Below are 115,343 nucleotides of genomic sequence, written 5' to 3' on the forward strand. Positions count from 1 at the left end.
ACTCGCGCTGCAGCGCCTTGACGGCACCGAGTGGGTCGACGTCTCGTCGGCCGAGGTGTCCCTCGCCGCGGGCGAACAAGCGACGTACCGGTTCGTCAACGACAGCATTCCGCCCGTTGTGCTCCCGCTCACCGGCGGGACGGCGTCGGATGCGTTCCTCATCGCGGGCGGAGCACTCCTGCTCGCAGCCCTCGCCGCGGCTGTCGGTGCGCGGGTGATCCCCGCGGTGCGCCGGCGTGCGGCATCCGACACCCACTGACCCCCTGAACACCCACCACACCAACAGAAGAAGGAAGAACATGAGCATCAAGAGCTGGTTCGGCAAGGCGGCCTCGGTCGCACTCGCCGCATCCGTGGGCTTCGGCGCCGCGCTCGCTGTCGCGGCGCCCGCCTCGGCCGTCGACGGGCCCAACATCGACCCCGACACGACCGGATCGATCACGATCCAGAAGTTCGAGCGGCCGCTCGGCGACCTGGCCGAGACCAACGGTCAGCCTGCCGACACGTCGGGCCTCACGCCGCTGGCGGGGGTCACGTTCACGATCACCCCGGTGAACGTCGACCTGCTGACCAACGCCGGATGGGAAGAAGCGCAGGCGCTCACCGCGGCGCTGGCCGCAGACCCGGCCGCGATCCCCGCGAACCTCGGCACGGCGACGACGCTCAGCGCAACCAGCGCGACCGGCATCACCCTCGCGGCAGACCTGCCGGTGGGCCTGTACCTGATCCGCGAGGTCGACGCGCCGGCGACGGTGGCGACGAAGTCTGCGCCGTTCCTGGTGTCGATTCCGCTGCCGACCACCAACACCGAGGGTGAGACGACGTGGCTCACCGACGTGCACGTCTACCCGAAGAACGCCGTCTCGGCGGTCGAGAAGACCGTGGATGACTCGACGGCCTTCGCGCTCGGCGACATCGTCACCTGGACGATCGACGCCACCATCCCCGCGTTCGGTGCGGGCGAGACGATCGAGGCCTACAGCATCGTCGACGACCTCGACGATCGTCTGGCGTACGTCGCCCCGGCGACGGTTGCGGTGACGGATGCCGCGGGCAACCCCGTCGCGCTCACCGCCGGTACCGACTACACCGTCTCGACCACCGACCCCGTCACCGTCGAGTTCACCGAGTCGGGTCGCACCGCGCTGCTCGGCGCCGCGGGCGGAACGGTCACGGTCACGATCGACACCGAGGTGACCGAGGTCCGCGACGGCGTCATCACCAACACCGCGTTCGCGAACGTGAACGACAGCACCATCGAGTCGAACGAGGTGCAGACGACGTGGGCGAAGGTCAAGATCTTCAAGCACGACGCCGCCGACGACACGCTCGGCCTCGAAGGTGCCGTGTTCGAGGTGTTCACCGCCGAGACCGGTGGCGAGGCGCTCGAATTCACCATCGATGGCGCGACCGTCACCCAGTTCACCACAGACGCCAACGGTGAGGTCGTCATCCCCGGTCTCAAGGCCGGCGAGACGTACTGGCTCGAAGAGGTTGTTGCGCCCGACCGTTACTTCGGTCTCGACAGCCGCGTCAAGGTCGTCGTGAACGACACCACCCACGTCGGTCAAGAAGTTGCCGTCGACATCGCGAACACGCAGATCCCCGACTGGGCGCTTCCGCTCACCGGAGGTAACGGCACGCTGACCTTCGGCATCGCCGGTGGAGCGCTCGTGCTGATCGCCGCGGGTGCCGCGGTGCTGATCGCACGTCGCAAGGCCACCCCGGCCACGGTCTGATCAGACCCGCCAGGGCGCACGCCCCGCACTCCCCAGTCCCCGCGGGTGCGTGCAGCAGACCGGGGAGGCTTCCCGTGCCTCCCCGGTCTGCACTTCATTGAATGGATGCCGCGCCCGCGGCATCCGACTCCTCCATCCCTCACGACTTCAGACAGGAGCCCACGTGAGCGTCATCGCTGAATCGCCGCAGACGCGCCGTGACGCGCGCGTTCGCGCGGTCGTGCCTGGCCACAGGGGATGGCGTCTGCCGGTGCTGCCGCTGATTCTCGCGGTGGTGGCGCTGGTTGGGGTTGCGGTGCTGATGTATCCGCAGATCGCGGGGTGGTTCTCGCAGTACGCGCAGTCGCGGGTGATCGAGGAGTACTCCGTCGGGTTGTCTGATGATCAGGTGCTGGCGGACGAGATCGCGGCGGCGCGCGCGTATAACGCAGGTCTTGTGGGCGGCGATGCCGCGGTGGCTGCGGGGGAGCGGGTGGTGCAGTCTGTGTCGGGCGCGGCATCCGATGACGATGTGTACGACTCTCTGCTGAATGCCGACGGTCACGGAGTGATGGCGCGGATCAAGATCCCGTCGATTGGTGTCGACCTGCCGATTCTGCACGGCACGAGTGATGACGTGCTCGAGAAGGCGATCGGGCACCTCGAGGGCACGGCGCTGCCGGTGGGTGGGGTCGACACGCACTCGGTGCTGACCGGGCACCGGGGGCTCGCGTCGGCCGAGCTGTTCACGAACCTCGACAAGGTCGCCGAGGGCGATACGTTCACGATCGAGGTGTTCGGCGAGGTCTTGACGTACCGCGTGGTGCGGACGCTCGTGGTCGCGCCCGACGAAACCGAGACGCTGTACCCCGAGCGCGGGCGCGACCTGGTGACGCTCGTGACGTGCACGCCGCTCGGAATCAACTCGCACCGCATTCTCGTGACCGCCGAGCGCATCACGCCGACGCCGATCGAAGATGTACAGGCGGCGGGGGCGGTGCCGGATGTCCCCGGATTCCCGTGGTGGGCGCTCGTGCTGGGCGGCGCCGTGGTGGTGGCGGGAGTGTACGTGTGGGTGTCGGGGCGGCCGGGGGTTGTTGTCGCGCCGACGTCAGCGACCGCCGCCGGCGATCAGCGCGAGGCGACGTAGGCGACCACGCCGCCGACGACGAGCACATTGATCACGACCGTGCTCCAGAACGCGCGGCGGAACGAGCGCTTGCGCGTCTTGTGACGGAAGAGTTGCTGCGCGACGAGAGCGCCCGGCCAGCCGCCGATGAGGCCGACAGTGAGCAAGGTCTGCTCTGAGATGCGCCGCGCCTGGCGGCGTGCGGCGGACTTGTCGATGCCGTAGGCCGCGAAGCCCATCACGCTGAGCGCGCCGTACGCGGCCGGCACCCACCAGGCGAGCGGCACTCCGAAGAACGCGATCGCGAGCGCTGCGGCGAAGCCGATCAGCACGGTCCAGCTGAGCGCGGAGGGTAGCGGGCGCGACATGTCGCGCTCGGGGCGCGCGGGAGCGGATTTCGGCGTAGGCACGGCGTCGATGCTACAAGTCGCGGGCGGGGAGTACCCTCGCTCGCGTGATCATCGAGTTCGACAGCGAGGTATTTCGGTGGGATGCCCGTGATGACGCATCCTGGTACTTCACCTCGGTTCCACCCGAGTTGAGCGAAGAGATCCGCGAGATTCCGCGCCCACATCGCGGCTTCGGGTCGGTGCGCGTGCAGGCGATCGTGGGCGGCTCGCAGTGGCGCACGTCGATCTTCCCCGACTCGAAGATGGGCGCCTACGTGCTGCCGCTCAAGAAGGCGGTGCGCTCCGCTGAGGGCCTCGAAGACGGCGGCCCGGTGCGCGTGCGCCTCGAGGTTTTGGACGGGTGAGGGGCGGGGGCGACTTCAAGTACAAGACATCCGCGTCGGCGGTCGATGTGACATCGACCGCCGGGTGGGCGACGCTGTCGACGGGTGTCGAAGGAACGCTGACCGGGGACGTTCCGTTTGCGGAAGCGACGACCGATCGCGTGACCTACGGGCTCGCCATCACCCGGGACGAGCAAACAGTGCCGATCGCTGGCGGCGCGACGGCACAATCGAAAATTGAAGGGTCAGCAACATGCTGGTGAGAATCAACAACCAGTTCTCGCGTGACGACACCCAACGGGGCTCGACACTGGTTGTCGTTCTGATCGTCATGCTCGTGCTCAGCATTGCGGGTCTGACCCTCGCCGCGATCGTCACCAGCACCACCGGCATGCTTGTGAGCAACCGCAGTACGGCCGAGTCCCGCGCCGCAGCGGATGCTGGACTCGCCGAGGGCGTCGCGCAGGCGCGGCGCACCGGCGACTTCTGCTCACTGAGTTTGAGCTCGGCCTCGGCGCCTTCTTACACGGTGACGAGCTCGTGTGCAGACAACAAAGTGACGTTCGTCTCCACTGGCACAGGCAAGAGCGCTGGCCAGACTAAGACGCAAGCCGTGTACAACTACACGGTTCCGGCGGTCACGGGCGAAGGCGCGGAGCTCGTCTTCTTCAATGCGGGCACCGATTCCGTCGAGTTCACGAACCACGTCGTGCATGAGTCCTCAGGCCTTGCTACGGTGCTTTTCCCTAGTGGGGGAGCGTTCGAGTGCAAGACCACCGTCCCCGCAAACGTCTACACGGCAGGGTCGATGCTCGGGCAATCGGGGTGCACCATTAACGGCAGCTTGTTCGCGGGGGGTGCGAATCCCGTGAACACAGACAAAGCGGTGTACCTCAATAACAGCGATCAGGTTCTGGGTAATGTCGTTGCAGTGGGCAACGTGCTACTCGGCAACTCACCGGCCAAGATCGGCGGAACTCTCACCGTGCCCAAGACGGCCAAGGTCATCACGCGCTGGAGCGACACGCTCACAACGCCGACCTCGGTCGACGCTTCGATCAATGGCGGCAAGACAAACGGGATTGTCTGGTCAGACTCTCTGGGGAAGCCGACGTTCGATCCCTGGTTTGACTACAACTTCAAGGCGTCTGACTGGCCCGGCTACGACATCGTTACATTGACAGCAACGTCGACCCCCTACAACTGCACCAACTTCAAAGGGAGCGCCACGACGTTTTGGAACACCTACATCACCGGGCTCAGTAAGAACACAGTGGTGGATGCCACTGTGTGCACCGGAGGGTGGGACACGGCTCTGGGCGCTGACTCGACGGCGTCAATTGGCGTAAACGTCGCATTCATTGGGACGCACTTCACACTGGGTAACTTCACGCTGAAGCCCAAGACCGGAACGACGCCGAAGGCCTGGTTCATCGTCCCGGACAAGGTCGCTGACAACAAGCCGACGTGTCCGTCCGCCACGAGCGGCGGAGGTGGCAACGGAAACGGCAACGGCAACGGCAACGGTGGGGGCGGGAGCTCGTCAACCGATGGCTGGATCGAGACCGATGCATCGGTAAACGTGACCGTGACCTCCATGATGTACACGCCGTGCATCATCCAGATCGGCAACGGCGGCACGTGGACGGGGTCGATGTACTCCGGCTCGCTCAACGACGGCGGCACGATCACTATCAAGACAGTGCCGATCGGCTGGCCCGGTCAATGGGGATCCAGCGGATCCGGTAGCACAGGCACCCCCACCCTCGGCTCACTTGTCTCGCAGCGGGACGTCCCGTGACGGGCGTCAGCCCGGCGGTGCTGGCGTTCGTCCTCGTGTTCGCGGGGCTGTTCGGCCTCGTCATCGGCTCATTCCTCAACGTGGTCATTTACCGCGTCCCGGCAGGCATCCCGCTCACCCGTGAGAGCCGCTGCCCGCACTGCGACGAACCCGTACGCCCCGTCGAGAACATCCCGGTGGTCTCGTGGCTCGTTCTCCGCGGCCGCTGCGCAGGCTGCAAAGCCCCCATCTCGGCGCGCTACCCCATCGTCGAACTCGCCACGGCGCTCGCCTTCGTCGGCATCACCTGGTACTTCGTCGCCACCGCGACGCTCGACTCGACCGGCGCCGTCTGGTCACTCGTGCTCACCGTCGCAGCGTTCCTCTACTTGGCATCCATCTCGATCGCCCTCACGCTCATCGACCTCGACACGCACAGACTGCCCAACGCCATCGTGCTGCCCGCGTACGCGGTCGGCGCGGTGCTGCTGGTCGCGGCATCCGTCCTCGTCGGCGACCTTGACGCACTCGTACGTGCCGCCATCGGCATGGCCGCGCTCTACGCGTTCTACTTCATCCTGCGCTTCGTCCGCCCCGATGGAATGGGCGGCGGCGACGTCAAGCTGGCCGGAGTCCTCGGCCTCTACCTCGGCTGGCTCGGCTGGGGGGCGCTCGTCGTCGGTGCGTTCGGCGCATTCTTGCTCGGCGGAATCTTCGGCATCGGCCTGCTCATCACCAGGCGCGCCGGTCGCAAGACCGCCATCCCGTTCGGGCCGTGGATGATCCTCGGAGCCTGGGTGGGTGTTTTCGGCGGAGAGTCGCTCTCTCGCTGGTATCTCGGACTATTCATCACCGCGTGATCGGCAACACGATGCACGTGAAACTGGGGAAGGAAGGTGAGTGATCATGGCGAAGACCGTCGTGGCGCGCTCCCACCCTCGTCGCGGCAGGTGAAGTGCCCCTGCCGCCAGGCGCAGCCAAAGACTCCGAAGTTCTCGATCGAGATGCCGTCGCCCTGGCGCTGCGTCAGCTCTGGACGCGCTCGGGAATCAAGAGCCGCAAGGTGACACTCGCGATTGGTAGCCGGCGCATTCTCGTTCGGGAATACACCACCCAAGCGATGCGCGCCGACCTTCTGCGCCAGGCGCTGCCGTACCAGGTGCAGGACCTCCTCCCGGTGCCGGTGAGCCAAGCCGTGCTCGATTTCTACCCCACGGCAGAAGCCGATGGCCAGATCACCGGCCTTCTCGTTGCCGCCGTGACCGAGACCATCGAAGAGCTCATTGCCACCATGGCGAAAGCGAAGCTCGAGATCGACACGGTCGACCTCGTCCCGTTCGGGCTCGCACGCATCGCGCGGGGCCTCGGCGCCGAGCGCGAAGCCCTCGCCATGATCCACGTCGGTGACCACACCAGCTACGTCGTCATCGCTGTCGATGGCATCCCGCAGTTCGTGCAAACGTCCGTCCTGGGGGCGCCGACGCTCGGCGATGTCAATCGCCGACATGATCTTCAGGCGCGAGATCACGCCGTCCTGAATCGCGCGGTCCGCGCGCTGCATCTCGTGCAGCACGCCGTCGATGCGGAACCGGACCGTGAGCTGCTGCTCGCCGGGCTCGATGTGGATGTCACTGGCGCGGTCATTGATGGCCTGCGTGATGAGCAGATTCACGAAGCGCACCACAGGGGCATCCGCGTCCTGATCATCCAGAGCTTCGGTGAAGGTAAGTCCCGACGCAGAGCCCGCCGTCTCGCCGATTTGCTCCGACAGGTCGCTCAGCTCTTCGTCCGAGCGCAGGTACCGCTCGAACGCCTGGCGCAGGGAATCCGCGGCGACGACGACAGCCTCAACCTGCAGGTCGGTGAGGCTCGTCACATCGTCGATCGCGATGATGTCGGTAGGGTCGAGCATCCCGACAATCACCTTGCCGCGCATGCGATCCAGGGGGATCAGCTGATACCGGCGGCACAGGTTGCCGGGGACGAGTGCGAGAACATCCTGCGGGATCTCGATCTCGCTGATGTCGTAGTACCGGTGGCCGGTGTGCACGGCAATCGCCTCGGCGATCTGCGCCTCAGTGGCCAGGTGCTCACTGACGAGCAGCTGTTGCAATTCCGGCCCGTCGCCCGCCTTCGCGAGCGCCGCCGACATGTCAGGAGCACGAACCGCCCCCGTCAGCACCAGCGTCTGCGCAAGTCCCTTCACAATGACTCCCCAATCCCCGTTGCCATACTACGGCCCACGTGTCCACCCCGGCGCGGGTGTCGTGCGGCGTCGCTATGGTCAAGGCATGAAGGAGTTCGTCGCGAAAGCCATTCGGTGGGTGCTGACTCTCAAGGTCGTGCGCTCCTTCCTCCTCTACAGCGAGCGCCGCGGCCCGATGCTCGCCGACAGCGTGACCTATCGCACCCTCTTCAGCGTCTTCGCCGGCGTGCTGCTGGGCTTCTCGGTCGCGGCGATCTGGCTCGCCGACAACCCCGTCGCGTGGCAAGCACTCGTCGATGCGGTGAATCGCGCGATCCCGGGGCTCGTCGGCCCCGACGGCATCATCAAGACCAGTCAGATCGAAGCCCCGCCGGGAGTGACGATCGCCGGCGCCATCTCGGTGATCGTGCTCGTCGGGGCGGCGATCGGCGCCATCGCCACGCTGCGCCTCGCGATTCGATCGATCGCCGACTTCGCACAAGACGACGGCTTCTTCTTGTGGGTCTACCTGCGCAACCTGCTGATCGCCCTCGGCATCGGCGCGGCCCTTGCCGCGTCGGCGGCGATCACGTTCTTCGGCAGTGCCGGGCTCAGCATCGTCGGGCAATGGCTGGGCCTCGCTGAGGACGACGCCCTGCTGCAGTTCGGAACCCGCACGCTCGCCCTCGTGGTCGTGTTCGCATTGGATGCCGCGGTCATCGCGGTGCTGTTCCTGGTGCTCTCCGGCGTCAAGCCGTCGGCACGGTCGCTGTGGTCGGGGTCGTTGCTCGGAGCGGTCGGGTTGATCGTGCTGCAGCAGTTGTCCTCCCTCTTCGTCGGCGGTGCGGACTCGAACCCTTTGCTTGCCACCTTTGCGTCGCTCATCGCGTTGCTGCTGTGGTTCAACCTGTCGGCCCAGGTCATCCTGATCGCCTGCGCGTACATCGTCACCGGCATCGAAGAAGAACGCGACCGCGTGCGTGCCAAGTTCGGAGCCTCGACCTTCGCGCAGCGCCGCGTGCGGCGCGCCGAGAACGAGGTGCGTCTGGCGAAGAAAGAACTCGCCATCGCGCGCAAGGCCGAGGCCGAAGAGCGGCAGGGCTAGCGCGCGTAGCGCTCGACGAACGTGCGGAGCATGAGGCTCGGATGCTGCACCGCAGCACGCTGCACGGCCGAGAGAGTCAACTCCAACTCGTCGGCGGCGAAGTAGCCGTGGTTGGCGTACGCATGAATGCGCGTCGTGATTCCCTCGAGGTCGAGCTCGGGGTGGAACTGCGTGGCGTAGATGTTCTGCTTCACCCGGAACATCTGCACCGGGCACGTGGGGGATGACGCCAGCAACGTCGCCGAGGGCGGCAACGTGCGGATCGCCTCTTTGTGGCCGACGAACGCCTCGAACGTACGCGGAAGGCTATTCAAGAGCGGATCGACGGCACCGGCATCCGTCATCGTCACCGGCACCACGCTGATCGGCTCACCGTAGGTGCGATCGATCACGGCGCCCTGGTGCGCGCCGATCGTGCCGACGCCGTAACAGGCGCCGAGGAACGGGAAGTCCCGCGCGACCACTTCGTCGAGCAACGTGCCGAACTCGGCTTCGACGCGGCGCTGCACCGCCGACTTCTTCTCGATCGGGTCGGACGCGTTGAACGGGCCGCCCCCGACGAAGATGCCCGACAGGTCATCGAGATCCAGCTTCGGCATCGGGGCGGCTTCGAGCCGGATGCGGATCAGTTCGCGCTCGGTGAGGCCGGTGTAACGAAGGAAGAGCGCGTACTCCTCGTCGGCGGGTACGTCTTCGGCCCGCGTCGCGAGCAGGACGAACGGTTTCACTCCCTCACCTTAACGCGAGTGGGTGCCCGACCGTGACGGCCGGACATCCACTCGGCCGTGTTGCGAAAACGTTCTAGTACCAGCGGCGGCTCGTCACGTTACGAATGGGAAAAACTTGGGGCCGGTCCGTGCCGCAGAGCGCGGGGGAGTGGCATCCGCTCACTATGTTCGTATTGTGAGCCTCGAACAGCCCTCCGCCTCTGCATCCGGTGACCCTCAGCCCGCGCGCGCCGCGCTGCGCGCCGAGCATCCGCTGGCCATCGCGCCGGTGATGGCGCCGCCCGTGACCGTCGACGGGTTCGTGGCCCAGTTTCTGCGCAACCTCAACTTCGACCGGGGAGTCGCGCTGTCGGCGTCGAGCATCACCGACCAGTACTTCGCCCTCGCCTACACCGTGCGCGACTACCTCGTGGCGCGATGGCTCGAAGACCAGCGGCGCCTGCGCGAGACCCAGGCGAAGACCGTCTGCTACCTCTCGGCCGAATACCTCCTGGGGCGACAGCTCGACAACGATCTGCTCGCCGGAGGCCTCGACGAGATCGCTACCGAAGCGCTCGCCGCGTGCGGCATCGACATCGCCGACCTGCGCGACGCCGAAGTCGAGCCGGGCCTCGGCAACGGCGGGCTCGGCCGGTTGGCAGCCTGCTTCATCGACTCGCTTGCCACGATGAGCGTGCCGAACATCGGCTACGGCATTCGATACGAGTACGGCATCTTCCGGCAGACCTTTGTCGACGCGCAGCAGGTTGAGCAGCCCGACGCGTGGCTGACGATGGGCTCGCCGTGGGAGTTCCCGCACCCCGAGGCTGCGCAGACGGTGTCGTTCGGCGGGCACACCGAAACCTACGACGACGACGGAGTCACCCGCACGCGTTGGGTGCCCGGCTGGGGTGTGCAAGCGGTGCCCTACAACCTGATGGTCCCCGGCTTCCAGAACGGACGCGTGAACACCCTGCGCCTGTGGAGCTCCGTGGCCACCGACTCGTTCGACCTGCGCGTGTTCAATTCCGGCGATTACGAAGAAGCCGTGCGCGCGCAAACCTTCGCCGAGAACATCTCGAAGGTGCTCTACCCCGAAGACTCCACGCCGCAAGGCAAAGAGCTGCGCCTGCAGCAGCAGTACTTCTTCGTCGCGGCATCCATCGCCGACTTCCTCTCGCAGATGGTGCCCGACGACGCCGACCTCACCGCGCTCGGCGATCGCGTCATCTTCCAACTGAACGACACGCACCCCGTCATCGCCGTGCCCGAGCTCATGCGCGTGCTCGTCGACGAGAAAAAGATGGAATGGGATGCCGCGTGGGCGGTCACCCAGCAGTGCTTCGCATACACGTGCCACACTCTGCTGCCCGAGGCGCTCGAAGTGTGGTCGGTCGATCTGCTGGGCCGCCTCTTGCCGCGACACCTCGAGATCATCTACCGCATCAACGCGGAGTTTCTGCTCGCCGTTCGCGAGCGGTTCGGCGACGACGAAATGCGCATTCGCGACATGTCGATCATCGCCGAATACCCCGAGCGCTCGGTGCGCATGGCCTACCTCGCGACCGTCGCCGGAGCGAAGGTCAACGGCGTCGCCGAACTGCACTCGCAGCTACTGCGCGACAAGGTGCTGCCGGCGTTCGACGAATTCTTCCCGGGGAAGTTCACCAACGTCACCAACGGTGTCACCCCGCGCCGGTTCATGCGGCTGGCCAATCCGCAACTGTCGGGGCTGCTCACCGACACCCTCGGCGCCGGGTGGGAGACCGACCTCGACCGGCTGCGCGGGCTCGAAGCGTTCGCCGATGACGCTGACTTCCGGGCGCAGTTCGCCGAGGTGAAGGCCGCCAACAAGCGGCGCCTGAGTGAAGTCCTGCACGCCCGTGACGGGTTCGACGTCAGCGACGGGCACATGCTCGACGTGATGGTCAAGCGCCTCCACGAGTACAAGCGGCAGATGCTGAAGGTGCTCCACGTCGTGTCGACGTATGAATCCGTGGTGTCGGGCCGGGTCGCGGCATCCGATCTCCAACCGCGCACCGCGGTGTTCGGCGCGAAAGCCGCGCCCGGCTACCAGATGGCGAAGCGCATCATCCATCTCATCAACGCCGTCGGCAGTGTCGTGAACGACGACCCGCGGCTCGAGGGACGACTGAAGGTGCTCTTCCCGCCCAACTACAACGTCACGCTCGCCGAGCGCGTGATCCCCGCCGCCGACCTGTCGGAGCAGATTTCGCTCGCCGGCAAAGAGGCATCGGGCACCGGGAACATGAAGTTCGCCCTGAACGGCGCGCTCACGATCGGCACCGACGACGGAGCGAACGTCGAAATTCGCCAGCTCGTCGGGGACGAGAACTTCTTCTTGTTCGGCATGAGCGAGCCCGAGGTCGAGGCCCTGTGGGCTCGCGGGTACAAGCCGTCGTCGTTCTACCAAGCGGACGACGACCTGCGCCGGGCGATCGACCTGATCGCGTCGGGTGTTTTTTCGGGCGGGGACCGGTCGGTGTTCGAGCCCCTGGTGTCGAACCTGCTCTACGACGACCGCTTCATGGTGCTCGCCGACTTCACGTCGTACATGGCGGCGCAGCGCCGGGTGGATGCCGCATACGCCGACCAAGACGCCTGGAACCGTGCGGCGATCCTCAACATCGCGCGCTGCGGGTTCTTCTCGTCCGACCGCTCCATGCGCGACTACATCGACCGCATCTGGCACACGCCGCCCATGGTGTGAGGGGCGGCCCGGTTGGGCTTGCGGGGCGGCGGGTGCGGCATCCGGCCGTGAACCAGCCATGCCGTGATGTCAACCCCTGCTCGCAGTTCGGTACCCAGGACTAGGGTGGGGCCATGGCTATTGCACGACTTCACGGCGGCCCGCTCGACGGGCAGGTTCTTCCGCTCGACGACGAGAACGAGGACTCGATCATCGTTCCGTACAGCGAGACGCAGGTCGTCTACCGACGGCAGGGCGGTCTCGCGAACACGGGACAGGGCGATGGCCCCACCGAGGGCGAGTTCTGGTTCGTTGAGTCTCAGGACGACATCGACCCCGACGCCGACTCCGCGCGTGACCGACGCTGAGGGTGCGGCCGGCGTCGCTGGCGCGGCTGCTGACGCTGGCGCGGCTGCTGACGCTGGCGGCGATGCCCCCGAGCGGTCGGTCGAGGTAGAACTCAAGTTCGATGCCGACGCCGACACCCGGGTGCCGGACTTCTCGGGGTTGCCTGGCGTGGCATCCGTGACCGCGGGGGAGCTGCGCGAACTCGACGCTCGCTACCTCGACACGGCCGAGTTTTCGCTCGCGTCTGCTGGCTACGCATTGCGGCGTCGCACCGGTGGCCACGACGCGGGGTGGCACATCAAGGGTCCGCGCGTCGGCGACGCCCGAGTCGAGCTGCAGTGGCCACTCGGCGAGTGGGATACCGTGCCGGGCGCCGCGGTCGCGGCGCTGGCGCATGTGACGGATGCTCCGCTCGGCCCGCTGGCACGAATTCGCAATCAACGCACCGCCTACAACCTGCTCGATGCCTCCGGCGGGGTCGTCGCCGAATTCGCCGACGACCACGTCGATACGCTCGACGAGCGCTCCGGCGCAACGCGTGAATGGCGCGAGTGGGAGATCGAACTCGGCCCCGCCGCGCCGAGCGATGCCGACGAGCGCGCGGCGTTCTTCGCCGCCGTGCGCGACGCCGTGTTCGCCGCCGGCGGCCGCGAGGCGTCATCCGCGTCGAAGCTCGCCCGCGCGCTCGGCTACTGACCCTCCCGCGCTGCCGCGCTGCCGCGCTCCCGCGCTCCCGCGTGGGTCACCTTCGCTCCGCCCCCACGATCTGTTGCGCTTCAGCGCAGATTGTGGGGGTGGAGTGAAGCAGCGTGTGGTTCCGCCCCCAGGATGTGTTGCTTCCCAGCGCAGATTTTGGGGGCGGAGCCGATTCTGGGGGCGGAGCCTAGGCGAACGTCGGCGTGCGATTTCCGCCCCCAGGATGTGTTGCTTCCCAGCGCAGATTTTGGGGGTGGAGCCCAAGGGGGTGCGGCTCCGCCCCCACGATGTGCTGCGGAACCCAACAGATCTTGGGGGTGGAGCGGATTTGCGGGGTGGGGGTGGAGTGGATTTGCGGGGTGGAGGCGTGCCCGGGCCGTCGGGCACCCGGGCCTCGACGCGCGGGCCGCCGGGCGCAACGAAGGGGACCCCGAGCCGAAGCCCGGGGTCCCCTTCAAAACGCGGATGCGTCACATGTTGATCATGTGGCCAGCGAGGCCGTGGAAGGCCTCCTGCACGGCCTCCGACAGCGTCGGGTGCGTGTGGACGTTGCGCGCGCCCTCGAGCGCGGTGAGGTCCCACTTCTGTGCCAGCGTCAGCTCGGGCAGAAGCTCCGACACGTCCGGCCCGATGAGGTGCCCACCGAGAAGCTCCAGGTGCTCGCCGTCGGCGATGAGCTTGACGAAGCCGACCGGCTCGCCCAGACCGTTGGCCTTGCCGTTCGCCGAGAACGGGAACTTTGCGACCTTCACGTCGTAGCCCGCGTCGCGCGCCTGCTGCTCGGTCAGACCGAACGATGCGACCTGCGGCGAGCAGAACGTCGCGCGCGGCATCATGCGGTAGTCGCCGAGCGTCATGGTCTCGGCCTTGCCGATCGTCTCGGCGGCCACGACGGCCTGCGCCTCTGCCACGTGGGCGAGCTGCAGCTTCGCCGTCACGTCACCGATCGCGTAGATGTGGGGCACCGAGGTGTGCATGTAGTCATCGATCTCGATGGCGCCGCGATCGGTCAGCTTCACGCCGGTCTTGTCGAGACCGAAGCCCTCGACGTTCGGGGCGAAGCCGATCGACATGAGTACCTTGTCGGCGTCGATCGACTGGGTGTCGCCGCCGGCGTTGGGCGTGTAGGTGACGGTGACCTTGTCGCCGTGGTCGGTGACGGTCTCGACCTTGGTCGAGGTGAGGATGTCGACACCCAGCTTCTTGTACTGGCGCGCGATCTCCTTCGACACATCGGCATCTTCGTTCGGCAGCGCCCGGTCGAGGAACTCGATGATCGTGACCTTCACGCCGTAGTTGACCAGCACGAAGGCGAACTCCATACCGATGGCGCCGGCGCCGACGATGACGATCGACTCGGGCAGTTCGCGCGTGAGGATCTGCTCCTCGTAGGTGACGACGTTGTCGCTCAGCGTCACGCCGGGCAGCAGGCGCACCTTCGAGCCGGTGGCGATGATCGCGTTGTCGAAGGTGACGCGCTCGCTCGAGCCGTCCGACTTCGCGACGTCGATGGTGTTCGCGTCGACGAAGGACCCGCGGCCCTCGTACTCGGTCACCTTGTTCTTCTTCATCAAGAAGTGGATGCCCTTGACGTGCGTGCCGGCGACGGTGCGGCTGCGATCCCACGCGGTGCCGAAGTCGAAGGCAACGTCACCCTTGATGCCGAACAGGTCGGCCTTGTGGGTGAAGGTGTGGGCGAGGTCTGCGTTGCGCAAGAGAGCCTTCGAGGGGATGCAGCCCACGTTCAGGCACACACCGCCCCAGTACTTCTCTTCGATGATCGCGACCGAGAGGCCGAGCTGAGCACTGCGGACTGCCGCGACGTATCCGCCGGGGCCCGCGCCGAGAATGACGACGTCGTAGTGAGGCATGACTGCAAGCCTATCGCTGAGTGGAGGACGAGGAATCAGCGAGCGCCTTGTTTTGGCGCGCGCGAGAAACGAGCAAATAGATCACGGCGCCGCCGAGCCCGGCGAGGATGATTCCGCCGATGACCCACGGCCACACATCGCCGAATGAGCTGCCTTCCGCGGGAGCGACCGGCGTCGCACTCGGCGACTCGACAGCCGTCGGCGTCGGTTCTGCCGAAGGCGACTCGGTGGGCTCAGTGCTCGGCGATGGAGTCGGGCTCGGCTCGGGTGCGGAAATCTCGAAGGCGTACTCGCCCGAGATGGGGTGGCCGTCGCTCGAGACCACCTTCCACAGCACGGCGATCTCGCCGGACGCGTCCGGGCTGAGAGGTTGCGTGAGCACGTTGTCGGTGATCTCGGGATCGCCCGCGGTCACGTCAGCTCCGGCGGCATCCGTCACCTGAACTTCCGAGGCGCCGGGCTCTGTCGAGATCAGGCCGCTGAACGTGAGCACGATCGCCTCGGGTGCCGCGTCGAGTGTCGCGTCGGCGGTGGGTTCTGATCCGACGAGTTCGTCGTGCGCGTGCGCAGAGGGTGACAAGAAGAGGATGGATGCCGCGGCCAACAGTGCCGCGATGATCACGGCGACAACGGGGCGAGCGGTGCGTGCGCGAGTACGAGTTGTGGAAGCCATCCCTCCCAGGCTACGCCGCCGCGTGAATGGGCTCGCGCGTGCACCAAGGAAAAACGTTGTCGCGGACGAATCCGCCGCTCGAACATGGTGTGTCTTCGGCTAGGCTTGCACGTCAGAGGAGGATCACGTGGAGGAATACCGCCGTCCCGACGGTTCCAGTCGGCCCGTCGACGTCACGCAGACGTTCGGCCACGACTCGGACCTGTCCTTCGTCCCGTTCGGTAGCGAACTCGGCGAAGCAGAGCTCGAGGCGATCGAGGCGCTCCCGACGGGCGCTGCCCTGCTGATCGTCCGATCTGGTCCCACCGCGGGTGCTCGCTACTTGCTTGACACCGATGTCACGACCGTGGGCCGTCACCCCGAGGCAGACATTTTCTTCGACGACGTCACGGTCTCTCGCCGTCACGCTGAGATCACGCGCTCGGGCCACGACTTCGAACTCGTCGACCAGCGATCGCTCAACGGCACCTACGTGAACGGGGAGCGCGTGGATCGCGCCGCGCTGGTCAACGGTGCTGAGGTGCGTGTGGGCAAGTTCCGCCTCAACTTCTTCGTTTCCCCGGCCGATCTCGAGCAGGCTGCGAACGCCTGATGGCGGCTGCTTCCGCCCGCCAGCGCTCAGCCTCGGCGGGCCTGCTCAGCATTGGTCAGGTGCTCGCGCGTCTTGCGCCAGAGTTCCCGAGTCTCACCTCGAGCAAGCTCCGCTTTCTCGAAGTTCAGGGCATCGTCACGCCCCTGCGCACCGAGTCGGGGTACCGAAAGTTCTCGCCGGCCGATCTCGATCGCCTGCGCCTCGCGTTGACGCTGCAGCGTGATCACTACCTGCCGCTGTCGGTGATCCGCGAGTATCTCGAGGATGTGGATGCCGGGCGCAACCCGGCTACGCCAACGGCTGTGCCGCCCCCCTCGATCGTGCCGGCGCCGCGCCGCTATCGGCGGGACGAACTCTTGGCGGCATCGGGTGCTGCTCCGCAGTTGTTGAACGACGCGATCAGTACCGGAGTGCTCGGTACGGATGCTTACACCGACCAGTCGGTCGCACTGATGAGAGCGCTGGTTGCCCTTGATCGCCACGGCATCGAACCGCGGCACTTGCGTGCGTTGCGACAGGGCGCCGAGCGCGATGTGTCGCTGATCGAATCGGCACTCGCGCCCTTGCTGCGTCGCACTGACTCTTCGTCGCGCGGGCGCGCGGGGGAGATCGCACCCGAGCTGGCGCAACGGCTCGAAGAGGTGCGGGGGATCTTCGTGAAAGCAGCACTGGACCGCATGCTGGACTGATCAGGCGGTCGCGAATCTGCGACACGCCGAACGCCGAACGGCCGATGTCATTGCCGCGACGCGTGCGCTGTTCTAGCGTGGAGTAATCACATCGGGAGGGGGACGAGCATGACGGCTCGTGAGATCGTGGACGGTGAGCCGTTCACGGCGGAACTCCTCTTCACCGACGGACTGCCGCAGATGGACGACGAGGTCGGCTATCGCGGAGCAGTGGCGGCTCGCGCGGCAGGGATCACCTACCGCCAGCTGGACTATTGGGCTCGCACCGAGCTGGTCGAGCCGACCGTGCGCAGCGCGAGTGGATCGGGCTCGCAACGCCTCTACGGCTTCCGCGACATCCTCGTGCTGAAGCTCGTCAAGCGTCTTCTCGACACCGGAATCTCGTTGCAGCAGATCCGCACGGCTGTCGAACAGCTCCGCGCCGCGGGAATCCGCGATCTCGCGGGGACCACGTTGATGAGCGACGGTGCCTCGGTGTACTTGTGCACCTCGAACGATGAGGTCATCGACCTCGTCAGCCGCGGCCAGGGTGTGTTCGGCATCGCCGTCGGCAAAGTGCTGCGTGAGGTGGAGTCCACTCTCGTCGACTTCGACCCCCAGGTTGCCGATGCAACCGATGAGCTCGCTGCGCGGCGCGCCGCACGCTCGGCCTGAGGCTCGCGCGCTGCGCGCCTGACGGCATCGCTGCGCGTGGCGGCATCGCTGCGCGCTGACAGTGTCGCGCCGACGACCGCTCGCGCGGGCAATCAGCCGCGGGGAGAACTCAGGCCGGTGTCTGACCAGGGACCGGCACACGGCCGGTACGAATGATGCGATCCAGAAGTGCGTCGAAGTCGGATGCCAGTTCTTGGGCCGAGTCACCGGGCCAGATGTGCAGCGGCTTGGCGGCACCCTGTGCTTGCTGCAGTGAGGTGCGCTCGGGCAGCTGCGGGGTCAACACCAGGGGGCCGAACATGTCGCGCAGCTCTTTGATGCGGAACTGGTGCTCGATCGACTGGGGGCGCACACGGTTGACGACGATGCCCAACGGCTGGAGTCGCGGCGACAGCCCGCGGCGGATCTCTTCGATGGCACGCAGTGCGCGGTCGGCGGCTGCCACGGAGAACAGACCCGGTTCGGTCACGACGATCACCCGGTCGCTCGCGGCCCACGCCGTGCGCGTGAGTGCGTTGAGCGAGGGCGCGCAGTCGATCAGCACGAGGTCGTAGTCGGCCTCGATGGTGGCGAGGGCCTCTTCCATCTTCCACACGTCACGGACGCTGGGGTGTGGGCCGTCGAAGTTGATCGCCGACGGGCTGCCGATCATCACGTCGATGGTGCCGGGGTGTACTTTCGTCCACCCGCTGGAGGTAATGGCCTGCTTGACCACCTTCTCCTTGGGATTCGCCAGGACATCGGCGACGTTCAGGCGGCCAGCCACCTGAATATCGAGCCCCGTCGAGACGTCGGATTGCGGGTCGAGGTCGACGACGAGCGTACGGACACCGCGGGCGAAGGCCGCCGACGCGAGTCCGAGAGTTACGGTCGTCTTGCCGACTCCACCCTTGAGCGAGCTGACGGAGAGGACGTGCACAAGTCACTACGTTACCTTCCTCTAGGCTGATAGCGCACTGAGGCCCGCCCGCACCGCCGCCCACGGAGGTCGAATGTTCCGCAAGATCCTTGTCGCCAACCGCGGAGAGATTGCTATCCGCGCGTTCCGCGCCGCCTACGAATTGGGAGCCCGCACGGTCGCGGTGTACCCCTACGAGGACCGCAATTCGCTGCACCGACTCAAGGCCGACGAGGCGTACCTGATCGGTGAAGAAGGGCACCCCGTCCGCGCGTACCTCGATGTGGCGGAGATCATCCGCGTCGCCCGAGAGGCCGGCGCCGACGCCATCTACCCCGGGTACGGCTTCCTGTCGGAGAACCCCGACCTCGCCGAGCAGGCCGCCGCGAACGGCATCACGTTCATCGGACCGCCCGCCTCGGTGCTCGAAATGGCGGGGAACAAAGTCACCGCCAAGCAGCACGCGATCTCGGCCGGCGTCCCCGTCCTGCGCTCGACCGAGGCGTCCGACGATGTCGACGCGCTCCTCGCGCAGGCAGATGAGATTGGCTTCCCGCTGTTCGCCAAGGCCGTCGCCGGTGGTGGCGGTCGCGGCATGCGCCGTGTCGAGTCGGCCGCCGAGTTGGCTCCCGCGTTGGCCGAGGCCATGCGCGAGGCGCAGAGCGCCTTCGGCGACCCTCGCATGTTCCTCGAGCAGGCCGTCCAGCGCCCGCGCCACATCGAGGTGCAGATCCTCGCCGACACGGCCGGTCACACGGTGCACCTGTTCGAGCGTGACTGCTCGTTGCAGCGTCGTCACCAGAAGGTGATCGAGATTGCCCCGGCCCCCAACCTCGATGACTCGATCCGCACTGCCCTGCACGGCTACGCGGTCGCATTCGCTGAGTCGATCGGCTACCAGAACGCGGGCACGGTGGAGTTCCTGCTCGAGACCGCCGGACCTCGCACGGGTGAGGTCGTCTTCATCGAGATGAACCCCCGCATCCAGGTGGAGCACACGGTGACCGAAGAAGTCACCGACGTCGACCTGGTGCAGTCCCAGATGCGCATCGCCGCCGGTCAGACTCTGCCCGAGCTCGGCCTCGAGCAGAGCCAGATCCACGTGCGCGGCGCCGCGCTGCAGTGCCGCATCACCACCGAAGACCCGACGCAGGGCTTCCGTCCCGACACCGGCAAGATCACGACCTACCGGTCGCCCGGTGGTGCCGGCATCCGTCTCGATGGGGGAACCACGGCCGCGGGCGCTCAGATCTCGCCGCACTTTGACTCGATGCTCTCGAAGCTCACGTGCCGCGGCCGCGACTTCGGCGCCGCCGTGCTGCGCGCGCGCCGTGCGCTGGCGGAGTTCCGCATTCGCGGGGTTTCTACCAACATCCCGTTCTTGCAGGCGGTGCTCGATGACCCCGAGTTCGTCCGGGGCGACATCGCCACCTCGTTCATCGATGAGCGGCCCGAACTGCTCAAGGGTCGCGAGTCGAAGGACCGCGGCACCAAGGTGCTCAACTGGCTCGTCGACACGACGGTGAACAAGCCCAACGGCGACAACCCGCTCTCGATCGAGCCGCGCCTGAAGCTCCCGGCCCTCGATATCACCACCGAACCGGTCGCCGGTTCGCGCCAGCGGCTGCTCGAGTTGGGACCGGCAGGGTTCTCTCAGGCCTTGCGCGCTCAGAGCGCACTCGCCGTCACCGAGACCACGTTCCGCGACGCGCACCAATCGCTCCTCGCGACCCGTGTGCGCACGAAAGATCTGGCAATGGTCGCGCCCTACGTCGCACGGCTCACGCCCGAACTGCTCTCCGTCGAGGCATGGGGCGGCGCGACCTACGATGTGGCGCTGCGATTCCTCGGCGAAGACCCGTGGGAGCGCGTCGATCGCCTGCGCGCCGACCTGCCGAACGTGGCAATCCAGATGCTGCTGCGCGGTCGCAACACGGTGGGCTACACGCCCTACCCGACCGAGGTCACCGATGCCTTTGTGGCCGAGGCCGCGGCATCCGGAATCGATATCTTCCGCATCTTCGACGCGCTCAACGACGTCGCTCAGATGCGCCCCGCGATCGACGCGGTGCTGGCGACCGGTACCGCGGTTGCCGAGGTCGCCCTGTGCTACACGGGTGACCTGCTGAACCCGGCCGAAGACCTCTACACGCTCGACTACTACCTCTCACTCGCAGAACAGATCGTGGATGCCGGGGCCCACATCCTGGCCATCAAGGACATGGCAGGGCTCTTGCGACCCGCTGCCGCCGCGCGGTTGGTGTCGGCACTGCGCGAGCGCTTCGACGTTCCGGTGCACGTGCACACCCACGACACCGCAGGTGGCCAGTTGGCGACGCTCCTCGCCGCGAGTGCAGCCGGGGCGGATGCCGTTGACGCGGCCGCGGCACCGATGTCGGGAACGACGAGTCAGCCTTCGCTGTCGGCACTCGTCGCAGCACTTGCGCACACTGAGCGCGACACGGGCATCAACCTTGACGCCGTGTCGAGCCTCGAGCCGTACTGGGAGGCAGTGCGCCACATGTACCGCCCGTTCGAGTCGGGTCTTCCCGGACCCACGGGACGCGTGTACCACCACGAGATCCCCGGTGGTCAGTTGTCGAACCTGCGCCAGCAGGCGATCGCGCTGGGTCTGGCCGAAGATTTCGAGCTCATCGAAGACATGTACGCCGCAGCCAACCGCATTCTGGGGCGCGTGCCCAAGGTGACGCCGTCGTCGAAGGTCGTCGGCGACCTGGCGCTGCACTTGGCCGCTGTGAAGGCCGATCCTGACGATTTCGAAGCCAACCCGCACAAGTACGACATCCCCGACTCAGTCGTGGGTTTCATGGCGGGGGAGCTCGGGGATCTGCCGGGTGGATGGCCCGAGCCGTTCCGCAGTAAGGTGCTCGCCGGCCGCGAGCCGTCGATTGAGGTGACGCCGCTGACGGATGCCGAGCAGCAGGCGCTCGAGGGTGACTCGCAGTCGCGCCGCGACACGCTCAATCGCCTGCTGTTCCCGGCGCCGACGCGCACGTTCGCTCAGATGCGCGACCTGTTTGGCGACCTGAGTGTGCTCGACACGGCCGACTACCTCTACGGATTGACGCCGGGTGCCGAGCACGTCGTCGAGATCGAGCGGGGCGTGCAGCTCTTCGTCGGTCTCGAAGCGATCGGTGAGGCCGATGACAAGGGCATGCGCACCGTGATGACCACGCTGAACGGTCAGTTGCGACCGGTGTTCGTGCGCGATCGCAGCATCACGGTAGAAGCGCGTCAGGCAGAGAAGGCCGACACCAGCAAGCCGGGTCAGATCGCGGCACCTTTCTCGGGTGTCGTGACGCTCAAGGTGGGCGTCGGTGACACGGTCAAGGCCGGGGCGCCGGTCGCGTCGATCGAGGCGATGAAGATGGAGGCGGCGATCACGTCGGCCATTGACGGTGTTGTGGAGCGGCTTGCCATTGGCGCGACGCAACAGGTGGAAGCGGGCGACCTTTTGCTCGTTGTCCGCCCTGCGCAGTAGCCTGGAGGGCGGCACCCGCCCGAAACATGCCGCAGGAGATACCGCTAGTGACGCCCGATCGCCCCGACCACACGCACGACGACGCTGAGCACGGAGTGCTGTCGGACACCGGAAACCTCGACACCACGGGGCTCGGCATCATCGCCGCGGGCACCGAGCAGGTGAGCGTCGAGCTGCCTTCGAATGACGATGAGGACGATGACTTCGTTGAAGACGACATCCCCGTTTCCAGCGACTTCGATGCACTGATCGCGGGGCGCTCGATCACGATCGAGGTCGCCGCCGAAGACATGCCGGCGCGCGAGCCCGAATCGTTCGAAACCGGAGAGGTCACCACGGCGGAAATCGTCGAGGTCGACGGTGACGGCACGGCCGAGACTGAATCAGATGAGGATGCCACGGCCAAGGATGCTGTGACCGGCGGTGTGTCGTCGACTGTCGACGCGGAGCCATACACCGGGGTGGATCTGGACGGTGACCTCGAGTCGGACGCGGAGGCTGGAGCCGAGGCGGAGTCCGAGGCCGGGACGGAGGCAGGAGATAACGCGGACGTCGCGACGGAAGCGGATTCCCTAACAGCGGCAGACGCCGCCCCGGAGGGCGATGTGGTCGACGAGCCCCTGTCCTTGCACGTGTTGCCCTCGGTAGAGTCCGAAGACAGCGCCCACGCTGAGCAGAACCAGGCGTTTGTTTCGACGCCCGAGGGGGAGGAATCCGACATGTCAGATCCCGCGGCATCCCAGCCCGCGTCCGCCCCGGCGGCGGCATCCGCTGCTCCGCTAACACGACGCGCGACCGGTGAGGTCGCGTTGACCTCGAAGCGCCTGGGCGAGTTCGAGGCCGATCGCGAGACGGCGGATCTGCTCACGGCTGACCGCTTGCTCGACCCGAACCATGTCGTAAAGTCCGAGCCCGAAGGGGCATGGCAGCACTTCGTCTATTCGATCTCGGGTCGCCGCATCAACCTCGGCGACAGCAAGCGCGCCCGTGCACGCAAAGAACTCGATCGCCGCATCGCCGCGCCACTCGCCGGCGGCGCGCGGTTCGTCCCGGTGCTCTCCCGCAAGGGTGGCGTCGGCAAGACGACGGTGACGACCCTCCTCGGGATGGCCCTGGCCGACGCGCGCGACGACCGCGTGATCGCCGTCGACGCCAACCCGGACCGCGGCACCCTCGCCGAGCGCATTTCGCGCACCGGTGGCAAGACCGTTCGCGATCTCGTGCGCGTGCGTGGCGACGTCGTGGGGTTCAACGACCTGTCGGGCATGGTGGCTCGAGACGAGACCCGACTGGACGTCGTGGCCTCCGACGCTGACCCGCGAGTGAGCGAGGCGTTCAGCGACGCCGACTACCGCGATGTCGCATCGCTGGCGGCTCACTACTACTCGATCGTTCTGACCGACACCGGCACCGGAATCGTGCACTCGGTGATGGAGGCCACGCTCGACGCAGCCGACCAGCTCGTGATCGTGGCCGGCCTGAGCGTTGATGAAGCGCGCCTTGCGTCCGAGACCCTCACGTGGCTTGAGACCAACGGGTACGCCGCAGCCGTGCGCAACGCGGTCGTCGTCATCAACAGCGCCCGCCCCGGCTCGCCGGTCGTTCGGCTGGAAGAACTCGAGGCGCACTTCAAGACGCGCGTGCGCGCCGTGCAGCGGATGCCGTATGACCCGCACATCGCGGCGGGCAGTGCGATTTCGTTCCGCGACCTGCAGGCCGAGACCCGTCTGGCCGCGCGCGAGCTCGCCGCGACCGTGGTCGAGGGCCTCCGCTCGCTCGCGACGGCCGCGTAGTCGCGATGGCTGTTCGCTCGATCCGGGTCTTCGGCGACCCGGTACTCACCTCTGTCAGCGCGCCCATCGAAGAGATCGACGACGGCGTTCGGGCGCTCGTGGCCGACCTGATCGACACCGTGAAGCTGCCCGGCCGCGCCGGCGTCGCGGCACCGCAGATCGGCGTGGGGCTCCGCGCATTCAGTTACAACGTGGACGGCGAGATCGGCTACATCCTCAACCCTGTCCTCGTCGAGGTATCGGGTGAGCCCGAAGCGATCGGTGAGGGATGCTTGTCAGTGCCGGGTCTGTGGCACGACACCGTCCGTTACCCGTACGCACGCGTGGTGGGGATCGACCTCGACGGCAACGAGCTCGTTCTCGAAGGCGAGGGTCTCATGGCCCAAGCCCTGCAGCACGAGACTGACCACTTGGACGGCAAGCTCTACCTGAGCAGGCTCGAGCCCGCCGAGCGTCGCGTCGCTATGCGCGAAGTGCGAGAGTCTGACTGGTTCTGACGCTGCCCGCATAAGAAAAGCCCGATCCGCAAGGATCGGGCTTTTCTTGTAGCTGCTCTACGAGAGCGACACGTTGGTGGTATTCACCGGCACCGCGTACAGCTCGGCGACCTCGTCGGCGAAGTCATCCATGATGACGTTTCGCTTGATGCTCATCTTCGGGGTGAGGTGGCCGGTCGCCTCGGTCCACTCCGTGCTGAGGATCGTGAACTTGCGGATCGACTCAGCACGCGACACCCGAGTGTTCGCGTTGTCGATGGCGCGCTGCACCTCGGCGCGCACCTCGGGGCTCTTCGATGCCTCTTCGAGAGTCATGTTCGCGTTGAGCCCGTTGTTGCCGAGCCACGTCGGCAGCATTTCGGGGTCGAGCGTGACGAGGGCGCCGATGAACGGCTTCTGGTCGCCGACGACGACAACCTGACCGACGATCGGGTTCGCCCGGATGGGGTCTTCGAGAGCGGCCGGTGCGACGTTCTTGCCGCCGGCGGTAACGATGATCTCCTTCTTGCGACCGGTGATCGTGAGGAAGCCCTCATCGTCGAACGAACCGATGTCGCCGGTGCGGAACCACTCACCGTCGAACGTTTCGGCCGTTGCCTCGGGGTTCTGCCAGTACTCCTTGAAGACATTGATGCCGCGTACCTGGATCTCGTCGTCTTCGCCCAGGCGAACGCTGACGCCGGGGAGCGCGGGGCCGACGGTGCCGATCTTCGACTTGGTCGCCAGGTTGACCGTCGCCGGTGCGGTGGTCTCGGTCAGGCCGTAGCCCTCGAGGATCGTGACCCCCAGGCTGTGGAAGAAGTGTCCCAGTCGCGGCCCGAGCGGTGCCGAACCCGACACGGCATACGTCACGCGGCCGCCCATCGCGGTGCGGAGCTTGCTGTAGACGAGCTTGTCGAAGAGGGCGAACTTGATCTTCATGCCCAGCGGAATCTTCTTGCCGTCCTGCAGCATGGTCGAGTGATCGATCGCCGTCTGGGCGGCGGCGCGGAAGATCTTGCCCTTCCCGCCCGCTTCGGCCTTCTGTTCTGCGGAGTTGTAGACCTTCTCGAACACGCGCGGCACAGCCAACAGATACGTGGGCTTGAACGAACCGAGCGAGGGGAGGAGCTGCTTGGTGTCGGGCTGGTGACCCGTCTTCACGCCCGCTTCGATGTTCAAGATCGAGATGAAGCGCGCGAACACGTGGGCAGTGGTGATGAACAGCAGCGTCGATGCGCCAGGAACCGCGACGACCTCGCTGAGTGCGCGGTGCGAGTTGCGCGACAGCTCGACGAAGTTCGAGTGCGTGAGCACGCAGCCCTTGGGGCGACCGGTCGATCCCGACGTGTAGATGAGTGTGGCGATGTCGGCACCGTTGGCGATGTTGCGACGACGCTCGATCTCTTCGTCGGTGACGTCGGATCCCTGCTCGGTGAGCGTCGCCAGAGCGCCCTTGTGCATCTCCCAGACGTTGCGGATGAGCGGCAGATCGTCGCGAACCTCTTCGATGCGCGCGGAGTGGTCCTCGAGTTCGGCGATCACGGCGACGGCGCCGGAGTTGTTGAGGATCCAGCTGATCTGCGAGGGCGAGCTGGTTTCGTACACCGGTACCATCACTGCGCCGGCGAAGAACAGCGCGAAGTCGACGAGCGTCCACTCGTACGTCGTGCGTGCGATGAATCCCACCTTGTCGCCCGGCTCGACGCCAGCGGCAGCGAAGCCCTTCGCGAGTGCGACCACCTGCCGGTGGAACTCGGTCGTCGTGATGTCGCGCCAGCCGTCCCCCTCGGGCACGGCGAACAGTGCGAGGTTCGGGCTCTCCTTCAAGCGTGACATCAACAGATCTGTCACGTTCGCCTTCGGGTCGGCGGGGACGATGGCGGGGACTTCGAACTGAACCACGGCAGCTCCTTCGGTACCGGTGAATCTCGGGTAGGACGTCCTTAGAGTGTAATCGGGCATTAACCCGAACATTGCGCCGCATCCCGAATTGGCGGCTGGATAGACTGCAAGACGCTGTTGCAGATGCGATGGCCGGAGAGGAGCGCGGTGCTAAAGGTCGGAATCGACATCGGCGGAACGAAGATCGCCGGTGGAGTGGTGGACCCGGATGGGCGAATCGTCGAGAAGCTTCGCGTCGACACCCCCGCCGATACGTCGGCTCTGGCCGACGCCGTCGCAGACATGGCGCGCCACTTCAGCGCCGCGCACGACATCCACGCGGTGGGAGTGGCCGCGGCCGGCTTCATCGACCGCGCGCGGGCCACCGTGATTCACGCGCCGAACATCGCCTGGCGCAACGAACCCCTCAAGGCCAATCTCGAAGCGCGTCTCGACATGCCCGTCTTCATCGAGAACGACGCGAACGCCGCAGGCTGGGCGGAGTTCCGGTTCGGGGCCGGTCGCGGGGTCGACACGATGGTGATGCTCACGATGGGCACCGGCGTCGGCGGCGCGATCGTGCTCGACGGCAAGCTCTTCCGCGGCGGACACGGCATCGGTGCCGAGCTCGGTCACACGCGATTCATGCGCGACGGCCTGCGTTGCGGGTGCGGGCAGAACGGATGCCTCGAGCAGTATGCGTCGGGTCGTGCCCTTCAGCGCGAGGCCCTCGCCCTGGCCGATGACCCCGAGATCGGGCAGGGGCTCGCGGCCGTGCGTGACGAACAGAGCAGGATCCCGGGCCCCGCGATTTCGCGACTGGTGCTGGCGGGCGACCCCGGTGCGACCGAAGCGCTGCGCCGCGTCGCTACTGCGCTCGGAGAAGCGTGCGGCGGCTTCCAAGCGGTGCTCGACCCCGAGCTGTTCGTGATCGGCGGGGGAGTCGCGCAGCTGGGGAATGACCTCCTCGCTCCCGTGCGGCTGGCGTATGAGACCTCTCTGCCGGGCTACGGTGACCGCCCAGTGGCGGAGTTCGCCATCGCTCAGCTCGTCAACGACGCGGGGCTCATCGGTGCTGCAGATCTGGCCGGGACCGAGGGCTGATCCATGTTCTATTGGCTGATGAAGTACGTGGTGATCGGGCCGATCGTCAAGGCGATCTTCCGACCATGGATCGTCGGCCGACGTAACGTTCCGTCTTCGGGCGGTGCGATCCTCGCGAGCAATCACCTCTCCTTCGGCGACTCGATCATTCTGCCGTTGATGATTGACCGGCCGATGGCGTTCCTCGCCAAGAGCGACTACTTCACGGGCAAAGGCCTGCGGGGCTGGGCCACGCGCGTGTTCTTCAAAGCGACGGGGCAACTGCCGATCGATCGGTCGGGCGGGAAGGCGAGCGAAGCATCCCTCAACACCGGTCTGCAGGTGCTCGGGCGTGGCGAACTTCTCGGGATCTACCCCGAGGGGACGCGCAGCCCTGACGGCAAGCTGTACCGAGGACGCACGGGCATCGCGCGAATGGCGCTGGTCGCCCGCGTACCCGTCGTGCCGGTCGTGATGGTCGATACCGACGTCATGTGGCCGATCGGTCAACGACTGCCGAACGTGATGCGCGTGGGCGTGGTCATCGGCGAGCCGCTGGACTTCTCCCGGTTCTACGGCATGGAGAGCGACCGCTACATCCTGCGCTCGATCACCGACGAGATCATGATCGCGCTGCAGCGCCTCGGCGAGCAGGAGTACGAGGACGTATACGCCTCGACCGTGAAGGACCGCCTCGCCCCCGCTCGCCGCGGCTGACACACGGTCTGGGAGAGCTCGGCTCGCCACTAGACTGAAGGGATGCCACAGCAGCACGACGCACTCGACCACTGGCGGACCTTGCCCATCAAGCAGCAGCCGCAGTGGTATGACCTCGATGCGGTGGCCGCGGCATCCGACGAGCTTTCGACTCTTCCTCCCCTCGTGTTCGCGGGCGAGGTCGATCTGCTCCGTGACCGTCTGGCCCGCGCGGCCTCCGGCAAGGCGTTCCTCTTGCAGGGCGGCGACTGCGCTGAGACGTTCGCCGGCGCGACCGCCGAGCAGATCCGCAACCGCATCAAGACCGTTCTCCAGATGGCGGTCGTCCTCACGTACGGTGCGTCGATGCCCGTTGTGAAGATGGGGCGTATGGCCGGGCAATTCGCCAAGCCGCGCTCGAGCGACACCGAGACGCGCGGTGACGTCACCCTGCCGGCGTACCGCGGCGACATCGTCAACGGCTACGACTTCACGGCCGCCTCGCGTCAGGCTGACCCGCAGCGACTGCTGAAGGGTTACCACACCGCCGCGTCGACCATCAACCTGATCCGGGCCTTCACGCAGGGTGGGTTCGCCGACCTGCGCGAGGTCCACTCGTGGAACAAGGGCTTCGCCCAAAACCCCGCGAACCAGCAGTACGAGCGTCTCGCGAACGAGATCGATCGCGCCATCAAGTTCATGGAGGCCGCGGGAGCCGACTTCGACGAACTGCGCCGGGTTGAGTTCTACACCGGTCACGAGGGTCTGCTCATGGACTACGAGCGCCCGATGACCCGAATCGACTCGCGCACGAGCACGCCGTACAACACGTCTGCTCACTTCCTGTGGATCGGCGAGCGGACGCGTGACCTCGACGGTGCACACGTCGACTACTTCTCGAAGATCCGCAACCCCATCGGGGTCAAGCTCGGCCCGACGACGTCGCCCGAGACCGCACTCGCCCTCATCGACAAGCTCGACCCCGAGCGCGAGCCCGGCCGTCTCACCTTCATCACGCGCATGGGCGCCGGAAAGATCCGCGACGCCCTGCCGCCGCTGCTCGAGGCTGTCAAAGACTCGGGCGCCACGCCGCTGTGGGTCACCGACCCCATGCACGGCAACGGCATCACGACGCCCACCGGGTACAAGACGCGTCGCTTCGACGACGTCATCGACGAGGTGCGCGGGTTCTTCGAAGCGCACCGCACGGTGGGCACGTTCCCCGGCGGCATCCACGTCGAGCTGACCGGTGACGACGTCACCGAGTGCCTCGGCGGCTCGGAGCACATCGACGAGGCGACGCTTGCAACACGCTACGAGTCGCTCTGCGACCCGCGACTGAACCACATGCAGTCGCTCGAGTTGGCGTTCCTGGTCGCCGAGGAGCTCGAGAAGCTCTGACCCACGTCGGCCGCGGTGTCCGACCTATGCGCTGCGGTGAGCAAGCCGCGCCAGGCGCGATACTGGACCGATTGATCGAGCTATGGGCCCGCCGTGAGAGTGATGGTCGTTGACGGGTTGACGAACTCACCCGCTGCTGGATTCATGCCGCGCACGCGGTACACGTCCCAAGCTTTGAAACCCAGCAGCAACTCGGAGTCATCGATTGTCGGGTCGACCGAGAATCCTTGACTCTCGAGTTCATTCACCGCATCGCGGATTGTCCATCCGTTCACGTCAGGAACTTCGACCGGTCGCGGGCCTTGCGAAACCGTGAGCGACGTTTCATCGCCGGGGCGCCACCAGCCGCCATCTTCACGATCGCTCATGCTGATGACTGCGCCATCCGCGACGCTGTCCGAGTATTCCTCGGCTTGATTCGTTACCGAGATGTCGTAGTCAGCGAGCGTGCCCACAGCCTGATCGGCCGGCATGCCCACCACCGACGGGAGCGTCCCCAGCGAAACCCACAGGGTCGCGGTATCGCCTTGGTGGGCCGAGCACCCTTCTCCGCATTTGATGTCGTCCGATCCGTCACTCGGGTGGATCAGCACACCCACCACGGTGTCGGGAGCGGCATCCGTATAGAAATCGCTTTGATCGGTGACCGCGATCTCTTCGGATGCCAGAACGATCGTGGCTTCGTCCTTCGGTGTCCCGATGAAGGCGTCGAACGATGCTTCTGCCGGTCCGAGTGAGACGTATACATCGACGGACGAGTCCTGGTCGACGCGCGTGCCCGGGGCGGGGTCGGTGCGAATGACCACGCCGGCCTCGACGTCGAGACTGTTCTCGTCCTTTTGCACCGCGGTCAGAGTGTCTTGCGCCAGCCGTGCTTTGGCATCGGCGAACGACAGGTCGTGCACATCGGCAACCTGAACCATCGAGCCCGGGCCGGTGCCGAAGAACCAGCCAGCCCCCGCGGCCAGGCCAGCGAGCAGGAGCACAAGGATCACCAGCCACGCCCCTTTGCGTCGCCGGCGTCGCGCGGCGTTCCGCAGGCGCGACGCGTTGTCGCTGGTGTCGACCGTGGCGGTGGGGAGGGTGTGATCTTCGGGCAGCACCGCGGTGAGGTCGCCCGATGCGATGCCGTCGTCGCTCGTGGCGTAGGTCACCGCAGCGGCGCGAGCGACCACGGGGGAGATGCCGAGCTCACGCTCGATCTCGCGCAGTCGGTCGAGCATTTCCGCGGCATCGGCCGGTCGGTCGTCGGGGTTGCGCTCGGTTGCCCAGAGAACGAGCTCGTCGAGCTGTTCCGGCACACCCGGGTTCTTCACGCTCGGCCGGGGAACCGAGTCGGTCGCGTGTTGGAAAGCGATCTGCATCGGCTGTTCGCCCTTGTACGGCTGCTCGCCCGTGAGCATCTCGAAGAGCATGATGCCGAGCGCATAGATGTCGCTGCGGGCATCTGCCGATCCGCGTGTCACAAGTTCTGGGGCGAGATAGGCAATCGTGCCCAGCAGTTGCGCGCCGGTTGCGGTGTTCGCCGTCGTCGCGCGCGCGAGTCCGAAGTCGCCGATCTTGATGCGGCCGTCCTCGGCAAGCAGAACGTTCTCGGGCTTCACGTCGCGGTGAACAATACCGGCGCGGTGCGCGGCCGACAGTCCCGACAGAATCGCATCCATGATCGACACGGCCTGCGTCAGCGTCAGTCTCTTCTGTTCGCGCAGCAGTTCGCGCAGAGTGATGCCCGGAAGATACTCCATCACCAGGTAGGCCATCTCGCCGTCCTGGCCCTGGTCGAACACGTTGACAACGTGCGGGTCAGCCAGTCGTGCGGCGGCCCGAGCCTCTTGAATGAAGCGGCTCTGGAACACCGTGTCATCGCTCAAGTGCGAGTGCATGACCTTGAGGGCCACGCGCCGCTCCAGCCGCAGGTCGGTGGCGACGTACACCGTCGCCATCCCACCGCGAGCGATGCGCGCGCGCACCCGGTACCGACCGTCAACCAGACGGCCGATCAGCGGGTCCGTCTGCTGACTCGTGTTCACCCTGAGAGTCTACGGACGCGGGGCTGTGACTCCGCGGAGCGGCTCACCGCACGAGCGCGATTCCGTGCGGTTGCGCACGCGATTGCGAGTCACCGAGTGCGGCGATCGTGTCAGGTGCAGCCCTCGACGTCAGCCGAGCGCGGCCAACCACTCATACGAGGCTTTCTCCCACTGTGCGTAGCGGTCGGGGTATGCCGAGATCTGTACGGCTTGCGCTGCCTGGGTGTACGACATCTTCTCCCAGCCAGGGATGTCGAGGAGGCCGCGCGTGGCATACCCGTTGGGATCGCTGGGGCCGCCGTAGAAGGTCTTGATCGAGCGCACGCGATCGCGAACCTGGTCTGCCGTGCCCCAACCGGTGCTCGGACGCTGTTGGAACAGGCCGAGGGAGTCGCGGTCGCCCCAGTCGAGGTTGCGAATCCAGGATTCCTGCATGGCGGTGCCCAGCGCGATGGCGATGCCGCGCTCGGGCACACCGAGCTCACGCCCGACCTGAATGATCAGGCGCGCGTTCTCGCGTTGCTCGGCGTCCAGCGTGATCGTCGGTGAGGACGACGTGTTCGATGCGGGGACGGATGCCGTAACCCCTGTCCCCGGGATGGTGATCTTCTGCCCGGGGTAGATGATCGACGATGATTTGAGCCCGTTCGCGCTCAGCAAGGCGCTCGTGCTCACCCCGTGACGCGACGCGATCGCGCTGATCGTGTCGCCCGCCTTGATCGTGTAGGAGCCGGACGTTGAGGTCGACGGCTTCGAGGTCGACGGCTTCGAGGTCGACGTGCTCGCGGAACTGGATGACGAAGCCTTCGCCCCGGGGATGGTGATCTTCTGCCCGGGGTAGATGGTGGTCGATGCCTTGAGGCCGTTCGCGCTCAGCACGGCGCTGGTGCTGACCTTGTGTCGGGAAGCGATGGCGCTGATCGTGTCGCCGCGCTTGATGGTGTAGGTCCCGCCGGACGAGCTCGACGACGAAGTGGACGGCTTTGTGGTCGTCTTCGAGGCCGACGTGCTCGACGAGCTGGATGTCGTGCTCTTCGCGCCGGGAATCGTGATCTTCTGCCCGGGGTAGATGATCGACGACGATTTCAGACCGTTCGCGCTCAGCACCGCGCTGGTGCTGACCTTGTGACGTGCGGCGATGGCGCTGATTGTGTCGCCGCGCTTAATCGTGTAGCTCGTCGCACTCGTCTTGGGTGTACTTGTGGTGGTCTTCGCCGGAGTGGAGCTGCTGCCGCCAGATGTCAGAGTGAGCACCTGCCCGGGGTAGATGACCGACTTCCACGACAGATTGTTGAGCGCGAGCACGTCGGCGGTCCGCAGTCCGTGTCGACCGGCGATCGCGCTGACGGTGTCCCCCCGCTTCACCGTGTAGGTCTTCGGGGTTGACGCAGTGGAGACAACGCCCAACGCCGTGGTCTGCGGTGCCGACGCGGCAACCTGCGCGGCGGCGGTCGTCGTGACGGCCGGAATGGCCGTCACGGGCATCGCGCGCAACGCGCGATCCTCGCTCAGTCGCTGCGTGTTCACCCGGTCATCGGCATGCGCAGGACTGCTGCTCAGCGCGAGCGCGATCGCGCCGACGACTGCGGCTGGCACCCCCACGGTCATGGTCTTCGTTGTGCCCCCACGGTGGGTGCGGTGATCGAGTCGCAAGAGACTTCCCCCCTCTAAGGACTCCAAAGACCGTGTCACGGATGTGAATTGGTGTCAACTGGTGCTAGGCATGTTGCTTTTGTGACTGATGTGACCTCGCCAGATAGTGCGATAGTGGAGAGGTGACTGCTGATGCATCTTCGCGTGTCGAAACGGAATGGCTGACCCTGCCGGAACTGGTGGAACTCACCGGCGAATCGCTGGGGCGGGTCAAGCGCCTGATCGACGAGTCCTATCTGATCGGCACGCGTCGTGACGGCGTGTTCGTCGTGCCGTCGGTGTTCTTGATCGACGGCTCACCGATTGCGTCGTTGCACGGCACGATCATCGTGCTGCACGACGCGGGCTTCTCCGACGATGAGGCGATCGACTGGCTGCTTGACCCCGACGATCAGATCGGCGTCGCGCCGATTCACGCTCTGGCCGCGGGGCGCAAGAGCGAAGTGCGCCGCGTGGCGCGCACGCTCGCGTGATCGCTCCTTAAGTCGAACGCACCGCGGCAGCGTGCGCGAGCGCGCGGAGTTCAGCCAGCGCGGCCTGCCCGACACGGGCATCCTTCAACGCGCGCTCGGCTTCTTCGACGTAAGCGGTGATGAGCGACTCGACCCGATCAAGAGCGCCACTGTCGATGATCTGCGCCTGGAGCTCGACGATGCGCGCTTCCGAGAGTGTGGCATCGCCGAGCATCGTGTCGAACACGGCTTTGTCGCTATCCGAGAGATTCTCGCGTGTGTACGCGATGAGCACGGTGCGCTTGCCCTCGCGGAGATCGTCGCCCGAGGGCTTGCCAGTCGCCTTCTCGTCGCCGAACACTCCCAGCACGTCGTCGCGCAACTGAAATGCCATGCCCAGCGGGTGGCCGAACGCGCGCAACACGTCGAGCTGCTCCGCGTCGCCGCCGGCGAGAGCTGCGCCGATGACTAGCGGTTGCTGGATGCTGTATCGCGCGGACTTCAGTGATGCCACGCGCAGCGCGCGCTCGGCATGGGTGTCATCGGCGGACTGTCGGTAGACCGACTCTTCGGCGATGTCGAGGAACTGGCCGATCGTCACCTCGCGGCGCATGAGGGCGTACTCGGCGCGCGTTGTGCGGGCGGCGGCATCCGGGGTCGTAATCAGTGCTTCTTCGAAGAGGTCATCGCTCCAGGCGACGAGCAGGTCACCCAGCAGGATGGCGCTCGACCGACCGAACGCATCGGCGTCCCCCGACCATGCGCTCTCGCGGTGCTGAGCCTCGAGCGCGCGGTGGGCGGCGGGCCTGCCGCGGCGTGTGTCGGAGTTGTCGATCAGGTCGTCGTGAACGAGCGCGGCAGCATGGAAGATCTCGAGGGATGCCGCCACCGCCGCGACGGGATCATCGGCGGCCAGCGCTTCGTCGCCGCGCACCGCATGCCAGCCGGCAACGGCGAAGCGCCCGCGCAGGCGCTTTCCGCCCGAGACCGCTCGCGCTCCAGCGGCAACGAGAAGGCTCGCTTCTTCGCCGAAACCGGCGATCTGAGCGTGCTGAGCGGACAAGAAGCTTTCCAGTCGCTGGGAAATCGCTTCAATCGGGGCAGGTGAGCCGTTCACAGGCCTAGCCTAGTGATCGACCCGACGCGTAGAATCGACGCACCAAGCCAACAGAGGGGGACGCATGCCACTCTCCGAACAGGAGCAGCGTCTGCTTGATGAGATGGAACGCCATCTCATGCGCAACGACGCAGACGTCGTCAGCGCGCCGCAGGACGGCCGCACGCTCAGCTATCGAAATGTCGTGTACGGCACGATCCTGGTCCTGCTGGGACTCGGCGGACTCATCGTCGGCGTCTCGATTCCACTCGTCGTCGTCGGCGTCATCGGATTCGTCGTCATGCTCGGCGGCGTGATCCTCGCCGTCACCCCCACCAAAGGCTCGGGAACGATTCGCCCCGAGGATGCGGCGCCCAAGCAGCCGCGGGCTGCGGCGCCTTCGGCATCCTTCATGGACCGCATGAACGATCGATGGGACAAGCGGCAAGAAGACCGCTGACCCCTCGGGCGTTCGCCCCTCTCTTTCAAAAGCACCGACCTTCGGGTCGGTGCTTTTTTGTGTTTTCGGCGTGGTTTGGGGCATCGGGGAGGCGCGAACCAGAATTAACCCACGAAGTGGAGGAAAGTGGAGTAAAGTGGCGAACACCCGGGGGGGCCGGTGGAAGGGGGTGGTGTATCCGATGCTTTTGGGCACGCATACTCCCAAGCTCGACGACAAGGGTCGAGTCATCCTCCCGGCGAAGTTTCGTGACGATCTCGGGGGTGGTGTTGTGGTCACGCGTGGCCAAGATCGCTGCCTCTACGTCTTCAGCACCCAAGAATTCGAGCGCGTCCACGAGCGCATTCGCGAAGCCCCCCTCGCGAACAAACAAGCCCGTGACTTTCTCCGCATGTTTCTCTCGGGGGCCAGTGCCGAAAAGCCCGACAGTCAGAACCGCATCACCATTCCGCCCGCGCTGCGGTCGTACGCCGGTCTCGAGCGCGAGCTCGTCGTCACCGGCGTGGGCGCCCACGCCGAAATCTGGAACGCCGACGCCTGGAACGCGTACGCCGAAAGCAACGAAGACAGCTACGCCGAACTGGAACAGGAGGTGATCCCGGGCCTGTTCTAAACCGACGGTTGCGACTCCCAGCCGCTCCCGCCCTGACGCACTTCCCCGGCGCCAGGTCAGAGCGGATGGGGATCAGAGCCCTCGGCCCCGGCCCCGCACATCATGAGCCTCCGCGACATTCACACTCCGGTTCTGCTCGATCGCTGCGTCGAGCTTCTCGCCCCCGCTCTCACGCGGCCGGGTGCGGTGTTCGTCGATGCCACGCTGGGCATGGGCGGTCACTCAGAGGCCTTCCTCGAGCGCTTCGACAACATTCGGCTGGTGGGTCTGGACCGCGACCACGACGCCCTTCGCATCGCGGGGGAGCGGCTGGCACGGTTCGGCGATCGCGTCACGCTGGTTCACACGGTGTACGACGGCATCGCGGATGCCCTCGTACAGGCGGGCGTGAAGCAGGCCGATGGCATCCTGTTCGACCTCGGTGTGTCGTCCCTTCAGCTGGATGTCGCGGACCGAGGCTTCGCGTACTCGCAAGATGCGCCGCTGGATATGCGGATGGATCAGTCGGCCGGCACGACAGCGGCGGACATCGTCGCGAGCTACGGCGAAGGCGACCTCCGTCGCATCTTCGAGCGATACGGCGAGGAGAAGCTCGCGGGGCGGTACGCGCGGGCGATCATCGCGGCTCGTGCCGAGGCGCCCATCGAGCGTTCCGGCCAGCTGGTCGACATCCTTATTGCCGCGACCCCGTACGCCGCACAGCGCAGTGGGCACCCCGCCAAGCGGGTGTTCCAGGCTCTGCGCATCGAGGTGAACCGCGAACTTTCCGTCCTTGAGCGAGCGATCCCGGCAGCGTTGGCGACGCTTCCCGTGCAGGGACGCATCGTTGTGTTGTCCTATCAGTCGCTCGAAGATCGCTTGGTGAAGCGCGAGTTCGCTCAGGCTTCGGCATCCACCGCACCGGCTGGTCTTCCCGTCGAGTTGCCCGAACACGCACCGAAGTTCCGGTTGCTGGTCAAGGGTGCAGAGCTCGCACCTGAAGATGAACGAGCAGTCAACCCGCGCGCCACACCCGTGCGGCTTCGCGCGGCAGAACGCCTGCGGAGCGACTCATGACGATGACCAACGGAGCACTCGCCACGGCGCCCGCACGCGCGCCGCGGATTGATCCGGCCCCGGCACCTCGGCGCGGGCTGAGGGCAGTCGAGGCACCCGCACGCCGTCGCCGGCCGAAGCTTCTGTACGGCGTCGTCGCCGTGCTCTGCGCCTTCGTGATCGGCGGCGCGCAGATGGTCCTGTCGATCATGACCACGCAATCGACGTACGAGATCGAGCGTCTCTCGAGCGAACAGCGCGATCTGCAGTACGACCGGCAGATCCTTTACGACGAGGTCGCCGGTCTCGGCTCGCCGCAGTACCTCGCAGCGAATGCGGCGGCGCTCGGCATGGTGATCGAAGAGTCGCCCAGCTACCTGCGACTGAGCGACGGCGCCGTGCTGGGCGCGGAGGAATCCGCCGTGGGATCGTCCTCGATCGATGCCATCGGACGAGGAGTCGTGCCCAACGCCCTCGTCGAGGACACACCCTTGGTGACGTCTCCCGATGCGACCATCGCCGGCGAGCCCGCCTCGACCGAAGTCACCGGAACCGGAGTCGGCAACACTCCGGTGCCGATCACCGACGGTTTACCGACTCCGAGCACACACTGAGCACATGACCACGAAGGCAACCCGTAGTCCCCGTCGGCGCACCGTCGTCGCTCTCGCCGTGGTCCTGGCGATCCTGGTGGGATTCGTCATTCGACTCGTCGACATCCAGGTCGTGAATGCTGACGACCACGTGGCGGACTCGATGGATCGCGCGTTCGGCACCAGCCAGCCGCTCTACGGCACGCGCGGCACCATCATCGATTCCGAAGGTCAGACCCTCGCAGGCAGCATCTTCCTGTACGACTGCCAGCTCGATCCGCTGCTGATCACGCAGATCGACGCCGACATCGCTGCGGGAGAGTCCGAGCGACGGCCCTGGCAAGAGGTGTCCGTGGATGCCGCCGCCATCGTCGACATGTCGGTGGACGATGTGCGCGCCATCGTCGGTGACGCGTTGGCCGAGAACCCGGAGACCCGCTTCGCGTACCTCAAGAGGAGCGTCTCGACCGAGGAATACCGTGAGCTGGCGGACCTCGGCATGCCGTACATCGCGTGTTTCTCGCACCCCTCGCGCGCCTACCCTGACGGTGCTGTCGGCGGCAATCTCGTCGGTTTCATGGGAACTGAGGGAGCACTCGAAGGCTTGGAGCTCTCGCAGGACAGCTGCCTGGCGGCGACAGACGGCACCCGCACCTACCAAAAGGGCAAGGATGGCGTCGTCATCCCCGGCACCGAACGGCAAGTCCCCGCCACGAACGGCGGCACCCTGCAGTTGACGATCAATCGCGACCTGCAGTGGTACATGCAGCAGTTGATCGGTGAGCAAGTGCAGAACATGCGCGCGCAGAGTGGCGCGATCATGGTGGTCGAAGTCGAGACGGGAAAGATTCGCGCAGCGGCCGAGTACCCGACGGTCGACCCCAACGATCCCGCCGCCTCGGACACCGACGACCGCCGCAGCCGCATCTTCAACGACTGGTTCGAGCCGGGTTCCACGTTCAAGGCGCTCACTGCCGCAACGCTGATCGACGCGGGTGGACAGACACCGACGTCGACCGTCGTGGCATCCGGCCTGGAGACCTTCGACAACGGCGCGCGCGTGCGCGACGCGTTCGCTCATGAGGCGTACGAGTACACACTCGCGGGTGTTCTGATCGACTCGTCGAACGCCGGTATCTCGCGCTTCAGCGAGCGCGTGTCGCCCTCGGTGCGGTACGACTACCTGAAGAAGTTCGGCATCGGTGACGGCAGCGCCGTCGACTTCCCGGGTGAGCAGTCTGGACTCGTCTACCCGTCAGATCAATGGGACAACCAGACGATCTACAACACGTCATACGGTCAGGGTCTTACGACGACGATGCCCGAGCTGGCCGGGGCCTACGACGCGATCGCGAACGACGGTGTGCGTATGCCGCTCTCCCTCGTCGAATCGTGCACACTGGCCGATGGCACCGTGATCACCCCTGAATTGCCCGAGCCCACCCGCGTGATCAGCGAAGAAACCGCCGAACAGACGCAACTCATGCTCGAGAACGTCTTCCTGCAGGCCTCCTACGCCGATCAGGTGAAGATTCCCGGCTACCGCGTGGCGGGGAAGACCGGAACGGGTGAGAAGTCCGACGAGAACGGGCGCTACAAGGTCGGCGCGTACTACACGACGATGATCGGCTTCGCCCCCGCAGACGACCCCGAGTACCTCGTCGTCGTCACCCTGGACGAGCCGCAAAAGGTAAAGTCTTCCTCGGCCAACGCGACCGCGTTCCAAGAGGCGATGACCCAGGTGCTCAAGACCTACCGCGTCATGCCCTCTACCGCGGAGCCGAAGGAACTGCCCAAATTCGGGTGACCTGGCAACTCGGCCGGAGAACACATGATCACACTTTCCCTCGCTCACCTCGCCCACGCCGTCGGCGGCGATCTTCGACTCGCCGGCGCACAGACACCCGACACCGAAGTGTCGGGACTCGTCGATACCGATTCGCGAGAGATCTCCGCGGGCGGCATCTTCGTCGCGAAGCCGGGCGAGGTGACCGACGGGCACGAGTTCGTCGGCGCGGCAGTTGCCGCGGGAGCGGCGGTGGCCATCGTCGAACGCGAGGTCGAAGCATCCATCTCACAAATCGTCGTCGCGGACGCGGTGACGGCGCTCGCGGATCTCGCACGCGTTGTCGTCGCGCAGGTGCGCGCACGGGGTGACCTGCGGATCGCCGGGATCACGGGTTCGAACGGCAAAACGACGACGAAGAATCTGCTTGCCCGCATTCTCGAGCCCGAGGGTGAGACGGTCGCGCCGCGCGCGTCGTTCAACAACGAGGTCGGTGCGCCCCTCACGATGTTGCGCGTGAGCGATGACACCCGGTTCCTCGTGAGCGAGTTCGGTGCGAGCGCGCCTGGCGAAATCGCCCGACTCGCGGGACTCGTGGAACCGGACCTCGGCATCGTGCTGATGGTCGGGATGGCGCACGCCGGAGGATTCGGTGGCATCGAGGCGACGTTCCATGCGAAGTCCGAACTGGTGCGCGCGTTGCGACCCGGCGGGCTCGCCGTGCTCAACGCCGACGACCCGCGGGTCGCGGCCATGGCGCCGATCGCCGCCGAACGTGGCGTGAACGTCCGCTGGTTCGGCCGCAACTCGACCGCTGATGTGCGGGCCGATGATGTTGTGGTGACCGCCGACGGTACGCAGTGCACGGTCGTCATCGGTGAGGAGTCCCGCGCGATGCACCTGCGAGTGCTCGGCGAACACCACGTCATGAACGCGCTCGCGGCCATCGCAGCGGCTACGGCGTGGGGTGTTCCGCTGGACGCGTGCGTCGAGCGACTCGAATCGGTCGACATCGCCGAGCGTTGGCGGATGCAGCCGCTCGGATCGGATCGCGTGCGCATCATCAACGACGCCTACAACGCCAGCCCCGACTCGATGGCGGCGGCTTTGCGCACGCTTGCCCAGATCACCGGGCCGAACGAACGCACGGTGGCCGTGCTCGGCGCCATGAGCGAATTGGGCGAGTACGCCGAGGAAGAGCATGACCGTGTCGGGCTGCTCGCCGTGCGTCTGGGTATCAAGCGCATCGTCGTTGTCGGCGCGCCCGCACGACGCATGTACCTCGAAGCCATCGCGCAGGGGTCGTGGGACGCCGAAGCGGTGTTCTTCGAAACCGCGGATGAAGCATACGACTACCTTCTCGGCGAGCTCCGCGACGGCGATCGCGTGTTGGTGAAGTCGTCGAATTCGGCTGGCCTGCGGTTCTTGGGCGATCGTCTGGGAGAATCCTTCTCGTGAGATCACTTCTAACGGCAGCGGCGATCTCGCTCGCGTTCACCCTGTTCCTCACCCCGGTCTTTCTGCGCTTGTTCCGCAAGTGGGGCTGGGGGCAGGTCATCCGCACTCCCGAGAACATCCACAATCCCAGCCACTCGACCAAGCGCGGCACGCCCACGATGGGTGGCACGATCTTCATCGCCGGCACCATCGTCGGCTACGTCATCGGCGCGTACACCGGCAACAACCCACCGACACTGTCGGGCTGGCTGGTCGTCTGGATGATGGTCGGCTTCGGAGTCGTCGGGTTCATCGATGACTACATGAAGGTGCGTCTGCAGAACAGCCTGGGCCTGTCGGGGTGGCGCAAGATCCTCGGTCAAGTCATCGTCGTGATCCCGTTCGCGGTGGTTGCGCTGAACTACCCGAACGCCTACGGAGCCACAGCCGCGTCGCCATATGTGTCGTTCTTCCGAGATATTCCGGTGCTGTCATTCATGGCGCTGGGGCCCATCATCGGTTGGATCCTCTACCTGGGCTGGATTTCCTTCATCGGCACGGCGTCCTCGAACTCGGTGAACGTCGCCGATGGGCTCGACGGGTTGGCTGCCGGTGCGGGAATCTTCGTGATCGGCGCGTACAGCCTCATCGCGTTCTGGCAGTTCAACCAGGCGTGCTACGGCGGGCGGGTGATCGCCGACGGGGCCGAATCCGCGTGCTACGTCGTGCGTGATCCGTTCGATCTCGCGATCGTTTCTGCGGCGTTCGTCGGGGCGCTCGTCGGGTTCCTGTGGTGGAACGCGCCCAAAGCGCAGGTGTTCATGGGAGACGTGGGCTCGATGGCGATCGGTGGCGTTCTCGCCGCGATGGCGATCCTCACGCGCACTGAACTTCTGATGGTGCTCGTCGCTGGCGTGTTCGTCGTGGCATCCGGTTCGGTGATTCTGCAACGGCTGTACTTCAAAGTCACCGGCGGCAAGCGCCTCTTCCTCATGAGTCCTTTGCATCACCATCTCGAGATGCGCGGGTGGTCCGAAGTCTCGATCGTCGTGCGGATGTGGATTATCGCCGGCATGCTCGCCGTGTCGGGCGTGGGCATCTTCTACGTCGAGTGGCTCTCGCGCGTATGAGCGCCGAACGCCTGGATACGCTCACGAGCTGGCACGCGGACTGGAAGGGTCTCCGTGTGGCGGTGCTCGGACTGTCGGTCACCGGTTTCTCCGTCGCCGACACGCTGACCGAACTCGGCGCGGACGTCCTCGTCGTCACCGAACGCGCCGACGAAGAATACGCGCGGCTGCTGCCCGTGATCGGTGCGCGATTGCACGTGGGGTCGCTCGCGAGTGTGCCCGGCGAGCTGGCCGACTTCGAGGCCGACGTGATCGTCGCATCGCCGGGCTTTTCGCCCGGGCATCCGATCATCGAATGGGCGCGGCAGCGCGGGATCGCTCTCTGGGGCGACATCGAGCTCGCGTGGCGCGTCCGCGACAAGGTCACCCGTGCGGATGGCTCGCCGGCTGATTGGGTGCTGATCACCGGGACGAACGGCAAGACCACCACGACGCGGTTGACAGCGACGATGCTGGTCGCCGGCGGCCTGCGCGCCGCGCCCGTCGGCAACATCGGCACGCCGGTGCTCGACGCCGTACGCGACCCGGGCGGGTTCGACGTGCTCGTCGTCGAGTTGTCGAGCCATCAGCTCTGGTACCTCGGCTTGCAAACGAGCGCCGCGCCGGTCTCGCCGCACGCGGCCGTCTGTCTCAACCTCGCCGACGATCACCTCGAGTGGCACGGAACCTTCGACGCGTACCGCGACGCGAAAGCGCACGTGTACGACAACACGCGAGTGGCATGTGTGTACAACAAGGCGGATGCCGCTACCCGCCGCATGGTCGAAGAGGCCGACGTCGTCGAAGGCGCGCGAGCGATCGGCTTCGATCTCGGCGTTCCCGGGCCGAGCGACGTGGGTATCGTCGACGGGATTCTGGTCGATCGCGCCTTTCTCGAAGATCGCGCCACCAGCGCGCTCGAGCTGACCACGCTCGCCGAACTCGATGCGCAGGGGCTCGCGGCCCCCCACATGGCCGCGAACATTCTGGCCGCCGCGGCGCTCGCGCGCTCGCTGGACGTGGCGCCGGAGCAGATTCGTTCGGCCATCCGCGAGTTTCGCCTCGACCCGCACCGTATCGAAATCGTCGCGCGCGCGGCCGGGGTGACGTGGGTCGACGACTCCAAAGCGACGAACCCTCACGCGGCGGCATCATCGCTGGCCGCGTACCCCGGCGCGGTGTGGATCGTCGGCGGTCTGCTGAAGGGGGTCGACATCTCGGCGCTCGTCGCAGGCTCGGGCGTGCGCGCGAAGGCGGCCATCGTGATCGGCGCTGAACGCGGCGAGGTCGTGGCGGCGTTCGCGCGACACGCGCCGGCGGTGCCGGTGTTCGAGGCCGACACAGCAGAGACTGAACACGTCATGACGCAGGTGGTCGAACTGGCCGCCGGGATTGCACGTGATGGGGACGTCGTGTTGCTCGCCCCCGCCGCGGCATCCTTCGATCAGTTCACCTCGTACGCAGACCGCGGCCGCCGATTCCAAGCAGCCGTCAGAGACAGAGTCGGAACGGGGGCCGGGAATGACGACGACACCTCCGCGCCCACGAACGATCCGACCCGCTGAATCCGTCGCGCCCACTACGGACACACGAGGCCTTGCGGCGCGGGTCTCGCTGGGACGAATCTTTGCGCCGGTGCCGAGCGAGTTCTTCCTGATCGCGTCGACGGCACTCATGCTGACCGTGTTTGGGCTCGTGATGGTGCTGTCGGCGACCTCGGCCATCGCCACGGCCGCGGGCGAGCCACCCTATGAGCAGGTGTGGCGCCAGTTCGTGTTCGCGATGATCGGTGTGCCGCTGATGTTCATCGCCAGCCGCCTGCCGGTGCTGTTCTACAAGCGCATCGCCTGGATCGCGCTGATTCTCGCGACCGTATTGCAGCTTCTCGTCTTCACGCCGCTGGGCGTCTCGAACGACGGAAACCGCAACTGGATCGAGATCGCGGGCTTCCAGGCGCAGCCATCCGAGTTCCTCAAGCTCGCTCTGGCTCTCTGGATCGGGTACGTGCTCTTCCGCAAACGCACGTTGCTGGGGTCCTGGAAGCACGTGTACATCCCGCTCGTGCCGGTGGCGGCCCTCGTGATCGGGACCGTCCTGGCGGGGCACGACCTCGGCACCGCGATGATCCTCGTGCTCGTCGCGCTGGGCGCGCTGTTCTTCTCGGGCGTGCGTCTGCGGGTGTTCATCCTCCCCGCGATCGGGGCCGCGCTGGCCGTTGCTGTGCTGGCCGTGACCAGCCCTGACCGCATGCGTCGCTTCATGAGCTTTCTCAACCCGAACTGTCTCGACGACTACTTCAATGACTGCTACCAGCCGCTGCACGGCGTGTGGGGGCTCGCCAGCGGGGGAGTGTTCGGTGTGGGCCTCGGCAACTCGCGGGAGAAGTACGACTGGCTGCCCGCGGCGGCCAACGACTACATTTTTGCGATCGTCGGTGAAGAGCTCGGGTTGATCGGCTGCGCGGTGGTGCTGGGGCTGTTCGCTCTGTTCGCCGTGGGTGCGTTCCACATCATTCGCAAGACCGATGACCCGTTCGTGCGCATCGTCGCGGGTGGCATCACGGTGTGGATCGTCGGTCAGGCGCTCATCAACATCGGCGTCGTGCTGCGGGTCTTCCCCGTGCTGGGTGTTCCCCTGCCCTTCATGTCGCAGGGCGGCACATCGCTCGTGTCGGTGTTGATCGCCAGTGGCGTGCTCTTGGCATTCGCACGTTCACTCCCGGTGAAGCAGACCGCGCCGGTTCCTGCACCCGCGGGTCGCGCGAAGCCTCGCCGGTAGACTCGCCGGGTGACGACCTACCTCCTCGCCGGCGGCGGTACTGCGGGGCATGTGAACCCGTTGCTCGCCGTGGCTGATGTTCTGCGCGATCGCGAGCCCGACGCCACGATCCTCGTCTTGGGTACCCGCGAGGGTCTCGAGGCCCGTCTCGTGCCCGAGCGCGGGTACGAGCTGCTGTTCATCGACAAGCTGCCGTTTCCTCGGCGGCCAGACAAGGCGGCGATCGCCTTCCCGGGCAAGTTCCGGCGGGCTGTCGCGCAGGTGCGGGAGTACGTCGCAGAGCGCGGCGTCGACGTGATCGTCGGCTTCGGTGGCTATGCCTCGGCGCCAGCGTACGTCGCCGCCCGGAAGACCAAGACCCCGGTGATCATCCACGAAGCGAACGCCAAGCCGGGCCTTGCCAACGTTCTCGGTGCCCGGTGGGCGGCCGGGGTGGGTGTCGCGTTCGAGGGCACGCCCATCACAGGCGGACGATTCGTCGGCATGCCGCTGCGGCGCGAGGTTGTCGACCTCGATCGCGCTGCGGCACGCGCCGAGGCCGCGGAGTATTTCGGGTTGGATGCCGCCCTCCCGACCCTCCTTGTCTTCGGCGGCTCGCTGGGGGCGCTGCGCCTGAACACCGCGTTCGGCGAAGGGCAGGACGGCGCGTGGCGTGACGTCATCGCCGCGGGTTGGCAGCTGCTCCACGTGACCGGTGAGCGTTCCGAGCTGCCCGATCCTGGCGCGCCGGGCTACGTCGTGAGGCGCTACGTCGATCGCATGGATCTGGCGTTCGCGATCGCCGACGTCATCGTTTCGCGCGCCGGCGCCGCCACCGTGAGCGAGATCTCTGCACTCGAGATCCCGACGGTGTACGTGCCGTACGCGGTCGGTAACGGCGAACAGGCGCTCAATGCGGCATCGGCAGTCCAGGCGGGTGCGGCGGTGCTCATCGCCGATGCGGACTTCACGGGCGACCGAGTGCGCTCGGAAGTACTCCCGTTGCTGGCAGACCGCGAGCGGCAGCACCGCATGGCGGTCGCGGCATCCGCCGTCGGCACCCGCACCGGTGCCGAGAACGTCGTCGCCATGATCGACGAGGCGCTGTCGGCCTGACGCGCCGCCCCGCGGCGCGCTCCCGCGACGCGCGCGATGGTGAGACACAGTCCGTGCGCCGTGCGCGATGGTGAGACACAGTCCGTGCGCCGAGTCGGTGCGGCTGCCGCCGTGTTTCGGCGCACCGAGCGTGTTTCACGTCATGCTGGTTGCGGCGGGTTCCGGGCAGGGCGGGTGGGGCACGCACCACGGTCCGCCTCACCACGGGTGCGTGCGGGTTGGGTGGCGTGACTCAGGTGCGGGGCGCGGGGTCGCCCAGCGCGACGGCGACGAGCGCGAGCGCGTCCTCGGGCGACACGCGCAGCGTTTTCACGCGCTCCGCGTACTCCGCGGCGGCCCGCTCGGCCTCGCGCCGGGCAGGGTCGGCGGCGAAGGCCACGAAGGTTCCGCTGCGGCCTCGGGTCTCGATGATTCCGGATGCTTCGAGCTCGCGATACGTTCGCGCCACCGTCCCGGCGGCCACCCCGAGCTCCTCGGCGAGTCCCCGCACCGTCGGCAATCGCGCCCCCGGGGCGAGGGCCCCGGTAGCGATCGCGTCGACGATGCCCGACCGGAGTTGTTCGAACGGCGGCTCGGGTGCCTCGGGGTCGATTGTGTACATGGTGATGTCCTTCCCGCGCCGGTCGCTCCAGCCTCTCGCACCCGCCGTGCCTGCACCACACAGCGCGCCGACAGGATGGCATCCGATCATCGACCTAGGATTGACGGGTCATGATCAGACCCGACCTCACTCTCCCCATCCCCGAGCACATCGAGGCCGCCCACTTCATCGGAATCGGCGGCTCTGGCATGTCGGGGCTCGCACGCATGTTCCTCGAGCGCGGCATCCGCGTCTCGGGATCTGACCGTGCCGACAGTACTTACATCCGGCAGCTCGAAGCCCTCGGGGCGACGGTGTACGTGGGGCATGACGCGAGCAACCTCGCAGATGACGTCGACACTGTCGTGCACACCGGGGCGATCTGGCCTGAGAACCCCGAGTTTCTCCTCGCCAAGGAGCGCGGGCTACCCGTGATCCATCGCTCTCAGGCACTGCACTGGCTCATCGGCGGGCAGAACCTTGTCGCGGTCGCCGGGGCACACGGTAAGACCACCTCGACCGGCATGATCGTCACCGGGCTTCAGGGCGTCGGGGTCGACCCGACGTTCGTCAACGGCGGCGTGATCGAGCAGCTCGGGGTGTCGAGCGGCAGCGGCACCGACGACGTCTTCGTCATCGAGGCGGATGAGTCCGACGGAACGTTCGTGTTGTACGACACGTCGATCGCACTCATCACCAACGTCGATCCCGATCACCTCGATCACTGGGGCACGCGGGAGAACTTCTACGCGGCATTCGCGGCGTTCGCCAACGCGGCCCGCGACGCCGTGGTGATTTCGGCCGACGATGCGGGTGCGCTGCGCGTTGCGCGCGAGATCACGCACCCGAACACCGTCTCGTTTGGTCAGTCGGCGGATGCCACCTTCCGCACGCACGACATCATCACGAGCGGCCCCGTGGCGTTCTCGGTGACGCACGGCGACCAGACGGTCGATGTGCAGTTGGCCGTCCCTGGCGCGCACAACGCGATCAACGCCACGGGTGCGATCGCCGTTTTGGTTACGCTCGGCCACGACCTCGCCGCGGCAGCCCGCGCGGTGTCGACGTTCGCAGGGACGGCGCGTCGGTTCGAGCTGCACGGCACCCGCCGCGGCGTCAGCGTCTACGACGACTACGCGCACCACCCGACCGAAGTGGCCGCGGCGCTGTCGGCTGCGCGGACCGTTGTGGGGGAAGGGCGGATCATCGCCCTTCACCAGCCGCACACCTACTCACGCACGCAGGAGATGTTCCAAGAGTTCGCCGACGTGCTCGAAGAACTCGCCGATCACACCGTGGTGCTCGACGTCTACGGCGCTCGAGAAGACCCGGTGGAAGGCGTCACCGGCGCGCTCGTCAGCGAGGCGTTCGCCGACCCCGACCGTGTGCACTTCGTCGCCGACTGGCAAGAGGCCGCCGACTACACGGCGTCGGTCGCTCGCGATGGTGACTTCGTGATCACGCTCGGCTGCGGGAACGTCAACCTGATCGTTCCGCAGGTGCTCGAATCGCTTTCGCTCACGGATGCCGCCACGGCGCCGTCCACGGAGTAGACCCGCGAATGCGTCGACCGTCCCCGTTGCCCCCGTCGTCATCGCCCCCGACGGGTGAGGAACGCGCAGCGGACAGGGCTACGGCCCCCGTCATCCCGATCACTGGGCCCGTTACAGTGCCCGGGGATGCCGCGCCCGCGGGCGCGGCCGACGAGACTGCGACGACGCGGCCGGGCGATGACGCGGTGCGCATGCGTGACGTGTGGAGCGCGTCTCGCGCACGCCGGAAGGCGCTGCGTGCAGAGGTCAGGCGGTTCACGGGGCGTCAGCGTCGTCGCCGCATGGTGTGGATCGGATCGGCCTCAGCGGTCGTGCTGCTGGTGCTCGCCACGCTCGGTGCGGCGTACAGTCCGCTCCTTGCGGTACGCGACATCACGGTCGTCGGTGCGGAACGCCTGGACGCCGAGGAGATCGAACAGGCCCTCGCAGGTGAAGTCGGTACGCCGCTGCCACTCGTCGATGAGAGCGCGGTGAAGTCTGCTCTCGTGAGCTTTCCGCTCATCGAGTCGTACACACTCGAAGCGCGCCCGCCCCACGAACTCGTGGTGAAGCTCGTCGAGCGCACCCCGGTCGGAGTGGTCGAGACCGCGGCTGGCTTCACGCTCGTCGATGCAGCGGGCGTGGCGCTCGCCACGACCGAAGAGCGCGAGGGGGACGAGCCCTTGGTGACGGCTTCCGGAGGCATCGGGTCGGATGCGTTCGCGGCGATCGGCCTGGTGATGCGCACGCTACCGGAGAGCATCCGCGCTCGGGTCACCGAGGTGTCTGCCACGTCACCGAACGATGTGACTCTCCGCTTCGGCGACACACGAACGGACGTCGTGTGGGGGAGCGCGGAGGATTCCGCGCTCAAAGCGCTGAACCTCGAGACGATCATGGAGTCCCGCGCCCCCGAAGACGTTTCGGTGTACGACGTGTCATCACCGACGGTCGTCGTCGTTCGCTGAGCATTGTCGGTCGCCCTTCCGGGCATCCGATTCTCAAATTCCTGAGGCGATGTCGCGACACGCCCACGCTGTTCCCGTCAGCGCGCCGTGCTCGACTTACCTTCAATTCAGGAATTGCATACCGAGCAATTCTTTAGACCTCTACTAGAGGTTGAAGGTTTACCCCAGGTCAGAAGGCATGGGGCAGCGCTACGGAGGCCGGCATGAGCCAGAACCAGAACTACCTCGCCGTCATCAAGGTGGTCGGTGTCGGCGGGGGCGGCGTGAATGCCGTCAACCGCATGATCGAGCTCGGCCTGCGCGGCGTGGAGTTCATCGCGATCAACACCGACGCCCAGGCGCTGCTCATGAGCGACGCCGACGTCAAACTCGATGTCGGGCGCGAACTCACGCGCGGCCTCGGTGCCGGGGCCGACCCCGAGGTGGGGCGCCGCGCTGCCGAGGACCACGCCGAAGAGATCGAAGAGGCCCTTCGCGGAGCCGACATGGTGTTCGTCACCGCGGGCGAGGGAGGCGGCACCGGAACCGGTGGTGCCCCCGTCGTCGCCAAGATCGCCAAGTCGATCGGTGCTCTCACCATCGGTGTGGTGACCAAGCCGTTCTCCTTCGAGGGCCGCCGCCGTCAGCAGCAGGCTGAGACGGGTGTGGCGCGCCTGAAGGAAGAGGTCGACACGCTCATCGTCGTGCCCAACGACCGGCTCCTGGAGATCAGCGATCGTGGCATCTCGATGATCGAGGCGTTCGCTACCGCTGACCAGGTACTGCTCGCCGGTGTGCAGGGCATCACCGACCTCATCACGACCCCCGGTCTCATCAACCTCGACTTCGCAGACGTCAAGTCGGTGATGCAGGGCGCAGGTTCGGCGCTCATGGGTATCGGCTCGGCGCGAGGCGCTGATCGCGCGATCAAGGCCGCTGAGCTCGCCGTCGAGTCGCCGCTGCTGGAAGCCTCGATCGAGGGTGCCCACGGCGTGCTGCTGTCGATCCAGGGTGGATCGAACCTCGGCATCTTCGAGATCAACGACGCCGCTCAACTCGTCAAGGAAGCCGCACACCCCGAGGCGAACATCATCTTCGGCACGGTCATCGACGACACGCTCGGCGACGAAGTGCGCGTGACGGTGATTGCGGCCGGCTTCGACGGCGGTGAGCCGCAGGCGCGCATCGAGCCGATCACGGCGGCGCGGGTGACGCCCGCGGTACCCGCGGTCAGCGCCGATGAGGAGGCATCGACTGACGTGCCCGAGCGTCCGGCAACGCCCGCCCCGGTGTCGGTGGGCGCCTCACTCGACTCTGGATACGACTCGTCCTTCGGAGACGACGACCTCGACATTCCCGATTTCTTGAAGTGACGTGACTGATCTCGACGTGCGATTGCGCGACATCGACGCGCGCATCGCCGAGGCGGCACGAGCGGCTGGTCGCGACCCGCAACAGATCACGCGCATCGTCGTCACGAAGTTTCATCCCGCCGAGCTCGTGCGAGAGTTGCACGGGCTCGGCGTGCGCGACGTCGGCGAGAATCGACAGCAGGAATTCAGCGCGAAGGCCGCCGAAATCGGCGCGCTCGAGGGCCTGCGTTGGCACTTCATCGGTCAGGCGCAGACCAACAAGGCCCGCGCGATTCGGGCCGCGGCCCACGCCGTGCACTCTCTCGATCGCGCACGTCTGGCGAATGCGCTGGACGCGGCCGCAGAGCCTGGCGCCCCGCTGCTGGATGTCTTCCTGCAGGTGAACCTGACCGAGGATCCGGGCCGCGGCGGAGTCGCCCCGTCCGAAGTGGAGGCCCTCGCCGAGCATGCCGCGGCATGCCAGACGCTGCGCGTCAGGGGGGTCATGGCTGTCGCTCCGCTCGACGAAGCGCCGGCTCGCGCCTTCGAACGTCTGCGGGCCGCGGGTGAGGCGGTGCGCACCGTGGTGCCAGACGCACACGGCATGTCAGCGGGGATGAGCTCGGACTTCGCCGATGCGATCGCGATGGGCGCGACACACCTGCGCATCGGCTCAGCAATCACGGGCCCGCGCCCAGAACACGGTTAACCTCAGAACAGATGAGCACTACGGAGGATGCGATGTCGAACCCGCTCAAGAAGACCATGGTCTACCTCGGACTCGCCGACGAAGAAGAGGCGTATGACGAGCCGCAGCAGCCGCAACCCGCGCGAAAGCCTGCGCCTGCCGCAGAGAAGGCGGCTGCGCCGGTGACGCCGCTGCACCGCCCGGCCGTGGTCCGTCAACCGGCGCCCAGTGCCGTCAGCGAGATTCTGACCGTGCACCCGAAGCAGTACCGCGACGCGCAGGTGATCGCCGAGAACTTCCGTGACGGCATCCCGGTCATCATCAACCTTTCGCAGATGAGCGATGCCGACGCGCGGCGTCTGATCGACTTCGCCAGTGGACTCTCGCTGGGTCTGTACGGTCGCATCGAACGAGTGACGAGCAAGGTCTTCCTGCTCTCGCCCGAGAATGTCGCCGTGTCGGGCGATGGCTCCGTCGTTCAGGCGGATGCCGACGCCGTGCCGTTTACTCAAAACTGACGTGGGACTCATCAACCTCATTGCATCAATCCTGAACACGCTGCTCCTGCTGTATGTGTTCGTTCTTCTGGCTCGGTTGATCCTCGAGTGGATTCCGGTGTTCAACCGGGAGTGGCGCCCCCGCGGTGCCGGACTCGTTGCTGCCGAGATCGTGTACACGATCACTGATCCGCCCATCAAGTTCTTCCGTCGGATTATCCCGCCGTTGCGCATCGGCGCAATCGCGATCGACTTCGGCTTCGCGCTGACGATGCTGCTGTGCTTCATCCTGCTCAGCGTCACGCGTGTGCTGGCAAATATCTGACAACACCCACGACCACGCGCAACTGCTTCGACACCGTCGCGACCCCGCGACTATGCTGGCCTGATGCGACCCCCGCCGGGGGACGTATCACCGACATCGGCCAGCGACCGGAGCGCTCGAAAGAGGAATCACCATGGCATTGACCCCCGATGACGTCGTCACGAAGCAGTTTCAGCACGTCCGTTTCAAGGAAGGATTCGACCCCGATGAGGTCGACGACTTCCTCGATGAGATCGTTGTCGAGTGGCGCAAGGCCCTCGCTGAGAACGAGCAGCTGAAGGCGAAGATCGCCGAACTCGAATCTGGCGCCGCACCGTCGACCGAGACCGCCGCGGCAACTGTCGCTGAGCCGGAGCCGACGCCCGCTCCGGCCGCAGCTCCGGCTCCCGCCGCGGCAGCACCCGAGGGTGCAGCCGCATCGGCAGGAATCATCGAGCTCGCACAGCGCCTTCACGACGAGCACGTCGCCGAGGGTGTCGCCCAGCGCGACAAGCTCATCAGTGAGGCGCAGACGCAGGCCGCCACCATCGTCTCCGAGGCTGAGACCCGCGGTCGCGAGGAGATGGAGAAGCTCGAGCGCGAGCGCGCGGGCCTCGAGTCCCGCATCACCGAGCTTCGCAACTTCGAGCGTGACTACCGCGCACAGCTGCGTGGCTACATCGAGGGCAAGTTGCGCGACCTCGAAACCACGGGCACGTCGTCTGGTTCGACTCCGGTGTCGGCCATCGGCCTCTAGGCCGGACCTTTGACGGTTCGTCCCCCCTTGCGACAGGCGGCGGCCGGCTCCATCATCGCGATCCTCGCGGTGCTGGTGCTGGCCGCCGACCAGTTCACCAAGTACCTTGCGCTCGAGAACCTTCCGTACGAGGAGTCGGTGCACGTCATCGGTGACTTCCTGATCTTCTACCTCACGAAGAACCCCGGCGCGGCGTTCTCGATGGGCGAGGAGGTCACCTGGATCTTCACCCTCGCGATGGCGGCGGTTGCCGTCGCGATCGTATGGCTGGCCGCAACGCGCGTTCGTTCGCGACTGTGGGTCGTCACTCTCGGGCTCCTGCTCGGCGGCGTCCTCGGAAACCTCACCGACCGCATCTTTCGGGAGCCAGGCTTCGCCGTCGGACACGTGATCGACTTCATCAACACACCCTGGATGATGCCCGCCATCTACAACGTCGCGGACATCTTCATCGTGACGATGATGATCTGCGTCGCCGCTCTCGTGCTGTTCGGGTTCCGTTTCGACGGTACGCGTGAGCCGAGCAAGGCAGAGCTCGATGCAGCGGCTCGTGCGGCATCCGATTCCACAGCCAACGACGCGTCGGACGCGTCGACGGACCCCACGAAGGGCTGACGTGGAATCTCGCTCTCTTCCGGTCCCGGACGGGCTTGATGGTGCGCGCGTCGACGCCGCCCTGGCGAAGATGCTCGGTTTCTCCCGCACCTTCGCCGCCGATGTCGCCGACGCCGGCGGCGTCGTGATGGATGGCCGGACGCTCGGCAAGTCCGACAAGCTGCGCGGAGGTTCATGGCTCGACGTCCAGTGGGCGCCGAAGGAAGACCCGCGGGTGATCCCGGTCGTTGTGCCCGAACTCGGCGTTGTGCACGACGACGAAGACATCGTGGTTGTTGACAAACCGTTCGGCGTGGCAGCACATCCTTCCCTCGGCTGGGAGGGGCCAACCGTCCTCGGTGCCCTGGCCGGCGCGGGATATCGGATCGCCACGACGGGTGCGGCCGAGCGACAGGGGATCGTGCACCGGTTGGACGTGGGGACGAGCGGACTTATGGTCGTTGCCAAGTCCGAGCGGGCGTACACGGCGCTCAAGCACGCCTTCAAGCAGCGCGAGGTCGACAAGATCTACCACGCCGTCGTGCAGGGGCATCCCGACCCGCTCGCCGGAACCATCGACGCACCGATTGGGCGGCACCCGAACCACTCGTGGAAGTTCGCCGTCACACCCGACGGGAAAGACTCGGTCACGCACTACGAGACGATCGAGGCGTTCCGCGGTGCGTCACTGCTCGAGATCCACCTCGAGACGGGGCGCACGCACCAGATCCGCGTGCACATGGCCGCGCATCGTCATCCGTGCGTGGGCGACCCGCTCTACGGTGCAGACCCGACGATCTCTGCGCGGCTCGGGCTCACCCGGCAGTGGCTGCACGCACACGAATTGTCGTTCAGCGACCCGGGGACGGGGGAATGGGTCACGTTCGAGTCGACCTATCCTGCCGATCTCGCCCACGCGTTGGAAGTCTTGCGCGGTGAGTGAACTCCGGCGGTCAGCGACCGCCTGAGAATGACGCCGGGTCGTCCTCCGCGATGGCCAGCGCGATCTTGCGCAGATGCGACTGTTCGACCTGGGCAAGCTCGCCGAGGCCGTACCAGCCCACCTCGGTCAGTTCGCCATCGGCCGGGTGCGGATCGCCGTCGACCCAGTCGCAGCGGAAGACCAGATCGATATAGTCGACCTGGTCGCCGTTGGCGTACGTCGTGCGCGGCAGTTGCTGCACGAGGGCCAGGCGCGTCGCCCGCACCTTGACTCCCGCTTCTTCGAGGCACTCGCGCACCGCAGTGTCGGCGGGCTCTTCGCCGGGCTCGACAATGCCGGCCACGCACTGCCAGGATCCGTTATCCGCGCGGCGACCGACCAGAATCTTCTCGTCCTTGAAGACGACCGCGGTGACACCGACGAGGGGCAGAGGGGCGTGCCCGATCTTTTCGCGCAGCGCCAGGACGAACTCGGGAGTAGCCATGACGTCAGCCTAACCGGGCGCCCACTCTCACCCTGAAGTCGAGGTTGAGCCGACCTCGTGAGACAACGGCGGTGCCCCGGGCCCCCGTCGGTACCCGACCGTAGACTCTTCGGGTGGCATCCGACTCTTTCGTACACCTGCACGTCCACAGCGAATATTCGATGCTCGACGGTGCCGCCAAGATCGGCGCAATGACACAGGCTGCCGCCGAATACGGCATGCCGGCCATTGCCGTCACCGACCATGGCAACACCTTCGCGGCGTTCGAGTTCTACAACGCGGCGAAGGCCGCAGGAGTCAAGCCGATCATCGGGTTGGAGGCGTACGTCACCCCCGGCACCCACCGCAGTGACAAGTCTCGCGTTGCGTGGGGTTCGCCCGAACAGAAGAGCGACGACGTGTCGGGCTCGGGCGCGTACACCCACATGACGATGTGGAGCCGCAGCACAGAAGGTATGCACAACCTGTTCCGGTTGAGCTCCCTGTCGAGCATGGAGGGCTACTACTTCAAGCCCCGTATGGACCGTGAGCTGCTGCAGACGTACGGCAAAGGACTGATCGCGACGACGGGATGCCCCTCGGGCGAGGTGCAAACGCGCCTGCGGTTGGGCCAGTACGACGCCGCAAGGGCAGCGGCGGCAGAGTTCCAGGACATCTTCGGCAAAGAGAACTACTTCGCCGAGATCATGGACCACGGTCTCTCCATCGAGCGCCGCGTCATGACCGACCTCTTGCGCCTGTCGAAGGAATTGTCCATTCCGCTGGTGGCCACCAACGACTCGCACTACACGCACCAGCACGAAGCCGATGCCCACGCGGCGCTGCTGTGCGTGCAGTCCGGGTCGACCATGGACGATCCGAACCGGTTCAAATTCGACGGCGACGGCTACTACATCAAGACGGCGCAAGAGATGCGTCAGATCTTCCGCGACCACCCCGAAGCGTGTGACAACACTCTGCTGATTGCCGAGCGCTGCGAGGTCGAGTTCAACACCGCGGCGAACTACATGCCGCGCTTTCCCGTCCCCGACGGGGAGACCGAGGACAGCTGGCTGGTCAAAGAGGTCGAGAAAGGGCTGCACTACCGTTACCCGGCGGGCATCCCCGACAAGGTGCGCAAACAAGCCGAGTACGAGACCGGCATCATCCTTCAGATGGGATTCCCCGGCTACTTCCTCGTGGTGGCGGACTTCATCAACTGGGCGAAGGACAACGGCATCCGGGTCGGTCCAGGACGTGGATCGGGTGCAGGTTCGATGGTCGCCTACGCGATGCGCATCACCGACCTCGACCCGCTCGAGCACGGCTTGATCTTCGAGCGATTCCTGAACCCTGACCGCGTGTCGATGCCCGACTTCGATGTCGACTTCGACGATCGTCGTCGCGGCGAAGTCATCGACTACGTGACCGACAAGTACGGCTCCGAGCGTGTTGCGCAGATCGTCACCTACGGAACGATCAAGTCGAAGCAGGCGCTCAAGGACGCGGGTCGGGTGCTGGGCTTCCCCTTCAGCATGGGGGAGAAGCTCACCAAGGCGATGCCGCCCGCCGTCATGGGAAAGGACATGCCCCTCAGCGGCATGTACGACAAGGAGCATCCGCGCTTCAAAGAGGCCAGCGAGTTCCGCGCACTGATCGACACCGACCCCGAAGCGAAGACCGTCTTCGACCGTGCGCTCGGCCTTGAAGGCCTGAAGCGGCAGTGGGGTGTGCACGCTGCCGGTGTGATCATGTCGAGCGAGCCGCTGCTGGACATCATCCCGATCATGCGCCGCGAGCAGGACGGCCAGATCGTCACGCAGTTCGACTACCCGTCGTGCGAGACGCTCGGCTTGATCAAGATGGACTTCCTGGGGCTCCGCAACCTCACGATCATCTCTGACGCGCTCGACAACATTCGCATGAACCGAGGCGAAGAACTCGACCTCGAGCATCTCGAACTCGACGACCGTGCCGCCTACGAATTGCTCACGCGCGGCGACACGCTGGGGGTGTTCCAGCTCGATGGTGGGCCGATGCGCTCGCTGTTGCGCCTGCTCAAGCCCGACAACTTCGAAGATGTCTCCGCCGTCATCGCGCTGTACCGCCCAGGGCCGATGGGCGCGAACTCGCACATCAACTACGCCTTGCGAAAGAACGGGCAGCAAGAAGTCACGCCCATCCACCCTGAGCTCGAGGAGCCGCTGCGCGAGATTCTCGACATCAGCTACGGCCTGATCATCTACCAAGAGCAGGTCATGGCTATCGCCCAAAAGGTGGCCGGGTTCTCCCTCGGACAGGCAGATATTCTCCGCCGTGCCATGGGAAAGAAGAAGAAGTCCGAACTCGACAAGCAATACGAGGGCTTCGCCGGGGGGATGAAAGAGCGCGGGTTCGGGGACGACGCCATCAAGGCGCTGTGGGACATCCTCCTGCCCTTCTCGGACTACGCCTTCAACAAGGCGCACTCCGCCGCATACGGACTGGTGTCGTATTGGACGGCGTACCTGAAGGCGCACTACCCGGCCGAATACATGGCGGCACTTCTCACCAGTGTGGGCGACTCCAAAGACAAGATGGCTGTCTACCTCAACGAGTGTCGCCGCATGGGGATCAAGGTCTTGCCGCCGGACGTGGGGGAGTCGATCCGTTTCTTCGCCGCCGTCGGTGAAGACATCCGCTTCGGGCTCGGCGCGGTGCGCAACGTCGGCGCGAACGTTGTCGACGGGATCATCGCCGGACGTCAGGACGGCCCATACGGTGGCTTCCACGAGTTCCTGTCGAGGGTGCCGGCGCACGTGGCGAACAAGCGCACCATCGAGTCGCTGATCAAGGCCGGCGCTTTCGACTCGCTGGGCTCCACGCGACGCGCGCTGATGGAAATTCATGAGGATGCCACGGAGCAGGCCGTACTCGACAAGCGTCGCGAGGCCCACGGCGAGGTCGGGTTCGACTTCGATTCGCTGTGGGGCGATGACGAGCCCCAGCAGGCAGCGAAAGTGCCGGAGCGACCGGAATGGACGAAGAAGGACAAGCTCGCGTTCGAGCGCGAGATGCTGGGCTTGTACGTCTCGGATCACCCGTTGGCGGGCCTCGAAGTTCCGCTGGCCAAGCATGCCTCGACCAGCATCCACGATCTGCTGTCATCGGAAACCGTGGACGATGGAGACCAGGTGACGGTTGCCGGTCTCGTCACGAGCGTGCAGCACCGCGTGGCCAAGGCAAGCGGCAATCCCTACGGCATGATCACCGTCGAGGACTTCAACGGTGAGATCACGATCATGTTCATGGGCAAGACGTACACCGAGTTTTCGTCGCTCCTCATCGCCGACTCGATTCTCGTCGTGCGCGGTCGTGTCTCGCGCCGCGACGACGGGATGAACCTCCATGCGCAGTCGGCGTTCGCTCCTGATCTCGGGTCTCTCGATCCGTCAGGCCCGCTCACGTTGGTGGTCCCGGAACGTCGGGCGACCGAACAGTTGGTCGGCGATCTCGCGCAGGTGCTTCAACGGCATCGAGGCGACACCGAGGTATCGCTACGCCTGCATCAGGGCGGTCGCGCGAAGGTGTTCGAAGTGCCCATGCCGGTCGAAGTGAGCGCGGATTTGTTCGGAGAGCTGAAGGGCCTCCTCGGTCCGCAGTGTCTGGGCTGATCTCATCGCCATCTCATCTCACCCTCATCTGCACGACGCGCTGCCGCCGGTAGGATCGTGGGGACGTATGCCGCTCGCGAAGCGGCCGGAAGGAAGCACCGTGACGGACGACACGTTTACCCACACTCCCGATTCCCCCGACGCGCCGGTGTCTGAGACCACAACGGCCACCGCGGATCACGCGCCCCAGTACGGTGTGGGGCCCTTCTCGGTGCGGGAAGTCGCCCTGCTGGGCGTGTGGATCGTCGCATTCGTCGTCTCGTTCTTCTCGATCAGCGTCGTGCGCTTCGACTCGGTATGGACTTCGGGTATCTCGTGGATCCTCACCATCGGGGTGCCAACGGCCGCCGTGTTCCTCCTCGTGCTGCGTCGTCTGTCGCCGCAGGGAATCCGTCGTGTCGGATCGTTGGGAATCGATCAGTTCGCATCGGTGGCTTTCAGCGTCTCGAGCATCGTGTGGCTGCAGATGATCTGGGAGACCGTTGCGTTCGCGTCTCAGACGGGGCAATGGGTCCGCACGTGGGTCATCTGGGTGTCGTTCTTCCTCATGGTGGCAGGGGTATTCCTCACCGTGTTCGCCCCGTTCATCGCACCCTTCGATGAAGACTTCGCTGGCCGTGACGAAGTCCCCGCACACCGCAACGCACGCCCGATCCGCCCTGTGGTCGCGCGTCCCGTGAGCGCCCCGGCTCCTGTTGCTGAAGCGGACGAGTCTGCCGAAGATGATCGTCCTGCAGAGACGTACCCCGTCGCGAACGATGGCTTTGACCCCGCAGATCCGTACGCGTCTTCTGTCGCCGCCGCTCAGGCATCCGAGCCCGGCACCGCCGAAGATCGCAACGCCACCGGCGTCATCGACGTCGACGATGCAGAGGTGGACGCGGTGCCGGCCGACAACGCCGCAGACGCAGATGCGAGTGTGATCGAGAGCATCGAGGCCAGCGGCGAGAGCGCCGACGCGGGTGCCGTCACGGACGAGCCCGCCGAGGACGCAGAAGCAGCCGCGGAGTCTGACGACGAACCCGCGGCTGCGCCGGCGCGCGTGCAGGCCTTCTGGGCGCTCGTTCCCGAAGAGCGTGACGTGGTCGATGACCTCGGGTTGCCGCTGTTCCGCATCGGACCGACAGCGTGGGCTCTGGTCATTGAGGACCGTGGTGACAGTTTCGTGGTGCGCCACGAGGACGGCCGGACCGGCATTTTGCACGACGTCTCGGGTGTGACTCGCGGCTGATGTTGCGCGTCATCGATCTGCGAGGTCGCACCCTCGATCCTGCTGAGCTCCTTGCTGTCGTTCCCCGCGCCGTTGCCGCGCGGAGCGAAGCGGTGTCGACGGCGGCCGGGATCGTCGACGACGTCGCCCAGCGAGGCGAGGAGGCGCTGCGGGAGCAGGCGGAACGCTTCGACGGCGTCTCGGGGCACGCCATCCGCGTGCCCCATGCTCACCTCGATGAGGCTGTTGAGGCACTCACGCCTGCCGTGCGCGAGGCCCTCGAGCGGGCGATCAGCCGCGTGCGGCAGGCGTCTTCTGCACAGGTTCCTCCGCCTGTCACGACCCAGATCGGTCCCGGAGCGCGGGTCACCCAACGCTGGCAGCCCGTTCGTCGCGTGGGACTCTACGTACCCGGTGGTAAGGCGGTCTATCCATCGAGCGTCGTGATGAACGTGGTCCCGGCGCAAGTTGCGGGCGTCACCGAGATCGCCCTCGCATCGCCGCCGCAGAAGGAATTCGGTGGGCGCGTTCATCCTGTCATCCTGGGCGCGGCCCACCTTCTGGGAGTCACCGAGGTCTACGCGATGGGTGGGGCCGGCGCGATTGGTGCCTTCGCGCATGGCGCACCGTCGTTGGGACTTGCGCCGGTAGATGTCATCACCGGCCCCGGCAACAACTATGTCGCTGCGGCCAAGCGCGCCGTCGCGGGGCTGGTAGGCACCGACTCTGAGGCCGGTGCGACAGAGATCCTGATTGTTGCCGACGACGAAGCGGATCCGGTGCTGGTCGCGGCGGATCTGATCAGTCAGGCCGAACATGATGAGCAGGCGAGTGCTGTCCTGGTGACGACATCCGGCCGGCTCGCCGACGCCGTCCAGTCCGAGGTGGCGCAACGCGCCGTTCTCACCCGACACGCCGACCGCATCGCTGTCGCGTGTTCTGGTCCGCAGTCGGCGATCGTTCTCGTCGATGACATCGCGACAGCGACCGCCTTCAGCAACGCCTACGCGCCCGAGCACCTCGAACTTCACCTCGCCGATCCCCACCCAGAGGACTTCATCCACGCGGGTGCGGTCTTCGTGGGGCCGCACACCCCGGTGAGCCTCGGTGACTACCTTGCGGGAAGCAACCACGTCCTCCCGACGGGTGGACAAGCGCGTTACGCGGCCGGGCTTTCGGCATCCACCTTTCTGCGCCCTCAACAGGTGATCGAGTACGACCGCTCGGCCCTCGAACACGTGCACGCTGCGATCGTCGCGCTGGCGACGGCGGAAGACCTGCCTGCGCACGGTGAGGCCATCACGGCGCGTTTCGAGGCGTAGTCTGGCGTCCTTATGCATTGCCCTTTCTGTCGCCACTCGGACTCCCGCGTCATCGACTCTCGCACGAGCGATGACGGTCTCAGCATTCGCCGGCGCCGCCAGTGCCCGCAGTGCGGCGGGCGCTTCACCACGACTGAGACCGCGAGCCTCAACGTGATCAAGCGTTCTGGCGTGGTCGAGCCTTTTAGCCGCGAAAAGGTGATGGTGGGGGTGCGCAAGGCCTGCCAGGGTCGCCCGGTGACCGAGGCTGACCTGGCGGTGCTCGCTCAGACGGTGGAGGAATCGATTCGCCAGACCGGCACCTCGCAGTTGGACGCGAACGAGATCGGCCTGGCCATCCTGGGGCCGTTGCGCGAGCTCGACGAGGTTGCCTACCTGCGATTTGCGTCCGTCTACCAGGCATTCGACTCTCTCGAGGACTTCGAATCGGCCATCGGGCAACTTCGCAATGACCATTCGCATCGAGCGAAGACGAGCTCGGAGGGCCGCACGCTCGAGTGAACGGGCACGGTCGGGTCTTCGCGAGCGACTAGCCTGGAAGCGATGTATCCTCTCCTCTTCCGCACGGTTCTGTCGCGCATGGACCCCGAAACCGCGCACCACGCGGCCATGGCGGTCATTCGAGTCCTCGGCGTCCGTCCCTTCTCGTGGGCGGCGCGCGCACTGACGGCTCCCGCACCCGAGCTTCAGACGTCTGCGCTGGGGCTGCGCTTCGACTCGCCGTTCGGCGTCGCCGCCGGATTCGATAAGGACGTGAAGGGGGCGCGCGGCCTGCACGCCCTCGGGTTCGGGCACATCGAGGTCGGAACGGTCACCGCGATTCCGCAGCAGGGCAACCCACGGCCGAGGCTGTTCCGGCTGATCCCGGACCGCGCGGTGGTCAATCGCATGGGGTTCAACAACCTGGGCGCGGAGCAGGCCGCCGCTCGTCTGCGCAAGCTGCGTAAGGCGCCCAAGCGCGCTGTGCTCGGAGTCAACATCGGGAAGTCTCGTGTGGTGTCGGTTGAGGATGCCACGGCCGACTATGTACGGAGCGCGAACCTTCTGGCGCCGCTCGCTGACTACCTTGTCGTCAACGTGTCTTCGCCCAACACTCCCGGATTGCGCGGGCTGCAGGCCGTAGAGACCCTTCGCCCGTTGCTCTCGGCCGTTCGCGAAGCGGCCGGGACGACGCCGTTGCTGGTCAAGATCGCCCCGGACTTGCCCGATGATGAGGTCACCGCGATCGCGCAATTGGCCGTTGATCTGGGCCTCGCGGGCCTCATAGCCACCAATACGACGATTGCTCGCGACGGCTTGCGCACCGATGCCTCGGTCATCGAGGCTGCCGGCGCGGGCGGTTTGTCGGGAGCACCCCTCAGGGAACGCTCCCTCGAAGTGCTGCGCATCGTTCGTGCGGCCGTACCTGCAGAATTCTGCGTGATCTCGGTGGGTGGCGTCGATACGGCGGACGACGTCCGGGAGCGCCTCTCAGCGGGGGCGAACCTCGTGCAGGGGTACACGGCATTCCTGTACCGCGGCCCGCTGTGGGCCCATCAGATCAACCGCGGATTGGCGCGGAGCGCCGAATAATCCGCGCTCGGGTTACTTGATCGGACGCCCGCCGAGCTTCACCTGCGGCTTCGGGAGGCGAAGGAACCGCATCTGGATGCTGCGCATGGCGGCATACCAGCCCAAGCCCTTCTCCACGCGGTCCTCACCGAATTTCGCCTTCGCAGCCCGCTTGATGCGGATCGACGTGATGATCATGTCGCCGACGACGAAGAAGATGAACATCCACAGGGCGACGAAGGAATAGAACTGCACGTCGCGGCTGGGGATGAAGGTCGCAAGGATGACGACGACCATCGCGGGCATCACGGCTTCGCCGAGGTGGAAGCCTGAATCGACGAAGTCGCGGACGAACTTGCGCTGCGGTCCCTGGTCACGTGCCGGGAGGTACTTCGGGTCGCCGGCGGCCATGCCGACTCGTGCCTTCTCACGCTGCGCGGCAAGTTCGGCGCGCGCCCGTGCTTTGGCTTCCTTGGTGTCAGGAACGAGCGGTCGCTTGCGGGCGGCCTCCTGCTCAGCGCGCGACGGGGTGGGGCGACCCTTGCCCGTCACCGACTCGGTCGACGCGTCGTTGGGTGCCGGCTCGGCGGGTGTCTTGGCCACGAGATTCCTCAGGTGTGGTGAATGGGGGTGCGCGCTTAAGATTACCCGCATGACTTCTGAGCTTTCCCGTGAGGACGCCGTCCGCCAGGCTGCGGCATCCGCTATTCCTACCGCTCTCGCCGATCTGGGTTCTCTGGTGCGCATTCCCTCGGTGGCGTTCCCGGGTTTCGATCCCGAACCGGTGCGTCGCAGCGCAGAGGCTGTTGCGACCCTCGTACGCGAGACCGGCCTGTTCGAATCGGTCGACATTCTCACGGCGAAGGTGGCCGGCGGTGAAGAGGACGGTCAGCCGGCGGTGCTCGCGCGCCGCGCGGCTCGTAACGGTCGGCCCACGATCCTCCTTTACGCTCACCACGACGTTCAGCCCGTGGGTGACGAGTCGCTGTGGGAGTCCGCGCCATTCGAGCCGACCGTTCGCGGCGGTCGCCTCTACGGGCGTGGGGCTGCCGACGACAAGGCGGGCATCATGGCTCACATCGCGTCGTTGCGTGCCCTTGCGGACGCCGTGGGGACTGACTTCGATCTCGGGGTCGTGCTGTTCTTCGAGGGGGAGGAGGAAGCGGGGTCGCGGTCGTTCGCGCAGTTCCTCTCCGACAACGCCGATGCTCTGAAATCAGATGTGATCGTTGTGGCTGACTCGGGAAACTGGGATGCCACGACCCCCGCTCTCACGGTCTCGCTGCGCGGCAATGCGCGTTTCACGATGACCGTACGCACGCTCGAGCACGCGTCTCACTCGGGGATGTTCGGCGGTGCCGTCCCGGACGCGATGATGGCCACCGTGCGTCTCCTTGCCACCCTTTGGGACGACGATGGCGCAGTCGCGGTGGAAGGCTTGGGGGAGCGGGATGCCCCGACTCCCGAGTACAGCGAAGCGACGCTCCGTGACGAGGCGGGCCTTCCCGAGGGGGTCTCCCCGATCGGCCGCGGAACGATCCTGAGCCGCATCTGGAACAAGCCGTCGATCACCGTCACGGGCATTGATGCGCCCTCCGTGGCGAACGCTTCGAACACGCTCAACCCGGAAGTTTCGGTAGTGATCTCCACGCGTGTCGCCCCTGGCCAGCCCGCGGCCGAGGCATATGCGGCCGTGGAGGCTCACCTTCGCGCGCACGCGCCCTTTGGCGCCCAGTTGTCCTTCCACGACCAGGACTTCGGCGACCCGTTCCTCGTAGATACCTCCGGGTGGGCTGTTTCCCGTGCGCGCGAAGCGCTGGCCGCAGGTTACGGCGTCGAACCGGTCGACATCGGCGTGGGTGGGTCGATCCCGTTCATCGCGGACCTTGTGCGCGAGTTCCCCGGAGCCCAGATCCTTGTCACCGGTGTGGAAGACCCGCATGCCAAGGCCCACAGCCCGAATGAGTCGCTGCACCTTGACACGTTCCGCAATGCCGTCCTCTCGGAGGCGTTGTTGCTGGCGTCCTTGGACTCGGGCGCCGCAGGGGCATGAGATCTTTCGGCCCCCGAGCCAGGTAAGCGGCGTACAATCGTTGCGAACCCGCCGCAATCGCGGCCCGTCCGGAGGAGTGCCATGACAGACACCGCGCTGACGACCGACAACCCCACGCGTGAGCACGGCGTGTCATTGACTGACGCCGCCGCTGAGAAGGTGAAGAGCCTGCTGACTCAGGAAGGGCGTGACGACCTGCGACTGCGTGTCGCGGTGCAGCCCGGTGGCTGCAGCGGACTGATCTATCAGCTGTACTTCGACGAGCGCTTCCTCGACGGCGACAAGGCCGTCGACTTCGACGGCGTCGAGGTCATCGTCGATGACATGAGCGTGCCGTACCTGGACGGCGCGCAGATCGACTTCAAGGACACGATTTCGGAGCAGGGATTCACCATCGACAACCCAAACGCGGCTGGCAGCTGCGCGTGCGGAGACAGCTTCCACTGATCGCGACGCAATTTTGTGAACCCGGGGCACTCGTAGAGTGTCCCGGGTTCGTCGTTTTTCAGCGATGATTCTCGAACGAAACTGGGCGGATGGCCTGAATCGGCTGGATGGTTGCCATAGACTGATCTGAGTTCTGTTCGCGACCCGGAAAGGTGCACCGTGCCTTCGAAACGCCGCCTCCGCTGGGCCGTACTTCCCTTGGGGATCGCTACGGCAGCAGTGCTTGCCGGATGCACCCCTACGGAGTTGCACGGCTATCTCCCTGGCTTCGTCGAGGACGGTACGCCCGCGACGAACCATACCGACATGGTTGCCGGTCTGTGGGTGAACTCCTGGATCGTGTTGCTCATCGTCGGTGTGATCACGTGGGGTCTGATGGGCTTTGCGGCGATCGCATACCGTCGCCGCAAGGGCCAAACCGGACTTCCGGTTCAGTTGCGCTACAACATGCCGATCGAGATCTTCTACACGATCGTGCCGCTCATCCTCGTGATCGGTTTCTTCGCTTTCACTGCGCGCGACCAGACCATTCTCGAGACGCAGTACGAGGATCCCGACGTCGAGATCACGGCGATCGCCAAGCAGTGGGCGTGGGACTTCCAGTACACGGCCGACTCGGACGCCGACACGGTGTGGACGATGGGTGTGCAGGCACAGACCGACGAAAAGGGCAACATCATCAACGAGCTGCCCACGCTCGTGCTTCCGGTCGACAAAGAAGTGAAGATCACCCTTCAGTCGCGTGATGTCATCCACTCGTTCTGGATCATCGACTTCTTGTACAAGAAGGACATGTACATCGGCAAGGACAACTACTGGTCGTTCACGCCGACTCGCGAGGGTACGTACGCCGGAAAGTGCGCCGAGCTCTGCGGCGAGTACCACTCCATGATGCTTTTCAATGTCGAGGTCGTCAGCGAGGCCGAGTACGAGGACTACCTCGCCGACCTCAAGGCGCAGGGCAACACCGGCGACATCACCGACGCATACGACCGGCTGCAGAACTTGCCCGGTACCGGTGCGTCCGGTGACGGCTCCGAAGAAGAAGGAGACCACTGACCATGGCGACAACGGTTCCCCTCGAACAAGGGCCATCGGCACGTCCGACTACGCTGCCGCCGCGTCAGGCGGCGCTGCTCAGCTCATCCCGCGTGGAGGCAAAGGGCAACATCATCGTCAAGTGGATCACTTCGACTGACCACAAGACGATCGGTTACCTGTACCTCATCTCGTCGGTGATCTTCTTCATGCTCGGTGGCGTGATGGCGCTGCTGATCCGTGCGGAGCTCTTCGAGCCCGGCATGCAGATCATCCCGACGAAAGAGCAGTACAACCAGCTCTTCACCATGCATGGCACGATCATGCTCCTCATGTTCGCGACACCCCTGTTCGCCGGGTTCGCAAACGCGATCCTGCCGCTGCAGATCGGCGCACCCGACGTGGCGTTCCCGCGTCTGAACGCGTTCGCGTTCTGGCTCTTCTTGTTCGGCTCCACGATCGCCGTTGCCGGCTTCCTGACGCCGCAGGGTGCCGCCGGCTTTGGATGGTTCGCGTATCAGCCGCTCGCGAATGCCTCCTTCTCCCCGGGTGCCGGTGGAAACCTGTGGATGCTCGGCCTGGGTATGAGTGGTTTCGGAACGATCCTCGGCGCGGTGAACTTCATCACCACCATCATCACGATGCGTGCACCGGGCATGACCATGTGGCGCATGCCGATCTTCTCGTGGAACACGCTGGTCACCAGCATCCTGATCCTGATGGCGTTCCCGGTTCTGGCCGCAGCCATCCTCGCGGCCGCAAGCGACCGTGTGCTCGGGTCCCACATCTACGACCCCGCCAACGGCGGCGTGTTGCTGTGGCAGCACCTGTTCTGGTTCTTCGGTCACCCCGAGGTGTACATCATCGCGCTGCCGTTCTTCGGCATTGTCTCGGAGATCTTCCCGGCATTCAGCCGCAAGCCGATTTTCGGCTACAAGACCCTCGTGTACGCGACGATCGCCATTGCTGCACTGTCGGTTGCGGTGTGGGCGCACCACATGTACGTGACGGGCGCCGTGCTGTTGCCATTCTTCGCCCTGATGACCATGCTCATCGCCGTGCCAACGGGTGTGAAGATCTTTAACTGGATCGGCACCATGTGGCGAGGATCGGTGACCTTCGAGACTCCGATGGTCTTTTCGCTCGGCTTCCTCGTCTCGTTCGTGTTCGGTGGCCTCACCGGCGTCATCCTCGCCTCGCCGCCGCTGGACTTCGCCATCTCCGACTCGTACTTCGTCGTGGCCCACTTCCACTACGTGGTGTTCGGCACCGTCGTCTTCGCAATGTTCGCGGGCTTCTACTTCTGGTGGCCCAAGTGGACCGGCAAGATGCTCAACGAGCGCATCGGTCTGGTGCACTTCTGGATGCTCTTCATCGGCTTCCACATGACCTTCCTGATCCAGCACTGGCTGGGTGTGGACGGCATGGTACGTCGCTACGCCGACTACAGCGCTGCTGACGGCTGGACGTGGCAGAACCAGGTTTCGACGATCGGTGCGATCATCCTCGGTGCGTCGATGATCCCGTTCCTCTTCAACGTCTGGATCACCGCCCGCAAGGCGCCCAAGGTCACGGTGAACGACCCGTGGGGCTACGGCGGATCGCTCGAGTGGGCGACCTCCTGCCCGCCGCCGCGCCACAACTTCACCTCGATTCCGCGCATCCGCAGTGAGCGGCCGGCATTCGACCTGAACCACCCCGAGGCAGGGGTTCCCAGTGGGGTCGGGCCTGCGAAGGACGCACCCGAGGCTCCGGTTGTCGACAACGCCGATGGAAAGGTGAAGTAAGTGCGCACCAATACCGGCCTGTGGTGGCTGCTCGGCGGATTCTTCCTGGTGATGTCCGTCGTCTACACGACCTGGAACATCATCGCTCACCCGGTGCCGTGGTACAACGCGATTGAGTGGGTCGGAAGCATCGCATTGCTGTTCACCGCCTTCATGGCCGCGCTGATCGCGTTTTACATCGGCAAGGTTCACAAGTCGCAGGGCGGCGAGCTGCCCGAGGACATCCTCACGTCGGACATCGACGATGGCGATCCTGAGCTCGGCGAGTTCAGCCCGTGGTCGTGGTGGCCAATCGTGCTCGCCTTCTCGGCAGCGTTGGCCATGATCGGCCTGGCGGTCGGGGCGTGGATGATGCCGATCGGTATCGGCGTCTTCCTGGTTGCCATTGTCGGTTGGGTCTACGAGTACTACCGCGGTCACTTCGCCCGCTGACGGGTGCGTGGAGCCGAAAGGGGCCCCTTCCTGATGGAAGGGGCCCTTTTCGTGCGCTGCTCCCGCACGTTCGAGAGCGACGCATGCTCGCTACAGCGCGCGGGGTCAGCCGTCCTGAAGCGGAGTGCGTACGACCATGACCTGCGAATCAAACACCCGCGGGAGTGGGCCTGAGTCATTCTCCACGGGCTGTCCCTCGCGAACCCAGTACTCGTAGCCGCCGATCATCTCACGCACCTGGTAGCCCAGCAGAGCGAACTCGCGCGCGCCTTTTGCTCCCGCGTTGCAGCCGGGGCTCCAGCAGTACACCACCACCGGTGTGTCACGCGGGATCTCCGAGGGAGCGCGGGACGCGATGTCGCGATACGGCATGTGGATGGCACCCCGAATATGGCCCTGTTGCCACGCGTCGTCGCCGCGGACATCGACCAGTACGGCGGTGCTGCCGGCCTTCTGAGCCGCGTACACGTCGGACGCATCCGTCTCATGGGTGAGCTTGGCGGTGAAGTAGGTGAGAGCATCTGTCATACCGGACACGCTATGTCGTCATGGTGGATTGGCGCAGCGTTCTGTGACGACAACCACCGCCTGAATCCTGCCGAGCGCCGTGCACGCGCGATTGTTCGCATCCGCACACCAAGAAGGGCCCCCGCACTCGTCGCGAGTTCGGGGGCCCTTCTGGGGGAGGGAGAGGCTACTGGCCGTCTTCCTTCTCGTGGTTCTTCTTTGCCTTGGTGCCTGCCTCGGGCTCCGGAACGATCACGTTCGACGGGCGAACGGCAGTCTCGGAGTTATGGCCATCGTCGATCGGCACGTGCGGGGCATCCGGAACACCTGCTCGCTCGTGAGCGCCCTGGATCTCGGCGTCCTCTTCGGCAGCCACGTGCTCGAGCTCGTGGTGCTGGTGAGCACGAGCAGCCTCGAGCTCGGTCTGCGTGATCGGTGTAAAGCGATCCTCGAAGAACCAGCGTGAAATGGATGCACGCAGGTTCTCGTGCCACGGGATGCGTCCCTGTGCGTTGGGACGCACGACGAGCGGCTCGTACGTCTCGACGTCGACCAGCTTGTACAGGTCGTACTCGTCGACCGGCTGGTGAACTTCGATGAACTCGCCACCGGGGAGGCGCACGATGCGACCCGATTCGTATCCGTGCAGGGCGATCTCGCGATCCTTCTTCTGCAGTGCGATACAGATCCGCTTCGTCACGAAGTAGGCGATGACTGGTCCGAGGATCAGAAGCGCCTGCAGCGTGTGGATGACGCCCTCCATCGTGAGGTGGAAGTGCGTGGCGATGATGTCGGAGGAAGCTGCCGCCCACAGGACCGCGTAGAAGACCACACCCGCGGCACCGATGGCCGTGCGCGTTGCTGCCGTGCGGGGACGCTGAGCGATGTGGTGCTCGCGCTTGTCGCCCGTGACCCACGCTTCGATAAAGGGGTACAGCATGACCAGCAGGATGAAGACCACCAGCACCAGCAGCGGAGCGATGATGTTGAACGACCACGTGCGCTCGAACAGCACGAACTCCCAGCCCGGGGGAACCAGGCGCAGTGCGCCATCAGCGAAGCCGATGTACCAGTCGGGCTGCGTACCTGCCGACACCGGCGAGGGGTCGTACGGACCGTAGTTCCAGATCGGGTTGATCGTGAATAGCGAGGCGACAAGAACGATCACGCCGAAGGTGATGAAGAAGAAGCCACCCATCTTCGACATGTACACCGGCATCATCGGGTACCCGACGACGTTGCTGTTCGTGCGCGCCGGGCCAGCGAACTGGGTGTGCTTGTTGACAATCATCAACATGAGGTGCACGACCAGCAGTCCGAGCAGGATCGCGGGAAGCAGCAGAATGTGCAGCGAGTAAAGGCGGCCGACGATCTGAGTACCGGGGAACTCGCCCCCGAACAACAGGAACGAAGTCCATGTACCGATCAGCGGGATTCCCTTGATCATGCCGTCGATGATGCGGAGGCCGTTACCCGAGAGAACGTCGTCGGGGAGCGAGTAGCCCGTGAAGCCTTCGCCCATGGCGAGGACGAACAGGACGAAGCCGATCACCCAGTTGAGCTCGCGCGGCTTGCGGAAGGCGCCCGTGAAGAACACGCGCAACATGTGCACACCGATACCGGCCACGAATACGAGCGCAGCCCAGTGGTGGATCTGCCGTACCAGCAGTCCGCCCCGGAGATCGAAGGAGATCTCGAGCGTGGATGCCATGGCCGCCGACATTTCGATACCGCGCATGGGCAGGTACGCGCCGTAGTAGTGCGTCTCGACCATGGCGGCGTCGAAGAAGAACGTCAAGAACGTTCCCGACAGCAACACGACGACAAACGCCCACAGGGCGATCTCGCCGAGCATGAATGACCAGTGGTCGGGGAAGATCTTGCGTCCGAGTTCCTTGATGAAACCCGAGATGCTCGTGCGCTCATCGATGTAGTTCGACGCGGCGCCGACGAAGCGGCCGCCGAGCGGCTTCTCGCGCGCCGCGGGCGCGGCGGCGGGGGACTGGGGCTCGGTGACGGTACTCAATGGCGCTCCCAGAAGCTCGGGCCAACGGGTTCTTGGAAGTCGCTGCGTGCGATGAGGTAGCCCTCATCGTCAACCGTGATCGGCAGCTGGGGCAGCGGCCGGGCAGCGGGTCCGAAGATCACCTTCGCGTGGTCGGTGACGTCGAACTGCGACTGGTGGCAGGGGCACAGCAGGTGGTGCGTCTGCTGTTCGTAGAGGGCGACCGGGCAACCGACGTGCGTGCACACCTTCGAGTACGCGACGATGCCGTTGTAGGACCAGTCCTTGCGGTCGTCGGCCTCGATCAGCTGGTCGGGCAGAAGACGCATCAGCAGAACGATGGCCTTGGCCTTCTCTTCGAGATACCCGTCGTGGTGCGACAGCGACGCCAGCTCTTCGGGGATCACGTGAACAGCCGAGCCGAGCGTCAGGTCGGCCGCGCGGATGGGCTTGCCTGTCGGGTCGTGGGCGAGGCGTGAGCCTTCCTTCCACATGGTGTGGCTGAGGAGTGCCACAGGGTCGCCGGCCTCAGGGTGGTCGGGCGAATTGTGCGGCGCGAGTCCGCGGAAGAGCACGATTCCGGGGGCGACGGATGCCACGACTGCCGCAATGAGAGAGTTGCGGATCATGGTGCGGCGTCCGAAACCGGACTCCTCGTTCGCGTCGGCGAACACCTGGATCGCAGCCTCACGCGTCGTGTCGCGGCCACGCGTGGCGTGACGCGGCTCGATGAACTCCTTGTCGGACATGATCGCCTTGGACCAGTGGATGGCACCGATTCCGATGGCGAGCAACGCGAGGGCGATGCCGAGTCCGATGAAGAGGTTGTTGTGGCGGATGTCGATGATCCGACCGCTCTCGATCGGGAAGAGCATGTAGGCGGCGACCGCCCACACGCTCGCCGCGACAGAGATGTAGAACAGCGTGTACACCGTCCGTACGGCCCGCTTCATCGCGGCCGGGTCCTGGTCGGTGATCCGGGTGCGGTGTGGCGGCAACCCCGGGTTCTGCACCGGGTCGGTGACCGCGACCGCGAGCCCCGGCGACGGCTTCCATGAAGCCCTCTCGTGCTCGAGGGCGTCGTCCTCGTGTGCCATGCTGCTCCTCGTCAGTGCTTACGTGTCGTGATTGTCAGTTGGATTTCGCCGTGATCCACACGGTGATGGCGATCAGCGAGCCGATGCCGAAGATCCAGATGAACAGGCCCTCTGAGACCGGACCGAGCGAGCCGAGCGAGAAACCGCCGGCCGACTCGTTGTCCTGGAGATAGAGGAGGTAGGTGATGATGTCGCGCTTTTCCTCGGTGGTGAGGGTCATGTCGTTGAAGACCGGCATGTTCTGCGGTCCGGTGACCATCGCGGCATACATGTTGAGGGGAGTGGTGGTGTGCAGCGCCGGAGCGTACTTGCCTTCGGTCAGTGCACCGCCGGCACCGGCGACGTTGTGGCACATCGCGCAGTTGATGCGGAAGAGTTCGCCACCTTGAGACTCGTCGCCTTCGCCGTCGAGGATCTCTTCGCTGGGGAAGCTCGGGCCGGGAGCAACCGACTGGATGTACTCGCCGATCGCGACGATCTGCTCGTCGGTGAACTGGACGGGCTTCTGAGGTGCCTGCGGTCCCTGCGCCTGCAGCGGCATGCGGCCGGTGCTCATCTGGAAGTGAACGGCGAGTTCGCCGACGCCGTACAGCGAGGGGCCATCCGGTGTGCCCTGCAGGTCGAGACCGTGGCAGGTTGCGCAGTTCGCCTGGAACAGCTTCTGGCCGTCTTCGACCGTGAGGGTCGATGCGACCGTGGTCTCGTCGGTGGCGGCCATTGCTGCGGATGCACCGGCGTAGACGCCGCCGGTGATGAGCAGACCGATACCGATGAGTGCGGCGGCAGCCCAAGGGCTGCGGCGACCGGAGGAGCGGCGCGAAGTGTCACGTGCCATGGGGGAAATCAGCTCCGCTCTATTTCAGGAAGTAGATGACGGCGAACAGGGCGATCCAGACGACGTCCACGAAGTGCCAGTAGTACGACACGACGATCGCGGAGGTCATCTCCTTGCGTCCGAAGTTCTTGACGGCGTACGCGCGACCGATCACGAGGAGGAAGGCGATCAGGCCACCCGTCACGTGCAGGGCGTGGAAGCCGGTGGTGATGTAGAAAGCCGAGGCGTACGAGTCCGCGGTGATCGGCATGCCTTCGTAGACGAGCTGGGCGTACTCCCACACCTGACCCGAGACGAAGATGGCGCCGAGCGCGAAGGTGAGCCAGAACCACTCGACCATGCCCCAGCCCAGCCAGCCGCGCTTCTTCGTGCTGTACGGCTGGAAGCGTTCGGCAGCGAACACACCCATCTGGCAGGTCACCGAGGACAGCACCAGGATGACGGTGTTCACGAACGCATACGGCACGTTCAGCAGGTCGGTGCGCTCTGCCCACAGCTCCGGAGAGGCGTTTCGAAGCGTGAAATAGATGGCGAAGAGGCCAGCGAAGAACATGACTTCGCTGCCGAGCCACACGATGGTTCCGACGGCGACCGGATCGGGTCGCTTGACGGACCGCATCGCCTGGGAGTAGGTCGCTGGAGAGGTCGTCACCCCACCATTATGTCGGATGATGCGCGCTCATATTCCCAACCAGGCGCACTGATTTACCTTGATGTGAACTTAGGTATGCCTAAAAGAATGCCGTGAGTCCGCCAGGAAGTCCCGATGCGCGCATAATCCCCCTGCGGGCTGCCTCGGGCGTTATGCGCACTAAGACACGCCAGTAGGCTTCTGAGCTATGGCGGAGCTTTACACCTGGCCCGAAATTCTCACGACGCTGCTCGATCGGCGTGACTTGACAGTGTCGCAGTCCACTTGGGCGATGCGGCAGGTGATGAGCGGCGAAGCAACTCCCTCGCAGTTGGCGGGATTCCTTGTCGGGCTGCGCGCGAAGGGCGAGTCCGTCGATGAAGTCGTCGGATTCCGGGACGCGATTCTCGAAGCGGCGCTGCCATTGCCAGTGGATGCCGCGGTGCTCGACATCGTCGGCACCGGTGGCGATCGCTTCGGCACCGTGAACGTCTCCACCATGTCGGCTCTGGTGGCAGCGGCATCCGGAGTCCCCGTCGTCAAGCACGGAAACCGTGCTGCGAGCTCGTCGTCCGGCTCGTCGGACGTCCTTCGCTCGCTGGGCGTCGACCTGACTCTCTCGCCGGAGCGCGTCGCGCAGACGCTGGACACTGCAGGGATCACCTTCGCCTTCGCGGCCGCGTTCCACCCCGGGTTCCGACACGCCGCAGCCACGCGCAGCGAACTTGGCGTCCCGACGGTGTTCAACTTCCTCGGGCCCCTGTGCAACCCTGCGCGCGCAGAAGCGAACGCCGTCGGTGTGGCGCAACTCGACCGCGTGCCGCTGATCACTGGAGTCTTCCGCACCCGTGGGGCTACGGCGCTCGTGTTCCGCGGCGATGACGGCCTCGACGAACTGACGACGACCGGCCACAGTCGCGTGTGGGAAGTCAGCCGTGGTGACATCCACGAGCATGACCTTGATCCTCGCGACCTGGGCCTGCCCCTTGCGCGAATCGACGATCTGTTGGGTGGCGACCCTGATCACAATGCGGACGTGGTTCGGCGTGTTCTTGGGGGAGAAACAGGTCCGGTGCGCGACATCGTGCTTCTCAATGCCGCAGCGGGGATTGTTTCGTACCGGCTCTTCCAAGACGCGAGCGAAGTACAGCGCCCGATCGTGAGCCGGCTGGCAGAGGCGATGGCTGATGCCGCATCAGCGATCGACACCGGTGAGGCGTCGGCGACCCTGGACCGCTGGGTCAGGGCGACGCAATCGTTTGGAGCGTGAACTCAGCCCCGATGGACGGGGAGGTGAATTTCGGCGCGGTGTCTTCCACCGGCGCGCCCTGCACCGGTAGCGTGTGCGCCAAACGCTGCCTACCGGAGGAAAGACCATGACCGATGACACGACGCTCAGCGGTGACAGCGACGCGACCGCGGCGACCATCGAACCACCCGCACGCAGCCTGGGTGGTGTGAAGGTTGTCGGGTGGCTCGGCATGCTGGCAGGGATTGTACTGATCGTGGCCGGAATCGTGGTCTGGATCGTCGTTTCGGCGCAATTGCGCGCCGAGAACATCGTCGTTCCTGACGATGCGATGGCGTTCCAAGGCGCCACCGTTGCCGGGCCGTTTACGGCCTACGTGCAGGCCGACATCATCCAGCACCACGCACTCGGTCTCTCCGACGGCAAGACATATGCCGAGTTGCCCATGGACGATCCCATCCGGGCGACCGTCATGGACGCGTCGTTCCTGCGGGCGTCGCTGTTCACCTCGGTCGTCTCGTTCGGCGTCGCGGCCTTCGCGATGGGCATGGGCGTTCTGTCGATCATGTTCGGCTGGGCACTGCGCCGCCTCGCTCTCGCCCCGGTCATCGTGAAGAAGGCGTCCTACGCCGCGTGAGCGCATGCATCCGCTCGATGCGCTGAACGAGATCGCAACGCTGCTCGAGCGTGAGCGTGCGTCGCGCTATCGATCGAAGGCGTTTCGAACTGCCGCACGCGCGATCGAGGGGGTGGGTGACGAAGAGCTTCGGGATGCCGCGGCCCTGCGCCGTCGCAGAGGGGTCGGCGACTCGTCATTCGCCGTGATCCAAGAAGCGCTGAGAGGCGAGGTTCCGCAGTACTTGGCCGACCTGAGGGCCAAAGCCGGGGTGAGCAAAAAGTCCGCGTTGCGCTCGCACCTGCGCGGGGACTTGCACTGCCACAGCGACTGGTCTGATGGATTAACGTCGATCGACCTCATGGTCGACGCGGCCCGCGCCCTCGGACACGAGTACCTCGCTCTCACCGACCATTCACCCCGGTTGCGGGTTGCGAACGGGCTCTCACCCGAGCGCCTACGGGACCAGCTCGCGGTGGTGAAGGAGATGAGCGGTGACGGGTTCACCTTGCTGAGCGGAATCGAGGTCGACATCCTCGACGATGGCTCGCTCGATCAGGAGGAACACCTTCTCGACGAACTCGATGTGGTGGTGGCATCCGCTCACTCGAAGCTACGCATGGAAAGTGGGCCGATGACCAGGCGCCTGGTCGCGGCCGCTTCGGGTCCTCATATCGATGTGCTCGGTCATGTCACCGGGCGTCTGGTCGAAGGGGCGCGCGGGACCCGTCCGCCGTCGACGTTCGACGCTGCCGCGGTGTTCGAAGCGTGCGCGTCGAACGCGGTTGCCGTCGAAATCAACTCTCGGCCCGAGCGTCAGGACCCACCGGATGACTTGATCGCTCTCGCGCTCGAGGCTGGTTGCCTGTTCGCGATCGACTCCGACGCACATGCGCCAGGTCAACTCGCGCTCCTCGACTACGGGGCGGCACGCGCGGAGCGCGCCGGTATTCCCGCGTCGCGAATAGTCACGACCTGGCCGTTGGAGCGCCTTCGTGAGTGGACATCGCGACCACGAGGTGAGCGATGGGATGCCGCGCCGTAGCATCCACCGGTGTTGACGAACGGGCGCCGGGGGAGGAGCATCCGTCGCCATAGACTCAACGGGTGTCTTCCTCTTCTTCCTCCGCGATGAGGAGGGGGATGCCGTGGCTCGTCGTTGCGGGTGTGCTCGTAGCAGCGATCAGCCTGCGGGGGCCGATTGTCGCGCCGACGCCCGTGCTCTCAGATATTGAGGCAGACCTCGACGTGGGATCGGTGGCGGCGGGATTGCTCACCTCGGCGCCGGTCCTGATGTTTGCGATGCTGACGCCGCTGGCGGCGCTCGTGATTCGACGTGCCGGCGCGGAGCTCGCCCTGTTGCTGTCGTTGTGTGGCGTGCTGGTGGGAACGTTCGTGCGCGCGCTGCCGGGGTTCGGCTGGATGCTCGCGGGCATGTTCGTCATTGGCGCGTTCATCACGATCGGCAACGTCGTGATCCCGGTTGTCATTCGACGAGACGTGCCGCCCGAGCGAGTGGCGTTCGTCACCGCCATGTACGCGGCGACCTTGAACGTCGGATCGCTGGTCACCTCTCTTGGGACGGCGCCACTTGCGGGGCTGATCGGGTGGCACGCGGCGTTGATGGCCTGGTCGGTGCTGACGGTCGTGGGCATCGCACTGTGGGCGGTGCACATGCGCACGTCGCGGGGCACGGATGACGGGCTGTCAGGCCTTCAGCCGTCGCCTGGAACTCGCGATGCGGCGTCGCGCGAAACTGCGGGTGGTGTGGATGCCGCGACGATTACCGGGCCGATGCCGGTCGTGGGTGCCGCACGCTCGACACGGTCGATCGTCCGGCGGCCAGTCTCGTGGCTTTTGGTCGCGGCGTTCGGCCTGCAGTGCACGATCTACTACGGGCTCACCACGTGGCTGCCGACGATCGCCACCGACGAACTCGGCCTGAGTCCGACTGCCGCGGGGGCCGTGGCATCCATCTTCCAAGGTGCCGGAATCGCCGGCGCCTTCGTCGTTCCTGTGTTGGCTCGCTTCGCGCCGCGCTGGGTGGCTCCTGTCGTCATCTGCGCATCGTGGTTGGCCGTGACGGTCGGGCTCATCGTCGCCCCGGAGTGGCTGTGGGGCTGGCTTGCGATTGGCGCAATCGGTCACGCGGGCGGATTCGTCGTCATCTTCTCGACGTTGGTCGCGGTAACTCGTTCGGATCGTGAAGCAGCCGGGCTGTCGGCCCTGGTTCAGGGCGCCGGCTACTCGATCGGTGCGCTGGGTGGGCCCGCGATGGGTGCTCTGCACGAGGCAACGGGTGGGTGGTCCCTCGCACTCGTCGTGATGCTGGCGTGCGCGGTCGCCTACTGCGCGGCGCTGGCGGGTGCCGTTTTCACCAGCGCCCGTGGCGCGCGATGATGGCGGCGGTCAGCCCGCCAGGGCAGTGATCGCGCGTTCCATGGAGCTGCCGAGTGACCAGGCAGCGGCCAGAGTTTCGGCTCTGGCCCGCCGCGCATCGTCGAACTGGGCAATGCGTCCGTCGACGTCGGGAAGATCGAGGTCACGCACGACGGCGACAACCTGGGGAGCGACGTCCAGGTAATCCGAGGCGGACAGAATCTTGTTCCGCACGCCCGCGGTCATCCCGGTGCCTTCGGCGGCCGCGGCCCGGATGCCCGCGAGATCTCCGTGGGCGGCGAGGAGAGTGGCGGCGGTCTTCTCGCCGACGCCGGGAACCCCCGGAAGGCCGTCGGACGAGTCACCGCGCATCGTGGCGAAGTCGGCGTACTGTGACGGCAGTACGGCGTACTTCGTCGTGACCGTGGCGTCGGTCACGACTTCGAGATTGCTCATGCCTCGAGCGGTATAGATCACGCGAACGCCTCGCGCATCGTCGACGAGTTGGAACAGGTCGCGGTCACCCGTGACGATGTCGACGGGCATCGACGACTGAGTCGCGAGTGTGCCGATCACATCGTCGGCCTCGTGATCGGCAGCACCGACGATCGGGATCCCGAGTGCGTCGAGCGTCGCGCGGATGACGGGAATCTGGACCTCGAGCGGATCGGGCACTTCTTCGACGTCGGGGGCGCCTTCGACGACCTCAGCTACGCGATGCGTCTTGTAGGTGGGGATGAGGTCGACGCGCCACTGGGGCCGCCAATTGTCGTCCCAACAGGCGACCACATGTGTCGGTTGATACGCCGTCACGAGTTTGGCGATGATGTCGAGAAATCCGCGTGCTGCGTTGACGGGCGTGCCGTCGGGCGCGCGGACGGTGTCGGGAACGCCGTAGAACGCGCGGAAGTACAGGGAGGCACTGTCGAGGAGCATCAGCCGGTCGGTCACCAGGCCATCCTGTCACGCGGCTACGACGCTGCCGAGGTCAGCATCCGGCGGCGGACGGGTTCTGCTCGCACGTCTGATCGACCAGGGCGGTTCGGGCTTCGACCGCGCGCACCGGGTATGAGCCGGCGGATGCCGTGATGTACCCGGGTACGCGAAGCCAGCCCGCCTGCGGGTCGAGCGTGACATACGGCGCGTAGTTCACCGTCAGCGATGCGGTGTACTCGCCGGGTTGAGTGTAGATGTGGCTCGTGTCGGTGGGGGTGAACTGGGGGAGCCGCAATGCCGTCCAGCTCTCACCACCGCTTGGGTATGCCGCGCCGCTGCCGTCGCCGTAGGTGAACACATATTCATCGGGCTCGAAACGCACGGTGACGTTGAGTCCGAGCAATGTGGCGCCGAACTGATCTGCGGTCGCGCTGCCGAGGACATTGGTGGGCGCGCCGACCAAAGCGAATCCGAGCGGTTCTCCAGTCAGCGTCGGGACGGAGGGGCGGAACGACGCGAGATCGCTCAGCGTGATGTCTTCGATGCTCGCGGTCGGTTCGGCAGGGTCGTCGGGCTCACGGCACGGGGTAAGCGCCTCGGAGCACCACTCGTTCGTCTCATAGCTACGCGGAATCTCGGTCGGCGATGGCGCCGCGATGCCGTTCGATCCCGAACCACCTCCGGAGTACTCGCCCCCGTTGTTGCCGCCACCGCCGGGTACCGTCTCGGACACCGACACGTCCAGTGACGAGCCCGAATTCTCAGCGTTGCAGGTCCAAGCGTTGACGTCTGAGCAACTTGTCGCACTAAGCAGGGGGCCGACATGAGCAAGCACGGACACGATTGCGGCGGCGCACGCTATTCGGAACACGAGGCTCCGTCGTCGCGCCCCGCCAGTTCAGCGACTCCTCGTGGGCCGGACTGGGCTACCGAAATCCGCATGGCTTGGATGTCCGTGCGTTCCGGAGAAACTACACTCGAACCGTCTTGTTGTCGGACATCGATCTCAGAGACATCGATGCAAGCGTCGAGCCAGACCGTCGACGGGAAATCGTCGGGCTGCGTTCCGCTGGGCTGGAGAAGAACAATCTCGGTGTCGCCGGTGACAATGAGTTCGTTCGCGTGCATCTCCGAGAAGGTCTCGCGGTTTGCGGCGTTGAGATCACCCGTACTGAGGTCAAACACCGGCTCAAATGTCTCTGGGTCGCTCAGATCCACTTCGTTGAGGGCATCCACGTAGGCGCGGTAGGTGGCTTCGGCAGCGGCGAAGGCCTCTTCATCTGAAGAGAACAGCGCAGTGGGGGTCGGCGTGGGCTCGGGCTCGGGTGCGCAGCCCAAGAGGGCGATCGACGCCAGTGCGGCACTAGCGATACTCACGCTGACGGCTCGAAGGCGACGGGGATTCACGCGACAACGGTAGCGCCACGGCGAAGCAGCGGATGCGAGTTCTCCACAGGCGCCGTCATGAAAGAGAGCCGGCGACCTCGGGGGGAATTGGTCGCCGGCTCAGAGCGGGCCGAACAGGACCGCCCCTTGTGCCCAGGGGGTTGAGCACAAGACGCGGTCCCGGGATGACCCTGTCATCATGGGGGACCACCGGATGCGTCTGGGGGAAAGCACTCCGGTGGTGATATAGATCACAATGGACCCGCGACCTGGGAGCGGTATCGGTCTCAGGTGCACGCCAGCAGGGAGCCCGGTGAGTGCTTCCTGAGCGCGTTGTCCTCAGGCGCCCATCTCACCGCGGAGGTATTCATGTCGTTCGGCCCGGCTGCGGCATCCATCGACCCTCGATTTCCGCGGATTACAGACTCCCAGCCCTGCCCGTGCGGCACGCAAGCGACCTTCGGAGAGTGCTGCGCGCCATTGCATCGCGGGGCCGTAGCCCCGTCGCCAGAGCGACTCATGCGCTCGCGCTATTCGGCATTCGTGGTCGGCAACGCGCGCTATCTCGCGGACACATGGCACCCGCGCACGTTGCCCGACGATCTCGTACTCGATCCCGACCAGCGCTGGGAAGGTCTCGAGGTCAGTGAAGCATCGGAAGACGGTGCGCAGGGAATCGTGCGGTTCCGTGCGTTCTGGCGGTACAGCAGCGAGCGGGGAATCTTGGCCGAGACCAGCAGGTTCCGACGCGTGGGGTCGCGCTGGTACTACCTCGACGGCGACGTCGGCGATCAGGGTGCGCACGCGGACTGATCGAGTCGGATGCCGCTGTCCGGCGTCGGCAATAGGCTCGTCATATGCTTGCCACCGTTATTCATGCCGCCCGTGACATCCGTGTCGAAGAAGTCGCCGATCCGGTGCTTTCCACCGGTGGCGACGCGATCGTCAAAGTTGTCGCCGCGTGTGTGTGCGGATCGGACCTGTGGCCGTATCGCGGTGTGACCGAGACCAGCGAACCCCATCGAATTGGGCACGAGTTCGTCGGCGTCGTCGAAGCCGTTGGCCCGGAGGTCGAATCGGTGCGTGTCGGCGATTTCGTGATCGCGCCGTTCTACGTGTGCGACGGCACCTGCGTGAACTGTCGCAACGGCGTCAGCACGTCGTGCCTGGGCGGCGGTTGGTGGGGTAGCGACGACAAAGTCGGTGGCTTTGCCGATGGCGGTCAGGGCGAACGCGTGCGCGTACCGCTTGCGGATGGCACTCTGGCTGTCGTGCCGGGGCCTGTTGCGGACGACGAGATTGCGGGACTTCTGACCCTCAGCGATGTCATGGGAACCGGTCACCACGCCGCAGTCTCGGCCGGTGTCACCGCCGGCGACACGGTCGCCGTCGTCGGTGACGGGGCCGTGGGGCTGTGTGCCATCATCGCCGCCCGGCGGCTCGGCGCGACGACGATCATTGCCATGTCGCGGCATCCCGAACGGCAAAAGCTTGCGCGCGAATTCGGCGCCACCCACATCATCGAAGAGCGCGGCGACGAGGGTGTGAAGGCCGTGCGCGCACTCACTGACGGCGTCGGCGCCGATCGGGTGCTCGAGTGCGTGGGCACCAAAGAGTCGATGGACCAGGCACTGCGGTCGACCCGCCCCGGTGGCATGGTCGGCTATGTCGGTGTCCCGAACGGCGGGCCTGAACTCCCGATCGGGCAGATGTTCGGTCGCAACGTCGGGGTGAATGGGGGAGTCGCTCCCGTGCGCGGGTACATCGAAGAGCTTCTGCCCGATGTGCGCTCGGGGGCAATCAGCCCGGGCAAGGTGTTCGATCTCGTGCTGCCTCTGAGCGAAGCGCCAGAAGCCTACGCGGCCATGGATGAGCGCCGCGCGACCAAGGTCATGCTCCGCCCGTAGACGCCCGATGAACGAAAGAACACCTCCGACCGAGACCAAAGACATTCCCGTCGCGTCGCCCTCGCATCAGTGGCGCGCGTTCTGGGTGTGCGTGAGTGTTGCGGCACTCACGATCCTCGACCTCACGAAGGTCAATGTCGCGTTGCCGTCGATCGAAGCATCCTTCGGATCGGGCTCCACCGAGCTGGGCTTCATCGTCTCGGGTTACGTGCTGGCCTTCGGCCTCGTCTTGGTCCCCATGGGCCGGCTCGGCGATCAGCGTTCGCGGCGTGCCCTGTTCATCATCGGTCTGAGCCTGTTCACCCTGATGAGCTTGGTGTGCGCTCTGGCGCCGAGCATCGAGGTGCTGCTGATCGGTCGGCTGATTCAGGGCGTTGCCGCGGGCATCCAGATGCCGCAGGTCATTGGGCTCATCCAGGAACTGTTCCGCGGCCCCGACCGGGGACGCGCGTTTGGGCGGTTCGGCGCGATCATCGGGATTTCGACCGCCCTCGGCCCCACCATCGGGGGGCTCGCGATCGCCCTCGGGGGAGTGCAAGACGGCTGGCGTTGGATCTTCTGGATGAACGTCCCCCTCGGGCTCATCGCGATTTCGTTGGCGATCTTCCTCCTCCCGAAGCTCCACAAGAGGACCCGTCGCCCGCTGGCGCTGGACCCGTTTGGCGTGCTGCTCTTCGGACTGGCCGTGCTGTCGCTGATGCTTCCTTTCCTGTTCACCACCGGATCGCCCGACGACAACCCGCTGCGGTGGTGGCTGCTCGTGGCATTCGTTCTCTTCGCGGCGGCATTCATCGCGTGGGAGCGTCGCTACGAAGCATCCGGTCGAGCTCCGCTCATTCCGCTGAAACTCTTCCGCATCGCGTCCTACCGCAACGGCACGCTGATCGTTGCAACCTACTTCACTGCGCTGCCGGCGATGTTCTTGCTGACGACGCTCTACCTTCAGGGAGGCCTCGGTCTCGAGCCTGTGTACGCGGGGATGGTGACGATCGGCTTCGCAGTGGCGAGTGCGATCACGTCTTGGATCGGCGGTTCATTGGTAGGGAAATACGGCCGGCCGCTCGTGGTGTGGGGAACCGCCATTGTTCTGGTTTCGCTCATCGGGCTCGTGATCGTTGCGCTGTTCGCGCCGCCTGAGTGGCTGCCGTGGATCATGGCGGCGATCATGACCATCGGTGGCCTCGGGGGAGGGCTGGTGATTTCGCCCAACCAGACACTGACGCTCGCCGAGATCCCCGTGAAACAGGGTGGGGTCGCAGGCTCGGTAGGACAACTCGGCCAACGCATCGGAACAGCGATCGGCACGGCCGTCGCGCTGTCGTTGTTCTACGCCACCATCTATCGCGAGACCGGCTCCGAGGCCGACCTCGTCGTCTTCCACGACGCTTACGCTTTCGGGATGCTGTCGGCGGCGCTGTTCCTCGCCGTGACGTTCCTGATCGGGCTCGTCGACCTGTCGTCCCGACGGCGGCGCAAGAAGTCGCGCCGGAGCGAAAGCCGGGTTGACGCGTAACTCCCGGTCGGCGGCGGGATTCTGATATCCTGAGGTGTCACGCGTCTGGCTCTACGAGCGCGCGCGCGATTCGAAACCACATCCAACTGCTTCGCCACCTGGCATTTGCATGCCTGTCGGCGCGGCCCGAACACCCAACCCAACAAGGACAACCCACTACATGACTACCGCAACGACCGCCCCGGCTACCAAGCAGATCGCGATCAACGACATCGGATCCGCTGAGGACTTCCTCGCCGCGGTCGAGAAGACCCTGAAGTTCTTCAACGACGGTGACCTCATCGAAGGCACCGTGGTGAAGATCGACCGCGACGAGGTTCTCCTCGACGTCGGCTACAAGACCGAGGGTGTCATCCCCTCGCGCGAACTTTCCATCAAGCACGACGTCGACCCCAACGAGGTCGTCAAGGTCGGCGACCCGGTCGAAGCCCTCGTTCTCCAGAAGGAGGACAAGGAAGGCCGCCTCATCCTCTCCAAGAAGCGCGCACAGTACGAGCGTGCCTGGGGTGACGTTGAGAAGATCAAGGAGAACGACGGTGTTGTCACCGGTTCGGTCATCGAGGTCGTCAAGGGTGGCCTCATCGTTGACATCGGACTCCGTGGCTTCCTCCCCGCATCGCTCATCGAGCTGCGCCGCGTTCGCGACCTGACGCCGTACCTCGGCCAGGAGATCGAGGCGAAGATCCTCGAGCTCGACAAGAACCGCAACAACGTCGTGCTCTCGCGCCGCGCTCTGCTCGAGCAGACGCAGTCCGAGTCGCGCACCACGTTCCTCAACAACCTCCACAAGGGCCAGGTCCGCAAGGGAACCGTCTCGTCGATCGTCAACTTCGGTGCGTTCGTCGACCTCGGTGGCGTCGACGGTCTCGTCCACGTCTCGGAGCTCTCGTGGAAGCACATCGAGCACGCATCCGAAGTCGTCGAGGTTGGCCAGGAGGTCACCGTCGAGATCCTCGAGGTCGACCTCGACCGCGAGCGCGTGTCGCTCTCGCTCAAGGCAACGCAGGAAGACCCGTGGCAGGTGTTCGCCCGTACCCACGCGATCGGTCAGGTTGCGCCCGGTAAGGTCACCAAGCTCGTTCCGTTCGGTGCGTTCGTCCGCGTCGCAGACGGCATCGAGGGCCTCGTGCACATCTCGGAGCTCTCGGGCAAGCACGTCGAGCTCGCCGAGCAGGTTGTGTCGGTCGGCGAAGAGGTCTTCGTCAAGATCATCGACATCGACCTCGAGCGTCGCCGCATCTCGCTGTCGCTGAAGCAGGCCAACGAGTCGGTTGACCCCAACGGCACCGAGTTCGACCCGGCCCTGTACGGCATGGTCACCGAGTACGACGAGAACGGCGAGTACAAGTACCCCGAGGGCTTCGACGCTGAGACCAACCAGTGGAAGGAAGGCTTCGACGAGCAGCGTCTCGCATGGGAAGCCGAGTACGCCGCTGCGCAGGGACGCTGGGAAGCGCACAAGGCTGCTGTCGCCAAGGCGATCGAGGCCGAAGCTGCTGCCCCCGCCGTCGAGTCGAACGCATCGTCGTTCACTTCCGACAACAGCTCGTTCGGCACCCTCGCCGACGACGAGGCTCTCGCGGCACTCCGCGAGAAGCTGTCGGGCCGCTGATCTCACAGCACTGAAATTGGGCCGGGACCTTCGGGTTCCGGCCCTTTTTCGTTGCAATCGCACGCCGTGCTCGCGTATCGGTTACCGTCGCTGTATGGCCGTGACGCAGCATCCACCGCGTGCGCGCGGACGCTCATCGACAGGGTCATTGCTCCATGAGCCCCCGATCGTGGATCGCACGTGGGAACGCGCCGCGATCCTCAATCAGCTCCTGCTGGGTTCGGTGGTCTTCGTCGTCGGCCTGGTGATCGTTGTCGAGGGATCGGCGCCCAACCCGCCGATGTTCTTCGGGGGTGTCGTTGCCGTGTTCTCCCTGACCGGCGCCACGCTGATCATTCCCTGGAATCGCCTGCGATACGGCTGGGTCGCCGTGATCCCCGCGCTCGACATCATCGCGATCGCTCTCATGCGTGTGGCGATGCCCGACAGTGCGATGGGACTGCTCTGGGTGTTTCCCGCGCTCTGGCTTGCCGGTAGTTTCGGGCTGATCGGTCTGGCTGGGGTCGTCATCGGCGTGACAATGCTCATCGTCTTCCTGGCCCTTACCGGGACGACCGGAACGCGCCACGCAACCATCCTGCTGCCGCTGGCGATTCTCGCTGTCGCAGCGACCAGCTACCTCAACACCCGACGTTCACAAGCACAACGCTCCTTGCTCGACAAACAGGCGCAACTGCTGCGCGGGGTGCTCGAGCACTCCCGACGTCAAGAACAAGAGGTGACGGAGGTTCTGGATGCCGTCGATTTCGGCGTCATACGCATCAGTGCCGGCGGCCGCGTGGCCGTAACGAACGAGGCTCACGCGCGTCTGCAGATGGCGACGAATGGGGATGGTGGCGCATCGCACGTGCCCGCGTTTCGTGACGATGGCGTGACGCCGCTGCCACTGGCAGAGCTACCCCTTGAACGCGCGCTGCGCGGTGAGGCGTTCGAAAACCAGGTCGTGTGGTTCGGGGAGGAGCCCGATGCCCGGCAGGCTCTGAGCGTCACCGCGCGTCGCCTCACAGGCAGTGGCGGCAAGAATGTCGGCGCGGTCGTGGTCTCGCGCGACGTGACCAATGAGCTGAGCGCGCTCCGCGCCCGGGACGAGCTCGTCGCTTCGGTATCGCACGAACTGCGCACCCCACTGACCTCCATCCTGGGGTACCTCGACCTTGCGATCGAGAACCCTGAGACCCCTGAGAAGGTGCGCGCGAACCTCGATATCGCTGAACGCAACGCCGAACGTCTGCTGCGGATTGTCGCCGACATTCTGACAGCGTCGAGTTCGTCGTCGTCGTCGATCGAAGCATCCATCGCCCCGCGTGCGGTGGACGTACGGGAACTGCTCGCGAATGCCGCCGCAGACATGGCTACCCATGCCGAGTCTCGCGCGCTCACGATCGACGTCACGGGGTTGGAAGAGGCCACCGCGTGGGCTGATCCGCTCCGGCTTCGACAGGTGGTCGACAACCTGCTCGCGAACGCGATCCGCTACAACAAGTACGGGGGCACCGTGTACCTCGGGTCGACCACAGACGGGACATCAACATGGCTGCTCGTGCGCGACACCGGCCCGGGCATCAGCGATGATGATCGGACGAGACTGTTCCAGCGCTACTACAAGGCGGGGGCGGCCCGCCGTACCGGCACCGGCCTCGGTCTGGCAATCACGCGTGACATCGTGCGTGCTCATGGAGGAGAACTTGGTTTGCACACGTCCGTCGGCGTCGGATCGACGTTCATCGTGAAGATTCCCGCTGCGCCCATGGAGACGGACGCATGATGGCCGACATGGATGCCTTCTCCGTCTACGTGATGGTGGCGCTCGTGGTCAACGTCTGCGGCATCATCTTCATCGTCGAGACCCTGTTGCGGCGCGATGGCGGGTCGGGGCGGATCTGGTCGCTCAGCTTTCTCGCGTCGATGCTGATGACGATTTCGTATGTGATCTGGTACGCACTGGACGGTGCCTGGTGGGCGGTGGCCGTCGGCAACGGTGCGGTGGTCGCCGCGGGTGGCTTGCTGTGGCTCGGCTCTCGGCACTACAACGGTCGGCACACAGCGTGGGCCATGTGGTGCGTCATCGCCGCGGTAGCGGTGTGTATCGGGTCGGTCGCTGTGGCGGGCCCGGATGGTGGCGACTGGGCCGGCGCCATCTGGATGTTCGTCGGCGTATTCGCCTTCAGCGCGTTGGGAGCGATCGAGTGCGCCCGCGGAAGTATCGCTGCCCAGCGCACCGCGTGGATTCTTGCGGGCGTTCTCGTTGTGCAGTTCCTTTACTTTGTTGCGCGCACGTCCGCGTTCATCAGTTCGGGCCCCGACAGTTCGCTGTTCGACATGTGGTTCGGCACCACGAATACCGGAATGCTCACCGTGATCGTCAGCATCGTCGCGTTGTCGGTGACCTCGGTGCTGCGTGCCGCGCGTGCACCCGTGAGGGGATACGAAGGGGTGCGCACCGCGCGTGCCGCGGGTGACGACATCCTGTCCTCTGAGGACTTTCGATCGGCAGTCGACTCGCTGTGTGCGCGCGCGGCCGTGCGCGGCGAACTCGTGGGCGTGATCAGTGTGAAAGTCGGCGATTTGGATCAGATCTCCACGGCTTTCGGGAGTGACGTCGTCCGCACCATCACGGGCGTATGGACGGGCGGCATCCGCGCGCATGCGCCGAGCAATGCGCTCGTCGGCGGCGACGGTCCGCCGATGATGTCGGTTGGCGTGCTCGTGGTGTCGCCCGCGGAAGCCCGCCGGCAGGCGGGGGCCATCTACCGCGGCCTGTTCGACGACCTCGGCTCGGTCAGTGGGGGAGTGATTCCCGTGCTGGGGGTGGGCGTCGGGTTGAGCAGTACGGCGGGTTTCGACGCCGGTGCGCTGATCGCTCTGGCCGAATCAGCGGCGGAAGAAGCATCCCGAAGCATCGAAAGCTCCGTGCTGATCGGTGGAGAAGACGCGAGTGTGGCCGCGGACTACCCGGGCGTCAAGCGATAACCGACACCTCGTACGGTCTCGATCCACCGCGGTTCAGACGGCGACTCGCCGAGTTTTCGGCGCAGGTTCGCCACGTGGACCTCGATGGCGCGCGCATCGCTCTCGCTGACGTACTCGATGCCGGTGTACTGCTCGCCGCGCAGCATGAGTGCCAATTCGGACTTGCTGCGCACTCGTCGGCCGGATTCGAGCAGGTCGGCCATGATGTCGAATTCGCTCCGCGTCAGATCGACGTCGCGGTCATCGATCGTGACCACCCGTGTGGCCTTGCTCAGCCGCAGACCGCCGTGATTGAGCACCGGGTCGCCCGCTGACACGGGGGCAGGCGCTTCGGTGGGCGTCGCATCGACATGCTGGCGCGGGCGGCGGAGCATGGCATCGATGCGGGCGCGCAACTCGCGCGGACGGAACGGCTTCGCGACGTAGTCATCGGCGCCGGCCTCGAGCCCCTGCAGGGCGTCGATTTCTTCGGTGCGGGCGCTCAGCATGACAATGTACGTCGAGCTCTCGGAGCGAATGCGCTTGGCCGCCTCGAAGCCGTCCATGCCGGGCATGTTGACATCGAGCGTCGTGACCAGGGGGCGATGCGTCCGCACGAGCTCGATCCCTTCGGCGCCCGTTTCGGCACCGTACACCTCGAAGCCCGCCTGTTCGAGCACAGCCATCAACAGGGAACGGATGTCTTGCTCATCCTCGATGACGACCGCCGTGCGCGTGGCGTCCATGGGTGCACCCTCCCGCTCCGGCAGGATCGACTCCCATGCCGGATCGACCGTCATGCTACCCCAGAGAGCCGACTCGAAATTGCGTCGGGTAGCGGTCATGGGTGCGGAACCTGTCGACGTACGAGCATGTGAGGGGTGAGTGAGGCGGCAGTCCCCCCAAGAGCTGCCGCCCCACCACGCTGACCACGACGCCGCGTGCACCGCGGAGTTGATGTGCGGCGCGACTCCCCGGTGACGAGGATCACCCAGTCTTGCGACTCGGGATGGGTGACCATCGTCCGCCTCCCCAGACTTTGTTGATGCGGTTTCGTGGTGTTCTTTTCGGGTTACTTCGAGCGTAGGTGCGGGTGCTCAAGGTAACCTCAGGCGAGTCTCAGGACGTGCCAAGGTTCATGCGCGGCCACACACGTGGCATCCTCGATCCATGACACTCGTGGCGCTCACCGGGGGAATCGCCTCAGGCAAATCGACGATCTCTGGTCTGTTGGCTGAGAGGGGCGCGGTCATCGTCGACGCCGACCAGATCGTGCGTGACGTCCAATCACCCGGTTCTGCGGTGCTGGCGCGCATCGTCGATGAGTTCGGTGAGCGGATGCTTCGCCCCGACGGATCCCTCGACCGTGCCCAACTGGGAGCGCGCGTCTTCGGGGACGACGCGGCGATCGCGCGGCTGAATGGCATTGTGCATCCCGCCGTTCGTGAAGAATCCGCGCGTCGCTTCGCGGACGCTTTCGCGGCCAATCCCGACGCGGTGGTGGTCTATGACGTGCCGCTGCTCGTGGAAGCTCGGGTCGATGACCCGTGGGATCTTGTGGTGGTGGCGCACGCCCCCGCAGCCCTGCGCCGCGAGCGGCTCATCACCCTGCGGGGGATGGCGGCAGGGGAAGCGGATGCTCGGATCGCCGCGCAAGCCTCTGACGAGCAGCGCCTGGCGATCGCTGACATCGTGATTGACACGACGGGTGACCTGGCGACGACCGAGACGCAGGTGGACCAGTTGTGGGCCGAGATCGCGCGACGTTCCTGATCTCGCGCCGAGTGTCGGAGCCCCACCGTACGCTGGTGGGATGCAACCCACACGGTCGGTGCGCCCCTTCGAGGTCATCAGCGAGTACGAGCCATCGGGCGATCAGCCGCAGGCGATCGCGGAGCTCTCCGCGCGCATCAACGCGGGCGAGACGGATGTGGTTCTGCTCGGTGCGACGGGAACGGGTAAGTCGGCGACCACGGCGTGGTTGATCGAGGCGGTGCAGCGCCCCACCTTGGTACTCGCTCACAACAAGACGCTGGCGGCCCAACTGGCGAACGAGTTTCGCGAGTTGATGCCGAACAACGCCGTCGAGTACTTCGTGAGCTACTACGACTACTACCAGCCAGAGGCGTACGTTCCGCAGACAGATACCTTCATCGAGAAGGATTCCTCGGTCAACGCCGAAGTCGAGCGGCTGCGGCACTCGACCACGAACTCCCTCCTCAGCCGGCGCGACGTCGTCGTGGTGAGCACGGTGTCGTGTATCTACGGGTTGGGGGCGCCGGAGGAATACCTGCGGGCCATGGTCGCTCTGCAGGTCGGCGAGCGATATGACCGCGATGCGCTGATCCGCAAGTTCATCGCCATGCAGTACAACCGGAACGACGTCGACTTCTCGCGCGGAAACTTCCGTGTGCGCGGCGACACCATCGAGATCATTCCGGTGTACGAGGAGTTCGCGATCCGCATCGAGCTCTTCGGGGATGAGATCGAGGCGCTTTACACCCTGCATCCCCTCACCGGTGAAGTCATCCAGAAGATGGAATCGGTTCCGATCTTCCCCGCGTCGCACTACGTTGCCGCTACCGACACCGTGCAACGGGCGATCGGCACGATTGAGGACGAACTCGGGGAGCGGTTGAAGGAACTCGAAACGCAGAACAAGCTTCTCGAAGCGCAGCGGCTGCGCATGCGTACGACCTTCGACCTCGAGATGCTTCAACAACTCGGGTTCTGCTCGGGAATCGAGAACTACTCGCGCCACTTGGATGGTCGATCGGCCGGACAACCCCCGCACACGCTGCTCGACTTCTTTCCGGATGACTTCCTCATGGTCATCGATGAGTCGCACGTCACTGTTCCGCAGATCGGTGCGATGTATGAGGGGGATGCTTCGCGCAAACGCACGCTCGTCGAGCACGGGTTTCGACTGCCCAGTGCCATGGACAATCGGCCGCTTCGGTGGGACGAGTTCAAAGAGCGCGTCGGCCAGACCGTGTACCTGTCGGCCACGCCTGGGCGCTACGAAATGGGTATCGCCGATGGGGTGGTCGAGCAGATCATCCGCCCGACCGGTCTGGTCGACCCGGAGATCATCGTCAAGCCGTCCAAGGGACAGATTGATGATCTGCTCGAAGAGATTCGGGTCCGTGCCGCGCGCGATGAACGTGTGCTCGTCACCACGCTGACCAAGAAGATGGCGGAAGAGCTCACCGACTTCCTTGGTGAGCACGGCGTGCGGGTGCGCTACCTGCACTCCGACGTCGATACTCTTCGTCGCGTCGAACTGCTGAGTGAACTGCGGGCCGGCGTCTATGACGTCCTCGTGGGCATCAACTTGCTGCGCGAAGGTCTCGACCTGCCCGAAGTGTCGTTGGTGTCGATCCTGGATGCCGATAAGGAAGGCTTCCTGCGCAGCGGAACATCCTTGATTCAGACGATCGGGCGCGCGGCGCGAAACGTCTCGGGCCAAGTGCACATGTACGCCGACACGATGACCGACTCCATGCGAAATGCGATCGAGGAGACCGACCGTCGCCGAGAAAAGCAGATCGCCTACAACGCTGAGCATGGCATCGACCCGCAACCCCTGCGGAAGAAGATCGCTGACATCACCGAGGTGCTCGCTCGAGAAGCATCCGACACGCGCGATCTGCTGTCGCGCAAGGATTCTGCGAAGACCAAGTCGGGCCGTGGGAAGTCGCCGACGCCGCAACTGCGGCGCGAGGGGATTGCGGCAGAAGGGGCTCAGCAGCTACAGGAGACGATCGCCGATCTCAGCGACCAGATGCTCGCCGCCGCGTCGGAGTTGAAGTTCGAGTTGGCCGCGCGTCTGCGTGACGAGGTCCAGGACCTCAAGAAAGAGTTGCGTGCGATGGAGCGAGCGGGGCACGCCTGACCGGTCATGGGCAGTGCATGATCGGCTTGTCGCGTGAGCGATCGAAGGTGTGGGCCGTGATGGCCTGACCGCACAGCGGGCACGGTCGTTCCGCGCGTTCGGAGGCCGTGGGTGGCGGTGTGGTCTCATACGGTCCCACGGACGCCGGACCGGCAACGCGGATCAGCGAAGCGTTCGCCCACGCGTACCAGCCACCGGCGGCCTTGATGCGCTGACGCAGGGGGAGGCGGGTGGGGTTGTCATCGGCCATATTCGTTAGTGTACTAATGAATAGGGAACTAACGATACGATCGTGCGATGACGACGGAAGCATCCTCAGCCGATCTGCTCGCGCTCGACAATCAGGTGTGCTTCGCGATCGTCACCGCTGCCCGCAACGTGGTGTCGATCTACCGGCCGATTTTGGAACCGCTGGGCCTGACGCATCCGCAGTACCTCGTCATGCTCGCGCTGTGGGAGCAGTCACCGCGTTCGCAGCGGGAGCTTGCTGATGAGCTCGCACTGGATCCTGCCACGCTGTCTCCTCTGGTCAAGCGGCTCCAAGCCCAAGGGCTGATCGCGCGCGAACGGCGGCACGAAGACGAGCGCGTGATCGACGTGCGCGTCACTGAGAAAGGCGCGGCACTCCGCGCGCGTGCGCTCATGGTGCCCGCGCAGGTCATGGAGCGGGTGGGGGCCGACGAACATGCGCTGCGAGCGCTCCGGGACGCGCTCGCACCGTTCTCGGGGGCGCGGACTCAGTTCCCCTGACAGGCACGTGCGCGTGCCCGCTGTGCATGAGGGCTTTCTCATTTCCTTTGCGTGGGCGGGTCGGAAACCTAGGCTCGGGGCAGGTGCGCCACCGGTCGACGCAGCGCTGCTCGGCAAGCGATGGGCCGTACCCCTTGTCCCATGTTCCGACAGAGAGGACGCGTTATGCGATCTCGCTCATGCTCCCGACCTTCATTCGAACTCGACACATCAGTGCGCCGGAGGACCTCCGCCGTCGTCGCGGGTGCTGCCGCGCTCGCGCTGGCTCTCGGCGGAGTAGCACCCGCGCAGGCGGCGCAGCCCACAGACTCCGGCGCCCGCGGTAAAGGAGAGAGCAAGAGTGCCGCCGGTGCGAAGCTGCCCTCGGCCAAGCCGAAGTCGTTCGAGCTCACCATCCTGCACGTGAACGACGGTGAGTCCGCCCTGCTGCCGACGTCGAGCGATCCCGGGGCTGCGCGATTCGTCGCCGACCTCAAAGCACTCCAGGCCGAAGCAATCGAGAGCGCGCTCCCGCCGCAGGCGAGTGAACGCGCGAAGCGTGTGCAGCAGCAGTTGAAGCCGCGCGCCGCCGTGACGATCTCGTCGGGCGACAACTATCTCTCCGGACCCAGGCTCAACGCATCGCTGAACAGCCCGGACGGAACCTTCTACGATGCACTTCTTTACGAGGAGGGCGGCTTCGACGCGATCACGATCGGCAACCACGAGTTCGATCGCGGCCCCGACGTGCTGGCGGACTTCATCGAGGCAGCCGGTGACATTCCGTTCGTCTCGGCGAACCTCGATGTATCGGGCGAGCCGCGGCTCGCCGCGCTGGCGGACGCGGGGCGCATCGCCGGAAGCACGGTTGTCGAGAAGGCAGGTCGCGAGATCGGAATCGTCGGCGCCATCTATGAGGATCTGCGCTCCATCTCGAGTCCGCGAAATGTGACGACGTCGGATGCTGCACAAGCCGTGCAGGCGGAGGTTGACGCGCTGACAGCCGAGGGGATTGACATCATCATCCTCTCGAGCCACCTGCAGAGCATCGACAGTGATGTCGAACTGATCAGTGAGATCACAGGGGTGGACGCTGCCATCGCTGGTGGCGGCGTCGAACGGCTAGACCCGTTCCCCGCCGCCGCGACCGACGCTGATGGCAAGTCGATTCCGGTCGTCACGACCGTCGGGAACTATCGCGACATCGGCAAGCTGGTGTTGCGGTTCGACCAGCTCGGCAACGTGACCGACGTCGTCGAAGAGGCGTCCGCGTTGGTGCCGGTTGCCCTTGACGGTCCGCGCGATTCATGGACGGCGGAGAACGTGGAGGCACCGGTCGAGCAGTACGTCGCAGCTCTGGCCGAAAGCGTGATCGCCGAGACCGATGTGTGGCTGGACGGAGCGAATCCCCCGGTTCGCTTCCGTGAGACCAATGTCGGTGACCTGTTCACCGATGCTATGCGCGAAGCAGCGCGCGATCGGGCTGCCGAGTATAGCGTCGGTCAGGCCGACATCGCTCTGCTCAACAGCGGCGGCATCCGAAACAACGTTCAGCTCGCTCCCGGGTCGGACGTCACTGAGTTGACGACGTTCGACATTGGAGCGTTCTTCAACCTCGTGTCGATCGCCGAGATCGACGGGCAGAAGCTCAAGGAGGTGCTCGAGCACAGCGTCTCTTCGCTGCCCGCCGCCGGCAACGGACGTTTCGGCCAGTGGAGCGGCGTGGAATTCGTCTACGATCCGGAAGCGCAGGCGCAGGTCTTCGAGGCTCCGACAACGATTCTGACGCCGGGTGAACGAATCCGCGAAGCCGTCGTCACCCGAGCAGACGGCACGCGTGTGACGCTCGTCGCGGGCGGCGAGGTTGTCGCTCCAGATGAGACATTCTGGTTCGTGACGAACGACTTCACGTTCCGCGGCGGCGACAACTATCCACTGGACGATGTGCCATTCACCACCCTGGGCGTGACATATCAGGCGGCCCTCGCGGACTGGGTCGCCGAGGTCGGGGTCATCACCGCGGACAACTATCCGGACCTCACGATCGACAACGACACGTACCGCCGCTTCGGGCCTGAAGGTCAGTTCAGTATTCCTTCGGCGCCATGACGGGTAACGGATGAGAGGCGGATGCCGCAGCGCCACCTGCGGCATCCGCTGCCGTCCGTGCTCTACCACTGGAGCCTGCTGAGCGCGAACCCGCGCCGGTGTCTGAGGCCGCGCCTACACTTGACGGGTGCCTATTGTCCCCGTTGATATCCCCGGTCACACCAGTGGAAAGCTCAGTGTGCGCGGGGCCCGCGTCCACAATCTCAAGGATGTCGATCTCGACATTCCCCGCGACTCGCTCGTGGTCTTCACCGGCCTATCCGGGTCGGGGAAGTCGAGTCTGGCGTTCGACACGATCTTCGCCGAGGGGCAGCGGCGCTACGTCGAGTCTCTGAGCTCCTATGCGCGGCAGTTCCTCGGGCAGGTCGACCGACCCGATGTGGACTTCATCGAGGGTCTGAGCCCGGCGGTGTCGATCGATCAAAAGTCGACCAACCGCAACCCGCGATCGACCGTCGGAACGATCACAGAGATCCACGACTACATGCGTCTGCTTTGGGCCCGCATCGGCGTGCCGCATTGCCCTGACTGCGGTGCAGTGATCCAGCGTCAGACCGTGCAACAGATCGCCGATCAACTGATGGAGCTCCCCGAGCGCACGCGCTACCAGGTGGTCGCACCGGTCGTCTCGCAGAAAAAGGGTGAGTTCGTCGACCTGTTCAAGGAACTCGCTGCGAAGGGGTTCGCTCGCGCGATCGTCGACGGCGACCTGATTCAGCTGGCCGAACCACCGACACTCAAGAAGAGTTACAAGCACGACATCGCCGTCGTGGTCGACCGATTGGTCGCGAGCGGCGACATCCTTGGCCGAGTGACCGACTCCGTAGAAACTGCTCTCGGCCTCACCGGCGGGCTCGTGCAGGTGAATTTCGTCGACGAGGAGGGAGATGCCGCGTGGCAGTCGTTCTCCGAGAAGCTGGCGTGCCCCAACGGGCATCCGCTTCAGTTGACCGAGATCGAGCCGCGCACTTTCTCGTTCAACGCCCCCTTCGGGGCGTGCCCCGCATGTTCGGGGCTCGGGACGCGGATGTCGGTGGATGTCGATCTGATGCTCGGCGATGAAGAGTTGTCGATCCGAGAAGGCGTCATCATTCCCTGGACGACGCAGGGCAAGGGGCTCTTCCAGTACTACGAGCGGTTGCTCGAGGGTCTCGCTCGCGACCTGGATTTCTCGCTCGACACGCCCTGGAACGCGTTGCACGAGGACGTTCGTCAGGCCGTCCTACGCGGAGAAAACTATAAGGTCACGGTCAAGTGGAAGAACCGCTACGGCCGCGAGATGCGATACGCGTCGGGATTCGAAGGTGTGGTGCCCTACATTGAGCGCCAGTACCTGCAGGCAGAGAGCGACACTCAGCGACAGCGCTGGGCCGACTACCTGCGCGAAGTGCCGTGCCCGGTGTGCAACGGCGATCGACTCAAGCCCGAAGTGCTGGCTGTCAAGGTCCACGACCGCTCGATCGCCGAGGCGTCGCACATGAGCCTCGCTGATGCGCAGGCCTACTTCGCCGAGCTGCAGTTGACAGACCGCGAGGCGAAGATCGCGGCTCAAGTCCTCCGCGAAATCCGCGCGCGCCTCGAATTCCTCCTGCAGGTGGGGCTCAGCTATTTGAGCCTCAGTCGGGCGGCTGGCTCACTTTCCGGGGGTGAGGCGCAGCGCATTCGTCTCGCCACGCAGATCGGCTCGGGTCTGACCGGCGTGCTGTACGTCCTCGACGAACCCTCGATCGGCTTGCACCAGCGCGACAACCGTCGCCTGATCGACACTTTGGTCAAGTTGCGCGACCTCGGGAACACACTCATCGTCGTCGAGCACGACGAAGAGACGATCCATGCCGCGGATTGGGTGGTCGACATCGGTCCGCGCGCGGGCGTCGACGGTGGCCACGTGGTTCATTCCGGACCGCTGTCCGAGCTTCTCGAAGACCGCGGGTCGATCACTGGTGACTACTTGGCCGGGCGGCGCGCCATCGCCACACCGAAGAAGCGTCGCAAGATCGACAAGCAACGCCAGATCACGGTGGTCGGGGCGCGAGAGAACAACCTGCGGGACGTCACGGTCAATTTCCCCCTCGGCGTCCTCACCGCTGTCACGGGCGTGAGTGGCTCGGGCAAATCCACGTTGGTCAACGGCATCCTGTACGAAGTCCTGGCCACCAGGCTCAACGGTGCTCGCCGCGTCGCCGGCAAGCACACCCGAGTTACCGGGCTCGACAACCTCGACAAGGTGGTCCACGTGGACCAGGCGCCCATCGGTCGGACGCCTCGTTCGAATCCGGCGACCTACACAGGGGTGTTCGACCGCATCCGCACTCTCTTCAGCGAGACACTCGAAGCGAAAGCGCGCGGCTACCAGCCCGGTCGATTCAGCTTCAACGTCAAGGGCGGCCGCTGCGACGCCTGTTCGGGCGACGGCACGATCAAAATCGAGATGAACTTCCTGCCCGACGTCTACGTGGACTGCGAGGTGTGCCACGGAAAGCGCTACAACCGTGACACGCTCGCCGTGCACTACAAGGGCAAGAACATCGCAGAAGTCCTCGAGATGCCCATCTCGGAGGCAGCCGAGTTCTTCGAGCCGATCCAAGCGATTCACCGCTACCTCAAGACCCTCGTCGACGTCGGCCTCGGATACGTGCGGTTGGGCCAGTCGGCGACCACGCTTTCGGGTGGTGAGGCGCAGCGTGTGAAGCTCGCCACCGAACTGCAGCGGCGCTCGAACGGGCGCAGCATCTACGTCCTCGATGAACCCACGACAGGCCTTCACTTCGAAGACGTCGCGCGTCTTCTCGAAGTTCTCGGGGGACTGGTCGACAAGGGCAACACCGTGATCGTGATCGAACACAGCCTCGACGTGATCAAGTCGGCCGACTGGATCATCGATCTCGGGCCTGAAGGTGGCGCCGGTGGAGGGCAGATCGTCGCCACGGGAACCCCTGAGCAGGTTGCTCGGGTGGAAGGAAGCCACACGGGAGCCTTCCTGGCGGAGGTGCTCGGAACGGCACCTGCCCGCAAGGCGGGCTGACGTGGCATCCGCTTCATCATCCTCGCGGCGCGCGAGGCCCGAGCTGCCATACAAACCCAAGCCGGGGGAGATCCCCACGAACCCGGGCGTGTATCGATTTCGGGATGCCGATGGGCGCGTGCTCTACGTCGGGAAGGCGAAGAACCTCCGAGCTCGCCTGTCGAACTACTTCGCACCCTTGCCCACGCTGCACGAACGCACGCGGCGCATGGTGACCACCGCCGCCTCGGTTGAATGGACCGTTGTCGATAGCGACGTGGACTCCTTGCAATTGGAGTACATGTGGATCAAGGAGTTCGATCCGCCGTTCAACGTGCGCTACCGCGACGACAAGTCGTACCCATTCATGGCGATCACCCTGGCCGACGAAGCGCCGCGGGTGATTGTGACGCGCAATCGGCGAATCGCCGGGGCGCGATACTTCGGGCCGTACCCGAAGGTATGGGCGGTTCACGACACCATCGACCTGATGATCAAGGTGTTCCCCATCCGCACCTGCAGCGACTCGTCGTACAAGAAGGCGATGGCAACCGGTCGGCCGTGCTTTCCCGGGCAGATCGGCCGGTGCGGCGGGCCGTGCTCGGGTCGGGTGACCATCGAGGAACACCGCGCGATCGTCGACGACTTCGTCGCCTTCATGGCGGGCGGTGATCAACGCTTCACCAAGCAGCTGAACGCTCGGATGCGTGAGGCCTCGGCGGCCATGGACTACGAAGCCGCAGCCACCTACCGCGATCGGCTGCAGGCGATCGATGCCGTCCTGAGCAAGAGCGCGCTCGTTCTTGCCGAAGACATCGACGCCGACCTGTTCGGCATCGCAGAGGACGAGCTGGCGGCGGCGGTACAACACTTCGTGATTCGCGGTGGGCGCGTGCGCGGTGTTCGGGCGAGCACCATCGAAAAAGAACTCGACATCAGTGCCGGCGACCTGGTGGACCAGGTGCTGCAGCGCACCTACGGTAACGCGTCGGGTGCGGACATTCCGCGCCAGGTGCTGGTTCCGCATCTGCCGGATGACGCGGACGAACTCGAGACGTGGTTGCGTGACAAGCGCGGGAAGTCCGTGTCGATCCAGGTTGCACAGCGCGGGCAGAAGGCCGACCTCATGCGTACTGCGTCGCTCAATGCCCAGCAGGCGCTGATGCTCCACAAGACGCGACGCACCAGCGACTACGTCGCGCGTACGCAGGGGCTGACGGACCTGCAGGAAGCACTGGGGCTTGACACGGCCCCACTCCGGATCGAGTGTTTCGATGTGTCGCACCTCAGCGGCACGAACGTTGTCGCATCGATGGTCGTCTTCGAAGACGGACTGCCGCGCAAAGACCAATACCGCTCGTTCTCGATCGCCGAGACGACCGACGACACGGATTCCATCTACCAGGTCCTTACCCGTCGACTGGCCTATGTGGGGCGTGCAGAAGAGGACGAGGCGGATGCTCCCGCGGGGCTGCCCGAGAGCGAGGGCGAGCCCGTCGCTCCCGAGCGCAAGCGTCGGCGGTTCGCGTACCCGCCGCAGTTGCTGGTTGTCGACGGCGGGCGTCCGCAGGTGGAAGCAGCTGCTCGCGCTCTGCGAGAGTCCGGTCACACCGAGATCGCGCTGTGCGGCATTGCGAAGCGGCTCGAGGAGGTGTGGCTGCCGGGGGAGGAGTATCCGGTGATTCTGCCGCGCACTTCCGAGTCGCTGTACCTGCTGCAGCGGCTCCGCGATGAGGCGCACCGATTCGCCGTCACCCATCAGCGAAAACGGCGGCGGCGCGACATCCAGAGCGTTCTGGCCGAGGTGCCCGGGCTCGGTGAGTCGCGTATCAAAGCGCTTCTGAAGCACTTCGGGTCGGTCACAGCGCTCAAGAACGCCTCTCGAGACGAGATTCTCGAACTTCCGGGAATCGGGCCTGCGCTGGCGCAGGCGATACACACCCACCTATCGGATCGATAGGCTGGACGCGACGGGGGTGGTCATGACCGAGGGGATGCCGGACGGCGCGAGCGAAGTGCTCATCGTGACCGGAATGTCGGGTGCGGGACGATCGACCGCGGCGAACGCGCTGGAAGACCTGGGATGGTATGTCGTCGACAACCTGCCGCCCCAGATGATGCGACCGTTGATGGACCTCACCGAAGGGGCCGCCGCTGCGCTACCCCGCGTGGCAGTCGTCGTCGACGTTCGCGGGCGAGACCTGTTCTCCGAGCTTCCTGCGGCGATGGCAGCAGTGCGGGAACGCAGGCAGGTGCGCCTGATGTTCCTCGATGCCTCGGATGACGTGCTCGTCCGACGTTTCGAGGCCGTGCGGCGGCCGCACCCCCTGCAGGGCGATGGCACCATTCTCGACGGCATCACGCGAGAGCGCGCCGTTCTGACGGTGTTGCGCGAAAGTGCCGATGTCATCATCGACACCTCTGCGAGGAACGTTCACCAGCTCTCCACCGAGGTCGCTGACCTGTTCGCTGTGCAGGGCGCGCCGAAACACACCGTCACGATCCTCAGTTTCGGGTTCAAGTACGGCTTGCCGCCCGATGTCGATCTCGTCGCGGACATGCGCTTTCTGCCGAACCCCTTCTGGAGTGAAGAGCTGCGATCGCTCACGGGGAAGGACTCTCAAGTGCGCGACTTCGTGATGGCTCAAGCCGGTGCCACCGAGTTCATCGACGCCTACGCCGCAGCGCTGCGCCCCGTTCTCGACGGCTATCAACGTGAGAATAAGCGGCATTCCGTCGTCGGAGTCGGGTGTACGGGGGGCAAGCACCGATCCGTCGTGATGGCCCGGGAACTCGCGGAGCGACTCTCCGTCGTCCCCGATGTCGCGGTGCGCGTGAAGGATCGTGATCTGGGCCGCGAATGATGTCAGCCGCGAGTAGGCTGGATCGTCCCCCAGACTGAGTGCAAGGAGTTCCGTTGTCGCTGACCGCCGACGTCAAAGCCGAGTTGATCACGGTGCGAGACCCTCGCCCGACCGCTCGGGTGGCGGAACTCACCACCATCCTGCGCTTCTCGGGTGGGTTGCACTCGATCGCCAACCGTGTGGCCGTGGAGGCAGAGCTCGACTCCGACCCGCTCGCGCGGCGCACGGCCCGCGAACTCATGGAGCTCTACGGCGTGCGCCCCGAACTCGTGCTCGTGCAGAGCTCGGGCAGCCGCAGCGGCAATCTCTACGCTGTGCGCGTGATCGAAGGCGGCGAAACACTGGCACGGCAGACCGGCCTGCTCGATCAGCGCCGCCGACCGGTGCGGGGGCTCCCGAACAAGCTCACGACGGGCTCCCGCGGAGACCTCACCGCAATCTGGCGCGGTGCGTTCTTGGCCGCGGGTACCCTCAGCGACCCCGGTCGTTCGGCGGCCCTCGAGATCACGTGCCCCTCGTCCGAAGCTGCGATGGCACTGGTCGGTGCAGCGCACCGGATCGGGATTCCCGCGAAAGCACGCGAAGTACGCGCCATCCCGCGCGTGGTCGTGCGTGAGGCTGAGGCCATTCGTGCCGCCCTGTCGGCGATGGGCGCCGAACGCGCCGCTTCGGACTGGGATCAAATGCGGCAGCGGCGGGAAGTGCGCGCGGGCGTCAACCGTCTGGTGAACTTCGACGACGCCAACCTCCGTCGGTCCGCTCAAGCGGCCGTCGCCGCGTGCGCGCGCGTGGAGAGAGCCCTGGAGATTCTGGGCGAAGAAGTGCCCGATCACCTGCGCGAAGCCGGTGATCTGCGTCTCGCGCACCGTGACGCGAGTCTCGACGAGTTGGGGCACCACGCAGACCCGCCGTTGACGAAGGATGCCGTGGCGGGGCGCATCCGCCGGTTGTTGGCGATGGCCGACAAGAAGGCCGAGACGGATGGCATTCCCGGTACCGAATCCGCCGTTCCCCCCGGGATGGGCGACTGATCCTGTCACGTGTCATGACGTGACGCAATCCCGCCCTGTGAGCCATCAAGCCTCACTAGGATGAGGGAACACACCCCGTCGCGTTCGGGAGTCCGGCGCGGCGCCGATTGGAAGAAGAGGACATGGCTGCCTACACGTTGCCCGAACTCACCTACGACTACTCCGCTCTGGCCCCGCACATCAGCGCGACCATCATGGAGCTGCACCACTCCAAGCACCACCAGGCGTACGTGACCGGTGCGAACACCGCTCTCGAACAGCTCGCCGAAGCCCGCGACGCGGGCAACTTCGCCAACGTCAACAAGCTCGAGAAGGACCTCGCGTTCAACTTGGGCGGCCACACCAACCACTCGATCTTCTGGACGAACCTCTCGCCGAACGGCGGCGACAAGCCGACCGGTGATCTTGCCTCGGCGATCGACGACCACTTCGGTTCTTTCGACAAGTTCCAGGCGCACTTCACCGCCGCCGCCCTCGGCGTGCAGGGTTCGGGTTGGGCCGGTCTTTTTTGGGACTCGATCGGGGAGAACCTCCTGATCCAGCAGTTCTTCGACCAGCAGTCGCAGTTCGCAGCCGGCTCGGTGCCGCTGCTGCTCCTAGATGTCTGGGAGCACGCCTATTACCTCGACTACAAGAACGTGCGCGCCGACTACGTCAAGGCATTCTGGAACATCGCCGACTGGGGCAATGTTCAGGATCGCTTCGCCGCTGCCCGTGAGAAGACCTCGGGCCTGCTGGTACTGTCATAGCCAATGACGGCGTCCCGGCGGGTTCGTCCGTCGGGACGCCGTTGTCCATTGTCTGAATCGCACCAACCGCGCACTCGCGCACGACACTTCTCAGGAGAAACTCCGTGGCTGTCAAGATCGGGATCAACGGCTTCGGCCGTATCGGACGTAACTACCTTCGGGCTGCACTCGCACAGGGTGCTGACCTCGAGATCGTGGCGGTGAATGACCTCACCGACAACAAGTCGCTCGCACACCTGCTCAAGTACGACTCCGTGGGCGGTCGTCTGGGCGAAGACGTCTCGTACGACGGTGACTCGATCACCGTCGGCGGCAAGAGCATCAAGGTGTTCGAAGAGCGCGACCCCGCCAACCTGCCCTGGGGTGAGCTCGGTGTGGACATCGTCATCGAGTCCACCGGCCGCTTCACCAACGCCGCAGACGCCGGCAAGCACATTCAGGGTGGCGCCAAGAAGGTTCTCATCTCGGCCCCCGGCACGGACGTCGACGGCACGTTCGTGATGGGTGTGAATGAGGACACCTACGACCCCGAGACGATGCACATCATCTCGAACGCGTCGTGCACCACCAACTGCCTCGCGCCCCTGGCCAAGGTCTTCAACGACGCCTTCGGCATCGAGCGCGGCTTCATGATGACGGCGCACGCGTACACCGCTGACCAGAACCTGCAGGACGGCCCCCACGGCGACCTGCACCGCGCGCGTGCTGCGGCGCTGAACATCGTCCCCGCGTCGACCGGTGCAGCCAAGGCCATCGGCCTGGTGCTGCCTGAGCTCAACGGCAAGCTCAGCGGTTCGTCCTACCGCGTTCCGGTTCCCACCGGCTCGATTGTCGACCTGACGATCATCACGCCGACCGAGGGCCTCACCAAGGAAGCCATCAACGCTGCGTACGAAGCGGCTGCGGCCGACGGTCGCCTGGTGGGCTACCTGAAGTACAACACTGACCCGATCGTGTCGACGGACATCCAGCTCGACCCGCACTCCTCGGTGTTCGACGCTGGTCAGACCAACGTCAGCGGCAACCTGGTCAAGGTGTCGTCCTGGTACGACAATGAGTGGGGTTACTCCAACCGCCTGGTCGACCTCACCGAGTACGTCGCCGAGCGCCTCTAAGCGATCGTCATGGCACTGCGCACCCTGGACTCCCTGGGTTCGCTGGCCGGCAAGCGTGTCATCGTCCGTGTTGATTTCAACGTCCCGTTGCGGGACGGCGTCATCACGGACGATGGCCGCGTCCGGGCAGCTCTTCCCACACTGAACGAGCTCATCAACCAGGGAGCACGCGTGATCGCGTGCTCGCACCTGGGGCGCCCCGACGGCGCACCCGATCCGAAGTACAGCCTCGCGCCCGTCGCGCAGCGCCTGTCGGAGCTTCTTGGCAAGCCCGTCGCGTTCGCGCGGGACACCGTGGGCGAGTCCGCTCATGAAGCGGTGGATGCGCTCGAAGACGGTGAGGTTGCCGTCCTTGAGAACCTGCGGTTCAACCCGGGCGAGACGGCGAAGGATGACGCGGTGCGTCACGCGTTCGCGGAGGAGCTCGCCCAGTTGGGCGACGCGCTCGTCTCTGACGGATTCGGTGTCGTACATCGCAAGCAGGCGTCGGTTTACGACCTCGCCCAATTGTTGCCCTCTGCAGCGGGATCGTTGATCGAAAAAGAGGTCGACGTTCTCGACCGTCTGACTGAGAATCCCGAGCGCCCCTATACGGTCGTGCTCGGCGGCTCGAAGGTCAGTGACAAGCTCGGCGTCATCGCCCACCTGCTCCCGCGCGTGCAGAAGCTGTGCATCGGCGGCGGAATGATGTTCACGTTCCTCGCAGCACAAGGGCATAGCGTCGGAAAGAGCCTCCTCGAGGAGGATCAGCTCGACACGGTGCGCGGCTACATCGCCACGGCGGCTGAGTTGGGCGTAGAGCTGGTCGTGCCTGTGGATGCCGTTGTTGCGGCATCCTTCTCGGCCGACGCGGCGCACGAAGTCGCCGATGCTGATGCACTCGAGGCGACGTCCTTCGGGGCGGACGGCTTGGGACTCGACATCGGACCGCGCACGGCAGCGCTGTTCGCGGATGCAATCCGCGGGTCGAAGACGGTCTTCTGGAACGGCCCCATGGGTGTGTTCGAGATGCCCGCGTTCGCCGCGGGCACGAAGACGGTGGCGCACGCGCTCACCGAGGTCGATGGGCTCTCGGTCGTGGGTGGCGGGGACTCCGCTGCGGCCGTAAGGCAGCTCGGATTCGCCGATGACCAGTTCGGTCACATCTCGACGGGCGGGGGCGCGAGCCTCGAGTTCCTCGAGGGCAAGAAACTTCCCGGACTGGAGGTCCTCGGATGGCAGTAGCACGCACCCCGCTCATTGCGGGCAACTGGAAGATGAACCTCGATCACCTTCAGGCGGTCGCGTTCGTGCAGAAATTGCACTGGACGTTGAAGGATGCCGCGCACGAAGACGGGTCGGTCGAGGTGGCGGTCTTCCCGCCTTTCACCGACATCCGCACCGTGCAGACGCTCATCGACGCAGACAAGATTCCCTTCGCCTTCGGCGCTCAGGACATCTCGACGCATGACTCCGGCGCATATACCGGGGAGGTGTCAGGTGCGTTCCTGTCGAAGCTGTCCTGCCGATACGTGATCATCGGGCACTCCGAGCGTCGTGAGTACCACCACGAGACGGACGAGATCGTCGCTGCCAAGGTGCGCGCCGCGCTCAAGCACGGCATCGTTCCTGTGATCTGCGTCGGAGAGACGCTCGAGCAGCGGGAAGAGTCCGGGCCCACCGCTGTGTCGGTGGCTCAGCTGCGCGTCGCACTCGAAGCCGTTTCGGCCGACGACGACTTCGTTGTGGCGTACGAGCCCGTCTGGGCAATCGGCACCGGTCAGGTGGCTTCGCCCGAGCAGGCTCAGGAAGTGTGCGCGGCATTGCGTGAAGTCATCTCCGAGGCATTGGGGGCTGACGTCGCAGCCAAGACTCGTGTGCTGTACGGCGGATCGGTGAAGTCCGGCAACATCGCGAGCTTCATGCGCGAGCCCGATGTCGATGGCGCTCTGGTGGGCGGGGCGAGCCTCGTCGTCGACGAGTTCGCCTCGATCATCCGGTTCCAGAAACACGTCGGAGTGTGATTGCTGACGGCTGGTGGCGCGGTAGTCCCGCACCACCAGCCGTCGCGTCGTATACTTGACCCTTGTGCGATCGGCGACTGATCGCCACGAAAGGCTTGAAAGACTGTGCAGATCCTCGAGTTCGTCCTGCAGGTGCTCCTCGGCATCACGAGCCTCCTGCTGACCCTCCTCATCCTGCTCCACAAGGGGCGCGGTGGCGGTTTGTCCGACATGTTCGGCGGCGGTATGACATCGGCGCTGGGTTCCTCCGGGCTCGCCGAGCGAAACCTCAACCGTTTCACCATCGTCCTCGCATTGGTGTGGTTCGTCGCGATTGTCGCGCTGGGCCTGATTACGAAATTCCAGGTGATCTGATGGCTACCGGTGGCAACGCAATCCGCGGTACTCGCGTCGGTGCGGGCCCGATGGGCGAGCAGGACCACGGCTTCCACGCCGATCGTGTCGCGATTTCTTACTGGGACGCGCTCGGCAACGAGACCGTCCGTTACTTTGCGGCTGGCATTCCCGAGGAAGAAATTCCCGAGACCATCGATTCCCCGCACTCAGGACTCCCGGCCGGTCGCGACAAGCAGAACCCGCCGGCTCTGGCTAAGACCGAGCCGTACAAGACTCACCTTGCATACGTGAAAGAGCGCCGGAGCGAAGAAGAGGCTGACTCGCTGCTCGACGACGCGCTCGCGCAGCTGCGGGAGCGACGCGGCCAGTCCTGACCGACGTCAGAATGAAAAGACCGGATGCCACGTGGCATCCGGTCTTTTCATTTACGCGATCAGTATTCGCGATCGATCAACTCGTACGGGACTTTCTCGGCTGCCGCCTCGTCGACGAAGAAGACCGTGCGCTTGCGGCCCTTGGCGCCGGCTGCCGGGACGTTCGAATAGCTAGCGCCAGCGAGAGCGAGCCCGAGTGCCGAGGCCTTGTCGGCTCCCGTGAGGACCATCCATACGCGCTTCGAGTCGTTGATGACGGGCCGAGTCATGGTCACACGCTCGGGCGGCGGCTTGGGGGAGTTGCGCACTGCGACCACCGCGCGATCGGTCACGTGAATGTCCGAGCGATCGGGAAAGAGCGACGCAATATGCCCGTCCGGTCCCACGCCGAGGAAGCACACGTCGAACGAGGGCCACGCACGATCGCCAGCGCCGAAGCGCGCGAGTTCTGAGGCGTAGGCCTCGGCGGCCTGGTCGAGGTCGATTCCATCATCGCTCGCCGCCATGGAGTGGATGTTGTCGGTGGGGATATCGAGCGTGCCGAGCAGCGCATCGTGGGCTTGCTGGTCATTGCGGTCGGCGTGACCGCGAACGACGAAGCGCTCGTCACTCCACCAGAAATGCACCAGAGCCCAGTCGATCTCTTGGACGGCGGGCTTGGATGCGGCGGCCCTGAGGACCGCGGAACCCATCGATCCACCGGTCAGCGACACGTGGGCGTGCTTTCCCGCTGAGGTGCGCTTGATAACGCGATCGAGAAACCGGTCTGCGACCGACGACGCGAGCGTCGCCGGATCAGGGCCGATAACAACGAACTTCTCGGCCCAGGCCTCGACCATTCCACTCACTCCTGCGTCGGCTCGACTGGCGTTCCTGTGGTCGGTGGACCCAGCAACTCCCAGCCTTCGGTGATCACTCGACCATACAGGAGGTCGGGATCGAGCCGGCGCAGTTCTTCCGCGAGGCACTCGCGCAGAGACCGTCGCGGGAACGAGAGGTCATGTACCGGCTGCCCGGGCTGGGTGAGTACGGCGACACCCGAGGAGGGGCGCTCCAGCACAACGTCGCCACTCTCGCGCACGAGCGTGACCGACTTGATGCCGTGCGGCCACTCCGACGGGTCGAGGTATCCCCAGTCCACCGGCACGTCCAGCGCGAGCCGCAGCCACGCGGCGAGCAGCGGCGTCGACGGTGAATCGGCGGCGCCGCGTACGCGAACGCCCGTGACGCGTTCGTACGGCGGCTGGTCGAGGATCGCTGCGAGTTGCTCGCGCCAGCGCGTCAGGCGCGTCCACGCGAGGTCGGTGTCGCCTGGCGCGTACTGAGCGCCGAGGCCCGCGACCCATCCGGCAGGATCTGACTTGGTGGCCGCGTCGGTGATGCGACGTTGTGCGATCTTGCCGATGGACGTCTTCGACACCAGTTCGGGCGTCTTGTTCGGCCACCAGACGACAACGGGGGCGTCGGGGAGCAGTAGACCGGTGACGAGCGACTCGAGGTTGCGGTCACCCACCTCACCCTGGACCTGAAGCGTGACCACTTCACTCGCACCGGCATCCCCGCCGACGCGAATCTGCGCGTCCACGCGGGAGGGGAGATCATCGCCACTGGTGATCATGAGCACGATCACTCGCATCGGATGCTCACGTGAGGCATCGTTTGCGGCCTCGATCACCTCTTCGGCGGCGCCTTGGCGCGTGAGGATGATCAGCGTCAGTACGCGCCCGAGGGCGACCGCGCCGCCCTCTTCACGAACGTTGACCAGCGCGCGAGAGATCTTGCTGACGGTGGTGTCGGGCAGATCGACGATCACGGGCGCCTCCAAGCACGTCCTTCGCGGGCGAGCATTTCGTCCGCGGATGCCGGGCCCCAGGACCCGGGTGAATACTGTTCGAGCGGGCCACCCTGCGTGGCCCAGAACTCCTCGATCGGATCGAGGATCTTCCACGAGAGTTCGACCTCTTCGTGGCGCGGGAAGAGTGGCGGGTCACCGAGAAGCACGTCGAGGATGAGTCGTTCGTAAGCTTCCGGGCTCGCCTCGGTGAAGGCGTGACCATAGCCGAAGTCCATCGTGACGTCGCGAACTTGTGCGCCAGCCCCGGGGACCTTCGAGCCGAAGCGGATCGTCACACCTTCGTCGGGCTGTACGCGGATCACGAGGGCGTTCTGGCCCTGACCGGACGTCTGGCTTCGAGAGAACAGCAGTTCTGGCGCGCGCTTGAAAACGACAGCGATTTCGGTCACGCGGCGGCCGAGGCGCTTACCGGTGCGCAAGTAGAACGGCACACCTGCCCAGCGGCGCGTATTGACCTCGAGGGTGATCGCGGCGTACGTCTCCGTGGTCGACTCGGGGTCCATTCCGTCTTCTTCGAGGAAGCCGCGGACCTTTTCGCCACCCTGCCAGCCGCCGGCGTACTGCCCGCGAGCGGTGTACTTGGCGAGGTCTTCGGGCACCGTGACGGCGGCGAGGACCTTCTCCTTCTCGGCGCGCAGATGTGCTGCATCGAACGAGATCGGCTCTTCCATGGCGGTAAGCGCCATCAGCTGGAGCAGATGGTTCTGAATGACGTCGCGCGCGGCCCCAACGCCGTCGTAGTAACCGGCACGTCCTCCCACGCCGATGTCCTCGGCCATGGTGATCTGCACGTGGTCGACGTAGTTGCCGTTCCATAGTGGCTCGTACAACTCGTTGGCGAAGCGCAGGGCGAGGATGTTCTGAACGGTCTCTTTGCCGAGATAGTGGTCGATCCGGAAGATCGAGTCGGCAGGGAACGCAGTGCGTAGCGCGTCGTTGAGCGACTGTGCCGTCTCGAGGTTGTGTCCGAACGGCTTCTCGATCACCACGCGACGCCACCGTTCGGGCTGGTCGGCGGTGTCATCGACCAGCCCCGACGCCTTCAGCTCTTCGGCGACCTGCGAGAAGTCCTTGGGCGGAATCGACAGGTAGAACGCGTGGTTCCCCATCGTGCCTCGCTCAGTGTCGAGCTTCTCGACGGTCTCGCGCAGGCGACGGAACGCCTCAGGATCCCCGAACTCGCCCGAGACGAAGCGGATGCCCTGAAGCAGCTGCTGCCAGGTTTCGTCGCGGAACTCGGTTCGCGCATGCTGTTTCACGGCGTCTTGGACGACCTGGGCGAAGTCTTGGTCCTCCCAGTCGCGGCGGGCAAAACCCACGAGCGCGAATCCTGGCGGCAGAAGACCTCGGTTCGCGAGGTCGTACACGGCGGGCATCAACTTCTTGCGGGACAGGTCGCCGGTCACGCCGAAAATCACGAGGGCGCTCGGGCCGGCAATGCGATTCAGACGGCCGTCACCGGGGTCGCGCAGCGGGTTGTTGCCGCGCGAGATCTCGATAGTCATGAAGAGGGGGCTCCTACTGGGCGGCTTCGAAGAGTGAAAGCACTTCGATTTGAGGGTCGGTGAGAGTCAGCGTGACCACGGGGCGCCCGGATGCCGCGAGGACCGCGGCATCGCCAGCGGCCTGTGCTCGGATCAGCTCACCGAAGGTGAACGGACGGCCCGGAATCTCCACGTCGGTGTCCGTCTGCTCGACGATCTGAAGGAAGACTCCCGTTGCGGGGCCGCCCTTGTGGAACTGTCCGGTCGAGTGCAGAAAGCGGGGACCCCAACCGAACGTGGTCGGGCGACCAGAGTCGGCGGCGACGAGCTCGCGCAACCCCTGCAGCTGGGGGAGTGCGAGACGATCGACGTACGCCTGCACGGCGACGTAGCCACGGTCGGGGATCTGAGCCCACAGCGCGTCCAGGACGCCAGCAATCGTCCCCGAGGCCAGCAGCGACTCGTCGGTAGAGCGCACTTCGACTCCGTCCACGACGAACGCGGGAGCAGTCGGCTCCGGTCGCTCCTCGAGCAGGCCGCGGGTAGCGGTCTTGGCCGATTCCACATCGGGCTGATCGAACGGGTTGATGCCCAGCATGCGACCGGCGATTGCGGTCGCGTACTCCCACACGATGAACTGAGCGCCCAGGGAGCCGCTGATCAGTACTTCGCCTTCGTGGTGTTCGAACAGGTGGAACTCGTTCGCTTCATCGACGAGTCGAACAATCTGCAGGTCGGCGGGCCGATTGTCGAGCTCGGGTGAGACCGGAAGGAGGACAACGGGCAGGATGCCGGTCCCGGCCTTACCGGTCGACTCAGCGACCAGTTGCTCGATCCAGTCGGGAAGACCGACGATGTGAGTCCCGTCGGTGACGAGCCCGAGCTTGTCGCGGCGGTCTGCTCCTCCGCCAGCAATCGCCGCAGCGAGGACGAGCGCGGGGTTGTCGGGGCTGTCGATCGCGACTTCGAGCATCGAGGCCTCGGCCTCATCGAGCAGCTCGGAAATGTCCGCACCCGCGAGGCCCGAAGGGACGAGCCCGAAAGCAGTCAGTGCCGAGTATCGACCGCCCACTGTCGGGTCTGCCGTGAAGACGGTGTATCCGTCGGCTCGCGCGGCCGTCTCCATGGGGGAGCCCGGATCGGTGACAACAACGATGCGCTCGACGGGATCGATGCCGAGGTCGCGGAAGGCGGCCTCGAATGCGCGCTTCGCGGAGTCGGTCTCTACCGTCGAACCAGACTTGCTGGCGACAACCAGGGCGGTCTGAGCGAGGGATCCTGACTCATCGCCGTCGAGGGCAGCCAACACTTGGCCCGGCGACGTCGAATCGAGCACCACGAGAGGCACTCCCGCGGTACGGGTGATCACCTCGGGCGCGAGCGATGAGCCACCCATGCCGGCGAGAACGATGCGCGTGACTCCGCGAGAGCTCAGGCTCTCGCGGAGTGCAACGATCTCGGGCACGAGCGGACGAGAAACGCTGACCGCCTCCACCCACCCGAGCCGCTGCGCGGCTTCGGTTTCGGCATCCGAGCCCCACAGGCTTGCGTCGCCCGCGGTGATTCCCGAAGCGACCAGCGAAGAGGTCAACGCCGGGAGCGTGGCATCCACCACCGCCTTGACGTGACCGCTCAGGTGGATGGCGAACGTCATCGCGCGTCCTGGAGGGCGGTGCGAACGGTCGCCTGCAGCTCGTGCCACGAGGCGATGAACTTCTCGACGCCTTCGTCCTCGAGGGTCTGCGTCACGTCGGCGAAGTCAACGCCGAGTTCGGCGAGAGCGTCGAAAACGCCGTGCGCGTCGACGTACTCACCGGTGACACGGTCGCCCGTGACCTCTGCGTGGTCGAACGTCGCCTCGAGAGTCTTCTCGGGCATGGTGTTGACAGTCCCCGGGGCAACCAGCTCTGTGACATAGAGCGTGTCCGGCAGCGACGGGTCCTTGACACCGGTGGATGCCCACAGTGGGCGCTGAACGTTCGCGCCTGCCGCGACCAGGCTCTTGGCGCGGTCGGTGGCGAACAGCTCTTCGAACAGCTCATAGGCCAGGCGCGCGTTCGCGACGCCCGCCTTGCTCTTCAGCTCTTCCGCCGCGGGGTCGGAGTAGCCGCCGAGACGCTTGTCCACCTCGGTGTCGACGCGCGAGACGAAGAACGATGCGACGGAGTGGATCGTCGACAGATCGTGGCCTGCGGCCTGTGCCTTCTCGAGACCCTCGAGGTAGGCCTCGATGACCTCTGCGTAGCGGTCCAAGCTGAAGATCAGCGTGACGTTGACCGAAATGCCTTCCGCGAGCACAGCGGTGATCGCGGGGAGCCCTGCTTTTGTGGCGGGGATCTTGATGTGGACGTTCGGGCGGTCGACCCGTGCCCACAGTTCCTTCGCCTGGGCGACAGTGGCATCCGTGTCGTGGGCGAGGTCGGGTGAGACTTCGATCGACACGCGGCCGTCGACACCGTGAGTGGCATCGTAGACCGGACGGAAGATGTCGGCGGCGTCGCGCACGTCATCCGTCGTGATCGCGAAGATCGCGTCGTCGACGCTGGTGTTCGCCGCCGCCAGGGTGGCGACCTGCTCGGCGTACGATTCGCCATTGGTCAGCGCGCCGGCGAAGATCGTCGGGTTCGTGGTCACGCCGCTGACGTTCCGGCTGGTGATCAGTTCGGTGAGGTTGCCACTGGTGATGCGGCTACGGGAGAGGTCGTCCAGCCAGATGCTGACGCCGGCGGCGACGAGGTTCTCGGTGGGCGTGCTCATGCGTTCTCCTTGAGGGTTTCGCGTGCCGCTTCGACGACGGCGTCGGCGGTGATGCCGAATTTCTGGAACAGGGTCTTGTAGTCGGCGGACGCACCGAAGTGGTCGATGGCGATCGAGCGGCCCTTGTCGCCGACGATGCCTCGCCAGGTGAGGGCCGAACCGGCCTCGACGCTGACGCGCGCGGTGACCGAGGCGGGGAGGACCGACTCGCGATACTCATCGCTCTGCTCGGCGAACCACTCGAGCGAGGGGGCCGAAACGACACGGGCGTGAATGCCGTCGGCTGCGAGCGTTTCGCGCGCAGCGACCGCCAGCTGAACCTCGGAACCGGTCGCGATCAGAATGACGTCGGGCGTTCCGTTGGGGGCATCGATGAGCACGTACGCGCCCTTGGCGACACCCTCGGTGGTGGCGAAGCCGTCCTCGCCACGCGGGAACACGGGGATGTTCTGGCGCGTCAGCGCGATACCTGCGGGGCCTTCCTGGCGACGCAGGATCTCGAGCCACGCGGCCGAGGTCTCATTCGCGTCGGCCGGGCGCACCACGGCGAAGTTCGGGATAGCGCGCAGGGTGGCCAACTGCTCGATCGGCTGGTGCGTCGGACCGTCCTCGCCGAGCGCGACCGAGTCGTGCGTCCACACGAACACCGAGGGGATGTTCATGAGAGCTGCCAGGCGCACGGCGGGTCGCATGTAGTCGGAGAAGATCAGGAACGTGCCGCCGAAGGCGCGGGTCTTACCGTGGAGCACGATGCCGTTCACGATTGCGCCCATCGCGTGCTCGCGGATGCCGAAGTGCAACACGCGACCGTACGGGTCGCCGGACCATTCGTGAGTGGACCACTGCGCCGGGATGAAGCTCTTGGCCGACTTGATCGTCGTCAGATTCGACTCTGCGAGGTCGGCCGAGCCGCCCCACAGCTCAGGCAGTTCGGCGGCGAGAGCATTGATGACCGTTCCCGACGCTGCGCGGGTCGACACGTCTTTGCCTGCTTCGAACGCCGGCAGGGCGCCAGCGATGCCCTCGGGCAGGTCGCCAGATTCGAGGCGGTCGAGCAGCGCCTTACGCTCAGGGTTCGCCGCGGCCCACGCATCGAACTGCTCCTGCCACTCGGCGCGGGCCGAGGCGGCGCGATCTTTCAGCGCGCGCGTGTGGGCGATCACGTCGTCTGCGACGGCGAACGTCTCCTCGGGGTCGAAGCCGAGCACCTTCTTCGTTGCGGCGAGTTCGTCGCCGCCCAAAGCGGAACCGTGGATCTTGCCGGTGTTCTGCTTGCCGGGAGCCGGCCATCCGATGATCGTCTTGAGGACGATGAGTGACGGCTTGTCGGTCTCGGCCTTGGCAGCTTCGATCGCCGTGAACAGTTCGGCGACGTCTTCGACGTATTCACCGGACTGCTTCCAGTCGACGGTCTGGACGTGCCAGCCGTACGCCTCGTAGCGGGCGGCGACGTCCTCGGTGAACGCCACGTTCGTGTCGTCTTCGATCGAAATCTGGTTGGAGTCGTAAATGGCGATGAGGTTGCCAAGGCCCTGGTGACCGGCGAGGGAGCCTGCCTCGCTGGTGACACCTTCCTGAATGTCGCCATCGCCGGCGATCGCATACACGTAGTGGTCGAACGGCGACTCACCCGCCGGGGCTTCGGGATCGAACAGACCGCGCTCGTAGCGGGCGGCGTAGGCGAAGCCCACAGCGGAGGCGAGCCCCTGGCCCAGCGGGCCGGTCGTGATTTCAACGCCCTTGGTGTGGCCATACTCGGGGTGGCCAGGAGTGAGCGAGCCCCACGTGCGCAACGACTTCAGGTCGTCGAGCTCGAGACCGAAACCGCCGAGGTACAGCTGGACGTATTGCGTGAGGGACGAGTGCCCGGCGGAAAGGATGAATCGGTCACGTCCGAGCCAGTCCGTGTCGGTGGGGTCGTGGCGCAACACGCGCTGGTACAGCAGGTAGGCGGCCGGTGCGAGGCTCATGGCCGTGCCCGGGTGGCCGTTTCCGACCTTCTCGACGGCATCCGCCGCGAGCACGCGGGCGGTGTCCACCGCACGCCGATCGATTTCTTCCCAACGCAGTTCCGACACTGAAGGCCTTTCTCGAGGAGCGCCCGGCACATGGCTGAATCCCGGTCCACGTCCCGGGTGGGTGAGGGAGGATTCGGCGCGAGGCGCGCGTGCGGTCTCAGCATATCGAAGGGGTATTCCGTCCCGGCGATGTGAGCCGCTGTGTGACAGAGTCTTGCGAAACGCTCCGCCGCGCGCGTTGCGGTGCAATGTCACCCGCGTGACGTTTCGCTCACCGCGGTCCCTGCCGTGCTGTGAGCATCCGCGCGGTGAACCCCTCCGTCACGCGGGGCGGGTGATGAGATGCCTTAGACTTGACCGGGTTCTGGGCAACGGTATAGCGGGGGCGATGGACATCAAGACGACGGCTGGCGCCGAAGCATCCCTCGACGCACCTCGCACACGTCAGAGTGTGGGAACGACGATCCGTGCCTACGTCGCGTTGACGAAGCCACGGGTTCTCGAGCTCCTGCTCGTGACCACTGTGCCCGTCATGATTCTCGCCGCCGGCGGATTGCCCAATCTGTGGCTGGTGCTTGCGACGGTCATCGGCGGCTCGATGAGCGCCGGGGCCGCGGCATCCTTCAACATGTATCTCGATCGTGACATCGACGTGCACATGAAGCGCACGGCCGGGCGTCCGCTGGTCACGGGAGAGGTCACGCCGCGAGGGGCATTGGTGTTCTCGTGGGTCCTCGCGGTCGGATCGACGCTGTGGTTGCTCGTGACGACGAACTGGCTCGCCGCGACACTGTCGGCCGTCGCCATTTTCTTCTACGTCGTGATCTACACGATGATTCTCAAGCGCCGCACCGAGCAAAACATTGTGTGGGGCGGGATTGCGGGATGCTTCCCGGTGCTGATCGGCTGGACCGCCGTGACCGGATCCCTGGCATGGCCGCCGTTGATCTTGTTCGCCGTCGTGTTCCTGTGGACGCCACCGCACTACTGGCCGTTGTCGATGAAGTACAAGGAGCAGTACGACGCGGTCGACGTGCCCATGCTCGGCGCCACGCGAAACGGTTCGCAGGTCGGCCTCCAAGTCATTCTTTACGCCTGGGCGACCCTGGCGTGCTCGCTGTTGCTTGTGCCCGTGGCTGGCATGGGCCTGGTCTACACCGTCTCGGCTCTCGTGTTCGGTGGGTGGTTCGTGTACGAGTCGCACGTGCTGTACAACAGGGCCGTCAAGGGAATCGAGCCGCGGCCCATGCGCGTCTTCCACGCGTCGATCACGTACCTGACGCTGCTGTTCGTCGCGATCGCCGTCGATCCACTCTTGCCGTTCTGATCGCCACGATCAGATGCACAGAAGCCCCCCGCGAATCGCGGGGGGCTTCTTCGTTGCTTCAGAGGTCAGCGCGAGGAGCTCACGGTTTCATCCTTCGTGACGGCGGCGTCGTCGGCGGGGGCAGCCTCTGCCTCGGGGGAGAATGCCGGTTCCGCGTCAGCGATGTCGTCGTCGGCGGCCGTTTCTGCGTCGCTGCTCCAGTCGATCGGCTCGACGACCTCGACAGGTGCATGGGGCCGCAACGTCGATGCCGCTGCGATGGCGAGAGCGATCAACAGACCGAGCACGCCGACGCCCACGAGAACCGAGCCCAACAGGGCGACGGACTGACCCACGTAGACCTCGACACCGGTCGCTGAGCCATCGGTCAGGGTCACCGTCATGATCGCGAGCTTGTCGGCGACGAGCGATGCGCCGTAGGCGAGCGTGGCCGCGGATCCGGCGATGAGAGCCCAGAACGG

At 65.6% G+C, this 115,343-nt stretch carries 104 protein-coding genes and 2 pseudogenes (2 of these 106 cut by a window edge); 76 read left to right on the forward strand and 30 right to left on the reverse strand.

Annotated elements, in window-relative coordinates; genetic code table 11:
- From ON062_RS08605 to ON062_RS08615, 3 genes are all read left to right on the forward strand, one after another.
- Window positions 1-259, forward strand: the 3' end of a protein-coding gene (locus ON062_RS08605; protein WP_274646729.1) for a hypothetical protein. It extends 2,468 nt beyond the left edge of the window; the window shows 259 of its 2,727 coding nt (coding positions 2,469-2,727); the start codon falls outside the window, past its left edge; its stop codon occupies window positions 257-259.
- Window positions 260-299: 40 nt separating this feature from the next.
- Window positions 300-1,739 carry a SpaH/EbpB family LPXTG-anchored major pilin gene (locus tag ON062_RS08610; protein ID WP_274646730.1) on the forward strand — a complete coding sequence of 480 codons (1,440 nt, stop codon included), beginning with the start codon at window positions 300-302 and terminating at the stop codon, window positions 1,737-1,739.
- A gap of 163 nt (window positions 1,740-1,902) precedes the next feature.
- Window positions 1,903-2,868 carry a class C sortase gene (locus tag ON062_RS08615; RefSeq protein ID WP_308209622.1) on the forward strand — a complete coding sequence of 322 codons (966 nt, stop codon included), beginning with the start codon at window positions 1,903-1,905 and terminating at the stop codon, window positions 2,866-2,868.
- Here the strand turns inward: ON062_RS08615 and ON062_RS08620 are convergent.
- Window positions 2,850-3,257 carry a DUF1294 domain-containing protein gene (locus tag ON062_RS08620; protein WP_274646731.1) on the reverse strand — a complete coding sequence of 136 codons (408 nt, stop codon included), beginning with the start codon at window positions 3,255-3,257 and terminating at the stop codon, window positions 2,850-2,852. The two genes, ON062_RS08615 and ON062_RS08620, sit on opposite strands and share 19 nt — an antisense overlap.
- Window positions 3,258-3,301: 44 nt before the next feature.
- Here ON062_RS08620 and ON062_RS08625 point away from each other — a divergent pair, with 44 nt between their 5' ends.
- The 5 genes and pseudogenes from ON062_RS08625 to pilM form a co-directional block, all read left to right on the forward strand.
- Complete coding sequence (locus ON062_RS08625; protein ID WP_274646732.1) at window positions 3,302-3,601, forward strand: DUF1905 domain-containing protein; 300 nt, start codon at window positions 3,302-3,304, stop codon at window positions 3,599-3,601.
- Window positions 3,598-3,843 carry a hypothetical protein gene (locus ON062_RS08630; RefSeq protein ID WP_274646733.1) on the forward strand — a complete coding sequence of 82 codons (246 nt, stop codon included), beginning with the start codon at window positions 3,598-3,600 and terminating at the stop codon, window positions 3,841-3,843. Before ON062_RS08625 ends, ON062_RS08630 begins: the two co-directional genes overlap by 4 nt.
- Complete coding sequence (locus ON062_RS08635; protein ID WP_274646734.1) at window positions 3,834-5,381, forward strand: hypothetical protein; 1,548 nt, start codon at window positions 3,834-3,836, stop codon at window positions 5,379-5,381. Before ON062_RS08630 ends, ON062_RS08635 begins: the two co-directional genes overlap by 10 nt.
- Window positions 5,378-6,220 (forward strand): A24 family peptidase, encoded by an 843-nt coding sequence (locus tag ON062_RS08640; protein ID WP_274646735.1) that lies wholly within the window; start codon window positions 5,378-5,380, stop codon window positions 6,218-6,220. Before ON062_RS08635 ends, ON062_RS08640 begins: the two co-directional genes overlap by 4 nt.
- A gap of 95 nt (window positions 6,221-6,315) precedes the next feature.
- Window positions 6,316-6,780 (forward strand): annotated as a pseudogene (pilM, locus tag ON062_RS13975) (type IV pilus biogenesis protein PilM); the annotation flags it as partial.
- Between the two features lie 45 nt (window positions 6,781-6,825).
- On the opposite strand, the pseudogene ON062_RS13980 reads toward pilM, so the two are convergent.
- A pseudogene (locus ON062_RS13980) lies at window positions 6,826-7,512 on the reverse strand (GspE/PulE family protein); the annotation flags it as partial.
- 139 nt (window positions 7,513-7,651) lie between these two features.
- Here ON062_RS13980 and ON062_RS08650 point away from each other — a divergent pair.
- Window positions 7,652-8,650, forward strand: coding sequence for a YihY/virulence factor BrkB family protein (locus tag ON062_RS08650; protein WP_274646737.1), 999 nt, complete (start codon window positions 7,652-7,654; stop codon window positions 8,648-8,650).
- Here ON062_RS08650 and ON062_RS08655 read toward each other — a convergent pair.
- Window positions 8,647-9,378 carry a glutamine amidotransferase gene (locus ON062_RS08655; RefSeq protein WP_274646738.1) on the reverse strand — a complete coding sequence of 244 codons (732 nt, stop codon included), beginning with the start codon at window positions 9,376-9,378 and terminating at the stop codon, window positions 8,647-8,649. The genes ON062_RS08650 and ON062_RS08655 overlap by 4 nt on opposite strands.
- Window positions 9,379-9,649: 271 nt before the next feature.
- On the opposite strand from ON062_RS08655, the gene ON062_RS08660 reads away from it, so the two are divergent.
- From ON062_RS08660 to ON062_RS08670, 3 genes are all read left to right on the forward strand, one after another.
- The gene (locus ON062_RS08660) at window positions 9,650-12,088 is read left to right on the forward strand and encodes a glycogen/starch/alpha-glucan phosphorylase (RefSeq protein WP_274647045.1); all 2,439 of its coding nucleotides are present in this window, start codon (window positions 9,650-9,652) and stop codon (window positions 12,086-12,088) included.
- 113 nt (window positions 12,089-12,201) lie between these two features.
- A complete protein-coding gene (locus tag ON062_RS08665; RefSeq protein WP_274646739.1) occupies window positions 12,202-12,435 on the forward strand; it encodes a response regulator in 234 nt (77 codons plus the stop codon).
- On the forward strand, window positions 12,422-13,111 hold the full coding sequence (locus ON062_RS08670) for a CYTH domain-containing protein (protein ID WP_274646740.1): 690 nt from the start codon (window positions 12,422-12,424) through the stop codon (window positions 13,109-13,111). Before ON062_RS08665 ends, ON062_RS08670 begins: the two co-directional genes overlap by 14 nt.
- 470 nt (window positions 13,112-13,581) lie before the next feature.
- Here the strand turns inward: ON062_RS08670 and lpdA are convergent, their stop codons facing one another.
- Window positions 13,582-14,982 carry a dihydrolipoyl dehydrogenase gene (gene lpdA, locus ON062_RS08675; protein WP_274646741.1) on the reverse strand — a complete coding sequence of 467 codons (1,401 nt, stop codon included), beginning with the start codon at window positions 14,980-14,982 and terminating at the stop codon, window positions 13,582-13,584.
- Between the two features lie 10 nt (window positions 14,983-14,992).
- Window positions 14,993-15,655: a copper resistance CopC family protein gene (locus ON062_RS08680; RefSeq protein ID WP_274646742.1), complete on the reverse strand. Its 663-nt coding sequence runs from the start codon at window positions 15,653-15,655 to the stop codon at window positions 14,993-14,995.
- 127 nt (window positions 15,656-15,782) lie between these two features.
- Here ON062_RS08680 and ON062_RS08685 point away from each other — a divergent pair, with 127 nt between their 5' ends.
- From ON062_RS08685 to ON062_RS08695, 3 genes are all read left to right on the forward strand, one after another.
- A complete protein-coding gene (locus ON062_RS08685; protein ID WP_274646743.1) occupies window positions 15,783-16,247 on the forward strand; it encodes an FHA domain-containing protein in 465 nt (154 codons plus the stop codon).
- The gene (locus ON062_RS08690) at window positions 16,247-16,936 is read left to right on the forward strand and encodes a MerR family transcriptional regulator (RefSeq protein ID WP_274646744.1); all 690 of its coding nucleotides are present in this window, start codon (window positions 16,247-16,249) and stop codon (window positions 16,934-16,936) included. The genes ON062_RS08685 and ON062_RS08690 overlap by 1 nt, the downstream gene beginning before the upstream one ends.
- Before the next feature lie 108 nt (window positions 16,937-17,044).
- Complete coding sequence (locus ON062_RS08695) at window positions 17,045-17,590, forward strand: MerR family transcriptional regulator (RefSeq protein ID WP_274646745.1); 546 nt, start codon at window positions 17,045-17,047, stop codon at window positions 17,588-17,590.
- 109 nt (window positions 17,591-17,699) lie between these two features.
- On the opposite strand, the gene ON062_RS08700 is transcribed toward ON062_RS08695, so the two are convergent.
- Window positions 17,700-18,509 (reverse strand): ParA family protein, encoded by an 810-nt coding sequence (locus ON062_RS08700; RefSeq protein WP_274646746.1) that lies wholly within the window; start codon window positions 18,507-18,509, stop codon window positions 17,700-17,702.
- A gap of 73 nt (window positions 18,510-18,582) precedes the next feature.
- Between ON062_RS08700 and ON062_RS08705 the strand changes: the two genes are divergently transcribed.
- Genes ON062_RS08705 through def form a run of 3 tightly spaced genes read left to right on the forward strand, consistent with a single transcriptional unit; the run spans window position 18,583 to window position 24,280 of the window.
- Window positions 18,583-21,990, forward strand: a complete 3,408-nt coding sequence (locus tag ON062_RS08705; protein ID WP_274646747.1) for a pyruvate carboxylase — start codon at window positions 18,583-18,585, stop codon at window positions 21,988-21,990.
- 47 nt (window positions 21,991-22,037) lie between these two features.
- The gene (locus ON062_RS08710; RefSeq protein WP_274646748.1) at window positions 22,038-23,783 is read left to right on the forward strand and encodes a MinD/ParA family protein; all 1,746 of its coding nucleotides are present in this window, start codon (window positions 22,038-22,040) and stop codon (window positions 23,781-23,783) included.
- Window positions 23,784-23,788: 5 nt separating this feature from the next.
- Window positions 23,789-24,280 (forward strand): peptide deformylase, encoded by a 492-nt coding sequence (def, locus tag ON062_RS08715; protein ID WP_274646749.1) that lies wholly within the window; start codon window positions 23,789-23,791, stop codon window positions 24,278-24,280.
- A 57-nt stretch (window positions 24,281-24,337) separates the two neighbouring features.
- On the opposite strand, the gene ON062_RS08720 is transcribed toward def, so the two are convergent.
- Window positions 24,338-26,164 carry a long-chain fatty acid--CoA ligase gene (locus ON062_RS08720; protein WP_274646750.1) on the reverse strand — a complete coding sequence of 609 codons (1,827 nt, stop codon included), beginning with the start codon at window positions 26,162-26,164 and terminating at the stop codon, window positions 24,338-24,340.
- Window positions 26,165-26,311: 147 nt separating this feature from the next.
- On the opposite strand from ON062_RS08720, the gene ON062_RS08725 reads away from it, so the two are divergent.
- The 3 genes from ON062_RS08725 to ON062_RS08735 are packed head-to-tail and all read left to right on the forward strand — an operon-like array spanning window position 26,312 to window position 29,323.
- Window positions 26,312-27,247 (forward strand): ROK family glucokinase, encoded by a 936-nt coding sequence (locus tag ON062_RS08725; RefSeq protein WP_274646751.1) that lies wholly within the window; start codon window positions 26,312-26,314, stop codon window positions 27,245-27,247.
- A gap of 3 nt (window positions 27,248-27,250) precedes the next feature.
- Window positions 27,251-27,943: a 1-acyl-sn-glycerol-3-phosphate acyltransferase gene (locus ON062_RS08730; protein ID WP_274646752.1), complete on the forward strand. Its 693-nt coding sequence runs from the start codon at window positions 27,251-27,253 to the stop codon at window positions 27,941-27,943.
- A gap of 42 nt (window positions 27,944-27,985) precedes the next feature.
- Window positions 27,986-29,323: a class II 3-deoxy-7-phosphoheptulonate synthase gene (locus ON062_RS08735; RefSeq protein WP_274646753.1), complete on the forward strand. Its 1,338-nt coding sequence runs from the start codon at window positions 27,986-27,988 to the stop codon at window positions 29,321-29,323.
- Window positions 29,324-29,403: 80 nt separating this feature from the next.
- Here ON062_RS08735 and pknB read toward each other — a convergent pair whose 3' ends face one another.
- The gene (pknB, locus tag ON062_RS08740; RefSeq protein WP_274646754.1) at window positions 29,404-31,353 is read right to left on the reverse strand and encodes a Stk1 family PASTA domain-containing Ser/Thr kinase; all 1,950 of its coding nucleotides are present in this window, start codon (window positions 31,351-31,353) and stop codon (window positions 29,404-29,406) included.
- Between the two features lie 129 nt (window positions 31,354-31,482).
- Window positions 31,483-32,961: a LysM peptidoglycan-binding domain-containing protein gene (locus ON062_RS08745; RefSeq protein ID WP_274646755.1), complete on the reverse strand. Its 1,479-nt coding sequence runs from the start codon at window positions 32,959-32,961 to the stop codon at window positions 31,483-31,485.
- 167 nt (window positions 32,962-33,128) lie between these two features.
- On the opposite strand from ON062_RS08745, the gene ON062_RS08750 reads away from it, so the two are divergent.
- Window positions 33,129-33,479 carry an Rv2175c family DNA-binding protein gene (locus ON062_RS08750; protein ID WP_274646756.1) on the forward strand — a complete coding sequence of 117 codons (351 nt, stop codon included), beginning with the start codon at window positions 33,129-33,131 and terminating at the stop codon, window positions 33,477-33,479.
- Window positions 33,480-33,486: 7 nt separating this feature from the next.
- Here ON062_RS08750 and ON062_RS08755 read toward each other — a convergent pair whose 3' ends face one another.
- Window positions 33,487-34,575 (reverse strand): polyprenyl synthetase family protein, encoded by a 1,089-nt coding sequence (locus ON062_RS08755; RefSeq protein WP_274646757.1) that lies wholly within the window; start codon window positions 34,573-34,575, stop codon window positions 33,487-33,489.
- Window positions 34,576-34,639: 64 nt separating this feature from the next.
- Here ON062_RS08755 and ON062_RS08760 point away from each other — a divergent pair, with 64 nt between their 5' ends.
- From ON062_RS08760 to ON062_RS08805, 10 genes are all read left to right on the forward strand, one after another.
- On the forward strand, window positions 34,640-35,014 hold the full coding sequence (locus ON062_RS08760) for a DUF3040 domain-containing protein (protein WP_274646758.1): 375 nt from the start codon (window positions 34,640-34,642) through the stop codon (window positions 35,012-35,014).
- Window positions 35,015-35,195: 181 nt separating this feature from the next.
- On the forward strand, window positions 35,196-35,627 hold the full coding sequence (gene mraZ, locus ON062_RS08765; RefSeq protein ID WP_274646759.1) for a division/cell wall cluster transcriptional repressor MraZ: 432 nt from the start codon (window positions 35,196-35,198) through the stop codon (window positions 35,625-35,627).
- A gap of 102 nt (window positions 35,628-35,729) precedes the next feature.
- Window positions 35,730-36,683 (forward strand): 16S rRNA (cytosine(1402)-N(4))-methyltransferase RsmH, encoded by a 954-nt coding sequence (gene rsmH / locus ON062_RS08770; RefSeq protein WP_274646760.1) that lies wholly within the window; start codon window positions 35,730-35,732, stop codon window positions 36,681-36,683.
- Window positions 36,680-37,276, forward strand: coding sequence for a hypothetical protein (locus ON062_RS08775; protein WP_274646761.1), 597 nt, complete (start codon window positions 36,680-36,682; stop codon window positions 37,274-37,276). Before rsmH ends, ON062_RS08775 begins: the two co-directional genes overlap by 4 nt.
- 4 nt (window positions 37,277-37,280) lie before the next feature.
- Complete coding sequence (locus ON062_RS08780) at window positions 37,281-39,062, forward strand: penicillin-binding protein 2 (RefSeq protein ID WP_274646762.1); 1,782 nt, start codon at window positions 37,281-37,283, stop codon at window positions 39,060-39,062.
- A gap of 24 nt (window positions 39,063-39,086) precedes the next feature.
- Window positions 39,087-40,499, forward strand: a complete 1,413-nt coding sequence (gene murF, locus ON062_RS08785) for a UDP-N-acetylmuramoyl-tripeptide--D-alanyl-D-alanine ligase (RefSeq protein WP_274646763.1) — start codon at window positions 39,087-39,089, stop codon at window positions 40,497-40,499.
- Complete coding sequence (gene mraY, locus ON062_RS08790) at window positions 40,496-41,608, forward strand: phospho-N-acetylmuramoyl-pentapeptide-transferase (protein ID WP_274646764.1); 1,113 nt, start codon at window positions 40,496-40,498, stop codon at window positions 41,606-41,608. Before murF ends, mraY begins: the two co-directional genes overlap by 4 nt.
- Window positions 41,605-43,152 carry a UDP-N-acetylmuramoyl-L-alanine--D-glutamate ligase gene (murD, locus tag ON062_RS08795; protein WP_274646765.1) on the forward strand — a complete coding sequence of 516 codons (1,548 nt, stop codon included), beginning with the start codon at window positions 41,605-41,607 and terminating at the stop codon, window positions 43,150-43,152. Before mraY ends, murD begins: the two co-directional genes overlap by 4 nt.
- Window positions 43,109-44,365 carry a putative lipid II flippase FtsW gene (gene ftsW, locus ON062_RS08800; protein WP_274646766.1) on the forward strand — a complete coding sequence of 419 codons (1,257 nt, stop codon included), beginning with the start codon at window positions 43,109-43,111 and terminating at the stop codon, window positions 44,363-44,365. Before murD ends, ftsW begins: the two co-directional genes overlap by 44 nt.
- Window positions 44,366-44,374: 9 nt before the next feature.
- A complete protein-coding gene (locus ON062_RS08805; protein WP_274646767.1) occupies window positions 44,375-45,460 on the forward strand; it encodes a glycosyltransferase in 1,086 nt (361 codons plus the stop codon).
- A gap of 232 nt (window positions 45,461-45,692) precedes the next feature.
- On the opposite strand, the gene ON062_RS08810 is transcribed toward ON062_RS08805, so the two are convergent.
- The gene (locus ON062_RS08810) at window positions 45,693-46,061 is read right to left on the reverse strand and encodes a GntR family transcriptional regulator (protein ID WP_274646768.1); all 369 of its coding nucleotides are present in this window, start codon (window positions 46,059-46,061) and stop codon (window positions 45,693-45,695) included.
- Between the two features lie 110 nt (window positions 46,062-46,171).
- On the opposite strand from ON062_RS08810, the gene murC reads away from it, so the two are divergent.
- The 9 genes from murC to ON062_RS08855 all read left to right on the forward strand — a co-directional run bounded on the left by murC (window position 46,172) and on the right by ON062_RS08855 (window position 53,654).
- A complete protein-coding gene (murC, locus tag ON062_RS08815) occupies window positions 46,172-47,593 on the forward strand; it encodes a UDP-N-acetylmuramate--L-alanine ligase (RefSeq protein ID WP_274646769.1) in 1,422 nt (473 codons plus the stop codon).
- 116 nt (window positions 47,594-47,709) lie between these two features.
- Window positions 47,710-48,540 (forward strand): FtsQ-type POTRA domain-containing protein, encoded by an 831-nt coding sequence (locus tag ON062_RS08820; protein WP_274646770.1) that lies wholly within the window; start codon window positions 47,710-47,712, stop codon window positions 48,538-48,540.
- A gap of 203 nt (window positions 48,541-48,743) precedes the next feature.
- Window positions 48,744-49,892: a cell division protein FtsZ gene (gene ftsZ, locus ON062_RS08825; protein WP_274646771.1), complete on the forward strand. Its 1,149-nt coding sequence runs from the start codon at window positions 48,744-48,746 to the stop codon at window positions 49,890-49,892.
- 1 nt (window position 49,893) lies between these two features.
- A complete protein-coding gene (locus ON062_RS08830; protein WP_274646772.1) occupies window positions 49,894-50,580 on the forward strand; it encodes a YggS family pyridoxal phosphate-dependent enzyme in 687 nt (228 codons plus the stop codon).
- Window positions 50,581-50,612: 32 nt separating this feature from the next.
- Window positions 50,613-51,077, forward strand: a complete 465-nt coding sequence (locus tag ON062_RS08835) for a cell division protein SepF (protein WP_274647046.1) — start codon at window positions 50,613-50,615, stop codon at window positions 51,075-51,077.
- Window position 51,078: 1 nt separating this feature from the next.
- Entirely contained in the window at window positions 51,079-51,381 is a 303-nt protein-coding gene (locus ON062_RS08840) for a YggT family protein (RefSeq protein WP_274646773.1), read from the forward strand.
- A gap of 133 nt (window positions 51,382-51,514) precedes the next feature.
- Window positions 51,515-52,117, forward strand: a complete 603-nt coding sequence (locus ON062_RS08845; protein WP_274646774.1) for a DivIVA domain-containing protein — start codon at window positions 51,515-51,517, stop codon at window positions 52,115-52,117.
- Between the two features lie 9 nt (window positions 52,118-52,126).
- The gene (gene lspA / locus ON062_RS08850) at window positions 52,127-52,732 is read left to right on the forward strand and encodes a signal peptidase II (RefSeq protein WP_274646775.1); all 606 of its coding nucleotides are present in this window, start codon (window positions 52,127-52,129) and stop codon (window positions 52,730-52,732) included.
- A gap of 1 nt (window position 52,733) precedes the next feature.
- Window positions 52,734-53,654 carry an RluA family pseudouridine synthase gene (locus tag ON062_RS08855; protein WP_274646776.1) on the forward strand — a complete coding sequence of 307 codons (921 nt, stop codon included), beginning with the start codon at window positions 52,734-52,736 and terminating at the stop codon, window positions 53,652-53,654.
- Between the two features lie 10 nt (window positions 53,655-53,664).
- Here the strand turns inward: ON062_RS08855 and ON062_RS08860 are convergent, their stop codons facing one another.
- The gene (locus tag ON062_RS08860; protein ID WP_274646777.1) at window positions 53,665-54,138 is read right to left on the reverse strand and encodes an NUDIX domain-containing protein; all 474 of its coding nucleotides are present in this window, start codon (window positions 54,136-54,138) and stop codon (window positions 53,665-53,667) included.
- Window positions 54,139-54,251: 113 nt separating this feature from the next.
- Here ON062_RS08860 and dnaE point away from each other — a divergent pair, with 113 nt between their 5' ends.
- The 5 genes from dnaE (at window position 54,252) to ON062_RS08885 (ending at window position 61,874) form a co-directional block, all read left to right on the forward strand.
- The gene (dnaE, locus tag ON062_RS08865; RefSeq protein WP_274646778.1) at window positions 54,252-57,770 is read left to right on the forward strand and encodes a DNA polymerase III subunit alpha; all 3,519 of its coding nucleotides are present in this window, start codon (window positions 54,252-54,254) and stop codon (window positions 57,768-57,770) included.
- A gap of 100 nt (window positions 57,771-57,870) precedes the next feature.
- Window positions 57,871-59,001, forward strand: a complete 1,131-nt coding sequence (locus tag ON062_RS08870) for a hypothetical protein (protein WP_274646779.1) — start codon at window positions 57,871-57,873, stop codon at window positions 58,999-59,001.
- Complete coding sequence (gene hisD / locus ON062_RS08875; RefSeq protein WP_274646780.1) at window positions 59,001-60,302, forward strand: histidinol dehydrogenase; 1,302 nt, start codon at window positions 59,001-59,003, stop codon at window positions 60,300-60,302. The genes ON062_RS08870 and hisD overlap by 1 nt, the downstream gene beginning before the upstream one ends.
- Window positions 60,303-60,314: 12 nt before the next feature.
- Window positions 60,315-60,803, forward strand: a complete 489-nt coding sequence (nrdR, locus tag ON062_RS08880; protein ID WP_274646781.1) for a transcriptional regulator NrdR — start codon at window positions 60,315-60,317, stop codon at window positions 60,801-60,803.
- Window positions 60,804-60,845: 42 nt separating this feature from the next.
- Window positions 60,846-61,874: a quinone-dependent dihydroorotate dehydrogenase gene (locus ON062_RS08885; RefSeq protein WP_274646782.1), complete on the forward strand. Its 1,029-nt coding sequence runs from the start codon at window positions 60,846-60,848 to the stop codon at window positions 61,872-61,874.
- 12 nt (window positions 61,875-61,886) lie between these two features.
- Here the strand turns inward: ON062_RS08885 and ON062_RS08890 are convergent, their stop codons facing one another.
- Window positions 61,887-62,456 carry a DUF3043 domain-containing protein gene (locus ON062_RS08890; RefSeq protein ID WP_274646783.1) on the reverse strand — a complete coding sequence of 190 codons (570 nt, stop codon included), beginning with the start codon at window positions 62,454-62,456 and terminating at the stop codon, window positions 61,887-61,889.
- A 49-nt stretch (window positions 62,457-62,505) separates the two neighbouring features.
- Here ON062_RS08890 and ON062_RS08895 point away from each other — a divergent pair, with 49 nt between their 5' ends.
- The 5 genes from ON062_RS08895 to ON062_RS08915 all read left to right on the forward strand — a co-directional run bounded on the left by ON062_RS08895 (window position 62,506) and on the right by ON062_RS08915 (window position 67,610).
- Window positions 62,506-63,906: a dipeptidase gene (locus ON062_RS08895; RefSeq protein WP_274646784.1), complete on the forward strand. Its 1,401-nt coding sequence runs from the start codon at window positions 62,506-62,508 to the stop codon at window positions 63,904-63,906.
- A gap of 81 nt (window positions 63,907-63,987) precedes the next feature.
- Window positions 63,988-64,353, forward strand: a complete 366-nt coding sequence (erpA, locus tag ON062_RS08900; RefSeq protein WP_274646785.1) for an iron-sulfur cluster insertion protein ErpA — start codon at window positions 63,988-63,990, stop codon at window positions 64,351-64,353.
- A 159-nt stretch (window positions 64,354-64,512) separates the two neighbouring features.
- Complete coding sequence (coxB, locus tag ON062_RS08905) at window positions 64,513-65,412, forward strand: cytochrome c oxidase subunit II (RefSeq protein ID WP_274646786.1); 900 nt, start codon at window positions 64,513-64,515, stop codon at window positions 65,410-65,412.
- A 2-nt stretch (window positions 65,413-65,414) separates the two neighbouring features.
- Window positions 65,415-67,178 (forward strand): cytochrome c oxidase subunit I, encoded by a 1,764-nt coding sequence (gene ctaD, locus ON062_RS08910; protein ID WP_274646787.1) that lies wholly within the window; start codon window positions 65,415-65,417, stop codon window positions 67,176-67,178.
- A complete protein-coding gene (locus ON062_RS08915) occupies window positions 67,179-67,610 on the forward strand; it encodes a cytochrome c oxidase subunit 4 (RefSeq protein ID WP_274646788.1) in 432 nt (143 codons plus the stop codon).
- A gap of 105 nt (window positions 67,611-67,715) precedes the next feature.
- On the opposite strand, the gene ON062_RS08920 is transcribed toward ON062_RS08915, so the two are convergent.
- From ON062_RS08920 to ON062_RS08940, 5 genes are all read right to left on the reverse strand, one after another.
- Window positions 67,716-68,138 (reverse strand): rhodanese-like domain-containing protein, encoded by a 423-nt coding sequence (locus ON062_RS08920; protein ID WP_274646789.1) that lies wholly within the window; start codon window positions 68,136-68,138, stop codon window positions 67,716-67,718.
- Window positions 68,139-68,304: 166 nt separating this feature from the next.
- Complete coding sequence (locus ON062_RS08925; protein WP_274646790.1) at window positions 68,305-70,143, reverse strand: ubiquinol-cytochrome c reductase cytochrome b subunit; 1,839 nt, start codon at window positions 70,141-70,143, stop codon at window positions 68,305-68,307.
- Window positions 70,140-71,219, reverse strand: a complete 1,080-nt coding sequence (locus tag ON062_RS08930) for a ubiquinol-cytochrome c reductase iron-sulfur subunit (RefSeq protein ID WP_274646791.1) — start codon at window positions 71,217-71,219, stop codon at window positions 70,140-70,142. Before ON062_RS08930 ends, ON062_RS08925 begins: the two co-directional genes overlap by 4 nt.
- A 34-nt stretch (window positions 71,220-71,253) precedes the next feature.
- Window positions 71,254-72,054 carry a c-type cytochrome gene (locus tag ON062_RS08935; protein WP_274646792.1) on the reverse strand — a complete coding sequence of 267 codons (801 nt, stop codon included), beginning with the start codon at window positions 72,052-72,054 and terminating at the stop codon, window positions 71,254-71,256.
- Window positions 72,055-72,073: 19 nt separating this feature from the next.
- Window positions 72,074-72,673 carry a heme-copper oxidase subunit III gene (locus tag ON062_RS08940; RefSeq protein WP_274647047.1) on the reverse strand — a complete coding sequence of 200 codons (600 nt, stop codon included), beginning with the start codon at window positions 72,671-72,673 and terminating at the stop codon, window positions 72,074-72,076.
- 220 nt (window positions 72,674-72,893) lie between these two features.
- Between ON062_RS08940 and trpD the strand changes: the two genes are divergently transcribed.
- From trpD to ON062_RS08960, 4 genes are all read left to right on the forward strand, one after another.
- On the forward strand, window positions 72,894-73,955 hold the full coding sequence (gene trpD, locus ON062_RS08945; RefSeq protein WP_274646793.1) for an anthranilate phosphoribosyltransferase: 1,062 nt from the start codon (window positions 72,894-72,896) through the stop codon (window positions 73,953-73,955).
- Between the two features lie 106 nt (window positions 73,956-74,061).
- Window positions 74,062-74,571: an aromatic ring-opening dioxygenase LigA gene (locus tag ON062_RS08950; protein ID WP_274646794.1), complete on the forward strand. Its 510-nt coding sequence runs from the start codon at window positions 74,062-74,064 to the stop codon at window positions 74,569-74,571.
- A 4-nt stretch (window positions 74,572-74,575) separates the two neighbouring features.
- Window positions 74,576-75,595, forward strand: a complete 1,020-nt coding sequence (locus ON062_RS08955) for a PHP domain-containing protein (protein WP_274646795.1) — start codon at window positions 74,576-74,578, stop codon at window positions 75,593-75,595.
- A gap of 62 nt (window positions 75,596-75,657) precedes the next feature.
- Window positions 75,658-76,950, forward strand: coding sequence for a CynX/NimT family MFS transporter (locus tag ON062_RS08960; RefSeq protein ID WP_274646796.1), 1,293 nt, complete (start codon window positions 75,658-75,660; stop codon window positions 76,948-76,950).
- Between the two features lie 9 nt (window positions 76,951-76,959).
- On the opposite strand, the gene ON062_RS08965 is transcribed toward ON062_RS08960, so the two are convergent.
- From ON062_RS08965 to ON062_RS08975, 3 genes are all read right to left on the reverse strand, one after another.
- Window positions 76,960-77,880 (reverse strand): 5'-3' exonuclease, encoded by a 921-nt coding sequence (locus ON062_RS08965; protein WP_274646797.1) that lies wholly within the window; start codon window positions 77,878-77,880, stop codon window positions 76,960-76,962.
- A gap of 37 nt (window positions 77,881-77,917) precedes the next feature.
- On the reverse strand, window positions 77,918-78,598 hold the full coding sequence (locus tag ON062_RS08970) for a hypothetical protein (RefSeq protein ID WP_274646798.1): 681 nt from the start codon (window positions 78,596-78,598) through the stop codon (window positions 77,918-77,920).
- 125 nt (window positions 78,599-78,723) lie between these two features.
- Window positions 78,724-79,242: a hypothetical protein gene (locus ON062_RS08975; protein WP_274646799.1), complete on the reverse strand. Its 519-nt coding sequence runs from the start codon at window positions 79,240-79,242 to the stop codon at window positions 78,724-78,726.
- 378 nt (window positions 79,243-79,620) lie between these two features.
- Between ON062_RS08975 and ON062_RS08980 the strand changes: the two genes are divergently transcribed.
- From ON062_RS08980 to ON062_RS09005, 6 genes are all read left to right on the forward strand, one after another.
- Window positions 79,621-80,064, forward strand: a complete 444-nt coding sequence (locus ON062_RS08980; protein WP_274646800.1) for a YchJ family metal-binding protein — start codon at window positions 79,621-79,623, stop codon at window positions 80,062-80,064.
- Between the two features lie 44 nt (window positions 80,065-80,108).
- Window positions 80,109-81,158 (forward strand): zinc-dependent alcohol dehydrogenase family protein, encoded by a 1,050-nt coding sequence (locus ON062_RS08985; protein ID WP_274646801.1) that lies wholly within the window; start codon window positions 80,109-80,111, stop codon window positions 81,156-81,158.
- Window positions 81,159-81,165: 7 nt separating this feature from the next.
- Window positions 81,166-82,671, forward strand: a complete 1,506-nt coding sequence (locus tag ON062_RS08990) for an MFS transporter (RefSeq protein ID WP_274646802.1) — start codon at window positions 81,166-81,168, stop codon at window positions 82,669-82,671.
- Between the two features lie 160 nt (window positions 82,672-82,831).
- Window positions 82,832-84,283, forward strand: a complete 1,452-nt coding sequence (gene rpsA / locus ON062_RS08995; RefSeq protein WP_274646803.1) for a 30S ribosomal protein S1 — start codon at window positions 82,832-82,834, stop codon at window positions 84,281-84,283.
- A 94-nt stretch (window positions 84,284-84,377) separates the two neighbouring features.
- On the forward strand, window positions 84,378-86,048 hold the full coding sequence (locus tag ON062_RS09000) for an ATP-binding protein (RefSeq protein WP_274646804.1): 1,671 nt from the start codon (window positions 84,378-84,380) through the stop codon (window positions 86,046-86,048).
- An 8-nt stretch (window positions 86,049-86,056) separates the two neighbouring features.
- Window positions 86,057-87,253, forward strand: a complete 1,197-nt coding sequence (locus ON062_RS09005) for a hypothetical protein (protein ID WP_274646805.1) — start codon at window positions 86,057-86,059, stop codon at window positions 87,251-87,253.
- On the opposite strand, the gene ON062_RS09010 is transcribed toward ON062_RS09005, so the two are convergent.
- Entirely contained in the window at window positions 87,232-87,978 is a 747-nt protein-coding gene (locus ON062_RS09010) for a response regulator transcription factor (RefSeq protein ID WP_274647048.1), read from the reverse strand. The two genes, ON062_RS09005 and ON062_RS09010, sit on opposite strands and share 22 nt — an antisense overlap.
- A 424-nt stretch (window positions 87,979-88,402) precedes the next feature.
- Between ON062_RS09010 and coaE the strand changes: the two genes are divergently transcribed.
- Together coaE and uvrB are read left to right on the forward strand one after the other, a co-directional pair.
- Window positions 88,403-89,005 carry a dephospho-CoA kinase gene (gene coaE, locus ON062_RS09015; protein ID WP_274646806.1) on the forward strand — a complete coding sequence of 201 codons (603 nt, stop codon included), beginning with the start codon at window positions 88,403-88,405 and terminating at the stop codon, window positions 89,003-89,005.
- A 40-nt stretch (window positions 89,006-89,045) separates the two neighbouring features.
- The gene (uvrB, locus tag ON062_RS09020; protein ID WP_274646807.1) at window positions 89,046-91,127 is read left to right on the forward strand and encodes an excinuclease ABC subunit UvrB; all 2,082 of its coding nucleotides are present in this window, start codon (window positions 89,046-89,048) and stop codon (window positions 91,125-91,127) included.
- 4 nt (window positions 91,128-91,131) lie between these two features.
- On the opposite strand, the gene ON062_RS09025 is transcribed toward uvrB, so the two are convergent.
- A complete protein-coding gene (locus ON062_RS09025; RefSeq protein WP_274646808.1) occupies window positions 91,132-91,377 on the reverse strand; it encodes a hypothetical protein in 246 nt (81 codons plus the stop codon).
- A 47-nt stretch (window positions 91,378-91,424) separates the two neighbouring features.
- On the opposite strand from ON062_RS09025, the gene ON062_RS09030 reads away from it, so the two are divergent.
- The 12 genes from ON062_RS09030 to ON062_RS09085 all read left to right on the forward strand — a co-directional run bounded on the left by ON062_RS09030 (window position 91,425) and on the right by ON062_RS09085 (window position 105,441).
- Window positions 91,425-91,877, forward strand: a complete 453-nt coding sequence (locus ON062_RS09030; RefSeq protein ID WP_274646809.1) for a MarR family winged helix-turn-helix transcriptional regulator — start codon at window positions 91,425-91,427, stop codon at window positions 91,875-91,877.
- A gap of 213 nt (window positions 91,878-92,090) precedes the next feature.
- A complete protein-coding gene (locus ON062_RS09035; protein WP_274646810.1) occupies window positions 92,091-93,965 on the forward strand; it encodes a bifunctional UDP-sugar hydrolase/5'-nucleotidase in 1,875 nt (624 codons plus the stop codon).
- A gap of 127 nt (window positions 93,966-94,092) precedes the next feature.
- Complete coding sequence (gene uvrA / locus ON062_RS09040; protein ID WP_274646811.1) at window positions 94,093-96,990, forward strand: excinuclease ABC subunit UvrA; 2,898 nt, start codon at window positions 94,093-94,095, stop codon at window positions 96,988-96,990.
- A gap of 1 nt (window position 96,991) precedes the next feature.
- Window positions 96,992-98,929, forward strand: a complete 1,938-nt coding sequence (uvrC, locus tag ON062_RS09045) for an excinuclease ABC subunit UvrC (protein ID WP_274646812.1) — start codon at window positions 96,992-96,994, stop codon at window positions 98,927-98,929.
- A 22-nt stretch (window positions 98,930-98,951) separates the two neighbouring features.
- Window positions 98,952-99,833: an RNase adapter RapZ gene (gene rapZ / locus ON062_RS09050; RefSeq protein ID WP_274646813.1), complete on the forward strand. Its 882-nt coding sequence runs from the start codon at window positions 98,952-98,954 to the stop codon at window positions 99,831-99,833.
- A 53-nt stretch (window positions 99,834-99,886) separates the two neighbouring features.
- Window positions 99,887-100,864 carry a DNA-binding protein WhiA gene (gene whiA / locus ON062_RS09055; protein WP_274646814.1) on the forward strand — a complete coding sequence of 326 codons (978 nt, stop codon included), beginning with the start codon at window positions 99,887-99,889 and terminating at the stop codon, window positions 100,862-100,864.
- 122 nt (window positions 100,865-100,986) lie between these two features.
- On the forward strand, window positions 100,987-101,613 hold the full coding sequence (locus ON062_RS09060; RefSeq protein ID WP_274646815.1) for a superoxide dismutase: 627 nt from the start codon (window positions 100,987-100,989) through the stop codon (window positions 101,611-101,613).
- Window positions 101,614-101,717: 104 nt separating this feature from the next.
- Complete coding sequence (gap, locus tag ON062_RS09065; RefSeq protein ID WP_274646816.1) at window positions 101,718-102,728, forward strand: type I glyceraldehyde-3-phosphate dehydrogenase; 1,011 nt, start codon at window positions 101,718-101,720, stop codon at window positions 102,726-102,728.
- 9 nt (window positions 102,729-102,737) lie between these two features.
- On the forward strand, window positions 102,738-103,952 hold the full coding sequence (gene pgk / locus ON062_RS09070; protein ID WP_274646817.1) for a phosphoglycerate kinase: 1,215 nt from the start codon (window positions 102,738-102,740) through the stop codon (window positions 103,950-103,952).
- Window positions 103,943-104,731: a triose-phosphate isomerase gene (tpiA, locus tag ON062_RS09075; RefSeq protein ID WP_274646818.1), complete on the forward strand. Its 789-nt coding sequence runs from the start codon at window positions 103,943-103,945 to the stop codon at window positions 104,729-104,731. Before pgk ends, tpiA begins: the two co-directional genes overlap by 10 nt.
- A 105-nt stretch (window positions 104,732-104,836) precedes the next feature.
- The gene (secG, locus tag ON062_RS09080; protein ID WP_274646819.1) at window positions 104,837-105,085 is read left to right on the forward strand and encodes a preprotein translocase subunit SecG; all 249 of its coding nucleotides are present in this window, start codon (window positions 104,837-104,839) and stop codon (window positions 105,083-105,085) included.
- Window positions 105,085-105,441: an RNA polymerase-binding protein RbpA gene (locus tag ON062_RS09085; protein WP_274646820.1), complete on the forward strand. Its 357-nt coding sequence runs from the start codon at window positions 105,085-105,087 to the stop codon at window positions 105,439-105,441. Before secG ends, ON062_RS09085 begins: the two co-directional genes overlap by 1 nt.
- A 59-nt stretch (window positions 105,442-105,500) precedes the next feature.
- Here the strand turns inward: ON062_RS09085 and pgl are convergent, their stop codons facing one another.
- From pgl to tkt, 6 genes are read right to left on the reverse strand one after another with little or no spacing between them, the layout of a single operon-like run.
- Window positions 105,501-106,280: a 6-phosphogluconolactonase gene (gene pgl, locus ON062_RS09090; RefSeq protein ID WP_274646821.1), complete on the reverse strand. Its 780-nt coding sequence runs from the start codon at window positions 106,278-106,280 to the stop codon at window positions 105,501-105,503.
- A gap of 5 nt (window positions 106,281-106,285) precedes the next feature.
- Window positions 106,286-107,254: a glucose-6-phosphate dehydrogenase assembly protein OpcA gene (locus ON062_RS09095; protein WP_274647049.1), complete on the reverse strand. Its 969-nt coding sequence runs from the start codon at window positions 107,252-107,254 to the stop codon at window positions 106,286-106,288.
- Window positions 107,251-108,801: a glucose-6-phosphate dehydrogenase gene (gene zwf, locus ON062_RS09100; protein WP_274646822.1), complete on the reverse strand. Its 1,551-nt coding sequence runs from the start codon at window positions 108,799-108,801 to the stop codon at window positions 107,251-107,253. Before zwf ends, ON062_RS09095 begins: the two co-directional genes overlap by 4 nt.
- A gap of 13 nt (window positions 108,802-108,814) precedes the next feature.
- Window positions 108,815-110,434 carry a glucose-6-phosphate isomerase gene (locus ON062_RS09105; RefSeq protein WP_274646823.1) on the reverse strand — a complete coding sequence of 540 codons (1,620 nt, stop codon included), beginning with the start codon at window positions 110,432-110,434 and terminating at the stop codon, window positions 108,815-108,817.
- Window positions 110,431-111,537, reverse strand: a complete 1,107-nt coding sequence (gene tal, locus ON062_RS09110) for a transaldolase (protein ID WP_274646824.1) — start codon at window positions 111,535-111,537, stop codon at window positions 110,431-110,433. Before tal ends, ON062_RS09105 begins: the two co-directional genes overlap by 4 nt.
- A complete protein-coding gene (gene tkt, locus ON062_RS09115) occupies window positions 111,534-113,615 on the reverse strand; it encodes a transketolase (protein WP_274646825.1) in 2,082 nt (693 codons plus the stop codon). Before tkt ends, tal begins: the two co-directional genes overlap by 4 nt.
- 328 nt (window positions 113,616-113,943) lie before the next feature.
- Here tkt and ON062_RS09120 point away from each other — a divergent pair, with 328 nt between their 5' ends.
- On the forward strand, window positions 113,944-114,882 hold the full coding sequence (locus tag ON062_RS09120) for a heme o synthase (protein ID WP_274646826.1): 939 nt from the start codon (window positions 113,944-113,946) through the stop codon (window positions 114,880-114,882).
- A 65-nt stretch (window positions 114,883-114,947) separates the two neighbouring features.
- On the opposite strand, the gene ON062_RS09125 is transcribed toward ON062_RS09120, so the two are convergent.
- A protein-coding gene (locus ON062_RS09125; RefSeq protein ID WP_274646827.1) for a dinucleotide-utilizing enzyme crosses the window boundary here: on the reverse strand, window positions 114,948-115,343 show its 3' portion. 33 nt of this gene lie beyond the right edge of the window; the window shows 396 of its 429 coding nt (coding positions 34-429); its start codon lies beyond the right edge, outside the window; its stop codon occupies window positions 114,948-114,950.

This window comes from Microbacterium sp. C7(2022) (assembly GCF_028823665.1).
Lineage (GTDB): Bacteria > Actinomycetota > Actinomycetes > Actinomycetales > Microbacteriaceae > Microbacterium.

Bases quoted from the DNA above. Each gene is read 5' to 3' on its own strand.
- ON062_RS08610 (WP_274646730.1), top strand. From the start codon at position 300: ATGAGCATCAAGAGCTGGTTCGGCAAGGCGGCCTCGGTCGCACTCGCC.
- ON062_RS08635 (WP_274646734.1), top strand. From the start codon at position 3,834: ATGCTGGTGAGAATCAACAACCAGTTCTCGCGTGACGACACCCAACGG.
- ON062_RS08650 (WP_274646737.1), top strand. From the start codon at position 7,652: ATGAAGGAGTTCGTCGCGAAAGCCATTCGGTGGGTGCTGACTCTCAAG.
- ON062_RS08660 (WP_274647045.1), top strand. From the start codon at position 9,650: ATGGCGCCGCCCGTGACCGTCGACGGGTTCGTGGCCCAGTTTCTGCGC.
- ON062_RS08665 (WP_274646739.1), top strand. From the start codon at position 12,202: ATGGCTATTGCACGACTTCACGGCGGCCCGCTCGACGGGCAGGTTCTT.
- lpdA (WP_274646741.1), bottom strand. From the start codon at position 14,982: ATGCCTCACTACGACGTCGTCATTCTCGGCGCGGGCCCCGGCGGATAC.
- ON062_RS08680 (WP_274646742.1), bottom strand. From the start codon at position 15,655: ATGGCTTCCACAACTCGTACTCGCGCACGCACCGCTCGCCCCGTTGTC.
- ON062_RS08690 (WP_274646744.1), top strand. From the start codon at position 16,247: ATGGCGGCTGCTTCCGCCCGCCAGCGCTCAGCCTCGGCGGGCCTGCTC.
- ON062_RS08695 (WP_274646745.1), top strand. From the start codon at position 17,045: ATGACGGCTCGTGAGATCGTGGACGGTGAGCCGTTCACGGCGGAACTC.
- ON062_RS08705 (WP_274646747.1), top strand. From the start codon at position 18,583: ATGTTCCGCAAGATCCTTGTCGCCAACCGCGGAGAGATTGCTATCCGC.
- def (WP_274646749.1), top strand. From the start codon at position 23,789: ATGGCTGTTCGCTCGATCCGGGTCTTCGGCGACCCGGTACTCACCTCT.
- ON062_RS08730 (WP_274646752.1), top strand. From the start codon at position 27,251: ATGTTCTATTGGCTGATGAAGTACGTGGTGATCGGGCCGATCGTCAAG.
- ON062_RS08735 (WP_274646753.1), top strand. From the start codon at position 27,986: ATGCCACAGCAGCACGACGCACTCGACCACTGGCGGACCTTGCCCATC.
- ON062_RS08745 (WP_274646755.1), bottom strand. From the start codon at position 32,961: ATGACCGTGGGGGTGCCAGCCGCAGTCGTCGGCGCGATCGCGCTCGCG.
- ON062_RS08760 (WP_274646758.1), top strand. From the start codon at position 34,640: ATGCCACTCTCCGAACAGGAGCAGCGTCTGCTTGATGAGATGGAACGC.
- mraZ (WP_274646759.1), top strand. From the start codon at position 35,196: ATGCTTTTGGGCACGCATACTCCCAAGCTCGACGACAAGGGTCGAGTC.
- rsmH (WP_274646760.1), top strand. From the start codon at position 35,730: ATGAGCCTCCGCGACATTCACACTCCGGTTCTGCTCGATCGCTGCGTC.
- ON062_RS08775 (WP_274646761.1), top strand. From the start codon at position 36,680: ATGACGATGACCAACGGAGCACTCGCCACGGCGCCCGCACGCGCGCCG.
- ON062_RS08780 (WP_274646762.1), top strand. From the start codon at position 37,281: ATGACCACGAAGGCAACCCGTAGTCCCCGTCGGCGCACCGTCGTCGCT.
- murF (WP_274646763.1), top strand. From the start codon at position 39,087: ATGATCACACTTTCCCTCGCTCACCTCGCCCACGCCGTCGGCGGCGAT.
- murD (WP_274646765.1), top strand. From the start codon at position 41,605: ATGAGCGCCGAACGCCTGGATACGCTCACGAGCTGGCACGCGGACTGG.
- ftsW (WP_274646766.1), top strand. From the start codon at position 43,109: ATGACGACGACACCTCCGCGCCCACGAACGATCCGACCCGCTGAATCC.
- ON062_RS08810 (WP_274646768.1), bottom strand. From the start codon at position 46,061: ATGTACACAATCGACCCCGAGGCACCCGAGCCGCCGTTCGAACAACTC.
- murC (WP_274646769.1), top strand. From the start codon at position 46,172: ATGATCAGACCCGACCTCACTCTCCCCATCCCCGAGCACATCGAGGCC.
- ftsZ (WP_274646771.1), top strand. From the start codon at position 48,744: ATGAGCCAGAACCAGAACTACCTCGCCGTCATCAAGGTGGTCGGTGTC.
- ON062_RS08835 (WP_274647046.1), top strand. From the start codon at position 50,613: ATGTCGAACCCGCTCAAGAAGACCATGGTCTACCTCGGACTCGCCGAC.
- ON062_RS08845 (WP_274646774.1), top strand. From the start codon at position 51,515: ATGGCATTGACCCCCGATGACGTCGTCACGAAGCAGTTTCAGCACGTC.
- ON062_RS08860 (WP_274646777.1), bottom strand. From the start codon at position 54,138: ATGGCTACTCCCGAGTTCGTCCTGGCGCTGCGCGAAAAGATCGGGCAC.
- hisD (WP_274646780.1), top strand. From the start codon at position 59,001: ATGTTGCGCGTCATCGATCTGCGAGGTCGCACCCTCGATCCTGCTGAG.
- nrdR (WP_274646781.1), top strand. From the start codon at position 60,315: ATGCATTGCCCTTTCTGTCGCCACTCGGACTCCCGCGTCATCGACTCT.
- ON062_RS08885 (WP_274646782.1), top strand. From the start codon at position 60,846: ATGTATCCTCTCCTCTTCCGCACGGTTCTGTCGCGCATGGACCCCGAA.
- ON062_RS08895 (WP_274646784.1), top strand. From the start codon at position 62,506: ATGACTTCTGAGCTTTCCCGTGAGGACGCCGTCCGCCAGGCTGCGGCA.
- erpA (WP_274646785.1), top strand. From the start codon at position 63,988: ATGACAGACACCGCGCTGACGACCGACAACCCCACGCGTGAGCACGGC.
- ctaD (WP_274646787.1), top strand. From the start codon at position 65,415: ATGGCGACAACGGTTCCCCTCGAACAAGGGCCATCGGCACGTCCGACT.
- ON062_RS08920 (WP_274646789.1), bottom strand. From the start codon at position 68,138: ATGACAGATGCTCTCACCTACTTCACCGCCAAGCTCACCCATGAGACG.
- ON062_RS08930 (WP_274646791.1), bottom strand. From the start codon at position 71,219: ATGGCACACGAGGACGACGCCCTCGAGCACGAGAGGGCTTCATGGAAG.
- ON062_RS08935 (WP_274646792.1), bottom strand. From the start codon at position 72,054: ATGGCACGTGACACTTCGCGCCGCTCCTCCGGTCGCCGCAGCCCTTGG.
- ON062_RS08940 (WP_274647047.1), bottom strand. From the start codon at position 72,673: ATGCGGTCCGTCAAGCGACCCGATCCGGTCGCCGTCGGAACCATCGTG.
- trpD (WP_274646793.1), top strand. From the start codon at position 72,894: ATGGCGGAGCTTTACACCTGGCCCGAAATTCTCACGACGCTGCTCGAT.
- ON062_RS08950 (WP_274646794.1), top strand. From the start codon at position 74,062: ATGACCGATGACACGACGCTCAGCGGTGACAGCGACGCGACCGCGGCG.
- ON062_RS08955 (WP_274646795.1), top strand. From the start codon at position 74,576: ATGCATCCGCTCGATGCGCTGAACGAGATCGCAACGCTGCTCGAGCGT.
- ON062_RS08980 (WP_274646800.1), top strand. From the start codon at position 79,621: ATGTCGTTCGGCCCGGCTGCGGCATCCATCGACCCTCGATTTCCGCGG.
- ON062_RS08985 (WP_274646801.1), top strand. From the start codon at position 80,109: ATGCTTGCCACCGTTATTCATGCCGCCCGTGACATCCGTGTCGAAGAA.
- ON062_RS08990 (WP_274646802.1), top strand. From the start codon at position 81,166: ATGAACGAAAGAACACCTCCGACCGAGACCAAAGACATTCCCGTCGCG.
- rpsA (WP_274646803.1), top strand. From the start codon at position 82,832: ATGACTACCGCAACGACCGCCCCGGCTACCAAGCAGATCGCGATCAAC.
- ON062_RS09000 (WP_274646804.1), top strand. From the start codon at position 84,378: ATGGCCGTGACGCAGCATCCACCGCGTGCGCGCGGACGCTCATCGACA.
- ON062_RS09005 (WP_274646805.1), top strand. From the start codon at position 86,057: ATGGATGCCTTCTCCGTCTACGTGATGGTGGCGCTCGTGGTCAACGTC.
- ON062_RS09010 (WP_274647048.1), bottom strand. From the start codon at position 87,978: ATGGACGCCACGCGCACGGCGGTCGTCATCGAGGATGAGCAAGACATC.
- coaE (WP_274646806.1), top strand. From the start codon at position 88,403: ATGACACTCGTGGCGCTCACCGGGGGAATCGCCTCAGGCAAATCGACG.
- uvrB (WP_274646807.1), top strand. From the start codon at position 89,046: ATGCAACCCACACGGTCGGTGCGCCCCTTCGAGGTCATCAGCGAGTAC.
- ON062_RS09025 (WP_274646808.1), bottom strand. From the start codon at position 91,377: ATGGCCGATGACAACCCCACCCGCCTCCCCCTGCGTCAGCGCATCAAG.
- ON062_RS09030 (WP_274646809.1), top strand. From the start codon at position 91,425: ATGACGACGGAAGCATCCTCAGCCGATCTGCTCGCGCTCGACAATCAG.
- rapZ (WP_274646813.1), top strand. From the start codon at position 98,952: ATGACCGAGGGGATGCCGGACGGCGCGAGCGAAGTGCTCATCGTGACC.
- ON062_RS09060 (WP_274646815.1), top strand. From the start codon at position 100,987: ATGGCTGCCTACACGTTGCCCGAACTCACCTACGACTACTCCGCTCTG.
- pgk (WP_274646817.1), top strand. From the start codon at position 102,738: ATGGCACTGCGCACCCTGGACTCCCTGGGTTCGCTGGCCGGCAAGCGT.
- tpiA (WP_274646818.1), top strand. From the start codon at position 103,943: ATGGCAGTAGCACGCACCCCGCTCATTGCGGGCAACTGGAAGATGAAC.
- ON062_RS09085 (WP_274646820.1), top strand. From the start codon at position 105,085: ATGGCTACCGGTGGCAACGCAATCCGCGGTACTCGCGTCGGTGCGGGC.
- pgl (WP_274646821.1), bottom strand. From the start codon at position 106,280: ATGGTCGAGGCCTGGGCCGAGAAGTTCGTTGTTATCGGCCCTGATCCG.
- zwf (WP_274646822.1), bottom strand. From the start codon at position 108,801: ATGACTATCGAGATCTCGCGCGGCAACAACCCGCTGCGCGACCCCGGT.
- ON062_RS09105 (WP_274646823.1), bottom strand. From the start codon at position 110,434: ATGACGTTCGCCATCCACCTGAGCGGTCACGTCAAGGCGGTGGTGGAT.
- tal (WP_274646824.1), bottom strand. From the start codon at position 111,537: ATGAGCACGCCCACCGAGAACCTCGTCGCCGCCGGCGTCAGCATCTGG.
- ON062_RS09120 (WP_274646826.1), top strand. From the start codon at position 113,944: ATGGACATCAAGACGACGGCTGGCGCCGAAGCATCCCTCGACGCACCT.